This is a genomic window from Actinomycetospora flava (genome assembly GCF_037400335.1).
Taxonomy (GTDB): domain Bacteria; phylum Actinomycetota; class Actinomycetes; order Mycobacteriales; family Pseudonocardiaceae; genus Actinomycetospora; species Actinomycetospora flava.
Window position 1 is genome coordinate 956234 of the sequence record NZ_JBBEGM010000001.1, and the last position, 112465, is coordinate 1068698.

Annotated in this window: 112 protein-coding genes and 1 pseudogene (2 of these 113 cut by a window edge); 30 read left to right on the top strand and 83 right to left on the bottom strand. The window is 74.9% G+C overall.

All coding sequences use genetic code 11. From position 1 onward, the window contains the following. Positions 1-129, top strand: the 3' portion of a protein-coding gene (locus WCD58_RS04690) for a DUF4097 family beta strand repeat-containing protein (protein ID WP_337699980.1). It extends 810 nt beyond the left edge of the window; the window shows 129 of its 939 coding nt (coding positions 811-939); its start codon lies off the left edge, out of view; its stop codon occupies positions 127-129. An 84-nt stretch (positions 130-213) separates the two neighbouring features. Here the strand turns inward: WCD58_RS04690 and WCD58_RS04695 are convergent, their stop codons facing one another. The 3 genes from WCD58_RS04695 to WCD58_RS04705 are packed head-to-tail and all read right to left on the bottom strand — an operon-like array spanning position 214 to position 3641. Further along, positions 214-969 (bottom strand): succinate dehydrogenase/fumarate reductase iron-sulfur subunit, encoded by a 756-nt coding sequence (locus WCD58_RS04695; RefSeq protein ID WP_337699982.1) that lies wholly within the window; start codon positions 967-969, stop codon positions 214-216. Further along, positions 966-2942 (bottom strand): fumarate reductase/succinate dehydrogenase flavoprotein subunit, encoded by a 1977-nt coding sequence (locus tag WCD58_RS04700; RefSeq protein WP_337699984.1) that lies wholly within the window; start codon positions 2940-2942, stop codon positions 966-968. Before WCD58_RS04700 ends, WCD58_RS04695 begins: the two co-directional genes overlap by 4 nt. A gap of 3 nt (positions 2943-2945) precedes the next feature. Next, the gene (locus WCD58_RS04705; protein ID WP_337699986.1) at positions 2946-3641 is read right to left on the bottom strand and encodes a succinate dehydrogenase cytochrome b subunit; all 696 of its coding nucleotides are present in this window, start codon (positions 3639-3641) and stop codon (positions 2946-2948) included. Positions 3642-3717: 76 nt separating this feature from the next. Between WCD58_RS04705 and WCD58_RS04710 the strand changes: the two genes are divergently transcribed. After that, positions 3718-4662: a LysR family transcriptional regulator gene (locus WCD58_RS04710; protein WP_337699988.1), complete on the top strand. Its 945-nt coding sequence runs from the start codon at positions 3718-3720 to the stop codon at positions 4660-4662. Here the strand turns inward: WCD58_RS04710 and WCD58_RS04715 are convergent. Beyond that, positions 4632-5870: a winged helix-turn-helix domain-containing protein gene (locus WCD58_RS04715; RefSeq protein ID WP_373696189.1), complete on the bottom strand. Its 1239-nt coding sequence runs from the start codon at positions 5868-5870 to the stop codon at positions 4632-4634. The two genes, WCD58_RS04710 and WCD58_RS04715, sit on opposite strands and share 31 nt — an antisense overlap. Before the next feature lie 98 nt (positions 5871-5968). Between WCD58_RS04715 and WCD58_RS04720 the strand changes: the two genes are divergently transcribed. From WCD58_RS04720 to WCD58_RS04730, 3 genes are all read left to right on the top strand, one after another. Continuing rightward, positions 5969-6235 (top strand): DUF8836 family protein, encoded by a 267-nt coding sequence (locus tag WCD58_RS04720; protein ID WP_337699993.1) that lies wholly within the window; start codon positions 5969-5971, stop codon positions 6233-6235. Positions 6236-6321: 86 nt separating this feature from the next. Next, entirely contained in the window at positions 6322-7611 is a 1290-nt protein-coding gene (locus WCD58_RS04725) for an acetyl-CoA hydrolase/transferase family protein (protein ID WP_337699995.1), read from the top strand. A gap of 11 nt (positions 7612-7622) precedes the next feature. Next, positions 7623-8879: a wax ester/triacylglycerol synthase domain-containing protein gene (locus WCD58_RS04730; RefSeq protein WP_337699997.1), complete on the top strand. Its 1257-nt coding sequence runs from the start codon at positions 7623-7625 to the stop codon at positions 8877-8879. Here WCD58_RS04730 and WCD58_RS04735 read toward each other — a convergent pair. Together WCD58_RS04735 and WCD58_RS04740 are read right to left on the bottom strand one after the other, a co-directional pair. After that, positions 8840-9598 (bottom strand): hypothetical protein, encoded by a 759-nt coding sequence (locus tag WCD58_RS04735; protein ID WP_337699999.1) that lies wholly within the window; start codon positions 9596-9598, stop codon positions 8840-8842. The two genes, WCD58_RS04730 and WCD58_RS04735, sit on opposite strands and share 40 nt — an antisense overlap. Next, the gene (locus WCD58_RS04740) at positions 9595-10086 is read right to left on the bottom strand and encodes a beta-class carbonic anhydrase (protein WP_337700001.1); all 492 of its coding nucleotides are present in this window, start codon (positions 10084-10086) and stop codon (positions 9595-9597) included. Before WCD58_RS04740 ends, WCD58_RS04735 begins: the two co-directional genes overlap by 4 nt. A 93-nt stretch (positions 10087-10179) precedes the next feature. Here WCD58_RS04740 and WCD58_RS04745 point away from each other — a divergent pair, with 93 nt between their 5' ends. Next, positions 10180-10773, top strand: coding sequence for a GNAT family N-acetyltransferase (locus WCD58_RS04745; protein ID WP_337700002.1), 594 nt, complete (start codon positions 10180-10182; stop codon positions 10771-10773). Between the two features lie 275 nt (positions 10774-11048). Here WCD58_RS04745 and dapB read toward each other — a convergent pair whose 3' ends face one another. The 7 genes from dapB to truB form a co-directional block, all read right to left on the bottom strand. Continuing rightward, positions 11049-11786 (bottom strand): 4-hydroxy-tetrahydrodipicolinate reductase, encoded by a 738-nt coding sequence (gene dapB, locus WCD58_RS04750; RefSeq protein WP_337700806.1) that lies wholly within the window; start codon positions 11784-11786, stop codon positions 11049-11051. Beyond that, positions 11780-13075, bottom strand: coding sequence for a M16 family metallopeptidase (locus tag WCD58_RS04755; protein ID WP_337700004.1), 1296 nt, complete (start codon positions 13073-13075; stop codon positions 11780-11782). The genes dapB and WCD58_RS04755 overlap by 7 nt, the downstream gene beginning before the upstream one ends. 77 nt (positions 13076-13152) lie before the next feature. Beyond that, positions 13153-15474, bottom strand: coding sequence for a polyribonucleotide nucleotidyltransferase (locus WCD58_RS04760; RefSeq protein WP_337700006.1), 2322 nt, complete (start codon positions 15472-15474; stop codon positions 13153-13155). Between the two features lie 258 nt (positions 15475-15732). Beyond that, positions 15733-16002 carry a 30S ribosomal protein S15 gene (gene rpsO / locus WCD58_RS04765; RefSeq protein WP_274198811.1) on the bottom strand — a complete coding sequence of 90 codons (270 nt, stop codon included), beginning with the start codon at positions 16000-16002 and terminating at the stop codon, positions 15733-15735. Between the two features lie 205 nt (positions 16003-16207). Next, on the bottom strand, positions 16208-16720 hold the full coding sequence (locus WCD58_RS04770; RefSeq protein WP_337700010.1) for a helix-turn-helix domain-containing protein: 513 nt from the start codon (positions 16718-16720) through the stop codon (positions 16208-16210). 86 nt (positions 16721-16806) lie between these two features. Next, on the bottom strand, positions 16807-17772 hold the full coding sequence (locus tag WCD58_RS04775; RefSeq protein WP_337700012.1) for a bifunctional riboflavin kinase/FAD synthetase: 966 nt from the start codon (positions 17770-17772) through the stop codon (positions 16807-16809). A 52-nt stretch (positions 17773-17824) separates the two neighbouring features. Beyond that, on the bottom strand, positions 17825-18760 hold the full coding sequence (truB, locus tag WCD58_RS04780) for a tRNA pseudouridine(55) synthase TruB (protein ID WP_337700014.1): 936 nt from the start codon (positions 18758-18760) through the stop codon (positions 17825-17827). 65 nt (positions 18761-18825) lie between these two features. Here truB and WCD58_RS04785 point away from each other — a divergent pair, with 65 nt between their 5' ends. After that, on the top strand, positions 18826-20100 hold the full coding sequence (locus tag WCD58_RS04785; protein ID WP_337700016.1) for a geranylgeranyl reductase family protein: 1275 nt from the start codon (positions 18826-18828) through the stop codon (positions 20098-20100). A 142-nt stretch (positions 20101-20242) separates the two neighbouring features. Here the strand turns inward: WCD58_RS04785 and WCD58_RS04790 are convergent, their stop codons facing one another. The 8 genes from WCD58_RS04790 to rimP form a co-directional block, all read right to left on the bottom strand. Further along, entirely contained in the window at positions 20243-21571 is a 1329-nt protein-coding gene (locus WCD58_RS04790; protein WP_337700018.1) for an MATE family efflux transporter, read from the bottom strand. Then, on the bottom strand, positions 21568-22581 hold the full coding sequence (locus tag WCD58_RS04795; protein WP_337700020.1) for a DHH family phosphoesterase: 1014 nt from the start codon (positions 22579-22581) through the stop codon (positions 21568-21570). The genes WCD58_RS04790 and WCD58_RS04795 overlap by 4 nt, the downstream gene beginning before the upstream one ends. A gap of 72 nt (positions 22582-22653) precedes the next feature. Next, a complete protein-coding gene (gene rbfA, locus WCD58_RS04800) occupies positions 22654-23151 on the bottom strand; it encodes a 30S ribosome-binding factor RbfA (protein ID WP_337700022.1) in 498 nt (165 codons plus the stop codon). A gap of 29 nt (positions 23152-23180) precedes the next feature. After that, positions 23181-23477, bottom strand: a complete 297-nt coding sequence (locus tag WCD58_RS04805; RefSeq protein WP_337700024.1) for a DUF503 domain-containing protein — start codon at positions 23475-23477, stop codon at positions 23181-23183. A gap of 30 nt (positions 23478-23507) precedes the next feature. Next, the gene (gene infB / locus WCD58_RS04810; RefSeq protein ID WP_337700026.1) at positions 23508-26684 is read right to left on the bottom strand and encodes a translation initiation factor IF-2; all 3177 of its coding nucleotides are present in this window, start codon (positions 26682-26684) and stop codon (positions 23508-23510) included. A gap of 60 nt (positions 26685-26744) precedes the next feature. Continuing rightward, positions 26745-27155 carry a YlxR family protein gene (locus WCD58_RS04815; RefSeq protein WP_373696181.1) on the bottom strand — a complete coding sequence of 137 codons (411 nt, stop codon included), beginning with the start codon at positions 27153-27155 and terminating at the stop codon, positions 26745-26747. Positions 27156-27158: 3 nt separating this feature from the next. Then, complete coding sequence (gene nusA, locus WCD58_RS04820) at positions 27159-28214, bottom strand: transcription termination factor NusA (protein WP_337700030.1); 1056 nt, start codon at positions 28212-28214, stop codon at positions 27159-27161. Beyond that, positions 28211-28822 carry a ribosome maturation factor RimP gene (gene rimP / locus WCD58_RS04825; RefSeq protein WP_337700032.1) on the bottom strand — a complete coding sequence of 204 codons (612 nt, stop codon included), beginning with the start codon at positions 28820-28822 and terminating at the stop codon, positions 28211-28213. Before rimP ends, nusA begins: the two co-directional genes overlap by 4 nt. Before the next feature lie 182 nt (positions 28823-29004). Here rimP and WCD58_RS04830 point away from each other — a divergent pair, with 182 nt between their 5' ends. Together WCD58_RS04830 and WCD58_RS04835 are read left to right on the top strand one after the other, a co-directional pair. After that, a complete protein-coding gene (locus WCD58_RS04830; protein WP_337700034.1) occupies positions 29005-29499 on the top strand; it encodes a hypothetical protein in 495 nt (164 codons plus the stop codon). Continuing rightward, positions 29496-29984 carry a ferritin-like domain-containing protein gene (locus tag WCD58_RS04835; RefSeq protein WP_337700036.1) on the top strand — a complete coding sequence of 163 codons (489 nt, stop codon included), beginning with the start codon at positions 29496-29498 and terminating at the stop codon, positions 29982-29984. Before WCD58_RS04830 ends, WCD58_RS04835 begins: the two co-directional genes overlap by 4 nt. 50 nt (positions 29985-30034) lie before the next feature. Here the strand turns inward: WCD58_RS04835 and WCD58_RS04840 are convergent, their stop codons facing one another. Both WCD58_RS04840 and WCD58_RS04845 read right to left on the bottom strand, forming a co-directional pair. Beyond that, positions 30035-31459: a hypothetical protein gene (locus WCD58_RS04840; RefSeq protein WP_337700038.1), complete on the bottom strand. Its 1425-nt coding sequence runs from the start codon at positions 31457-31459 to the stop codon at positions 30035-30037. A gap of 98 nt (positions 31460-31557) precedes the next feature. Next, positions 31558-32367 carry an SDR family NAD(P)-dependent oxidoreductase gene (locus WCD58_RS04845; protein WP_337700040.1) on the bottom strand — a complete coding sequence of 270 codons (810 nt, stop codon included), beginning with the start codon at positions 32365-32367 and terminating at the stop codon, positions 31558-31560. A 53-nt stretch (positions 32368-32420) separates the two neighbouring features. Here WCD58_RS04845 and WCD58_RS04850 point away from each other — a divergent pair, with 53 nt between their 5' ends. Further along, complete coding sequence (locus WCD58_RS04850; RefSeq protein ID WP_337700042.1) at positions 32421-32831, top strand: secondary thiamine-phosphate synthase enzyme YjbQ; 411 nt, start codon at positions 32421-32423, stop codon at positions 32829-32831. Here the strand turns inward: WCD58_RS04850 and WCD58_RS04855 are convergent. Next, on the bottom strand, positions 32820-34010 hold the full coding sequence (locus tag WCD58_RS04855; protein WP_337700044.1) for an ROK family transcriptional regulator: 1191 nt from the start codon (positions 34008-34010) through the stop codon (positions 32820-32822). The two genes, WCD58_RS04850 and WCD58_RS04855, sit on opposite strands and share 12 nt — an antisense overlap. 60 nt (positions 34011-34070) lie before the next feature. Between WCD58_RS04855 and WCD58_RS04860 the strand changes: the two genes are divergently transcribed. The 5 genes from WCD58_RS04860 (at position 34071) to WCD58_RS04880 (ending at position 40570) form a co-directional block, all read left to right on the top strand. Next, positions 34071-34787: an HAD-IA family hydrolase gene (locus WCD58_RS04860; protein WP_337700047.1), complete on the top strand. Its 717-nt coding sequence runs from the start codon at positions 34071-34073 to the stop codon at positions 34785-34787. Continuing rightward, positions 34784-36025 carry an MFS transporter gene (locus WCD58_RS04865; RefSeq protein WP_337700049.1) on the top strand — a complete coding sequence of 414 codons (1242 nt, stop codon included), beginning with the start codon at positions 34784-34786 and terminating at the stop codon, positions 36023-36025. Before WCD58_RS04860 ends, WCD58_RS04865 begins: the two co-directional genes overlap by 4 nt. Positions 36026-36128: 103 nt before the next feature. Then, entirely contained in the window at positions 36129-37403 is a 1275-nt protein-coding gene (locus WCD58_RS04870; RefSeq protein ID WP_337700051.1) for an alpha/beta fold hydrolase, read from the top strand. Further along, positions 37400-37615, top strand: coding sequence for a hypothetical protein (locus tag WCD58_RS04875; RefSeq protein ID WP_337700053.1), 216 nt, complete (start codon positions 37400-37402; stop codon positions 37613-37615). Before WCD58_RS04870 ends, WCD58_RS04875 begins: the two co-directional genes overlap by 4 nt. A 66-nt stretch (positions 37616-37681) precedes the next feature. Continuing rightward, positions 37682-40570 carry an AfsR/SARP family transcriptional regulator gene (locus WCD58_RS04880; protein ID WP_337700055.1) on the top strand — a complete coding sequence of 963 codons (2889 nt, stop codon included), beginning with the start codon at positions 37682-37684 and terminating at the stop codon, positions 40568-40570. Here WCD58_RS04880 and WCD58_RS04885 read toward each other — a convergent pair. Then, the gene (locus tag WCD58_RS04885) at positions 40560-42305 is read right to left on the bottom strand and encodes a proline--tRNA ligase (RefSeq protein WP_337700057.1); all 1746 of its coding nucleotides are present in this window, start codon (positions 42303-42305) and stop codon (positions 40560-40562) included. The two genes, WCD58_RS04880 and WCD58_RS04885, sit on opposite strands and share 11 nt — an antisense overlap. Positions 42306-42356: 51 nt before the next feature. Between WCD58_RS04885 and WCD58_RS04890 the strand changes: the two genes are divergently transcribed. Then, a complete protein-coding gene (locus tag WCD58_RS04890) occupies positions 42357-43049 on the top strand; it encodes a hypothetical protein (protein WP_337700059.1) in 693 nt (230 codons plus the stop codon). Here the strand turns inward: WCD58_RS04890 and WCD58_RS04895 are convergent. Further along, the gene (locus tag WCD58_RS04895) at positions 43010-44041 is read right to left on the bottom strand and encodes a sugar-binding transcriptional regulator (protein WP_337700061.1); all 1032 of its coding nucleotides are present in this window, start codon (positions 44039-44041) and stop codon (positions 43010-43012) included. The two genes, WCD58_RS04890 and WCD58_RS04895, sit on opposite strands and share 40 nt — an antisense overlap. A gap of 197 nt (positions 44042-44238) precedes the next feature. On the opposite strand from WCD58_RS04895, the gene WCD58_RS04900 reads away from it, so the two are divergent. After that, positions 44239-44586 (top strand): cupin domain-containing protein, encoded by a 348-nt coding sequence (locus WCD58_RS04900; RefSeq protein WP_337700063.1) that lies wholly within the window; start codon positions 44239-44241, stop codon positions 44584-44586. On the opposite strand, the gene WCD58_RS04905 is transcribed toward WCD58_RS04900, so the two are convergent. The 4 genes from WCD58_RS04905 to WCD58_RS04920 form a co-directional block, all read right to left on the bottom strand. Beyond that, positions 44577-46115 carry a cell envelope integrity protein TolA gene (locus WCD58_RS04905; protein WP_337700065.1) on the bottom strand — a complete coding sequence of 513 codons (1539 nt, stop codon included), beginning with the start codon at positions 46113-46115 and terminating at the stop codon, positions 44577-44579. The genes WCD58_RS04900 and WCD58_RS04905 overlap by 10 nt on opposite strands. A gap of 213 nt (positions 46116-46328) precedes the next feature. Then, on the bottom strand, positions 46329-47864 hold the full coding sequence (locus WCD58_RS04910; RefSeq protein WP_337700067.1) for a DUF222 domain-containing protein: 1536 nt from the start codon (positions 47862-47864) through the stop codon (positions 46329-46331). 278 nt (positions 47865-48142) lie between these two features. Further along, the gene (locus WCD58_RS04915; RefSeq protein WP_337700070.1) at positions 48143-49222 is read right to left on the bottom strand and encodes a cysteine--tRNA ligase; all 1080 of its coding nucleotides are present in this window, start codon (positions 49220-49222) and stop codon (positions 48143-48145) included. Then, entirely contained in the window at positions 49222-49650 is a 429-nt protein-coding gene (locus WCD58_RS04920) for a LapA family protein (protein WP_337700072.1), read from the bottom strand. The genes WCD58_RS04915 and WCD58_RS04920 overlap by 1 nt, the downstream gene beginning before the upstream one ends. Before the next feature lie 147 nt (positions 49651-49797). Between WCD58_RS04920 and WCD58_RS04925 the strand changes: the two genes are divergently transcribed. Next, positions 49798-50499 carry an alpha/beta fold hydrolase gene (locus WCD58_RS04925; RefSeq protein WP_337700074.1) on the top strand — a complete coding sequence of 234 codons (702 nt, stop codon included), beginning with the start codon at positions 49798-49800 and terminating at the stop codon, positions 50497-50499. On the opposite strand, the gene WCD58_RS04930 is transcribed toward WCD58_RS04925, so the two are convergent. Both WCD58_RS04930 and WCD58_RS04935 read right to left on the bottom strand, forming a co-directional pair. Continuing rightward, the gene (locus WCD58_RS04930) at positions 50457-51137 is read right to left on the bottom strand and encodes a response regulator (RefSeq protein ID WP_337700075.1); all 681 of its coding nucleotides are present in this window, start codon (positions 51135-51137) and stop codon (positions 50457-50459) included. The two genes, WCD58_RS04925 and WCD58_RS04930, sit on opposite strands and share 43 nt — an antisense overlap. Then, the gene (locus tag WCD58_RS04935) at positions 51134-52279 is read right to left on the bottom strand and encodes a sensor histidine kinase (protein ID WP_337700078.1); all 1146 of its coding nucleotides are present in this window, start codon (positions 52277-52279) and stop codon (positions 51134-51136) included. The genes WCD58_RS04930 and WCD58_RS04935 overlap by 4 nt, the downstream gene beginning before the upstream one ends. A 142-nt stretch (positions 52280-52421) precedes the next feature. Between WCD58_RS04935 and WCD58_RS04940 the strand changes: the two genes are divergently transcribed. Continuing rightward, a complete protein-coding gene (locus WCD58_RS04940) occupies positions 52422-53105 on the top strand; it encodes a hypothetical protein (protein WP_337700080.1) in 684 nt (227 codons plus the stop codon). Positions 53106-53108: 3 nt separating this feature from the next. On the opposite strand, the gene WCD58_RS04945 is transcribed toward WCD58_RS04940, so the two are convergent. The 6 genes from WCD58_RS04945 to WCD58_RS04970 all read right to left on the bottom strand — a co-directional run bounded on the left by WCD58_RS04945 (position 53109) and on the right by WCD58_RS04970 (position 59542). Beyond that, the gene (locus tag WCD58_RS04945) at positions 53109-53471 is read right to left on the bottom strand and encodes a cobalamin biosynthesis protein (protein WP_337700082.1); all 363 of its coding nucleotides are present in this window, start codon (positions 53469-53471) and stop codon (positions 53109-53111) included. Beyond that, on the bottom strand, positions 53472-54338 hold the full coding sequence (locus WCD58_RS04950) for an alpha/beta fold hydrolase (RefSeq protein ID WP_337700084.1): 867 nt from the start codon (positions 54336-54338) through the stop codon (positions 53472-53474). Beyond that, positions 54335-55696, bottom strand: coding sequence for a cobyrinic acid a,c-diamide synthase CobB (locus WCD58_RS04955; RefSeq protein WP_337700087.1), 1362 nt, complete (start codon positions 55694-55696; stop codon positions 54335-54337). Before WCD58_RS04955 ends, WCD58_RS04950 begins: the two co-directional genes overlap by 4 nt. A gap of 52 nt (positions 55697-55748) precedes the next feature. Continuing rightward, positions 55749-56363, bottom strand: coding sequence for a cob(I)yrinic acid a,c-diamide adenosyltransferase (gene cobO / locus WCD58_RS04960; protein WP_337700089.1), 615 nt, complete (start codon positions 56361-56363; stop codon positions 55749-55751). 58 nt (positions 56364-56421) lie between these two features. After that, positions 56422-58443, bottom strand: a complete 2022-nt coding sequence (locus tag WCD58_RS04965) for a VWA domain-containing protein (RefSeq protein WP_337700808.1) — start codon at positions 58441-58443, stop codon at positions 56422-56424. A 295-nt stretch (positions 58444-58738) separates the two neighbouring features. After that, on the bottom strand, positions 58739-59542 hold the full coding sequence (locus WCD58_RS04970) for a S1 family peptidase (RefSeq protein ID WP_337700091.1): 804 nt from the start codon (positions 59540-59542) through the stop codon (positions 58739-58741). A gap of 374 nt (positions 59543-59916) precedes the next feature. Between WCD58_RS04970 and WCD58_RS04975 the strand changes: the two genes are divergently transcribed. Next, a complete protein-coding gene (locus tag WCD58_RS04975) occupies positions 59917-61305 on the top strand; it encodes a mycothione reductase (protein WP_337700093.1) in 1389 nt (462 codons plus the stop codon). On the opposite strand, the gene WCD58_RS04980 is transcribed toward WCD58_RS04975, so the two are convergent. Further along, positions 61306-62169 (bottom strand): ABC transporter permease, encoded by an 864-nt coding sequence (locus tag WCD58_RS04980; RefSeq protein WP_337700095.1) that lies wholly within the window; start codon positions 62167-62169, stop codon positions 61306-61308. Continuing rightward, entirely contained in the window at positions 62169-63149 is a 981-nt protein-coding gene (locus WCD58_RS04985; protein ID WP_337700097.1) for an ATP-binding cassette domain-containing protein, read from the bottom strand. The genes WCD58_RS04980 and WCD58_RS04985 overlap by 1 nt, the downstream gene beginning before the upstream one ends. Positions 63150-63217: 68 nt before the next feature. Here WCD58_RS04985 and WCD58_RS04990 point away from each other — a divergent pair, with 68 nt between their 5' ends. Next, positions 63218-63868 carry a TetR/AcrR family transcriptional regulator C-terminal domain-containing protein gene (locus WCD58_RS04990; protein WP_337700099.1) on the top strand — a complete coding sequence of 217 codons (651 nt, stop codon included), beginning with the start codon at positions 63218-63220 and terminating at the stop codon, positions 63866-63868. A gap of 3 nt (positions 63869-63871) precedes the next feature. On the opposite strand, the gene WCD58_RS04995 is transcribed toward WCD58_RS04990, so the two are convergent. Then, positions 63872-64141, bottom strand: coding sequence for a hypothetical protein (locus WCD58_RS04995; RefSeq protein ID WP_337700102.1), 270 nt, complete (start codon positions 64139-64141; stop codon positions 63872-63874). Between the two features lie 73 nt (positions 64142-64214). Further along, entirely contained in the window at positions 64215-64871 is a 657-nt protein-coding gene (locus WCD58_RS05000; protein WP_337700103.1) for a TetR/AcrR family transcriptional regulator, read from the bottom strand. 113 nt (positions 64872-64984) lie between these two features. Between WCD58_RS05000 and WCD58_RS05005 the strand changes: the two genes are divergently transcribed. From WCD58_RS05005 to WCD58_RS05015, 3 genes are all read left to right on the top strand, one after another. Next, a complete protein-coding gene (locus WCD58_RS05005) occupies positions 64985-65434 on the top strand; it encodes a nitroreductase/quinone reductase family protein (protein WP_337700105.1) in 450 nt (149 codons plus the stop codon). Between the two features lie 220 nt (positions 65435-65654). After that, positions 65655-65867, top strand: a complete 213-nt coding sequence (locus tag WCD58_RS05010) for a hypothetical protein (RefSeq protein WP_337700107.1) — start codon at positions 65655-65657, stop codon at positions 65865-65867. A gap of 94 nt (positions 65868-65961) precedes the next feature. Continuing rightward, positions 65962-67185 (top strand): saccharopine dehydrogenase family protein, encoded by a 1224-nt coding sequence (locus WCD58_RS05015; protein WP_337700109.1) that lies wholly within the window; start codon positions 65962-65964, stop codon positions 67183-67185. On the opposite strand, the gene WCD58_RS05020 is transcribed toward WCD58_RS05015, so the two are convergent. The 9 genes from WCD58_RS05020 to WCD58_RS05060 form a co-directional block, all read right to left on the bottom strand. Then, positions 67164-68693, bottom strand: a complete 1530-nt coding sequence (locus WCD58_RS05020; protein WP_337700111.1) for a cobyric acid synthase — start codon at positions 68691-68693, stop codon at positions 67164-67166. The two genes, WCD58_RS05015 and WCD58_RS05020, sit on opposite strands and share 22 nt — an antisense overlap. Further along, positions 68690-69265 carry a pyridoxamine 5'-phosphate oxidase family protein gene (locus WCD58_RS05025; RefSeq protein ID WP_337700113.1) on the bottom strand — a complete coding sequence of 192 codons (576 nt, stop codon included), beginning with the start codon at positions 69263-69265 and terminating at the stop codon, positions 68690-68692. Before WCD58_RS05025 ends, WCD58_RS05020 begins: the two co-directional genes overlap by 4 nt. A gap of 43 nt (positions 69266-69308) precedes the next feature. Further along, on the bottom strand, positions 69309-69782 hold the full coding sequence (locus WCD58_RS05030; RefSeq protein WP_337700115.1) for a hypothetical protein: 474 nt from the start codon (positions 69780-69782) through the stop codon (positions 69309-69311). 23 nt (positions 69783-69805) lie between these two features. Beyond that, the gene (locus tag WCD58_RS05035; RefSeq protein ID WP_337700117.1) at positions 69806-70816 is read right to left on the bottom strand and encodes a dihydrofolate reductase family protein; all 1011 of its coding nucleotides are present in this window, start codon (positions 70814-70816) and stop codon (positions 69806-69808) included. Between the two features lie 4 nt (positions 70817-70820). After that, positions 70821-71678, bottom strand: a complete 858-nt coding sequence (map, locus tag WCD58_RS05040) for a type I methionyl aminopeptidase (protein ID WP_337700119.1) — start codon at positions 71676-71678, stop codon at positions 70821-70823. A 49-nt stretch (positions 71679-71727) separates the two neighbouring features. Beyond that, positions 71728-72105 (bottom strand): DUF3054 domain-containing protein, encoded by a 378-nt coding sequence (locus WCD58_RS05045; protein WP_337700809.1) that lies wholly within the window; start codon positions 72103-72105, stop codon positions 71728-71730. Further along, the gene (locus tag WCD58_RS05050) at positions 72102-72935 is read right to left on the bottom strand and encodes a GNAT family N-acetyltransferase (protein ID WP_337700121.1); all 834 of its coding nucleotides are present in this window, start codon (positions 72933-72935) and stop codon (positions 72102-72104) included. The genes WCD58_RS05045 and WCD58_RS05050 overlap by 4 nt, the downstream gene beginning before the upstream one ends. Before the next feature lie 64 nt (positions 72936-72999). Next, positions 73000-75021 carry a S9 family peptidase gene (locus WCD58_RS05055; protein WP_337700123.1) on the bottom strand — a complete coding sequence of 674 codons (2022 nt, stop codon included), beginning with the start codon at positions 75019-75021 and terminating at the stop codon, positions 73000-73002. A 4-nt stretch (positions 75022-75025) separates the two neighbouring features. Beyond that, the gene (locus WCD58_RS05060) at positions 75026-75622 is read right to left on the bottom strand and encodes a TetR/AcrR family transcriptional regulator (RefSeq protein WP_337700125.1); all 597 of its coding nucleotides are present in this window, start codon (positions 75620-75622) and stop codon (positions 75026-75028) included. A 73-nt stretch (positions 75623-75695) separates the two neighbouring features. Between WCD58_RS05060 and WCD58_RS05065 the strand changes: the two genes are divergently transcribed. Next, positions 75696-76424, top strand: coding sequence for an SDR family oxidoreductase (locus tag WCD58_RS05065; protein ID WP_337700127.1), 729 nt, complete (start codon positions 75696-75698; stop codon positions 76422-76424). A 65-nt stretch (positions 76425-76489) separates the two neighbouring features. Here WCD58_RS05065 and ispG read toward each other — a convergent pair whose 3' ends face one another. From ispG to dxr, 3 genes are all read right to left on the bottom strand, one after another. After that, positions 76490-77653 carry a flavodoxin-dependent (E)-4-hydroxy-3-methylbut-2-enyl-diphosphate synthase gene (gene ispG / locus WCD58_RS05070; protein WP_337700129.1) on the bottom strand — a complete coding sequence of 388 codons (1164 nt, stop codon included), beginning with the start codon at positions 77651-77653 and terminating at the stop codon, positions 76490-76492. A gap of 82 nt (positions 77654-77735) precedes the next feature. Continuing rightward, on the bottom strand, positions 77736-79055 hold the full coding sequence (locus WCD58_RS05075) for a M50 family metallopeptidase (protein WP_337700812.1): 1320 nt from the start codon (positions 79053-79055) through the stop codon (positions 77736-77738). A gap of 80 nt (positions 79056-79135) precedes the next feature. Continuing rightward, the gene (gene dxr, locus WCD58_RS05080) at positions 79136-80308 is read right to left on the bottom strand and encodes a 1-deoxy-D-xylulose-5-phosphate reductoisomerase (protein ID WP_337700131.1); all 1173 of its coding nucleotides are present in this window, start codon (positions 80306-80308) and stop codon (positions 79136-79138) included. Positions 80309-80412: 104 nt separating this feature from the next. Here dxr and WCD58_RS05085 point away from each other — a divergent pair, with 104 nt between their 5' ends. Both WCD58_RS05085 and WCD58_RS05090 read left to right on the top strand, forming a co-directional pair. After that, positions 80413-80730 (top strand): DUF2631 domain-containing protein, encoded by a 318-nt coding sequence (locus WCD58_RS05085; RefSeq protein WP_337700133.1) that lies wholly within the window; start codon positions 80413-80415, stop codon positions 80728-80730. Then, on the top strand, positions 80727-82712 hold the full coding sequence (locus tag WCD58_RS05090; protein ID WP_337700136.1) for an APC family permease: 1986 nt from the start codon (positions 80727-80729) through the stop codon (positions 82710-82712). The genes WCD58_RS05085 and WCD58_RS05090 overlap by 4 nt, the downstream gene beginning before the upstream one ends. Before the next feature lie 84 nt (positions 82713-82796). On the opposite strand, the gene WCD58_RS05095 is transcribed toward WCD58_RS05090, so the two are convergent. Continuing rightward, a complete protein-coding gene (locus WCD58_RS05095) occupies positions 82797-84179 on the bottom strand; it encodes an FAD-dependent oxidoreductase (protein ID WP_337700138.1) in 1383 nt (460 codons plus the stop codon). Positions 84180-84238: 59 nt separating this feature from the next. Between WCD58_RS05095 and ligD the strand changes: the two genes are divergently transcribed. After that, positions 84239-85183, top strand: coding sequence for a non-homologous end-joining DNA ligase (gene ligD, locus WCD58_RS05100; protein ID WP_337700140.1), 945 nt, complete (start codon positions 84239-84241; stop codon positions 85181-85183). Between the two features lie 4 nt (positions 85184-85187). Here the strand turns inward: ligD and WCD58_RS05105 are convergent, their stop codons facing one another. The 14 genes and pseudogenes from WCD58_RS05105 to rpsB form a co-directional block, all read right to left on the bottom strand. Beyond that, entirely contained in the window at positions 85188-86444 is a 1257-nt protein-coding gene (locus WCD58_RS05105) for a GNAT family N-acetyltransferase (protein ID WP_337700143.1), read from the bottom strand. 7 nt (positions 86445-86451) lie between these two features. Beyond that, entirely contained in the window at positions 86452-87612 is a 1161-nt protein-coding gene (rlmN, locus tag WCD58_RS05110; protein WP_337700145.1) for a dual-specificity RNA methyltransferase RlmN, read from the bottom strand. A gap of 8 nt (positions 87613-87620) precedes the next feature. Then, the gene (locus WCD58_RS05115; protein WP_337700147.1) at positions 87621-88358 is read right to left on the bottom strand and encodes a hypothetical protein; all 738 of its coding nucleotides are present in this window, start codon (positions 88356-88358) and stop codon (positions 87621-87623) included. 67 nt (positions 88359-88425) lie between these two features. Continuing rightward, positions 88426-89397: an electron transfer flavoprotein subunit alpha/FixB family protein gene (locus WCD58_RS05120; protein WP_337700149.1), complete on the bottom strand. Its 972-nt coding sequence runs from the start codon at positions 89395-89397 to the stop codon at positions 88426-88428. A gap of 11 nt (positions 89398-89408) precedes the next feature. Next, positions 89409-90164 carry an electron transfer flavoprotein subunit beta/FixA family protein gene (locus WCD58_RS05125; RefSeq protein WP_337700151.1) on the bottom strand — a complete coding sequence of 252 codons (756 nt, stop codon included), beginning with the start codon at positions 90162-90164 and terminating at the stop codon, positions 89409-89411. A 7-nt stretch (positions 90165-90171) separates the two neighbouring features. Beyond that, positions 90172-92667 carry a GcvT family protein gene (locus tag WCD58_RS05130; RefSeq protein ID WP_337700153.1) on the bottom strand — a complete coding sequence of 832 codons (2496 nt, stop codon included), beginning with the start codon at positions 92665-92667 and terminating at the stop codon, positions 90172-90174. A gap of 19 nt (positions 92668-92686) precedes the next feature. Next, the gene (locus WCD58_RS05135) at positions 92687-93520 is read right to left on the bottom strand and encodes a methylenetetrahydrofolate reductase (RefSeq protein ID WP_337700156.1); all 834 of its coding nucleotides are present in this window, start codon (positions 93518-93520) and stop codon (positions 92687-92689) included. A gap of 11 nt (positions 93521-93531) precedes the next feature. Then, positions 93532-94758, bottom strand: coding sequence for a glycine cleavage T C-terminal barrel domain-containing protein (locus tag WCD58_RS05140; protein WP_337700158.1), 1227 nt, complete (start codon positions 94756-94758; stop codon positions 93532-93534). Positions 94759-94917: 159 nt separating this feature from the next. Beyond that, positions 94918-95652 carry a class I SAM-dependent methyltransferase gene (locus tag WCD58_RS05145; RefSeq protein ID WP_337700814.1) on the bottom strand — a complete coding sequence of 245 codons (735 nt, stop codon included), beginning with the start codon at positions 95650-95652 and terminating at the stop codon, positions 94918-94920. Positions 95653-95751: 99 nt separating this feature from the next. Then, positions 95752-96684 (bottom strand): phosphatidate cytidylyltransferase, encoded by a 933-nt coding sequence (locus tag WCD58_RS05150; RefSeq protein WP_337700160.1) that lies wholly within the window; start codon positions 96682-96684, stop codon positions 95752-95754. 6 nt (positions 96685-96690) lie between these two features. Further along, positions 96691-97248, bottom strand: a complete 558-nt coding sequence (frr, locus tag WCD58_RS05155) for a ribosome recycling factor (protein WP_337700162.1) — start codon at positions 97246-97248, stop codon at positions 96691-96693. A 13-nt stretch (positions 97249-97261) separates the two neighbouring features. Then, the gene (gene pyrH, locus WCD58_RS05160; protein WP_337700816.1) at positions 97262-98008 is read right to left on the bottom strand and encodes a UMP kinase; all 747 of its coding nucleotides are present in this window, start codon (positions 98006-98008) and stop codon (positions 97262-97264) included. Positions 98009-98106: 98 nt separating this feature from the next. Then, complete coding sequence (gene tsf, locus WCD58_RS05165) at positions 98107-98931, bottom strand: translation elongation factor Ts (protein WP_337700165.1); 825 nt, start codon at positions 98929-98931, stop codon at positions 98107-98109. A gap of 232 nt (positions 98932-99163) precedes the next feature. Then, positions 99164-100027: pseudogene (gene rpsB / locus WCD58_RS05170) on the bottom strand (30S ribosomal protein S2); the annotation flags it as partial. A 428-nt stretch (positions 100028-100455) separates the two neighbouring features. On the opposite strand from rpsB, the gene WCD58_RS05175 reads away from it, so the two are divergent. Beyond that, entirely contained in the window at positions 100456-101046 is a 591-nt protein-coding gene (locus WCD58_RS05175) for a peptidoglycan DD-metalloendopeptidase family protein (RefSeq protein ID WP_337700167.1), read from the top strand. A gap of 3 nt (positions 101047-101049) precedes the next feature. Here the strand turns inward: WCD58_RS05175 and WCD58_RS05180 are convergent, their stop codons facing one another. The 3 genes from WCD58_RS05180 to dprA all read right to left on the bottom strand — a co-directional run bounded on the left by WCD58_RS05180 (position 101050) and on the right by dprA (position 104803). Further along, positions 101050-102135, bottom strand: a complete 1086-nt coding sequence (locus tag WCD58_RS05180; protein ID WP_337700818.1) for a FliA/WhiG family RNA polymerase sigma factor — start codon at positions 102133-102135, stop codon at positions 101050-101052. A gap of 43 nt (positions 102136-102178) precedes the next feature. Further along, the gene (locus WCD58_RS05185) at positions 102179-103129 is read right to left on the bottom strand and encodes a tyrosine-type recombinase/integrase (protein WP_337700820.1); all 951 of its coding nucleotides are present in this window, start codon (positions 103127-103129) and stop codon (positions 102179-102181) included. A 465-nt stretch (positions 103130-103594) separates the two neighbouring features. Next, positions 103595-104803 (bottom strand): DNA-processing protein DprA, encoded by a 1209-nt coding sequence (gene dprA, locus WCD58_RS05190; protein WP_337700169.1) that lies wholly within the window; start codon positions 104801-104803, stop codon positions 103595-103597. Between the two features lie 167 nt (positions 104804-104970). On the opposite strand from dprA, the gene WCD58_RS05195 reads away from it, so the two are divergent. Next, entirely contained in the window at positions 104971-106239 is a 1269-nt protein-coding gene (locus WCD58_RS05195; protein WP_337700171.1) for a recombinase family protein, read from the top strand. A gap of 276 nt (positions 106240-106515) precedes the next feature. Here the strand turns inward: WCD58_RS05195 and WCD58_RS05200 are convergent, their stop codons facing one another. The 11 genes from WCD58_RS05200 to WCD58_RS05250 form a co-directional block, all read right to left on the bottom strand. Beyond that, positions 106516-106815: a hypothetical protein gene (locus WCD58_RS05200; RefSeq protein WP_337700173.1), complete on the bottom strand. Its 300-nt coding sequence runs from the start codon at positions 106813-106815 to the stop codon at positions 106516-106518. Beyond that, the gene (locus WCD58_RS05205; RefSeq protein ID WP_337700175.1) at positions 106812-107153 is read right to left on the bottom strand and encodes a hypothetical protein; all 342 of its coding nucleotides are present in this window, start codon (positions 107151-107153) and stop codon (positions 106812-106814) included. Before WCD58_RS05205 ends, WCD58_RS05200 begins: the two co-directional genes overlap by 4 nt. A 17-nt stretch (positions 107154-107170) precedes the next feature. Next, a complete protein-coding gene (locus WCD58_RS05210) occupies positions 107171-107875 on the bottom strand; it encodes a recombinase family protein (RefSeq protein ID WP_337700177.1) in 705 nt (234 codons plus the stop codon). A 528-nt stretch (positions 107876-108403) separates the two neighbouring features. Then, positions 108404-108880 (bottom strand): hypothetical protein, encoded by a 477-nt coding sequence (locus WCD58_RS05215; RefSeq protein WP_337700179.1) that lies wholly within the window; start codon positions 108878-108880, stop codon positions 108404-108406. Positions 108881-108892: 12 nt separating this feature from the next. Continuing rightward, positions 108893-109063, bottom strand: coding sequence for a hypothetical protein (locus WCD58_RS05220; protein ID WP_337700181.1), 171 nt, complete (start codon positions 109061-109063; stop codon positions 108893-108895). 17 nt (positions 109064-109080) lie between these two features. Beyond that, complete coding sequence (locus WCD58_RS05225) at positions 109081-109521, bottom strand: hypothetical protein (protein WP_337700183.1); 441 nt, start codon at positions 109519-109521, stop codon at positions 109081-109083. Then, a complete protein-coding gene (locus tag WCD58_RS05230) occupies positions 109499-109927 on the bottom strand; it encodes a DUF7718 family protein (RefSeq protein ID WP_337700185.1) in 429 nt (142 codons plus the stop codon). The genes WCD58_RS05225 and WCD58_RS05230 overlap by 23 nt, the downstream gene beginning before the upstream one ends. A gap of 89 nt (positions 109928-110016) precedes the next feature. Further along, positions 110017-110778, bottom strand: a complete 762-nt coding sequence (locus WCD58_RS05235) for a hypothetical protein (protein ID WP_337700187.1) — start codon at positions 110776-110778, stop codon at positions 110017-110019. A gap of 5 nt (positions 110779-110783) precedes the next feature. After that, positions 110784-111839, bottom strand: coding sequence for a hypothetical protein (locus WCD58_RS05240; protein WP_337700189.1), 1056 nt, complete (start codon positions 111837-111839; stop codon positions 110784-110786). Beyond that, positions 111836-112144 carry a hypothetical protein gene (locus tag WCD58_RS05245; protein ID WP_337700191.1) on the bottom strand — a complete coding sequence of 103 codons (309 nt, stop codon included), beginning with the start codon at positions 112142-112144 and terminating at the stop codon, positions 111836-111838. Before WCD58_RS05245 ends, WCD58_RS05240 begins: the two co-directional genes overlap by 4 nt. Then, a protein-coding gene (locus WCD58_RS05250) for an HGGxSTG domain-containing protein (RefSeq protein ID WP_337700822.1) crosses the window boundary here: on the bottom strand, positions 112141-112465 show its 3' portion. It continues 275 nt past the right edge of the window; the window shows 325 of its 600 coding nt (coding positions 276-600); the start codon falls outside the window, past its right edge; the stop codon is at positions 112141-112143. Before WCD58_RS05250 ends, WCD58_RS05245 begins: the two co-directional genes overlap by 4 nt.

Sequence of the window (112465 nt, forward strand, 5' to 3'; positions counted from 1 at the left end):
CTGCCGGTGCACGCCGACCGTCCCGAGGAGTCGGCGGGCGGGCCGCTCGCGATCCGTGCCCGCACCGGCGCCGGCGACGTCACCGTCGCGACCGCGAAGCCCCGCCCCGCGCTCGCCCCGGCGACCTGAGCGCCCGCCCGGAATCGAGCGAAGGGCCCCTCCGGTCGATCTAGCCGACCGAAGGGGCCCTTCGCTCAGTACGGGCCGGCGTGCCTAGTCCGAGCGCGCCCCGGTGAGGGTGGCGCCGAGGACGTCGTGGTTCAGCTGCGCGATCGAGGCCAGCGGGATGCCCTTCGGGCACACCTCGTGGCAGGCGCCGACGTTGGTGCAGCCGCCGAAGTCCAGCTCGTCCTGCTTCGCGAGCATGTTCATCGCGCGCGTCGCCCGCTCCGGCTGCCCCTGCGGGAGCAGGCCGAGGTGGGTGACCTTCGCCGAGGTGAACAGCATCGAGCTGCCGTTCGGGCACGCCGCCACGCAGGCGCCGCACCCGATGCAGGTGGCGGCGTCGAAGGCGTCGTCGGCCGAGACCTTGTCCACCGGGATCGCGTGCGCCTCGGGCGCCGAGCCGGTGTTGACCGAGATGTAGCCGCCGGCCTTGATGATCTCGTCGAAGGCGCTGCGGTCGGTGACCAGGTCCTTGATCACCGGGAACGCCTTGGCGCGCCACGGCTCGATGTCGATCGTGTCGCCGTCGTTGAAGTGCCGCATGTGCAGCTGGCACGTGGTGGTGTTCTTCTGCGGGCCGTGCGCGGTGCCGTTGATGACCATCGCGCACGAGCCGCAGATGCCCTCGCGGCAGTCGTGGTCGAACGAGACCGGGTCCTTGTCGTCGACGGTCAGCTTCTCGTTGAGCACGTCGAGCATCTCGAGGAACGACATGTCCGGCTCGACGTCGTCGAGCACGTACTTCTGCATCTTGCCCTTGGCCTCGGGCGAGGCCTGACGCCAGATGCGCAGGGTGAGCTTCACTTGTAACTCCGCTGGCTCGGGTGGACGTAGGAGAACTCGAGGTCCTCCTTGTGCAGCACGGGCCGCTGGTGGTCGCCGCCGTACTCCCAGGCCGCCACGTACGAGAAGTTCTCGTCGTCGCGCTCGGCCTCGCCGTCCTCGGTCTGGTGCTCGACGCGGAAGTGCCCGCCGCAGGACTCCTCGCGGTGCAGCGCGTCCATGCACATGAGCTCCGCGAGCTCCATGAAGTCGGCGACGCGGCCGGCCTTCTCCAGGGACTGGTTGAAGCCGTCGCCCGTGCCGACGATCTTGACGTCGCGCCAGAACTCCTCGCGCAGCGAGGGGATCCGGTCGAGGGCCTTCTCCAGGCCCTCCTTGCTGCGGGCCATGCCGCACTGGTCCCACACGAGCTGGCCGAGCTCGCGGTGGAACGAGTCGACGGTGCGGTGACCGTTGGCCGAGAGCAGCTTGTCGATCCGCTCGCGGGTCGACTCGACGGCCTCGACCACGGCGGGGTGGTCCTCCGGGACGGCGTCGAACGGGGCGTCGGCGAGGTAGTCGGCCACCGTCGTCGGCAGCACGAAGTACCCGTCGGACAGGCCCTGCATCAGCGCCGACGCGCCGAGGCGGTTGGCCCCGTGGTCGGAGAAGTTGGCCTCGCCGCCGACGAACAGGCCCGGGATGGTCGAGCGCAGGTCGTAGTCGACCCACAGCCCACCCATCGTGTAGTGGATCGCCGGGTAGATGCGCATCGGGACCTCGTACGGGTCGTCCCCGGTGATGCGCTGGTACATCTCGAACAGGTTCCCGTACTTGGCCTCGACCGCGTTGCGCCCGAGACGCTCGATGGCGTCCTTGAAGTCCAGGTAGACGCCGAGGCCGCCCGGGCCGACGCCGTGCTCGGCGTCGCACATGTTCTTCGCGGCGCGTGAGGCGATGTCGCGGGGCACCAGGTTGCCGAACGCCGGGTACTGGCGCTCGAGGTAGTAGTCCCGCTCGTCCTCGGGGATCTCGTTGGGCGGGCGGTCGTCGCCGCGCTCCTTCGGGACCCAGACGCGGCCGTCGTTGCGCAGCGACTCCGACATCAGCGTCAGCTTCGACTGGTACTCGCCGGAGACCGGGATACAGGTCGGGTGGATCTGCGTGTAGCAGGGGTTGGCGAACAGCGCGCCCCGCTTGTGCGCCCGCCAGGCGGCGGTGACGTTCGAGCCCTTGGCGTTCGTCGACAGGTAGAAGACGTTGCCGTAGCCGCCCGAGCAGAGGATGACGACGTCCGCGAGGTGCGTGTCGATCTCCCCGGTGAACAGGTTGCGCGTGACGATCCCGCGCGCCCGGCCGTCGACCACGATGAGGTCGAGCATCTCGGTGCGCGGGTGCATCTCGACGGTGCCGGCCGCGACCTGGCGCTCGAGGGCCTGGTAGGCGCCGAGCAGCAGCTGCTGGCCCGTCTGCCCACGGGCGTAGAAGGTGCGGGACACCTGCGTGCCGCCGAACGAGCGGGTGTCGAGCAGGCCCGAGTACTCGCGGGCGAACGGCACGCCCTGCGCGACGCACTGGTCGATGATGTTGAGGCTGACCTCGGCCAGGCGGTGGACGTTCGACTCGCGCGAGCGGAAGTCGCCGCCCTTGATCGTGTCGTAGAACAGGCGGTGGACCGAGTCGCCGTCGTAGCGGTAGTTCTTCGCGGCGTTGATCCCGCCCTGGGCGGCGATCGAGTGCGCGCGCCGCGGGCTGTCCTGGAAGCAGAACGACTTCACGTGGTAGCCGGCCTCGCCCAGCGTCGCGGCGGCGGCACCGCCGGCGAGGCCGGTGCCGACGACGATGACGCTCATCTTGCGGCGGTTCGCCGGGTTGACGAGGCGGGCGGAGAACTTGCGGTCGGCCCAGCGGTCGCCGATCGGGCTGTCCGGCGCGCGGGTGTCGCCGATCGGGTCACCGACGACGTAGCGACCCTCGCCCTGCGTCGCCGTGGGTTCCTGCTGCAACTCGGACATCTGTCACCCCACCAAACCGAACATCACGGACAGCGGCACGATCGCGAAGCCGATCGTGATCACCGCGGCCACGACGAAGGAGAAGGTCTTGAGCGCGTTCTGCTTGAGCGCGCTGTTCTGGCCGAACGTCTGGATGGCCGACCAGAGGCCGTGCCGAATGTGGAACCCGAGCGCCACGACGGCGAGCACGTAGAACAGCGCCACGTACCAGCGGTCGAAGCTCGCCACGAGCTTCATGTAGGCGCTGTCGTCCCCGCCGAGGGGATTCACCGTCCCGGTGGTCAGGTCGAGGATGTGCCAGATCACGAACAGCGCGATGATCACCCCGCCCCAGCGCATCGTGCGGGCCGCGTAGCTGCCCTGCCAGCTCTGCCGGTGCTGGTACCCGATCGGACGCGCCTTCTTCGCCCGGTACCAGAGCGAGAACGCCGCCCACATGTGCAGGACGACGCTGACGGTCAGGACCAGGCGGATGATCCAGAGGACGCCCTCGTACCCGAAGATCGCCTCGCCGATCTCGCGCAGGTGCTGCGAGTAGGCGTCGAAGGCCTCGATCCCGAAGAAGATCTTCAGGTTGCCGATCATGTGGGCGATGACGTAGAGCAGGAAGATCCCGCCGGTCACGGCCATGACCGACTTCTTCCCGACCGAGGTGCCCCACGTCCTCGAGACGATGTTGCGCTGCGGGGTGATGACCACGTGAAAACGGTAGGTCCGCGAGTGACGAAGCGCTAATGCATGCAACACCGTCTTGCCATAGCGTGAAGCTATGGCGATGACCATCAAACAGCTCAGCTACTTCCTCGCTGTGGTGGACACCGGCCGATTCACGCAGGCAGCGGACTTGTGCCGCGTCGCGCAGCCCACGCTGAGCAAACAGATCCGCAGCCTCGAGGAGGACCTGGGCGAGACGTTGCTCACGCGCGGTCACGACAACGTCACACCCACGGCGGCGGGCGAAGCGCTCCTGCCCCTCGCCCGGCGGATCGTCGCCGACTCCGAGACCGCCCGCATGGAGATCGCCGAGCTCGCCGGGCTGCGCAAGGGCCGGCTCCGGCTCGGGGCCACCCCGAGCCTGTGCGTCAGCGTGGTCGCCGACGTGCTCGAGGTCTTCCACGGCCGCTACCCCGGCATCGCCATCCAGATCTCCGAGGGCGGCTCGCAGGACCTCGTCGCCGATCTCCAGCGCGGCCAGCTCGACTGCGCCCTCGTCATCGACCGCACCGGGTCGACGCCCGACCTGGCGCTCACGCCGGTGCTGCGCGAGGAGCTCGTCGTCGTCACCGGGCGTGGCCGGCCGGACCTCGGGGACCACATCGGCATCGCGGAGCTGGCGAACCACCCGCTGGTCGTCAACCGCCCCGGCTACGAGCTGCGCGAGGTGACGCTCGCGGCGTGCGCGGCCGCCGGCGTCACGCCGCGGATCGCCGTCGAGGGCGGCGAGATGGACGCCGTGCTGCGCATGGTGGAACGCGGGCTGGGCGTGGCGATCGTGCCGAGCCTCGTGCTCGCCGGGCACCCGACGCTGCGCGCCACCCGGCTCGACGGCGGCGCGTGGAGCCACCGCACGATCTCGCTGGCGCACCGCACCGACGTCGCCCCGACCCGCGCGGCGCAGGCCTTCCGCGAGGACCTGCTCGCCGTCCTCGCCCGCACGTCACGTACCGGGCACCTGCCCCCCGGCGTGCGCTACGTCCACCCCCCGGCCTTGACGGCCTGACCGAGGGCCGCGGCGAGGTCGCCGCCGCCGTCGACGAGCACGCCCTCGAGGCCGAGCCACTCGGCCATCGTCGCCAGCTCCGCGGCGAGCTCCGCGGCGACCTTGCCCTCGTCGGCGCCCTCCTCGAGGAACGCGCCGGGCACCCGCAGGACCCCGAGCGCCCGGTCGGCCTTGAGGTCGACCCGCGCGACCAGCCGCCCGTCGAGCAGGAACGGGAAGACGTAGTAGCCGTGGGTGCGCTTCTCGGCCGGCGTGTAGATGCCGATGCGGTAGTGGAAGTCGAACAGCCGCAGCGTGCGCGCCCGGAACCAGATGAGCGGGTCGAACGGCGCGAGCAGCGCGCGGCCGGTGACGCGCCGCGGGAGCCGGGTCTCGGGCGTGCGGTAGGCCGGCGCGGTCCAGCCCTCGACCTGCACCGGCACCAGCTCGCCCGCGTCGACGAGCTCGGCCACCGCGGCCTGGCTCTCCGCCGGGGGCAGGCGGTAGTGGTCGCGCAGGTCGGGCTCGGTGGCGACGCCCTGCACCCGCGCAGCGCGGCGGATCAGCTCGCGCATCGACGCGTCGCGCGCGGGGTCGCGGGCGTGGATGTCGGGCGGGACCACGCGCTCGGTGAGCTCATAGGCGCGCCGGAAGCCGCGCCGCGTGCCCGTGGTGAGCTCGCCGGTCGCGAAGAGGTGCTCGCACGCCACCTTGACGTCCGAGCGCTGCCACCAGCCGCCGTAGGCCCGCGCCTTCCGGTCGCCCCCGCCGCCGAGCACCGCCTCGACCTCGCCCGCCTCGAGCGGGCCGTGCTCGGCGATCGCCGTGGTGACCGCGTCGAGGATCTCGGGATGGTCATCCAGGGCGGCGCCGAGCCAGCGGCTGCGCCGCGCGGCGTTGTCGCGCATCCGCCAGCGGAACAGCGGCCACTCGTCGATCGGCAGCAGGCTCGCCTCGTGGACCCAGAACTCGACCATCGTGCGGCGCCGCCGCTGCGCGGGCGTCTGCGGCCAGGCGAGCGCGTCGAGGGTGTCGCGGTCGTACGGGCCGAGGCGGGAGAACAGCGGCGCGTAGTGCGCCCGGACCGCGACGTTCACCGAGTCGAGCTGGAGCAGCCCCAGCCGCTCGACCTCCGCCGCGATCGTGCGCCGCGCGGGCGGCCCGCGCCGCGCCGGACCCCCGAACCCCTGGGCGGCCACGGCCGCGCGCCGGGCCTGCGCCCGCGACATCGTCTCCACGCCGCCGATAGTGCACGAGACCCCCGACATCCTCGGAAGAAACCACCCCGCACCGGCGTTGACCTGGGTAAACAGCATGAGGAGGACCCATGGTCGGGGACCGTGTGGAGATCGTCGTCGACGCCGGTGGCGCGACGCGGACGTGGGAGGTGGAGGCCACCCGGGCCGGGCGGCGCGTGGACATCGCGCACGGCCGGGGCGTGGTCGAGGTCAGCGAGGTGACGCGCGGCGGGACGCCGGTGCGCACCGCGCGGTTCATGTCGTCGCGGGTGCTCGCGCTCGTCGAGCACCCGGCCGGGCAGGCGCGGCTCGCCGACGACGAGCCTCCGGCGCTGCCGTTGCCCCGGCCCGCCTGACACCGCCCGTGAACGGCGGGTGATCGAGCGGCCGCGGACCGCGATCGTGCTGGTCAGCGCGTCGGCGCTGGCCCAGGATCGGATCCGTGGCCCCCTCGATCCCGGACATGATCGCCTCCCTGCGCCGGCCCGCCGACGCCGTGCTCGACCACGTCGGGCCGGGCAGCCAGATCGTGGTCAACTCGTTCAACGGTGAGCCCGCGACGGTGCTCGACGCCCTCGAGGCCGCCGGCGACCGGCTGGACGGCGTCCGGGTGCACCAGATGCTGGCGCCGCGCCCGCGGCCGTCGATCGAGGGCAAGATCCCGGGGCTGCGGCACGTGTCGTGGTTCCTCTCCCCCGCGACCCGCGAGGCGTTCCGCGCCGGCCACTGCGACCTGGTGCCGAACAACTTCAGCGACGTGCCGCGCCTGCTGCGCCGGGCCGCGCCGGACCTCGTGATCGCGTCGGTGTCGCCGCCCGACCGTCACGGCTACTTCTCGCTGGGCACCGACGCGACGTACACCGCCGCGTTCATCGGCGAGGTGCCGTTCTTCGTCGAGGTCAACGACCGGATGCCGCGGACCTTCGGCGCCAACCAGCTGCACGTCAGCGACGTCGTCGGCTGGTGCGAGGCCGACCGCCCCCTGGTGGTGCCGCCGGGCCCCGAGGTCACCGACCGCGACCGCGCCATCGCCGGGTTCGTCGCCGAGCGCATCCCGGACGGCGCGACGCTGCAGATCGGCATCGGCGCGGTGCCCGACATGGTGCTCGCCGCGCTCGGCGACCACCGCGAGCTGGGCGTGCACACCGAGGTCTTCGGCACCGGCTTCGTCGACCTCGTCGAGGCGGGCGTCATCACCGGCACCCGCAAGGCCACCCACCGCGGCAAGATCCTCACCACGGCGAGCCTCGGCACGCAGCGGCTCTACGACTTCGTCGCCGACAACCCGGGCGTCGAGTACCACCCCGTCGACTACACCAACGACCCGTGGCGGATCGCCCGCGAGCCCCACTTCCGGGCGGTCAACGCGACCCTGGAGGTCGACTTCCTCGGCCAGTGCGCCTCGGAGTCGCTGGGCAGCCAGTACTTCTCGTCGTCGGGCGGCCAGCCCGACTACGCGCGCGGCGCGATCATGTCCGAGCACGGCGCCGCGTTCATCGTCCTGCACTCGGCGACCCACGACGACACCGTGTCGGGCATCGTGCCGCAGCTGCAGCCGGGCGCCGCCGTCACGACGTTCAAGAACATCGTCGACCACGTGGTCACCGAGTACGGGGTCGCCGAGCTGCGCGGCGCGACGATCGCGGAGCGCACCACGCGGCTGATCGCGATCGCGCACCCGGCCTTCCGCGACGAGCTCACCGCGCAGGCCCGGACGCTGGGGTACCTGTGACGGCGCCGCGTGTGCCCCTGAGCGACGAGGACCGGGCCATCCTCGACCTCGAGTGCCCCACCGTCGTCGGCCACGTGCTGCACGCGGCGATGCTCGTCGGCGCGCCGGTGACGGCCGCCGAGCTGCGCGAGCGGATCGCCGCCCGCCTGCCCGGCGCGCCCGAGCTGCGGTACCGCCTCACCGAGCTCCCCGGGGGTCCGGCCTGGGTGCCCGACGCAGACCTGGACCTCACCCGCCACGTCGTCGACGCCCCCGACGGCCCCTACGACGACGCCGCCCTGCGCGCGCTGATCGCCGCGCGGTTCGCCCGGCACCTCGACCGCTCCCGGCCCTTGTGGGCGATCGACGTGGCCCCGCTGGCCGGCGGCGGCACGGCGCTGCTCTGGCGGGTGCACCACGCGCTGGCCGACGGGGCGACGATGACGCGGCTGTCGCACACGGTGCTCTACGACGAGGCTCCCCCGGCCGCCGCGCCGACCGTGCTCCGGGAGGACCACGAGCGCCGGCGCGCGCACCTCATGGGCGTCATCTCCCGCGAGTTCACGGTCGGGCCGGGCCGCTCCCCGTTCGACGGCGCGATCTCGACGCGCCGCGACGTCGCGTTCGTCGACACCGACCTCCCGGCCCTGCACGCCACCGCGAGGTCGGCCGGGGCGACGGTGAACGACGCGTTCCTCGCGGTGCTCGCGGGCGGGCTGCGCCGGTGGGTCGACCACCACGCGGGCACCGTCACCGACCTGCGGGTGCGCGTCCCGGTGAGCCTGCCCCGCGAGGACCCGTCCGCGGGCAACCGCGACTCGGCCTTCGACCTGCCCCTGCCGATGCACGTCACCGACCCCGTCGAGCGCCTGCGCGCCGTCCACGAGCTGACGACGTGCCGCAAGGACGCCCGCGACGCCGCCCTGCTCGACGACCTGCTGCACCGGCTCGCGGAGGTCTCGCCCCCGCTACGGCGCGTCTGCGACCGGCTGCGCGCCTCCGCCCGCGCGTTCACCGTGAGCGTGTCCAACGTGCCCGGGCCCCGCACGCCCGTCGCGGTGCTCGGCCGCCGCGTCCGCGCGACCTGGCCGCTGGCCGAGATCGGCTTCCACCACGCGCTGCGGGTCACCGCCGCGTCGATGGTCGACGTGCTGTCGTTCGGCGTGTGTGTCGACCCGGGGCTCGTCCCCGACGTCGACGTGATGGCCGACGGCCTGCGCGCCGAGGCCGACCTGCTCGTGGCGGCCTGTCAGGTGAGACCGGCGAGCCGGTCGGCGGCCTCGCGGTAGCGGCTGACGGCGACGAGGTGGATGCCGTCGACACCCGCCTCGCGCAGGGCGAGGGCGTGCTCGCAGGCCGCGTCGACGCCGGCGGTGTCGTCGTGCTCGAGCGCGCCGGTGAGCCCGTCGGGGAGGTCGAGGTCCATGCCCTCGGCGACCCCGCGGGCCATCCGCGGCCCGGTCGGGACGAGGACGCCGGCGCGCACCGGCTGGGTCAGGTCGGCGTGGCGCTCGCGCCAGTCGGTGACGGCCGGCACCGAGAACGTCGGCGCGAGCCACACGACGTCGGCGTCGCGCTTCCAGCGGGGCAGGTCGCGGTCCGGGTCGGCGACGACGCCGAGCGTCAGAGGGGTGTCGTGCTCCTCGGCCAGCGACCGGGCCTCGCGCAGCATCGCGCCGACCGTGAGCGGGCCGTCCTCGGCGTCGTCGTCCGGGCGGTCGCCGCGCAGCAGCAGCACCTCGTGCACGCCGAGGGCGAGCAGGCCGAGCAGGTCGCGGCGCAGCCCGAGGGTGTTGCGGTCGCGCGCGTTGAGCACCGCGACGGTCTCGTGGCCACGGCGCCGGGCCTCGGCGGCGACGACGAGCCCGGCGACCGCGGCGCGTCCCGTCGCGTTGTCGGGCACGAGGAAGCGGGCGGCGACGGGCGCGAGCGCGTCGAGCTGGCGGCCGATCGGCGCGAGGTCCGGGCGGTGCGGGACGTCAAGCTCGGCGGAGATGTCGAGGGTCATGAGACCTCGGTCAGCGCCCCGCTGTCGACGTCGTAGACGAAGCCGCGGACGGCGTCCGTGTGCAGGAGGAACGGGCTGTTGCGTACCGCCGCGGCGGAGTCGCGGACGTCCTGCTCGGTGTCGGGGAACGTTCCGGGCGTCCAGGTGGGCTTCTGGCCGGTGTCGGCCTCGAGCTCGGCGACGAAGTCGTCGTCGGTGAACGTCGCCATGCCGCACCTGGTGTGGTGGAGCAGCACGACCTCGCGGGTCTGCAGCTTGCGCTGGCTCACCGCGAGCGAGCGCAGGACGTCGTCGGTGACGACCCCGCCGGCGTTGCGGATGACGTGCGCCTCGCCGTCGCCGAGGCCCAGGACGCGGTACACGTCCAGGCGGGCGTCCATGCAGGCCACGACGGCCACCCCGCGCGAGGGCGGCCCGGGCAGCCCGGACTTGTCGAACCCGGCCGCGAAGCTCTCGTTCGCCGCCAGCATCTCGTCGGTCGCGGTCATGCGTCCTCCCTGCGGGGTGTCGCCGATGTCCGGTGTTCTCCTACCCGCTGCGGGGTGCGGGCTGCGGTGATCGTGGTCTCTACGCTCTCCAGCATGGCGCTCGCCTCCGTCCGCCTCGCCACCGCCGCCGACGCCGACGCCGTCGCGCACGTCCAGCGCACGGTGTGGACCTCGGCGTACGCCGACCTGCTCCCGCCCGGCGCGGTCGAGGGGTTCGACGCCGCGGCCGTGGCGGCGGGCTGGGCGGCACCGATCGCGGCGGGCGCGGTGTGGGTGGCCACCGAGGGCGACGCGCTGGTCGGGTTCTGCGCGGCGGGGCCGGCTTCTCGTGACGATCTCGCGGACGCCGCGGGAGCGGTCCCGGACGACGCGGCCTCGGTGGCGACCGTCGCGGCGCTGCTCGTCGAGCCGCGGTGGGGCCGGCGCGGGCACGGGGGACGGCTGCTGGTCGAGGCCGCGGCTTCGCTGCGGTCCGCCGGTGCCGTGCGCGCGATCGCCTGGGTGCCCGAACGCGACACCGCCTCGCGCCGCTTCTACGAGCGCGCGGGCTGGGACCCCGACGGCACCGTCCGCACCCTCGACGCCGGCGGGCGGCCGCTGCGCGAGATCCGCGTCGCCGGGGACCTGGACCTGGAGTTCCGGCCGGAACCGTCGCTCGACGACCTGGACCTGCCGCTGCTGTCGTGACGCGGCGGCGACGGCGACGACGGCGGCGGCGGCGGCGTTCGTGCGGCGAGAGGCACGCTGCGCATGATCGACCGGCGCTGGAGCTGCGGAACGTGCCCCTCGTGCTGGCCGCCGGGTCGCGCCGTCGAGCTGGTGGCTTTCCTGACGTTCAACGTCAGCGTGGCCGCCACGCTGGAACACCCCGCCGGCATGTCGCGCGGTCGAGGATGTGGCGATCCTGGCGTGAGACGCCAGCGATGCCGCATCGCTGGCACGGCCCGTGCCGATTCGGCGACCTAGTCGAGGTCGAGGAGGGCGTCGAGGCCGACGGTGAGGCCGGGGTGGTCGGCCACCTTGCGGCAGGCCAGCAGCACGCCCGGCATGAAGGAGCTGCGGTGCAGGGAGTCGTGGCGGATCGTGAACGTCTCGCCCTCGGTGCCCAGCAGGACCTCCTGGTGCGCGACGAGGCCCGCCATGCGCACCGCGTGCACCGGGATCCCGTCGACGCGCGCACCACGCGCGCCGTCGGGGTCGTGGGTCGTCGCGTCCGGCCCGGGGCCCAGTCCCGCCTCGGCGCGGGCCGCGGCGATCATCTGGGCGGTGCGCGTCGCCGTGCCCGAGGGGGCGTCGGCCTTGCGCGGGTGGTGCAGCTCGACGACCTCGACCGAGTCGAAGAAGCGCGCGGCCTGCGCCGCGAAGCGCATCATCAGCACGGCGCCGATGCCGAAGTTCGGCACGACGAGCACGCCCTGCCCGGGCTGCAGGCGTCCGCGGACCTCGTCGAGGAGGTCCTGGCCGACGCCGCTCGTGCCCACCACCACGTGCAGGCCGGCGTCGACGCACCAGCGCAGGTTGTCGGCCACCGCCGACGGATGGGTGAAGTCGACGACCACGTCGGCGGCGCGCAGCACCTCGCGGTCGTCGCCCACATCCACGCGCGCGATCAGCTCCAGGTCCTCGGCGCCCTCGACCGCGCCGCACGCCTCCGAGCCCATGCGACCGTTGGCGCCCAGCACGCCGACCTTGATCACGATTCGACCATCCCCCGCACCTCGTCCGGCAGCTCGTCGACGTCACCGTAGGGACCGACGACGGCGGCCGCGCGGGGCCCGGTGAGCAGCGACGACGCCAGCGACGCCACATCGCCCGCACCGACGGCGTCGATGCGGTCCAGCGTGCTCGCCAGGTCGGTGGCCCGGTCGAGCCCGCCGTGGTCGAGCTCGCGGCGGCCGAGGCGGGTCATGCGCGCCGAGGTCTCCTCGAGGCCCAGCACCAGCTCGCCGCGCAGCTGCCCGCGGGCGCGGGTGAGCTCGGCGTCGGTGATGCCGTGCGCGGCGAGGTCGGCGATCTCGTCGCGGACCACCGCCGCCGCGGCCCCGAGACGCTCGGGCGCGCAGCCGACGTAGACCGCGAGCGCGCCCGCGTCGGCGTAGCCCGTGGTCGACGAGTAGACCGAGTACGCGAGCCCGCGCTGCTCGCGGACCTGCTGGAACAGCCGCGAGCTCATGCCGCCGCCGAGCACGGTGGACAGCACCTGCAGCGCCGGCCAGCGCTCGTCGGCCCGGCGCAGCGAGGGCACGCCGAGCATGAGGTGCGCCTGCTCGGTGTCCTCGTCGCGCACCGAGAGGCGGTCGGCAGGCGTCCCCGGTTCCGCGGACTCGCCGCGGTGCCACGGCTCGACGGCACCGTCCAACCGCGACCCGTACGCCTCCGCCACCGCGGCCAGCACGTCCGCGTGCGCCACGTTGCCGGCGACGGCCAGCACCGAGCGCGCGGGGACGTAGTGGCGGGCGTGGAAGTCGGCGAGCCGGTCGCGGGTCATGCCCGTCACCGACTCCTCGGTGCCGATCACCGGCAGGCCGAGCGGGTGCGCGCCGAACAGGAGCGCGTCGAAGTCGTCAGCCAGCAGGTCCTCGGGGGCCTCGTCGCGGCCGGCGATCTCCGAGAGCACGACGTCGCGCTCGAGCTCCACGTCCGCGGCCGCCATGACGGCGTCGAGCACCACGTCGCCGAGCACGTCGACCGCGAGCGGCATGTCGCGGTCGAGCACGTGCGCGTAGAAGCAGGTGTGCTCCTTGCCGGTGAAGGCGTTGAGGTCGCCGCCGACGGCGTCGATCTCCTCCGCGATCGCCCGCGCCGAACGTCGCCGCGTGCCCTTGAACAGCAGGTGCTCGAGGTAGTGCGCGGCGCCGTGCGTCGCGGCGCCGAGGACCGGCTCGTCGCGCGAGCCGACCTCGACCCACAGGCCCACCGACGCCGACCGCGCGCCGGCCACGTGCTCGGTGACCACCCGCAGGCCCCCGGGCAGCACGGTGCGTGCCACGCCGGGGGCCGGGTGCCGGGTGTCGACAGCGGGTGCGGCGGTCTCGATGGTCGAGCTCCGCTGCGCTGCGTCTCCTGTCACTCCGCGGACGAACCCCCGATGGCCCCGGTGACCGCGCCGGTGGTGGCAGCGGAACCGGTCGGGGCGGCCGGGGTGGACTCGGCCCCGTCGGCCGGCGCGTCGGAGTCGGCGGCCGCACCGTTGCCGGCGGCGGCGTCCTCCTCCTTGACCGGGATGAGGCTGATCTTGCCGCGGTTGTCGATGTCGGTGATCTCGACGCGCAGCTTGTCGCCGACGTTGACCACGTCCTCGACCTTGCCGATGCGCTTGCCGCCGCCCAGCTTCGAGATGTGGACGAGGCCGTCGCGGCCCGGCAGCAGCGAGACGAAGGCGCCGAAGGCGGCGGTCTTGACGACCGTGCCGAGGAAGCGCTCGCCGATCTTCGGCAGCTGCGGGTTGGCGATGGCGTTGATCTTGTCGATCGCGGCCTGGGCGCTCGGCCCGTCGGCGGCACCGACGTAGATCGTGCCGTCGTCCTCGATGGAGATGTCGGCGCCGGTCTCCTCGGTGATCGAGTTGATCATCTTGCCCTTCGGGCCGATGACCTCGCCGATCTTGTCGACCGGCACCTTCACCGTGGTGATGCGCGGCGCGAACTCGCTCATCTCGTCGGGGGCGTCGATGGCCTCGGCCATGACGTCGAGGATCGCGAGGCGGGCCCCGCGGGCCTGGGTCAGCGCCCGGCCGAGCACCTCGGACGGGATGCCCTCGAGCTTGGTGTCGAGCTGCAGGGCCGTCACGAAGTCCTTGGTGCCGGCGACCTTGAAGTCCATGTCACCGAACGCGTCCTCGGCGCCGAGGATGTCGGTGAGCGCGACGAAGGTCTCCTTGCCGTCGACCTCGCCGGACACGAGTCCCATGGCGATGCCGGCGACCGGCGCCTTCAGCGGCACACCGGCGTTGAGCAGCGACATCGTCGACGCGCAGACCGAGCCCATCGACGTCGAGCCGTTGGAGCCCAGCGCCTCGGAGACCTGGCGGATCGCGTAGGGGAACTCCTCGCGCGACGGCAGCACCGGCACGAGCGCCCGCTCGGCGAGCGCGCCGTGGCCGATCTCGCGGCGCTTGGGCGAGCCCACACGGCCGGTCTCGCCGGTGGAGAACGGCGGGAAGTTGTAGTGGTGCATGTACCGCTTGGTCGTCTCCGGGCCGAGCGAGTCGATCGTCTGCTCGAGCCGGAGCATGTTCAGCGTGGTGACGCCCAGGATCTGGGTCTCGCCGCGCTCGAACAGCGCCGAGCCGTGGGCCCGCGGGATCACCTCGACCTCGGCGGCCAGCGGACGGATGTCCGTGGTGCCACGGCCGTCGATGCGGAAGCCGTCGCGCAGGATGCGCCGGCGGACGGTCTTCTTGGTCAGCGAGCGGAACGCCTCGCCGATCTCCTTCTCGCGGCCCTCGAACTTGTCCGCGAGCTCGGAGACCAGGCGGTCCTTGATCGCGTCCTGGGCGTTGTCGCGGTCCTGCTTGCCGGTGATCGTGAAGGTGTCGTCGAGGTCGGTGCCGACCGCCGACTCGACCGCGGCGTAGACGTCGTCCTGGTAGGCCGGGAAGGTCGGGTAGTCCTTCGTCGACACCCCGGTCGCCGTGTAGAGCTCCTTCTGCGCCTCGCAGAGGGTGCGGATGAACGGCTTGGCCGCCTCCATGCCCGCGGCGACGATCTCCTCGGTCGGCGCCTGCGCGCCGTCGCCGATGAGCTTCCAGGCGTGGTCGGTGGCCTCGGCCTCGACCATGGCGATCGCGACGTCGGAGCCGTCGGAGGTCACCGAACCGGCGATGACCATGTCGAACACGGCGCCCTCGAGCTGCTCCCAGGTCGGGAACGCGACCCACTGACCGTTGATCAGGGCGACGCGGGTCGCGCCGATCGGGCCGTCGAAGGGCAGCCCGGAGATCTGCGTGGACGCCGAGGCCGCGTTGATCGCGAGGACGTCGTAGGGGTCCTTCGGGTCCAGGCTCTGGACCGTGATGACGACCTGGACCTCGTTGCGCAGCCCGCCGGCGAAGGTCGGGCGCAGGGGCCGGTCGATGAGCCGGCAGGTGAGGATCGCGTCCGTCGACGGGCGGCCCTCGCGCCGGAAGAACGAGCCGGGGATCCGGCCCGCGGCGTACATGCGCTCCTCGACGTCGACCGTCAGCGGGAAGAAGTCGAAGTTGTCCTTCGGCCGCTTCGACGCGGTCGTCGCGGAGAGCAGCATCGTGTCGTCGTCCAGGTAGGCGACGACGGCGCCGGCCGCCTGGCGGGCCAGCCGGCCCGTCTCGAAGCGGACGGTGCGGGTGCCGTAGGCACCGTTGTCCAGGACCGCGGTGGTCTCGTGGACGCCCGAGTCGGTCTCGGTCATGTGGGGTTCTCCTCTGCAGGGCCCCTGCCGCGAGCCGTCCAGGGCTCCCCCCGCGACGCGGCCGGCGACGAGCGGTCTTCGATCGAAGCCCACGGACGGTCTGTCCGGGGGCCACTACCGAGGACCGGCCGACGCACCGGTGTCACGGGTTGGTGGACGGTGGCGGCGGAGCCGGTTCTTGGTGATGCGCACGCCGACGCGCCGGCCGGCGTCGTGGCCGGCCGGCGCGGGGCGTGCGCGGTGTTCAGGTGTGCCTGCTCAGCGACGCAGCCCCAGCCGCTCGATCAGCGAGCGGTAGCGGGCCACGTCCACGGAGGCGACGTACTTCAGCAGGCGACGACGACGCCCCACCAGCAGCAGCAGTCCGCGGCGGGAGTGGTGGTCGTGCTTGTGCATCTTGAGGTGCTCGGTGAGCCGCACGATGCGCTGCGTGAGCAGCGCGACCTGCGCCTCGGGCGACCCGGTGTCCGTCTCGTGGACCCCGTACTCGGAGAGGGTCGCCTTCTTCTGCTCGGTGGTCAGTGCCACGGGGGTGGTGCTCCTTCTGCTGTCGTCGGTGCCGTGAGCATGGACGGCGTCCGCCGCGGGCTCCCGCCGTGACGAGGAGTCGCTGATCGCGGACGTCGCACTCGCGGGGATCGGGCCACGTGGCCCGGACCACCCGCCGCCCGGCCACCACGGACCGCAGCCAGGCGAAACAACTCCCAGTGTACCGACGGGCCCGCCCGCCCGGTCAGCGGCCCGTGTCGGGCACCTCGCCGCCCGCAGCACGCCGGAGCAGGCCCGCCAGCGAGGGGAAGCCGCGGTCGAGGGTGTCGGCGGCGCGGGCCAGCTCGTCGGGCCCGGCGACCGTCCGGAGCAGGTCGTACGAGCCGGGCGCGCTCGTCGGCGCGCGGGGCTCGGCGGCGCGGACGTCGGCGAGCAGGCGCTCCACCCGGACCGGGTCGGTGGAGGCGTCCCGGGCCACCGCCTGCTCGAGCAGGACCAGCCGGCCCAGCACCGCCGGCGTCCCGATCTTGACCCGCCGCCCGCTCATGAGCTGCGAGAGCATCGGCGAGCTGGTGCCGAGCGCGGTGGCCAGCGCGGCCTGCGAGACGTCGAGGGCGCGCAGCAGGCGGCGCAGCCGGTCGCCCAGCGGCTCGCCGTAGAAGCGGCGCTGCAGCTCGCGGTTGCGCCGCACCGCCGCCCGGGGATCCGACCCGAGATCCCCTCGGGGATCCGACCCCGCCGCGTCCGACCGGCCCACCCGCACCACCTCGCTCCACCGCCGCCGGGCCGAGCGTGACAGCCGGCGCGCGCCGCTGGTGGCCGTTTCGGTCAGATGCCCGGGACTCAGATGCCGAGGACGTCTCGGGTGCGCGCCACGTCGGCGTCCATCGCGGCGATGAGGTCCTCGAGGGAGTCGAAGCGGTCCATGCCGCGCAGGCGCTCGACGAAGTCGACGCCGACGCGGGCGCCGTAGAGGTCCTCGGAGTGGTCGAGGACGAACGCCTCGACGGTGCGCCGGCGCCCCTCGAACGTCGGGTTGGTGCCCACCGACGTCGCCGCCGGGAGGACCTCGCCCCGGTGGTGGAACCAGCACGCGTACACCCCGTCGGCCGGGATCGCCGCGTGCTCGCCGCAGTCGACGTTGGCCGTCGGGTAGCCCAGCTCGCGGCCGCGCTGGTCGCCGCGGACGACGACGCCCTCGAGGCGGTGCGGCCGACCCAGGGCCTCCGCGGCCGCCCGGACGTCGCCGGCGGCGATGCTCGCGCGGATGTAGGTCGACGAGAACGTCACCGTCGACCCCACGGTGCTGGATCCGACGGGCGCGGCACCGAGGGGCTCGGTGACGAGGTCCACGCCCTCGGCGGCGAAGCCGAAGCGCTGGCCGAGGCGCTCGAGCTCGGCGACGTCGCCGGCCGCCTTGTAGCCGAACGTGAAGTTCCGCCCGACGACGACCATCGCCGCGTGCAGCCGGTCCACGAGCAGCTCGTGCACGAACTCGTCGGGCGCGACCCGCGCGAGGTCGGTCGTGAACGGCAGCACCCAGAACGCGTCGACGCCCAGCTCGGCGACCAGCTCCGCGCGGCGGGTCAGCGACGTCAGCCGCGCGGGGTGCGTGCCGGGGCGCAGCACGGACGCCGGGTGCGGGTCGAAGGTGATGAGCACGGTGGGCAGGCCGAGCTCGCGCCCGTGGGCGACGGCCCGGGCGATGAGCTGCTGGTGGCCGCGGTGCACGCCGTCGAACACGCCGATCGTGACGACGCACCGACCCCAGCCCGACGGCACGCCGTCGAGTCCCCGCCAGGTTTGCACGGCCGGGAGCGTACGGCCGGTGCCGCGGGTCACGCCGTGTCGGTGGGGGTGATCAAGCGGGTGCGAGCACCAGGACGGGCCGCGCGGCGCCGCGGTCGTCGGCGACGAGCCCGACGACGTGGCCGTCGGGACCGAACACCCCGACCGTGCCGGCCCCGCCCCCGGCGGGCAGCGGGCGGCCGTGCGCGAGCCCGGCGGCCTCGTCGGCGTCGGCGTCGCGGCGGGGGAAGGCCGTGGCGACGGCGGCGTCGAGGTCCAGGGACAGCGACGCGCGGCCCTGCTCCTCCTCCTCGGCCGCCAGGACCTCGAGCGTGCGGGCCTGCGCGAGCGTGAACGGCCCGACGCGCGTGCGGCGCAGCGCGGTGAGGTGGCCGCCGACGCCGAGCCCGGCCCCGAGGTCGCGGGCCAGCGCGCGCACGTAGGTGCCCGAGGAGCAGTCGACGAGCACGTCGAGGTCGCGGAACGGGCCCTCGGCGCGCGTGGCCAGGACGTCGAAGCGCCCGACCGTGACCGGCCGCGCCTCGAGCTGCACGTCCTCCCCGGCCCGGGCGCGCTCGTAGGCGCGGCGCCCGTCGACCTTGATCGCCGACACGCTGCTGGGGACCTGCGCGATCTCGCCGGTGAGCGCGGCGACCCCGTCGGCGAGCGCCTGCTCGGTGATGCCCGCGGTGTCGGCCGGCTCGCCGAGGGGCTCGCCCTCGGCGTCGTCGGTGCCGGTCGCGAGGCCGAGGCGGATCGTGGCGAGGTAGCTCTTGGTGTCGAGCGCGAGGTGGCCGAGCAGCTTGGTCGCCCGCTCGATGCCCAGCACGAGCACGCCGGTCGCCATCGGGTCGAGGGTGCCCGCGTGCCCGACCTTGCGGGTGCCCATCAGCCGCCGCGCGCGCCCCACGACGTCGTGCGAGGTCCACCCCGCGGGCTTGTCGACCACGAGCAGCCCCGGCGGCGGGGGCTCGCGCCGTTGCTTCGGGGCACCACCACGTCCGGACACGGCGGACCATGATGCCCGCCCCACTCACCGGGCCCATCGGGGTCCCGGCAGGCATGCTGGGGAGCGTGAGCATCCCGACGCGCACCGACGTCCTCGTCGTGGGCGCCGGCCCCGCCGGTTCCGCCGCCGCGGCGTGGGCCGCCGAGGCCGGCCACGACGTCGTCCTCGCCGACGCCGCCGTCTTCCCCCGCGACAAGGCCTGCGGCGACGGGCTGACCCCGCGGGCGATCGCGGAGCTCGAGCACCTCGGGCTCGGCGAGTGGGTGCGCGGGCGCGGCACCAACCGGGGTCTGCGGGCCGCCGGCTTCGGCCAGCTGCTGGAGCTCCCCTGGCCCGGCGGGTCGCTGCCGGCCCACGGCGGGGCGGTCGCGCGCACCGAGCTGGACGCCCGCATCCGCACGGTCGCCCTGGAGAAGGGCGCCCGGCCCGTGGAGGGCGCCCGCGCCGTGGACGTCGAGCGGGACGGCGCCGACGGGGTCTCCGGCGTCGTGTTCACCACCGCCGACGGGGAGACCACGAGCATCGGGTGCCGGCGTCTCGTCGTCGCCGACGGCGCCCGGTCGACGCTGGGCCGGGTCCTCGGGCGCGAATGGCACCGCGAGACGGCGTACGGCGTCGCGGCCCGCGGCTACGTGCGCTCCGGGCGCCACGACGACGAGTGGATCTCGTCGCACCTGGAGCTGCGGGGCACCGAGAACGAGGTGCTCTCGGGCTACGGCTGGGTGTTCCCGCTGCACGACGGGCACGTCAACATCGGCGTCGGCACGCTGGCCACCGAGTCACGGCCCGCGAACGTGCGGCTCCGGTCGCTGATCGCCCACTACGCCGACCAGCGCCGCGAGGACTGGCGGCTCGACGGCGAGGTGCGCGACGTCGCCTCGGCGCTGCTGCCCATGGGCGGCGCGGTCTCGGGCGTCGCGGGGCGCAACTGGGCGCTCGTCGGCGACGCCGCCGGGCTCGTGAACCCGCTCAACGGCGAGGGCATCGACTACGGCCTCGAGAGCGGACGCACCGTCGCGGGCCTGCTGGACACCGACGACGACCTCTCGCTGGCCTGGCCCGCGACCCTGCGACGGCACTACGGCTCCGCGTTCTCCATCGCGCGGCGCCTGGCGACGCTGCTGACCATGCCGCGTCTGCTGCCCATCGCCGGGCCGGTCGGGATGCGCTCGCGGGCGCTCATGACCGTCGCCCTGCGGGTGATGGGCAACCTGGTCAGCGAGGAGGACGCCGACCTCGTGGCGAGGGCCTGGCGGGTGGCGGGGCGCGCCTCGCTGCGCGCCGACGAGCTGCCGCCGTTCCCCGCGGCGGACCTGCGGCGCCCGGTCGCCGCGGGCTGAGGTCCGCGGGCGCGGGTGTCCGGTCGCCGACCCGTGTCCCCGGGGACACGGGTCGGCTGGGTGAGGTCGCCCCCGGCGCCCCGCGAGCGGCACGTCCTGCACGTGCGCGCCCGAGCTCGGCGACTCCGGCCGTTCGGATTCCTCAGGTCGTCCCGGTGACCGCCCACGCGTCGCCGCGCACGCGCAGGCCGACGGCGACGGCGCGCGCGGCGATGAACAGCGCCAGCCCGGCCCAGATCCCGACCAGACCCCACCCGAACACGAGCGAGAGCCAGATCGTCGGCAGGAACGCGGCGAGCGCCGAGCCGACGGTGATCCGGCGCAGGTAGGCGGCGTCCCCGGCGCCGAGCAGCACCCCGTCGAGCGCGAACACGTAGGCCGCGACCGGCTGCAGCGCCACGAAGAACCACCACGCCTGCGGGACGACGTCGCGCACCGCGGGGTCGGGCGTGAAGACCCCGGGCAGTACCCCGGCGGTCGCCGCGAACACGATCCCGGCGAGGCAGCCCAGGACGAGGCCGTAGCGGGTGACCCGGCCGCTGACCCGTCGCGCCGTGCCGACGGACGCGGCCCCGAGCGCGGCGCCGACCAGTGACTGCGCGGCGATCGCGAGTGCGTCCAGCACGGTGACCATGAACGTCCAGAGCTGCAGGACGATCTGGTGCGCGGCGACCGACTCGGCGCCGAAGCGGGCCGCCACCGCCGTCGCCGAGAGGAAGCAGGCCTGGAACGCGGCGCTGCGCAGCAGCAGGTCGCGCCCGAGCCCGAACTGGGCGCGCATGTCGGCGGGCACCGGCCGCAACGACACGCGTTCACGCACCAGCGCGCCGACGAACAGCAGGCCCACCACGGCCTGGGCGCCGACGTTCGCCCACGCCGAGCCCTCGAGGCCCAGCTCCGGGAACGGGCCGACGCCGTAGACCAGCAGCGGGCACACGATCGCCGAGAGCCCGTTGCCGGCGAGCACCACGACGATCGGGCGGCGGGTGTCCTGCACGCCGCGCATCCACCCGTGGCCGGCGAGCGCGACGAGGATGCCCGGCGCGCCCCAGACGGCGATCCGCAGCCAGCCGGTGGCGGCGTCGGCGACCTCTCCCCCGCCGCCGAGCGCGTTCCCGAGCCAGGGCGCGAGGGTCCACAGCACCGCGATGACGACCGCGCCCACCCCCAGCGCGATCCACGTCGCCGCGACGCCCTCGCGCACGGCGGCGACCCGGTCGCCGGCGCCGTGGTGGCGGGCGGCCCGCGCGGTGGTGCCGTAGGCGAGGAACGTGCCCAGGCTCGCGATCTGCGCGAGCACCACCCCGCCGACCGCGAGCCCCGCCAGCGGCACCGCGCCGAGGTGCCCGACGACGGCGGTGTCGACGAGCAGGTACAGCGGCTCGGCGACGAGGACGACCAGCGCCGACGACGCCAGCGCGAGGACGCGGCGCGCGCCGGGGTCGGTGTCCGGGTCGGTGCCGGCCGTCATCCCAGGAGCGGCGCGTCGGCCAGGGCGCGGCGGACGCGGTCGAGGATGTCCGGGGCGTCGCCGTCGACCGTGAAGCCCGAGGCGTGGCGGTGTCCCCCACCGCCGAGGGCCGAGGCCGCCGCGGCGACGTCGAGCCGGCCCTTCGAGCGCATGTTCGCGGTCCACCGCCGGTCGCCGACCTGCTTGAGCACGACGGCCACCTCGGCCTCCGCGGTGGTGCGCAGGACGTCGATGACGCTCTCGATCTCCTCCTGGCGCCCGACGTCGATGTGGTCGCGGGTCACCAGGGCGTGCACGAGCCCCAGGCCGCGGGCCTCGTCGACCTCCAGGCGCGCGGTGGCGAGCACCGCCGAGAGCATCGCCAGCCACGAGAACGGATGGGTGTCGAGCAGCGGGCGCGTGACCGCCTCGGCGTCGACGCCGGCGACGAGCAGGCGCGCGGCCATCGCGTGGGTGTCCGGGGAGGCGGCGCGGAAGTTGCGGGTGTCGGTGACGAGCCCGGCGTAGAGGCAGCGCGCCGTGGGGAGGTCGACGGGCGCGCCGATGGCGTCGAGCAGGTGCAGCACCATGACCGCCGTGGCCTCGGCGCGCGGGTCGACGTAGTAGAAGGTCCCGAACCCGGAGTTCGAGACGTGGTGGTCGATCACCAGCGTCGTGCCCGCGGTCTCGGCGCGGTCGGCGAGCGGGCCGAGACGGTCGACGCTGCCGGTGTCGAGGACGACGAGCAGCTCGGGGCGGTGCACCACGCGGTGGTGGGGCACGACGAGACCCGCGACGTCGAGGTCGCGCAGCGACTCCGCCGGGCGCTCGGGCGCCCCGAACGACACCTGGACGTGGGCGCCGCGCCGGTGCAGCGCGAGCCCGAGGGCGAGCGCGCTGCCGAGCGCGTCGGCGTCCGGGTTGACGTGCGCGAGCAGCACGACCTGACGCGCGCCGGTGAGCACGCCGACCGCTTCCTCGAGGGTGGTCGGACGGCTCGTCAGGCCGTGACTCTCCTCGGCCGCCACCATCGCGGGTGAACTCCCCTCGAGCCGTCCACCGACGGGGCGTCGGCGTGACGGCGTCACGGTACGGAGTCGCCGTCAGCCCGTCGACCGCGCGCTGTGACCGGTGTCGTCACCCTCGTCCCCGACGGGGACGTCGTCGGGATCCTCGTCGTCCTCCCGCGGCTTGCGGTACGGGTCGGCCTCGCCGGCGTAGGCGGCCCCGACGGCGAGCGTCGCGACCTCGGCGTCGGCCGCGCGGGCGCCCTCGAGCACCTCGTCGAGCCGCTTGGCGCCCTCGGGCACCGCGTCCGGGACGAACTGGAGCGACGGCGTGAACCGCACCCCCGTCTGGCGCCCCACGGCCGTGCGCAGCACGCCCCGCGCGCTGGCCAGGGCGGCCGCCGAGCCGGACTGGTCGGCCTCGTCCCCGTAGACGGTGTAGTAGACCGTCGCCTCGCGGAGGTCGGGGGTGACGCGGGTGTCGGTGATCGTCACCATCGCCAGGCGCGGGTCCTTGACCTCGTGCTCCAGCGTCGAGGCGACGATCTGGGAGATCCGCTTGGCGAGCCTGCGGGCCCGTGGCGCGTCGGCCATGGCGCGGTTCCTCCTGCTTTCGAAGGGGACTAGTCGTCGTGCGGACCCAGCCAGCGGGTCCGCGCGGAGAGCACCTGGAACTCGGGGTGGGCGGCCACCAGGCGCTCGCAGTGGTCGAGCACGTCGGTGACGTGCTCCGCATCGGCCGCCACCGCCGCCACCCCGATCAGGGCGCGGCGGTGCAGGTCCAGGTGGCCTGCCTCGGCGACCGACACCGCGTACTTCCGCCTGAGCTCGGCGACGACGGGCCGCACCACGGAACGCTTCTCCTTGATGGACCCGACGTCACCGAGCAGCAGGTCGAGCTCGAGGGCGCCGACGTACATGCCGTCAGCGCCCCCGAGAGGACGAGATCATCACTCGCGCGGCTTCTCCCGCATCTCGTAGGTCATGATCTTGTCGTCGACCTTGATGTCGTTGAACGACCCGAGCGTCAGACCGCACTCGTAGCCGTCGCGGACCTCGGTGGCGTCGTCCTTGAACCTCTTCAGCGAGTTGACCGTGAGGTTCTCGGCGACGACCGCACCGTCGCGGACCAGGCGCGCCTTGCCGTTGCGCCGGATGATCCCGTCGGTGACCAGGCAGCCGGCGATGGTGCCGACTCGCGAGGAGCGGAAGACCTCGCGCACCTCCGCGGTGCCGAGCTCGACCTCCTCGTAGATCGGCTTGAGCATGCCCTTGAGGGCCTGCTCGATCTCGTCGATCGCCTGGTAGATCACCGAGTAGTAGCGGATGTCGATGCCCTCGCGGGTGGCCAGCTCGGTGGCCTTGCCCTCGGCACGGACGTTGAAGCCCATGACGATGACGTTCGACGCGATCGCGAGGTTGATGTCGCCCTCGGTGATCGCACCGACCCCGCGGTGGAGGATCCGCAGCTGGACCTCCTCGCCCACGTCGATCTTCGTGAGCGCGTCCTCGAGTGCCTCGACGGTACCCGAGTTGTCGCCCTTGATGATCAGGTTGAGCTCGTTGGTCTCCTTGAGCGCCGCGTCCAGGTCCTCGAGGGACACGCGCTTGCGACGCGACGCCAGCTCGGCGTTGCGCTCGCGGGCACGGCGCCGGTCGGCGATCTGGCGGGCCACCCGGTCCTCGTCGACGACGAGGAAGGTGTCGCCCGCGCCGGGCACCGACGTGAAGCCGATGACCTGCACCGGGCGCGACGGCAGGGCCTCCTGCACGTCCTCGCCGAACTCGTCGAGCATCCGTCGCACACGGCCCGACGCGTCGCCCGCGACGACGGAGTCGCCGACGCGCAGCGTGCCGCGCTGGACCAGCACGGTGGCCACCGGGCCGCGACCGCGGTCGAGGTGCGCCTCGATCGCGACGCCCTGGGCCTCCATGTCGGGGTTCGCCCGCAGGTCCAGGGAGGCGTCCGCGGTCAGCAGGATCGCCTCGAGCAGCGACTCGATATTGATGTTCTGCCGCGCGGAGATGTCGACGAACATCGTCTCGCCGCCGTACTCCTCGGCGACCAGCCCGTACTCGGTGAGCTGCTGGCGGATCTTCTGAGGGTTCGCACCCTCCTTGTCGATCTTGTTCACCGCGACCACGATCGGCACGTCGGCCGCCTGGGCGTGGTTGATCGCCTCGACCGTCTGCGGCATGACGCCGTCGTCGGCCGCGACCACGATCACCGCGATGTCCGTGGACTTCGCACCACGGGCACGCATGGCGGTGAACGCCTCGTGACCCGGGGTGTCGATGAACGTGATCTGCCGCTCGTCGCCCTCCAGCTCGGTGTCGACCTGGTAGGCGCCGATGTGCTGGGTGATGCCGCCGGCCTCGCCCTCGGCCACCTTCGTCTTGCGGATGGTGTCCAGCAGGCGCGTCTTGCCGTGGTCGACGTGACCCATGATCGTGACGACCGGCGGGCGGGCCGCGAGGTCGTCCTCGTCGCCCTCGTCGGAGCCGTAGCTGATCGAGAACGACTCGAGCAGCTCGCGGTCCTCCTCCTCGGGGGACACGACCTGCACGTTGTAGTTCATCTCGCCGCCGAGCAGCTCGAGGACGTCGTCGGACACCGACTGGGTGGCCGTGACCATCTCACCGAGGTGGAACAGCACCTGCACGAGCGAGGCCGGGTTCGCGTCGATCTTCTCCGCGAAGTCGGTCAGCGAGGCGCCGCGGGGCAGCCGGACGGTCTCGCCCTTGCCCTTCGGCAGGCGGACGCCGCCGACCGACGGCGCCTGCATGTTGTCGAACTCCTGGCGCTTCTGCCGCTTCGACTTGCGACCACGGCGCGCGGGACCGCCGGGACGCCCGAAGGCACCCGCGGCTCCGCCGCCACGACCGCGGCCACCCGGACCACCGGGACGGCCGCCGCCACCGCGGAAGCCACCACCGCCGGCGGGAGCACCGCCGCCACCGGGGGGACCCCCGGGACGACCGCCGCCACCGGGACCGCCACGACCGCCGCCGGGGCCACCACGGCCGCCGCCGGGACCGCCACGGCCACCACCGGGACCGCCGGGCCCACCACGTCCGGGCGGACCGGCCGGGCGGGACGGCATCATGCCGGGGTTGGGGCGCGGGGGCATGTTGCCCGGGGTCGCGCCACCGGTGCCGCCGGGACGCGGCGGACGATCGCCGCCACCGGCCGCGGCGGCCGGACGCTCGCCGTCGCGCGGCGGGCGCGGCGCCGGGGCGTCGCCGTCACGCGGCGGCCGCGGGCCGCCCTGGCCGCCGCCGCCCTGACCGGGCTGCTGCGGCCGCTGCGGGCGCGGCGGGGCGCCGGAACCGACGCCGAACGGGTTGTTGCCGACGCGCGGCGACTTCGGGCCGGGCTTCGGCGCCGCGGGGCGCGGCGGGACGGTCGACGTGTCGCCGCCCTGGGTGTCGGACGCGGCCGCCGGACGCTGCTGCGGACCGGGGCGCGGGGCACCGCCGCCCTGGCCGCCGCCCTGGCGCTGGTCGCCGCCCGAGGGGCGGTCGCCGCCGGGACGCGGGATGCCGCCCGGACGGGGGCGGTCGCCGCCGCCGGGACGCGGACGGTCGCCGCCGCCGGCACCACTGCCGCCACTGCCACCGCCGCCGGGGCGCTGGCCCTGCGGGGCCGGGCGCTCGGTCGGTGCCGACGGCGCCGCCGAGGCGGAGGCCGCGGCGGGCGCGGACTGCTCCTGGCCGGGACGCGCGCCGGGGCGCGGACCGGGACGCGGGGCGCCACTGGAAGGGCTAGACGAGCCGGACGAGCCGGACGAGCCGGACGAGCCCGCCGAGCCGTTGCCGCCGCCCGAGGGCGCGGCACCGGGACGCGGGCCGGGGGCCGCGCCGGGGCGCGGGGCGCCGCCGGACGGACCGGGCTTGGGTCCACCACCGGGGCGCGGGCCGGGCGTGGCGCCCGGACGCGGGCTGCGGCCGGAGCCGCCGCCGTTGCCGCCGGCCATGGAGTCGCGCAGCTTGCGCGCGACGGGAGCCTCCACCGTCGAGGACGCCGACTTGACGAACTCGCCGAGGGACTCCAACTGCGTGAGTACCTGCTTGCTGGTGACGCCGAGCTCCTTCGCGAGCTCGTGCACCCGGGCCTTACCTGGCACTGATCTCCTCATTCTCGAGGTCAGCGGGTGGCCCGCGACCTCGTGTCTACGCCTGCGCCTTCATCGGGAGGGCTTCACGGCTGGCTCATGGGGGTCGACCTGCTTCCTCGTACTCACGCGACGGTCGTCGCGTGTCTGTGGCCCGGTGCCGGAGTCCGGATCGAGCAGTGCGCGCAGGGCTCCGGTGTCGAGCGGCCCCGGGACGCGTAGCGCCCGGGGGAACGCCGATCGGCGCTCCGCGCGAGTCAGGCAGTCCCGATCGGGGTGCAGCCACGCACCGCGACCGGGCAACCGATGTCGTGGATCGGGATCGACGACCCCGTCCGCGGCCACCACTCGCAGGAGTTCCGACGCCGAGGCCCGCGAACGGCAGCCGATGCAGGTGCGCACCGGGCCGTGGACGTCGTCGACACCGTCGGGACGATCACGATCCGGAGCCACCCCACGACCGGGCTCGCGGGTTCGGGCCACCGGTCACTCTACCGCGCCGCTCGAGGGCCGTTCGACCCCGCCACCGGAGACCCCGATCTCGGGCTCCTCGTCGTCGGCCGGGGGCGGCTCGGCATCCGAGCGGATGTCGATCCGCCATCCGGTGAGTCGTGCGGCGAGCCGGGCGTTCTGGCCCTCCTTGCCAATGGCGAGGGAGAGCTGGAAGTCCGGCACGACCACGCGGGCGGTGCGGGCCTTCGCGTCGACGACCGTCACGGAGACGACCTTCGACGGCGAGAGCGCGTTGCCGACGTACTCGGCGGGGTCGTCGGCCCAGTCGATGATGTCGATCTTCTCACCGTTGAGCTCGCTCATCACGCCGCGCACGCGGGCGCCCATCGGGCCGATGCAGGCGCCCTTCGCGCCGAGGCCCTGGACCTTCGACCGCACCGCGATCTTGGTGCGGTGCCCGGCCTCCCGGGCCACCGAGACGATCTCGACGTGGCCGGCGGCGATCTCGGGGACCTCGAAGGCGAACAGCCGCCGTACGAGGTTCGGGTGGGTCCGCGACAGCGTCACCTGCACGCCGCGCGGACCGCGGTTGACCCCGACCACGTAGCAGCGGATGCGGGCGCCGTGCTCGTAGCGCTCGCCCGGCACCTGCTCGGCGGCCGGCAGCACGCCCTCGATCGAGCCGATCTCCACGACCACCACGCCCCGGGCGTTGGCCCGCGCGTCGCGCTGGACGACGCCGGCGACGACCTCGCCCTCCTTGGCGGCGAACTCGCCGTAGGTGCGCTCGTGCTCCGCGTCGCGCAGACGCTGCACCACGATCTGGCGTGCCGTCGCCGCGGCGATACGTCCGAAACCCTCGGGGGTGTCGTCGTATTCCCCGAGGACCTCGCCGTCCTCGCCGGTCTCCGGCACCAGCACGGCCACGGCGCCGCTCTTGCGGTCGACCTCGACCCGGGCGCGCGGGTTCTCGCCGCCGTTCTGCTTGTAGGCGGTGAGCAGCGCGGTCTCGATCGCGGAGAGCACGGTCTCGAACGGGACCTCCTTGTCCCGCTCGATGGCGCGCAGCGCGGCGATGTCGACCTTCACGACCGATCCTCCTGTCCGTCCGCACCCACGGCGGCGGCCACGAGGGCCTCGACCTCCGAGGGCGGCGCCGGCTTGAACTCGACCTCCACGACGGCCTGCGTCACCTCGGCCAGCGGGACGTGGTGCAGCACCGGTCCGCGCGGGGTGCCCTCCGCCAGGGTGACGGTCGCGTCCTCGCCGTCGCCGTCTCCCACCGGGCCGACGCGCGCGCTGAGCGTGCTGCCGTCGGTGCGGGTGACCGCCGCGCGGCGCAGCCACGCCCGCCGCCAGTGGTGCGGGCGGGTCAGCGGCCGGTCGGTGCCCGGCGTGGTGACCTCGAGGGTGTACTCGCCCTCGGGGGTGTCGGTGCTGCTCTTCTCGTCCATCGCGTCCAGGACCTTCGAGAGCTCCCGGCTCACGCCGGCGACGGCGTCGAGGTCCGGGCCCGGGGCCGGCGGGTCGTGCGGGCCGGGCACCTCGGCGGTGTCCACCACGACACGCACGACCTGGCGGCGCCCGGCCGGGCGCACCTCGAGGTCGTCGAGCACGAAGCCGGCGGCCTCGACCACCTCGACGACGGTCGGGCGCAGGCGCTCGGCGGCGGGCGCGGCGGACGTCCCTGGGGACAACGGGGCTCCTCACGGGCGGGCCCGCCGCGGGCGCTCGGGTGGGGGTCCCCGGGGCGCGGAACGGGCGGGACGGAGTGGCGCCGGGGTGCCGGCGCGCAGTGGTCCAGCCTAGCGCTCGCCCCGCGACGGTCCCGCCGCGTGGCGCGGCCCGGCGGGCGGGGCGGCTGGCACACTGGCCCGCCGTGGTGGAGACGCCGGGAGTGGGCACGCCGCGGCGCGCGGTCCTGCGCGGCGCCGGCGCGGCGGTCGCGGGGGTCGCGGTCGTGGGGCTCACGGGGCTCGCCGCCGGCTGCGCCCGCGACGAGGGCCCCGACGAGCTCGAGGGCCCGCTCGCCGCGGCCCGCGCGGACGCCGCGACGGCGACGGCGGCGGTCGCCGCGTTCCCCGGGCTCGCCGACCGCCTGACCCCGCTCGCCGAGGCCCGCCGCGCCCACGCGGAGGCGCTCGCCGCCGAGATCCGCCGCGCGCGCCCGGACCGCGCGGCGGCGGTCGACGCCGCCCCCGCGCCCGCGCCGGCCCCCGCGAGCGCCGCGGAGGCCGTGACGGCGCTGAGCGGCTCGCTGGGCTCCGCGCGGGACGCCGCGGGCGCCCTGGCGCTCACGACCGCCTCGTACCGCTGCGGGCTGCTCACCTCGGTCGCGGCGAGCTGTGCCGGTCAGGCGACGGTGCTGGCATGACGTCACCGCCGGGCCCGCCCGCTCCCCCGCCGCTGTCCGACGACCTGCGCGACGCCGTGCTCGCCGCGCTCGGCACCGAGCACGCCGCGGTGTGGAGCTACGGGCTCGTCTCCGCCTTCGTGCCGCCGGCGACCACCGCCACGGTCACCGCCGCGTCGCTCGCCCACCGGGAGCGCCGCGACGCCGTGGTGGCGCTGCTCGCCCGCGAGGGCGTCACCCCGCCGGCGGGCGCCGCGGCCTACCGCCCGCCGGAGCCGGTGACGGACGCGACGTCGGCCGCCGTGCTCGCGGTCGTCGCCGAGGACGACGTCGCCGCCGCCTGGCGCGCCGTCGCCGAGCGGACCGAGGCCGACACCGGCGGCGAGCTGCGGCGCCTCGCGCTCGACGCCGTCACCGCGGCCGCGACGACCTCGGTGACCTGGCGCCGCCTCGCCGGCCGCACCCCGCTGGTGCCCGCCTTCCCGGGGGACGGCTCCGCCACGTGAGCGATCCGGGTCGCCCGGGCGACCCGGAACACTCACGAGGCCGGAGGCCCTCAGCGCAGGGCGAGCCCCGCGCGGGAGATGCGGTCGAGGGCGTCGCCGTCGGTGAAGTCCGGGTCGATGCCGTCGGCCTCGGCCACGACGACGCGGTCGCCGAGCTGGGCCGACGCGTAGCCCTGGCCGCTGAGCGCCGGCGGGGCGCCCGGGTAGCCGCGGCCCTCGCGCAGGAGGTCCGAGACGTTGCCGGTGCCGTTGCTGTCGACCAGCGAGCGGAACGCCGACGCGGTCGACGTGTCGGCCAGCTGGACGGTGGCCACCGCCACGACCACCTCCTGGCCCTCGGCGTTGCCCGACCACAGCGAGCGGTCGAGGTGCAGGCACCCGCGCTCGCGCAGGAAGTCCGCGGCGCGGTTGTAGGCGTGGCCCTCGCAGGAGACGTCGGTGGTGGCCACCTGGCGCGTGTAGGTCACGCCGTCGACGACGCGGGTCGCCGACGGGTCGGCCGGCGGGTCGCCCCCGGTGGCCGCACGCCCGACGAGGAACGCGAGGCCGAGCGCGACGAGGAACGCCGCCACGGCCGCGAGGGTCAGCCCGCGCCAGCCCCAGACCCACTCGGGCGCCCGGCGGCCGTAGCGCCCGGACCGCGCCGACCGGCCGGCGCGGGCGAGGGCGCCGATGCCGCCCCCGCTGCTGCCGGTCCGCGGCCGCGGCTCGGGGGGCGGGCCCGACGACTCGGGCGCCGACGCCGGCAGGCGGCCGGTCGGCGGGAGGCCCGCGGGCCGGGAGTCCGACGGGGAGTCGGGCCGGGAGTCCGACGGGGAGTCGGGCCGGGAGTCGGGCTGGGAGCTGCTCGCGTCCTGCACCGGCACCGGGGTCGTCTCGGGCGCCGCGCCGGCCTGCAGCGCCGGGGTGTCCGGGGTGAGGAACCCGGCCTCGGCGAGGCGGGCGTCGTCGGGGACGTGGTCGCCGAGGCGGAAGGCGACGAGGAGCCGGCGCAGGTCGGCGACGTCGAGCACGCGGAAGGAGCCCACGGGCGCGGTGAGCGCGGAGCGTGCGTCGTCCTCGGCGCCGGAACCGCCGACCCCGACGCTCGGCAGCACGCGGCGGGGCGCGGCGCAGGGCGGGTCGGTGAGGGTCAGCAGGCGGTCGAGCTCGTCGAGGACGGCCTGGGCGGTCGGTCCGCCTCCCGGCGAGCTGCTGCCCGCCGCGGGGAGCTCGGGGCGCTCGGGGCCCGGTCCGCCGCCGGCCACGACCGACTCCCGCGCGGCCTCGCGCTCGCCGGCGGGCAGGGCCGCGAGGCCGAGCACGCCGTCGGGGCGCACCAGGAGGGCGTCGAGGGGGCCGTCGGGCCCGCCCGGCAGCGCCACGGCGACGCCGGGCACCGGCGCACCCCGTTCCGCGTCCTCGAGCAGGGCGCGCACCCGCGCCACCCGCTCCGGAGCGATGCCGAGACGGGGATCGGGGGCCAGCACCAGCATCCGATCCTCCACGTTCGGGGGACATGGACCGCGCTCAACGTAGCCGAACGGGTCACGAACCGATCACAGACCCCGTCCGGCATGTCGTCACCCGGGACCTAGCGGGACAAGCGGCGACGCTCCCCCATCCGGGCCACCAGGGGAACGGCGACCCTCGCGACCCCCGGCAACGCCGCCGAGGTCCGCTGGAGCGCCGCGCGCCAGCCCGGCACGGTACGCATCGCCCGCCGGGACCCGAGCATCCCCATCCCCGCGTCGACGACCTCGTCCACGGAGAGCAGCCGGCTCCCGGTGAACAGCAGGGCCGAACTGGGCCGGTGGGCGACGTTGCTGACCAGCGAGGTGTCGACGACGTCCGGGCACAGCGCGCGCACCCGGATCGGCCGGCGCACCGAGGCCAGCTCGATGTCCAGGGCCTGCGAGTAGCTCAGCGCCGCGGCCTTGCTCGCGCCGTAGGTCGCGAAGCCCGGCGTCGGGCCGAGGCCGGAGAGCGAGACGACGTTGAGCACGTCGCCGCGGCGCATGACCTCCACCGCCGCGCGGCATCCGTGCACGACACCGAGCGTGTTGATCTCGAAGGTCGCGGCGACGTCCTCGTCGGTGGACTCCCACACCGTCGCCGTCGACAGCACCCCGGCGTTGTTGACCCAGACGGTGACGTCGCCGAGGTCGGCGGCCGCGAGCGCGACGGCGCGGTGCGCCGAGGGGTCGCGGACGTCGAGCGGCATGGGCGTCGCCGGGCCGTCGAGGGCCTGGGCGGTCGCCCGCGCGGCGTCGGCGTCGACGTCGGTGACGACGAGGTGGTGGCCGCGGGCCGACAGCGCGGCGGCGAGACCGGCGCCGATGCCCCGGCCTGCGCCGGTGACGACCGCGACGGCCACGCGTCCCTGTCCGGAATCGGGGTGCACGGCGGGCATTCTGGCCCGTCCGGCCGAGCGCCCTGCGCCTACCCTGGGCGCCCGTGTACAGCGAGGAGATCGAGGTCCGCACCGGCGACCGGGAGACCGTCCGGGACATCACCCGGGAGTGCGCCCGGTTCGTGGCGGGCGCCGACACCGCCGACGGGCTGCTGCACGTGTTCGTGCCGCACGCGACGGCCGGGGTGGCGATCATCGAGACGGGTGCCGGCAGCGACGGCGACCTGCTCACGCAGCTGCGCGAGCTGCTGCCCGCCGACGACCGGTGGTCGCACCGCCACGGCTCGCCCGGCCACGGCCGCGACCACGTGCTGCCCGCGATCGTCGCGCCGTCGATGTCGGTGCCGGTGCTCGGCGGGCAGCTGGCGCTGGGCACCTGGCAGTCGGTCTGCCTCGTGGACACCAACGGCGACAACCCCACCCGGATGGTGCGCCTGAGCCTGCTAGGCGGGTGAGGGCTCGCAGGAGTCGGCGAGGCCCTCCGGGCTCGTGGCGTGGTCGAGCGCCAGGGCCGCGGCGCCGTACAGCGCGCCGTCGTCGCCGTGCAGGGCGTCCAGCACGGGCACCGGGTCGTCGCGGCGGAAGGCCATGAGGCCGCGGACGTAGGCCTCCTCGAAGCCCGGCGCGGCCCGCAGCCCGCGGGCGAGCCCGCCGAGCACGACGACGTCGGGGTCGTGGACGTGCACCAGGCCCGCGATGCCCCGGCCGAGCGCCGCGGCGGCCCCGCACACGGCGTCGACGGCGGCCGGGTCCCCGCCGGCGGCGCGCTCGAGCACCGCGACGGCGTACGAGCGCGGGTCGCCCGGCTCCGGGTCCCCGAGGCGGCGGGCGAGCGCCCGGCCGTCGACCTCCGGGCCCCAGCAGCCCCGCGCCCCGCACGAGCACGGGCGCGCCGGGTCGCCGAAGGGCAGGTGCCCGTACTCCCCCGCCTGCCCGTGCGCGCCGAGGTGCGGCAGGCCGTCGAGCAGCAGCGCGCCGCCGAGGCCGACCTCCACGGTGAGGAAGACCGCGGTCGCCGCCCCCGCGGCCGCGCCGGTGCGTGCCTCGGCGACGCCGGCGAGCGTCGCGTCGTTGCCGAGACGCAGCGGGACCCCCTCGAGCGCGTCCACGACCGGCCCCAGGTCCACGGCGTCCCACGCCAGCTCGGTGGCGCGCACCAGGCCGTCGGCGGAGACCGGTGCGGGCGCCGCGAGGCCGACGGCGACCGTGCGATGCCCGGCGGCGAGGTCGGCGACGGCGGTGCGCAGGGCGGCGGCGACGTGCCCGGGGTCGCGGTCGTGGCGCGCGGACGAGACCTCGGTGACGCGGCCGTCGAGCCCCGCGAGGCCGACCCGCCAGTCCTCGTGGCGGACGTCGACGGCCACCACGCGCGGGCCGTCCGGCGCCGGCTCCAGCGTGGTGGTCGGGCGCCCGCGGCCCTGGACGGGCGCGCGGTGCTCGCAGATCCAGCCTGCGTCGCGCAGGCGCGTGACCGTCTCGGTGACCGACGCGCTGGACAGGCCGAGGCGCCGGGCGAGCTCGACGCGGGTCAGGCCCGGGCGGCGCCGGACCTCGCCGAGGACCTCCGCCTTCGTGCGCCAGCGGTCCACGCGGGCGCGACCGGGCTCACGTCCCGTCTCCGTTGACGCGCTCATGGACCCGATTATGCTCGGACAACGAGAATATTAGCTACTCCCGTCTCGGAAGGACCCGCCGTGACCCTGCACGCCGAGGCGCCCGCTCGCCGGGTGACCTGCGGTTTCACCGCCGTGCTCCTGGACATGGACGGCACCCTGGTCGACTCCGACGCCGCCGTCGAGCGGTCCTGGCGCAAGTGGGCGCGCCGCTGGGGCGCCGATCCCGCCGCCGTGCTGGCCGTGATGACCGGGCACCCCGCCGAGAGCACCGTGCGCCGCGTCCGCCCCGACCTGGACGAGGCGCTGGTCGTCGCCGCGACCCGCGACCACCTCGAGCACGAGTACGTCGACCTCGCCGACGTCGTCGCCGCCCCCGGCGCCCACGACCTCGTCGCGCACCTCGACGCCACCCACACGCCGTGGGCGGTCGTGACCAGCGCGGACGCCCGCCTCGCCCGGGCGCGCCTCGGCGCCGCCGGCATCGAGGCGCCCGTGATCGTGCCCCGCGACATGGTCGCCGAGGGCAAGCCGGCCCCGGACGGCTACCTCATGGCCGCCGACTTCCTCGCCGTCGACCCGACCGACTGCCTCGTCGTCGAGGACTCCGCGGTCGGCGTCGCCGCCGGGCGCGCCGCCGGGGCGACCGTCGCCGGCCTGCGCGGCCAGCCCGCCGACATCCCGGTCGACTCCCTGTCCGACGTCGTCCCGACGCTGCTCGCGGCCGAGATCCAGCCAGCCGAGATCCAGCCAGCCGAGATCCAGCCAGCCGAGATCCAGCAGGAGGTGACCGCATGACCCCGCCGACCTCGACCGAGGCCGCCCCGCAGACCTCGGCTCCCCCGCAGCGGACGGCACCGGCCCGGGGCTCGCGCGTCCCCGCCGGCGTCAGCCTCGCCGCGCTCTCGCTCGGCGGCCTCGCGATCGGCACCACCGAGTTCGCGAGCATGGGCGTGCTGCCCGGCTTCGCCGCCGACCTCGGGGTCTCGGTGCCCACCGCGGGCGCCGCGATCAGCGCCTACGCCCTCGGCGTGGTGTTCGGCGCCCCGCTGATCGCCCTGCTCGGCGCGCGGTGGCCCCGCAAGCGCCTCGTCGTCGCGCTGGCCGTGTTCCTCGTCGTCGCCAACGCCCTGTCGGCGCTCGCGCCGTCGTTCGTGCCGTTCGTCGCCCTGCGCTTCCTCTCCGGGCTGCCCCACGGCGCCTACTTCGGCACCGCCGCGGTGCTCGGGGCGGCGCTCGTGCCCCCGGAGCGGCGCGCCCGCGCGCTCGCGACCGTGATGCTCGGGCTGACCGTCGCGAACATCATCGGCGTGCCCGCCGCGACGTGGCTGGGCGACTCCTTCGGCTGGCGCAGCGCTTATGTCGCCGTCACGGTCATCGCGCTGATCACCGTGCTCGCCGTCGTCACGCTGGTGCCCAGCCCCGCGGACGACCGCGGCGGCAGCCTGAGCAACGAGCTCACGGCGCTGCGGCGCCCGCAGGTGTGGCTCACCCTCGGGGTGATCTCCGCGGGGTTCGGCGGCATGTTCGCCGTCTACAGCTACATCAGCCCGATCCTGACCAACCAGGCCGGCGTCGCGACGTCGCTGGTGCCGCTGCTGCTCGGCGCGCTGGGCGTCGGCATGACCGTCGGCAACATCGCCGGCGGCCGCTTCGCCGAGAAGGCCCCGCGGGCGACGATCGCGATCGCGCTGGTCGCCTACGCCGCGGTGCTGCTCGCGTTCACGGTCGCGGCGAGCAACGCGGTCACCGCGACGATCGGGCTCTTCGCGCTCGGCTTCGTGGGCATGTCGGCCGGGCCCGCGCTCATGGGCCGCCTGATCGACTTCGCCGCCGAGGGCCCGTCGCTCGCGGCGGCGAGCTTCCACTCGGCGTTCAACGTCGCCAACGCGGTCGGCGCGGCGCTCGGCGGGGTCGTCCTCGCCGCGGGCCTGGGCTGGTCGGCCCCGGCCGCCGTCGGCGCGGTCCTGCCGCTGCTGGGCCTCGCCGTGCTGGGGGTCTCGGTCCGGATGGAGCGACGCACGGTCACGGACTAGCCCGGGCCGGCCGACGGGAGTCGGCGGGAGCGTGACGAGAGCGGCGTGAGAGCGGCCGCGGTGACTCTGGGTGTCCAGCGCACGGACACACCCGGAGGAACCCATGACGACGTCCGCCCCCGCCACCCCCGCCGCCACCCCCGCAGTCTCCTTCGTCGGCGCCACCGGCCCCGCCCTGCGCACCGGTGACGAGGCCTTCGACGCCCAGCTCGAACGCTCGATGTCGGCCGCGATGCGCGGGAGCGCCGACCTCGGGGAGGTGGCCGCGACCGTCGCGCGCATCGCCCCGGGCGACCTCGGTTCGTGGCGGCGGGAGTGGCGCGCGACGGGCGACGCGGTCCGGGCCGACGGCGACGCGAGCCTGGCCGCCGGCCACACCGTCAGCGCGCGGCGCTGCTTCCTGCGCGCCGCCGAGTACTACCGCCAGGCGTTCTTCTTCAACCGCACCGACATCACCCGCCAGGACCTCCTGGACGACCACGCCGCGCACGTGAGCGCCTTCCGCGCCGCCGTGCCGCTGATGACCCACCACGTCGAGCGCATGGAGGTCGAGCGCGACGGCGTCGTCGCGGCCGGCTACCTCCTGCGCCCCGCGGGTCCCGACGTCCCGCGCCCGACCGTGCTCGGCCCGGCCGGCTACGACGGCACCGCCGAGAGCAGCTACCTCGACCAGGCGTTCGGCGCCCTCGAGTACGGCATGAACTGTCTGGTCTTCGAGGGCCCGGGGCAGGGCGGCGTCCTCTACGAGCGGGGCCTGCCGCTGCGGCCGGACTTCGAGGCCACGCTGACCCCGGTGGTCGACTGGCTGGTCGCGCAGCCGGGCGTCGACCCCGCCGCGATCGTCCTGCTCGGGCGCAGCTTCGGCGGCTACCTCGCGCCCCGCGGCGCCGCGCGCGAACCCCGCATCGCCGCGCTGGTCTGCGACCCCGCCCAGTACGACTTCGCCGCGACGATCCGCGGCCGCCTCGGCGACCAGGCCTGGCAGCGCCTGCAGGACGACGACCCGACCCTCGAGGCCGACCTCGCCGGCCTGCTCGCCGACCCGCAGCGCGCCAACGACTTCCGCTGCCGCATGGCCACCCACGGCGTCGCGACGCTGACCGACTACTTCCGCGCGCTCGCCACGTTCACCCTCGACGGTCTCGCCGGCGGGATCACCTGCCCCACGCTGGTGATCGAGGCCGAGGGCGACTTCGCGAGCCAGGGGCAGACCGAGCCGCTCGCCGCCGCCCTCGGCGGTCCCGTGACCCGGCGCCGGTTTACCGCCGCCGAGGGCGCGGGCGGGCACTGCGAGGGGCTCGGTCAGTTCCGGCTCGAGCGCGTCGTGTTCGACTGGTTCGCCGACGCGCTCGCCCAGCGGACGGGGCCGGCGTCGTGACGGCGACGGCGGCTCCCTCGTCGACCCATCCGCTGCCGCCTCCGTGGCGGTCGACCAAGCGGGACCTCGACGAGCCCGGCCTGCAGTTCCCGGGGCGGCGCACCGGCGCCGACTACCGGTACTTCGCCCTCGCGGTCGCGACGACCTTCGGGGCGACCGACGTCAGCATCACGACGCCTGCTGATCGAGATCCTGCACTGAGCGATCGCTGACTCACCGTGAGCAGTTGGGCCAACAGGGTGGTGCGCGATGCGGTGTCCTGGATCTAGTGTCGGCCGGTGCGGGTGCGCGACCTGGGCCCTCTCCTGGTGGAGACCGACGGCGTCGAGCGACCCTGTCCGGGCACGAAGCAGGCCGCGATCCTGGCGACGCTCACGATCCACGCCAACCGGCGCGTGCCCGTCGAGGACCTCGTGGTCGCGGGCTGGGGATACGACGCCGACGCCAGCACCTCCAGCGTGGAGAACCACCTCTGGCGCCTGCGCCGCATCCTCGAACCGACCCGCCCCCGCGCCCTCGCATCGTGCCTCGCGAGCGACACCGGTGGCTACCGGCTCTCCATCCCCCCGGACGACGTCGACTCCCGGCGCTTCGAACGGCTCGCCGCCATGACCGGCGAGGACGCCGACCCCACCGCGACGCTGCAGCGCTGCGAGGAGGCGCTGGACCTGTGGCGCGGCGCGCCGTACGAGGTCGTCGCGCACGCCACCGCCACGGCCGCCGTCGTCGCCCGGCTCGAGGAGCTGCGCGGTCAGGTCGCCGAGCGGCGGCTGGCCGCGCTGCTGGCGCTCGGGCGTCCCGACCGGGTGCTGGTCGACCTCGAACCGCTCCAGCTCGAGCACCCGTTCCGCGAACGCCTCTGGGCGCTGCGGATGTCGGCGCTCGCCGACCTCGGCCGCACCGAGGAGGCCCTCGCGACCTTCCGCCGGGTGCGCACGCTGCTGCGCGACGAGCTCGGGCTCGACCCCGGCCGCGAGCTCCAGGACGTGCACCGGGCGGTGATGGCGCAGGAGCAGGCACCGCACGGACCGCCCGCACCGTCCGGACCGCCCGCACCGTCCGGACCGCCCGCACCGCCCGCACCGGCCCCCGTCGACGCGCCGGCGCCCCGCCATCTGCCCGTCCGCCCGGGAGTGCTCGTCGGGCGCGCCCGCGAGCTGGGCGAGCTGGCCGACGCCCTCGCGACCACCGGTCTGACGACGATCACCGGACCCGGCGGCTGCGGGAAGACGCGCCTGGCGATCCAGGCGGCCCGCGACGGGGCCGGGCGGTTCGCCGACGGCGTCTGGTTCGTCGACCTGACCGAGGTCGTCGCCGGCCGCCCCGTCGCGGACATGATCGTCTCGCGGCTCGGCCTGCTCCCCGACGACACCGGGCCCGAGGGCGTCCTGCGGGCGTTCGTCCGCGACCGCCGCGCCCTGGTGGTGCTGGACAACTGCGAGCACGTGATCGACGCCGTGGCGACGCTGGTCGAGGAGCTGCTGGCTCCCCATGATGCGCACGACGTGCGGGCCACCCTGCTCGCCACCAGCCGCGAGCCCCTCGACGTCGACGGCGAGGACGTCCGGGTGCTCGGCCCGCTGGCGCTGGACGGCGGGCCCGCGGGGCCGTCCCCCGCCGCCGAGCTGTTCCTCGCACGGGCCGGCGACGGCTCGGCGACGGACGACGTCGCCCTGGTCGAACGCATCTGCCGCGCCGTCGACGGCCTCCCGCTCGCCGTCGAGCTGGCCGCGGCGCGGTCCCGCTCGTTCAGCCTCGCCGAGATCGCCGAGCAGGCCACCACCGATCCGGGCGGGCTGGGCCGCGTCGGCCGGGGGCCGGCCGACCACCGCCGCACCGTGCGCGAGGCGATCGAGTGGAGCCACCGCCTGCTGGACGCCGACGAGCAGGTCGTGCACCGCGCCCTGTCGGTGCTGCCGGGGCCGTTCACGCTGCCCGCCGCCGCGGCGGTCATCGGTCCCGCCCTCGACGTCGCCGACGTCCCGACCCTGCTCGCGCGCCTCGAGCACCGGTCGCTGCTGGTCGCGACGCCGCCGTCGCGTCCGGGCCGGTCGACGGTGTTCCGCCAGCTCGACACCGTGCGCGCCCACGGTCGTCACCACCTCGCCGCGTCCGGGGACGAGCCGCGCACCCTCGCACGGCGCGACGCGTGGGTGCTCGGCGTGCTCGCCGCGCGTCCCCGGCTGGGCCGCGCCGCGGAGGCCGACTGGTACGACCTCGTCGAGGAGAACTGGCCGGTGGTGCGGGCGACGCTGGACGACCTCCTGACCGACGCCCCGGACCCGCGGGCGCTGCGTCTGGGCGCCGAGCTGCTCTGGTTCGGCTACTACCGCACGCGGGTGCACGAGCTCGGGCGCTGGCTCGACCGCGCCGCCCCCGCGACCGGGACCGACGCCGACGGGCTGACCGTGCGGTTCGCGCACGCCGGCGCCCGCATCCTGCTCGGCGACCTCGAGGGCGGCGGCCCGATGCTCCGCGACGTCGTCGGGCACCTCGACACCCTCGACGTCGCTTCCGCCGACCCCGTGTCGCTGCGCGCGATGGTCGAGATCGCCTTCGCGGGCGCCGGGTCCGCGTGGACCCACAACGACTGGGAGCTCCTCGGGCACGGCTGCGACCACCTCGCGCCGGCGGCGGCCGCGCTCGCCGACCCCGACGTCACCCTGGTGCTCGAGGCGTTCGCGACCGCCGCCGGGCTGGGCTCGACCAACCCCGGCGTCCTCACCGGCCTGACGGCACGGGCCACCGCGATCCACGACCGCGCGGTCGCGCGCGACAACGTCTGCGCGATCTGGGTGTCCTGCGCGGTCGACAACATCGTCGCCCAGCTCGTCGGCGACGCGGACGCGGGCATCACCTGGACCGAGCGGCTGCTCGTCGCGACGACCCGGATGGGCAGCGGCGGCACCGGGGTCTACGTGGAGGCCATGGCGAACCTGCTGGTCATGCGCGGCGAGCCCGCGGAGGCCGCCGTCTGGTACTCCTCGGCGTACACGCAGACCCGCCGGGCGGGCATGGTGTGGCCGGCGCGCGAGCACACCCCGGGCCTGATGGACCGCGCCCGGGCGGAGCTCGGCGACGACGCCCACGCGCGGGCGTGGCGCGAGGGCGCCGCACTGACGACCGACGAGCTGATGGCGCGCCGCGCGGAGCTCGTCAGGAGCTGAGCTCGGCGACCACGTCGTCGACGGGCACCTCGCGGCGCTCGCCGGAGGCGCGGTCGGTCACCTCGACGACGCCGCTCGCGAGCCCGCGCCCGACGGTCACCGTGGTCGGCATCCCGAGCAGCTCGGCGTCGGCGAACTTGACCCCGGGCGAGGCCTTGCGGTCGTCGAGCAGGACGTCGAGCCCCGCGCCGGCGAGGCCGTCGGCGATGCCCGTGGCCGCCTCGGCCTGGGCGGGGTCCTTGCCGGCGATCACGATGTGCACCGCGTACGGCGCGACCTCCGCGGGCCACACGAGGCCCTTGGCGTCGGCGTGCTGCTCGGTGATCGCGGCGACGGCGCGGGTGACGCCGACGCCGTAGGAGCCCATGGTCACCGTCGCGGGCTTGCCGTCGGCCCCGAGGGCGGTGAGCCCGAGCGCCTCGGCGTACTTGCGGCCGAGCTGGAAGATGTGGCCCATCTCGATGCCGCGCGCGGCGACCAGGGGCCCGCCGCCGTCGGGCGACGGGTCGCCCTCGCGGACCTCGGCGGCCTCGATGGTCCCGTCGGGGGTGAAGTCGCGGCCCGCGACCAGGTCGACGACGTGCCGGCCGTCCTCGTCGGCGCCGGTGACCCAGGCCGTGCCGGTGACGACGCGGGGGTCGACGAGGTAGCGCACGCCGTTCTTCGCGAGCCCGACCGGGCCGATGTAGCCCTTGGTGAGGAAGCGGTTCGCGGCGAAGTCGGCGTCCTCGAGCAGCGCCACCTCGGCCGGCGACACCGACGCCTCGAGGCGCTTCATGTCGACCTCGCGGTCGCCGGGGACCCCGACGCCGAGAAGGGTCCACTCGCTCGCCCCGGGCAGGCGCGTCTTGACCATGACGTTCTTGAGGGTGTCGGCGGCCGTGAATGTCCGGCCCAGCCCGAGGGTGTTCACGTGGTCGACGAGCGTCTCGATCGTCGGCGTGTCCGGGGTGTCGTACACGACGGCCTCGGGCTTGTCCTCGACCGGCTCGTCGGGCGGCGCGGGCGTCGTCACGGCCTCGACGTTGGCGGCGAAGCCCGTCGCGGGGCAGCGCACGTAGGTGTCCTCGCCGGCGTCGCAGGGCGCGAGGAACTCCTCGGACGCCGAGCCGCCCATCGCGCCCGACATCGCCGAGACGATCTGCACCTCGAGCCCGAGCCGGGCGAAGATCCGCTGGTAGGCCTCGCGGTGCTTCGCGTAGGACTCGCGCAGGCCCTCGTCGGTGAGGTCGAACGAGTACGAGTCCTTCATGACGAACTCGCGGCCGCGCAGGATGCCCGCGCGCGGACGCTCCTCGTCGCGGTACTTGTTCTGGACCTGGTAGAGCGTCACCGGGAAGTCGCGGTAGGAGCTGGTCTCCCCCTTGACCATGAGGGTGAACAGCTCCTCGTGCGTGGGCCCGAGCAGGTAGTCGGCCTTCTTGCGGTCCTTGAGGCGGAAGAGCGTGTCGCCGTACTCGGTCCAGCGGCCGGTGGCCTCGTAGGGCTCGCGGGGCAGCAGGGCCGGGAAGTGGACCTCCTGGCCGCCGATCGCATCCATCTCGTCGCGGATGATCTTCTCGACGCGGCGCAGGACCTTCATGCCCAGCGGCAGCCACGAGTAGATGCCCGGCGCGACCCGGCGGACGTACCCCGCGCGCACGAGCAGCTTGTGGCTGATCACCTCGGCGTCGGCCGGGTCCTCGCGCAGCGTGCGCAGGAACAGACCGGACATCCGCGTGACCCCTCGTGCCATGTTCCGAGCCTAACGACGGACGCGAAACGGGTTGCGCCTACCGTGCCGGCCGTGGACCCGGAGCAGGCCCGCAGGCTGATCGCCGACGAACCGACCTACGAGTGGGGCTTCGGCGAGGGGCGGTCCTGCTCGCTGTGCGGGGCGAACGTCCCGTACGAGGGCGACCGCGACCAGCACACGCGCTGGCACCGGGCCCTCGCGGAGCTGCTCGGTGTCGGGTGGGAGGACCTGGGGCGGCGGACGCCCTCCGACGGCGCGCTCGCGGCGGCCGTCGACGGAGTCGTGAACCCCCGCGGACTGCGGCGGCTCTCCCGGATCGCCACGGCCGGCACGCCCTGGCGCGCGATCCCCGACGTCCCGCTCGGCGAGCACGGCGCGGCGACGCTGCTGTTCGGGTCGCCGGGGGTGGTGGTGGCGCGCTCCGCGGGCGACGGCCGGGTCGAGGTCCGCGGCGGCGTCGTCCACGTGGACGGGCACCGGACGACCCTGGCCGAGCAGGTGCGCGGCGCCGTCGGGCACGTGCGCGCGACGCTGGAACAGGGACGCCGCACGACGCCGCGCGTGTACGGGGTCGTCGTCGCCCCCGGCGGCCTGGTCGGCGGCGATCCCGACCCCGCGGAGGTCCTCGCCGCCGACGGCGACGGGCTCGCCGACCGGCTGGCGAAGCTCCCCGAGGCCCTCGTCTTCGGCGAGGCGGACACGCTCTACGACCGGGCGCGGCGCTCGACGACCTGGCCGACCTGAGCCTTCTCCTGCAGGACTGCAGCGGTGGCGGCATCGGTGACGAGGGTGCTCGCCAGCCCCGAGCGCAGCACCGCGTCGGCGGCCCGGGCCCGCTCGGGGTGGGCGACGAGCACGATCACCTCGTCGACCGCCCGCAGCGCCGCCTCGTCGATGGCGAGCACGCGGCGCGCGAGGTCGACGTCGAGCACCCGGCCCTCCTCGTCGAACGGGAGCGCGACCACCTCCCCCACGACACCCCGCTCCCCGAGAGCGGCGCGCTCGTCCTCGGCGAGGACGTCGTACACCGTCGAGTGCTCCGGGCTCCACGCGCCGACCGAGACCACGGCGACGGTCAGGTCGGCGAACCGCCCGACGGCGTCGACGACGCCCGGCTGCGCGCGCAGCGTCCGGGCGGTCTGGTCGTCGGGCAGCACCAGCGGGGCGTAGATCGGGAACGCCGGCCCCCCGCACAGCGCGCCGACCCGCGCGACCGTCTCCGCCGACGTGTCGGAACGCCACGGCAGCGAGTACGCGCCGCAGAGCTGGACGACCGTGCAGGGCGGGAGCATCGTCAGCGCGTCGACGGCCTCGTTGATCGTGCGCGACCAGGCGAGCCCGAGGACGTCGTCGGCGCTCACGACCTCGGTGAGCAGCTTCGCGGTGAGGGCGGCGACCTGCTGGCGGGCGGTCGGGGCTGTCTCTGCTCTCGGGGCGGTCGGGGGTGCCGGGGCTGCCGGGGCTGCCGGAATCGCCGGGGCGACGAGCGCGCGGCGCAGGCCGTAGGTCGCGGCGAGCTGTTCCGACGCGCGGTGGTCGAGGTCGTCGCCCGCGGTGACCTCGATGCGCACGAGTCCCTGCTCCACCGCGGCGTCGAGCAGCCGGGCGACCGCGAAGCGGCTCATCCCGAGCTCCTTCGCGATCTCGACCTTCGTGCGCCCGAGGACGTGGAAGCGGTGGGCCGCACCGGCCGCGAGCAGACGCCGACCCGGGCCCCAGCCGTCCACCTCGCTCATATGAGCATGATAGAGCCGGTTCGACGCTCTTGACGAGGCCCTCGTCTTGCGCCTGTACTGCGGTACGAGACGTTCCGTTGTCGCCTTGCCTCGCTCAGAGGAGCGCTCGGTCCGGAGAGCTCTCACCCTCCGGACGCCGGCCGCCCATCTGCGCGGTGAAGGCGCTCGGGTCACCGGGCCCGCCGAGGAGGAGACGCATGAGCACGACCGCGCCGGAACCCACGTCGATCGCCGGAGTCGGGCTCGCCCTCGATGCGATCGACTCGCACCTGGTGGTGGGTCCCGACGACGGCTACGGCGGGGTCTCCCTGGTGCGGATGTCGCTGCCGCCCCACGCGCACACGGGGCCGCGGCGGTACGACGACACCGACCGGCTGGTGATCGTGCTGGGCGGTCACGCCCGCATCGAGGTCGACGGCCGCCCGGCGGTGACGCTCGGCCCGAACGAGGTCCTCCACATCCCGCGCGCCACGTGGCACGGGCTCGAGACGCTGGGCGGGACGGAGCTGCTCGTCCTCGCGGCCGACGGGGCGGCTCAGCGGTAGAGCACGACGTCCGGGGCCGGCTGCGCGGCGAGGATCGCGCGGGCGTCGGCCTCGCCGGGTGGCGCGACGATCGCGCGCAGGGTGGGCGGGGTCGTGTCGCCGGTGGTCGCCAGGGCGATCTCCGGGGGCGCGCCGGCCGCTGGGCCCGGCACCACCAGGAGCTTCTGCGGCAGGCCCGCCGACCGGACCACGTCGGCGAGCCAGCCCGTCATCGCGCCCAGCTCCTCGGGCGCGGGCGGCGACGCGGCGTCGAGGGCGAGGCCCACGTCGGGCTCGCGCAGCAGGCGTTCCCACGGCTCGATCGCGTCGAGAGCGCCGGTCGGGCCCGTCGGGACGGCGAGCACGAGCAGCTGCCGGTGCGCGCGGGTCAGGGCGAGCTGCTGCCACGCGGCCCCGCTCGCCGAGGCGTCGCCGACGGGCAGCTCGAGCGCCGGCAGCGCCTCCCGGTCGACGGTGCCGAACGTCGTCGCGGTCGCCTCGACCCGGTCAGCCGTCTCCTCCGTCGACGCTCCGGCGGCCGCGCGCACAACGACGACCCGGTGAGCGGGCGCGATCGTCGTGCCGCCACGGGGCAGCTCCTGGCGGGGTCCGGGCGCCGATGCAGCGACCGGCGCCGTGTCGGCCGCGGACGCGGCCGCCACCGGAGTCGCCGGTGCGCTCGCGGGGACCCCGAACGCGCTGCTCAGGGCCGTGACCACCGCGAGCGCCAGCGCGATCAGCCGCGGCACGATCCACACCGCGGCCACCGCGAGGAGGGCGATCAGGAACAACAGGAGGACCCGCCGGCGACGGCGCTTGCGGTCCGCCTTCGCGGCCCGGCGCGCCGCCTCGTCCCGCGCCGCGGCCTCGCGCGCGACGGACGGTGACACCGCCTCGCCGGGGAGCGTGGCGACACGCTCCTGCTCGACCTTCTCCCGGGCCTCGCGTTCGGCCTGTTCGCGGGCTTCCCGCTCGGCCTGTTCGCGGGCTTCGCGCTCGGCCTGTTCGCGGGCTTCGCGCTCGGCCTGTTCGCGGGCTTCGCGCTCGGCCTGTTCGCGGGCTTCGCGCTCGGCCTGTTCGCGGGCTTCCCGCTCGGCCTGCTCACGGGCTTCCCGTTCGGCCTGCTCACGAGCCTGCCGCTCGGCCTGCTCACGGGCCTCGCGCTCGGCCTGCTCGCGGGCTTCGCGTTCGGCCTGCTCGCGGGCTTCGCGTTCGGCCTGCTCGCGGGCTTCGCGTTCGGCCTGCTCGCGGGCTTCGCGTTCGGCCTGCTCGCGGGCTTCCCGCTCGGCCTGCTCGCGGGCTTCCCGCTCGGCCTGCTCGCGAGCTTCGCGTTCGGCCTGCTCGCGGGCTTCGCGTTCAGCTTGTTCGCGAGCTTCCTGCTCCGCCTGCTCGCGCGCCTCGCGCTCGGCTTGTTCGCGTGCCGCATGCTCGGCATCGTCGGGCGAGTCGCGGGGTGACGGCGCGAGCGTCACCTCGTCCGGCCCACCCCACACGTCCTCAGCGCCGAGCTCGGCGTCGGTCCGACGCCACCATCGGGTGCCCACCACCACGAGGCCACCTCCCCTCCGCCGCCGTGGCACGGTCATCCGACCCACGGCGCCCCAGGCCACGGTAGGGGGACGATCAGCCGGAGACGGCGCGCCGCGCCATGACACGCGGAGAGGTGTTCGCCGCGCCACGCCCACGACCGTGCAGAGATCACGACAGGTCGGCGACACGGGACACACCGCCCGCGACGCTCCGGACACCGAGGCCCAATCGCCTCACACAGGGACGCGAGGGCGTCCTCCGAGCCGGGGTTGTCGTTCGGTGTCGATGTACCAGGGTGGGGTGAACCACGCCCGGCCGTTGATCATCTCGATGGTCCAGTGGCCGTGGTGGACGAGCTGGTGGTGGTAGCGGCAGAGCAGGCACATGTTGTCCAGGGCCGTGTCGCCGTCGGGGTACCAGTGGCGGACGTGGTGGGCCTGGCAGCGGCGGGGTCGGCGGTCGCAGCCGGGGAAGGCGCAGCCGCCGTCGCGGTGGTTGAGGGCGCGGCGGATGGCGTCGGGGGCGGTGCGTTGGCGGCGGCCGACGTCGAGGGGTTCGGACTTGGAGCCGAGGATCATGGGGATGATTTCGGCGTCGCAGGCCCAGCGGCGGATGGTGGCGGCGTCGACGTGGTGCCCGGAGTCCAGCGTCCCGTAGCCGGTCTTGCCGGCCTTGCCGGCCTTGTCTTGGAGGGCTTCGCAGAGCCAGCGGTGGTCGATGGTGACGGTCAGCAGGACCCGCCCGGGTCGTTCGGTCCAGCCCCGGCCTGCCGGTGAGGGCGCGTCGGGCTCGGGGCGGCGTGGTTCGGGGATCAATGCCAACGGCGCCTGGCCCTCGGCGTCGTCCGAAGCGTCACCCGAGGCGTCGGCCGGCTCGTCGTCCGCGGCGAGGCCCGGCTCGCCGCCGCCGACGTGCTCGTCGTCCGGGCAGGGCTCGGCATCAGCGGCCGGCTCCTCGGCGGGCTCGGCGCCCGGTTCGTCGGTGTCGGTGTCGGTGCGTGCGGGGTCGGTGGTGTCGTTCTGCCCGCGGCGGGTGTCGGTGGCGATGCCGTGGGGGCCGCGGGCGTCGTCGATGAGGTCTTTGAGGGCGTCGGCCTGGCGTCGGGCCAGGGATCGTTGGTCCTCGCTGCCCGCGCGGGCCGAGAGCACCCCGACGACCTCGACCATCTTCTCGGCCTCGAGCGGATCCCCGAACCGGCCTTTGAACACCAGCGACCCGTCGCGGCGGCGCAGCATGTGCATCTCGTCGCCGGCGTCCTCCCCGTCGGGTGGGGCCGCCCCGTCGGGGTCGTAGAAGTCCACGAACGCTTTCGCGAGCCGGCGCAGCATCTTCGGCGGCAGCAGCTGCGCCTTGTCCGCCAAGGTCTGCTCGACCCCGGCGAGCTCGTCGGGCGGTGGCGGGGTCATCAGCCCGGCCAGATGCCGCACCGTGTCCCGCACGATCCGCACGTGCGCCGGGTCCACCAACCCGGCGGCCAGCGCGTCCGCGGTGGCCGGCAGCCGGGCGGGCAGCACCTCGCCCGACAGCGAGGTCCGCGCGCACAGGTCGCCGGCCTCGTCCACCAGCCGCTTCGCCTCGGGATGATCCACATTGTCGAGATCGGCGACCAGATTCGGCAAGCTGCGATACCCCGTGGCCGCGACCGCCCCGAGCTCGTCGAGCGCGGCGATGTCCTGCAACCGCCGGTAGTAGCCGCGCCGCTGAGCGACCACATGAGCGCGGGCACGATCGAACACCTCCCGCTCGACCGCGCCCATCGATTCGCTCATGTGTTCGATCCTACCGCACAACGGCGACACTGGCGACACCCGCGTCAGTGGGACCTCTTGAGGATATCTCGGGGGCCGAACCGCGACGGCATCCTCGAGAGATCGAGATGGAGAGCTGCCGGACGACAACCTCACCGGGCGCGACCAGCACTTTCCGCAGCTCACCGACCCGTTGACCATGCAGAACGCGCCACTCGCCACGAACCGCATTCCGGCGGTGGGCACCCCTCGCCCGTCTATCCGACCGAAGGTGCCCTTCGGTCAGAACACCCGCGCGATCAGGCCAGCCCGAGCACGGCGAGGGTCGTGCGGGCGGCCTCGCCGCCCTCGGTCTCCGCGAGGTCGAGGGCTCCGGGGACGTCGAGGTCGTCGAGGAGTCGCGCGAGCACGGCCTCGGCCGCGGGGCCGTTGCCGCCCGGCTGGCGCGCGGCCGCCGCGTAGAGCCGCTCCAGGCGGGCCGCGGCGTCGTCGAGCGCGCCGGCGGTGACGTCCCACGGCTGCGCCCAGGGCCGGTCGAGCAGGAGCAGGCGCACGGCGGCGGCCGGGTGGGTCTCGAGCAGTTCGCCGACGAGCAGCAGGTTCCCCGCCGACTTCGCCATCTTCTCGCCGTCCACCCGCACCGTGCCGACGTGCAGGCGCGCGCGGGCGAACGGCGCGACCCCGGTGACGGCCTCGACCATGGCGGCCTGGGTGGTGTGATGGGGGTGGCGCAGGTCGGCGCCGCCGATGTGCAGGTCGATCGCCGAGCCCAGGACGGTCAGCGCCATCGCCGCGCACTCGGCGTGCCAGCCGGGACGCCCGTCGCCCCACGGGCTCGGCCAGGCGGCCTCGCCGGCCGCCGCGGGGCGCCAGACGAGGGCGTCGGCCGGGTCGTCGGCCTCCGGCCAGGGCGCCTCGCTGGACGTCTCGTCGCCCACGAGCTCGACCGACGGGGCGACGGCCCGGAACAGCACCGCCCCGTTCCGCTCGTACGCCGCACCCCGCTCGAGCAGCGCCGACGCCAGGGCGACGACGCCGTCGACGTGGTTGTGGGCGCGCGGCTCGTGGGTCGGCGGGCGCACGCCGAGGGCGGCCATGTCGTGGTCGAAGCGGAACTGCCCGACCGCGGCGAAGCTGTCGAACCGCGCCCCGGCCCGCTCGGCGGCGGCGTCGAGGACGTCGTCGACGTCGGTGACGTTGCGGCAGCTGATCACCTCGATGCCGACGCGGCGCAGCACGCGCGCGGCGACGTCGGCCCACACGAACGTCGAGGCGTGGCCGAGGTGGGTCGTGTCGTAGGGCGTGATGCCGCAGACGTAGGCGCGGGCGCGCCCCACCAGCGGCAGCGGCGCGCCGGCCAGGCGCAGCGACGGGCTCATCAACGGGTCCTTCCCGTGCGCTTGGCCGCCCGGCGCCACTGCACCATCCGCCCGAGACCGGGGATGGCGAGCAGCAGCATCCCGGCGATCGCGGCGAACAGCAGCCAGATGCCGAGCGGCAGGGTGGCCTCCAGACCGAGGAACGCGACCCGCGCGGGGTCGAGGTTCTGGAGGATGAAGACCAGCAGGAACACGAGCACCACGGCGCCGAGGATCAGCCCGATCCAGGCGCCGCCGATCCGCGTGCGACCCGGCGACGTCCGGACCCGCGGACGTGCCGCGGCCGCGCCGTCGGGGATCGTGACGGGCTCCGACGGCGGACCCGTCGGTCGGTCACCGGTCAGCTCGGCCCGCGTCACCGCCGCGGAGCCGGGCGTGGTCGGCCCGTCGGCGGGCGACGGCGCGCCGTACCGGGGCTCTTCGCTCATGACCGCCATCCTCGCGCGTCCCGGGCGCCTGGCGTGAGTCCCCGGGCGAGCGCCACGCCGATCACGAGCCGACCAGAAGCAGCACTGATGGCAACGAGACGGAGCATGTCTTCGACGTATGGACCACGCCCGCCCACGATGGACGCCATGACGACCTTCGTCCTCGTCCCCGGGATGTGCCACGGCGGCTGGTGCTTCGACGACCTCGCCGCCGGGCTCCGCGCCGCCGGCCACGAGGTCCGCGCCCTGACCCTGACCTCCGTCGGCGACCCCGACACCCCGCCCGACCCGGCCGTCGACCTCGAGACCCACGTCGCCGACGTCATCAGCGCCCTGGACCGCGCCGACGGTCCCGTCGTCCTCGCCGGGCACAGCTACGGCGGGCTCCCGATGACCGTGGCCGCGGACCGCCGTCCCGGGACGGTCGACGCGCTCGTCTACCTCGACGCCTTCGTACCGCGCCACGGCGAGACCGCCCGCACGATGACCAACGACGAGGAGCGCGCCTGGTACGACGAGGGCCGCGCGACCGGCCTCGTCCCGACGCTGCCCTTCTTCGACGCCCGCGCGACCGACCACCCGCTCGCGACCCTCGACCAGCCCGCCCGTCTCGAGCACGGCCTCGACGGCGTCCGGGAGCGCGTCTACCTCTACGCGAAGAACTGGTTCGGCCTGCCCTCGCCGTTCGGGCCGACCCGCGACCGGCTTCGCGACGACCCGACCTGGACCGTCCACGAGCTCGACGCCGCCCACAACCTCATGCGCGACGTCCCCGAGCAGCTGCGCGACATCCTGCTCGACGCCGCTCAGCCGCGATCCGCCCCCGCCCGCACCAGGCCGCTCTCGTAGGCGAACGCCACGGCCTGCACGCGGTCGCGCAGGCCCAGCTTCATGAGCACCCGCCCGAGGTGCGTCTTCACGGTCGCCTCGCCGAGGTGCAGCCGGGCCGCGATCTCGGCGTTCGACAGCGCCCGCGCCACGAGCCCGAGGACGTCGGTCTCGCGCGCCGTCAGTGCCGCCAGCGCGTCGGCCTTCGTGGCGTCGGGCGTCGGGACCTCCGCGAAGGAGCGGATCACCCGCAGGGTCACCGCGGGGTCGAGCAGGCCCTCGCCCGCGGCGACGGTGCGGATCGCGTCGAGCAGCTGGTGCGGCGGGGCGACCTTGAGCAGGAACCCGCTGACCCCGAGCCGCAGCGCCTCGGCGACGTGCGCGTCCTCGTCGAAGGTGGTGAGCACGACGATCCTCGGTGGCGACGCCGCCGCCAGCAGCTCCCGCGCCGCCGACAGCCCGTCGCGGCGGGGCATCCGGATGTCGAGCAGGACCACGTCGGGGTGGGTGCGCGCGACGGTGGCGACCGCGGCGTCGCCGTCCGCGGCCTCGCCGACGACCTCCATGTCGTCCTGGGCGTCGACGAGCATCCGCAGCCCGGCGCGGATCATGGCCTCGTCGTCGGCGAGGACCACCCGGATCGTCACGCGGGCACTCACACCGACACCGCCGTCCGCACCGGGAAGCGGGCGCGGACGGCGTACCCGGTGTCGCGCGGCCCGGCCTCGAGCGACCCGCCGAACACCGCCACCCGCTCGCGCATCCCGACCAGCCCGTGCCCGTCGCCCCCGACCGGTGCGGGCGGGTCGCCCACGGGTCCGTCGTCGACGACCTCGACGACCACCGCGTCCCGGGCGTGCTCGAGCAGCACCCGCGTCGGCGACGGGCCGGCGTGGCGCAGCACGTTGGTCAGCGCCTCCTGCAGCACCCGGTAGGCCGAGACGTCGAGGATGCGCGGCAGGTGCGACGGCTCGCCGCGCACCGTGAGCTCCACGGGCAGGCCGGCCGCCCGGACGTCGGCGAGCAGCTCGTCGAGGCGGTCCAGCGACGGCTCGGGCGCCGCCGGGACCTCGGTGTCCCGCAGGATGCCGACCAGCCCGCGCATCTCGACGACGGTCTCGCGGCCGAGGCGCTCGAGCCCCGCCAGCACGCCGTCGACGCCCTCGTCGAGACGTGCCGTCGACCGGACGACGCCGAGCTGCAGCACCATGACGCTCACCGAGTGCGCCACGGCGTCGTGGACCTCGCGCGCGATCCGGGCGCGTTCCTCGGCGAGGACGGCGCGCTCGCGCGTCTCCCGCTCGGCGTCGAGGGCGGCGGCGAGGCGGCCGAGCTGGTCGGCGCGCCGGCGCTGCTGGCGCGCGGCCAGTCCCACGACCCAGGCGAGCCAGAAGAACGACGAGAAGAAGATGTTGTCGGCCAGCGAGGCGCCCGGGATCGCGAGCAGCGCACCGATCGCCGACGACGCCACCGCCCCGACCTGGCCGACCACCGGCGTGATCCACGACCGCGCGGGCGCGACGGTGAACGCCGCCCAGCCGCACGCCGCGAACATCGCCAGCAGCACGCCACCGGACGGCCCGACCTGGCCGAGCAGCGACTGCGCGAGGAACGCCAGCATCAGCAGCGCGGTCCCGGCCAGCGGCCGCGCGGCGGCGAGCAGGGCGCCGGCCACCGCGACGGCCGTCCCGGCCCACACCGCGGCGGGCCGCAGGTCGGGCGAGGTCAGCGGCTCGAGCACGCCGAAGGCGACGAGGAACCCCGCCGCCACCAGCGGGACCCACCGCTCCACCCGGCTCATGCCACGGACGGTAGTCGACAGCGGGCGCAGACGGGTCCACCTGGAGGATGACCCCGGGCCTCGAACGCTCAGCGTCACGGTGGACGGCGATCGATCCGGCGAACGGACGTCGCCGCACCCGCCGATTCCTAGCGTTTCCGCCATGACCACGACGCACCGGCCCACCACCCCGACCATCGACCCGACCGGCACCGACGACCCCGTCCGGCGCCTCCTGCCCACGCTCGGCGGCGTCGCGACGCTCGCCGGCACGGCCCTGTTCCTGATCGGCGCCGCGATCGCCCCGACCATGGGCGACGGACCGGCGGCGATCGCCGAGTCGATGGCGCGCCATCCCACCGCCGGCGTCTCCGCGCTGGTGCTGCACTACGGCAACCTCGTGCTCGCCGCCGGGATGCTGGCCCTGCCGCTGCTCGTGCGGGGCCGGCGCGGGGCCGTCACTGCCGTCGTCGGTGCACTGCTCGCGGCGCTGTCCTTCGGCAACACGTCCGGGATGCTCTCGACCGACTTCTGGCAGATCGGTCTCGGCGGCCGCTTCTCGCCCGAGGAGGTCACCGGCCTCACCGACACCGTGCTCGGCCAGGCCTGGATGGTGCCCTGGACCGCGACGGCGATGCTGCTCCCGCTCGCGCTGGTGCTGCTGTTCGTCGGCCTCGCGCGGGCCGGGGTCGTCGGGTGGTGGACCGTGCCCGCCGCGGTGATCGGCAGCGTGCTGCCCATGGCGGTGCCGCCGTCGATCCCGGGCGCCTTCGCGATCGGGGCGCTGCCGGCGTTCGCGGCGATCGCCCTGGCCGGGTGGCGGCTGGTGGGGCGGGCGCGGGTGTAGTCCTCAGCGCGCCACGGCCACCGTCACCCCGCGGCCGCGCTGCTTGGGCGTCACGAGCTCACCACCACCGAGCTCGCGGGCGGCCAGCAGCGCGGCCGCTTCGGCGACGCTGCCGGTGCCGGTGAGGCGGCGCACGACGGCCGAGGGGGTGGGGACGTCGACGGTGTCGAGCGCGGCGGCGGGGTAGGTCCGCAGGGTGCGCCCGGCGGCCAGCGCGAGGACGGCGGGTTCGGCGGCGCGGGTCTCGATCGTCGCGACCACGTCCACCCCGGTCAGACCCAGCGCGTCGACCGCCTCCTCGAGATGCGCCAGGGGCGTTCCCGGCTCGATCCCGACCCCCAGCACCAGGCACGACGGCACCGCCATCTACGGCGTCACCAGCGCGTCGAGGACGTCGGCGATGTGGTCCTGGATCGACAGGTGGCCGGTGTCGGGCAGGCGGTGGAGACGCCCGACGCCGGCGGGCAGCCGCGAGGCGATGTCCTCGGCGTGGTGCATCGGCACCATGGCGTCGGCCTCGCCCTGGAAGATCTCGACGGGCGTGGTGACCGCGGACCAGTCGAGCTGCCACGGGCCCGCCCACAGCCGGTACTCCTCCATGACGCCGGCCGGGCCCTGGCGCAGCGACTCCACGAAGAAGGACATCTCCTCCTTGGCCGGGCGGCGGGCGATGAAGTCCTTGTCGGGCTGCGCCAGCTCGGCGGCGATCTGCGAGACGGCCGCCGAGGGCATCAGCTGCGTGGCCCACTTCTGGACCCGCAGCGACATCGCCTCGCGGTGCGGGTGGTCCTCGAGGAGGTCGAGCATGTCGAGGTCCGACTTCGCGAGGCCCTCGCGGGCGCCCGGGCGGTCGTCGATCGGGCCGGCGCCGGCCATGAGCGCGGTGCCGGTGATCCGCGGGTCGCACCCTGCGGCGCACGCGAGCGCGAACGGCCCGCCGGCGGAGTAGCCGACGGTCGCGAAGCGGTCGATCCCGAGGGCGTCGGCCAGCGCGAGGATCTCGCCCGCGTAGCCCGCGATCGTGCGGCCCGGCACCGGGTCGGAGCCGCCGATGCCGCCGCGGTCCGGGCACAGGACGCGCAGCCCGCGCTCCCGCGCCGGCCCGTCGGTGAAGTCCTTGCCGAGACGGCTGTCGGGGGTGCCGTGGAAGAAGAACACCGGCGCGCCCGCGGGATCGCCGTGCTCGGCGATCGCGACGGCGCGGCCGTGGACGGTCACGCGGTGATCGGTCATCGGTCCATCGTGACGTGACGCAGCCAGCGGGCAACACCTCTCGGGCGTCCGGCCGGGTGCGTGTGCAGGTAGGAGGCGTGCACGCCGCCCGCGACGAAGCCCTCCGGCTCGGCGCCGTCCCAGCGCCAGGCCGGCGAGCCGCCGGCGCGCGGGGTGGTCACCGTGCGGTGGAACTCGTGCCCGGTGACCGTCTCGCCGGCCGCGGCGAGCGGGGAGTCGGCGCACGCCGTGGCGGTCCGGTAGCCCAGGGCCAGGCGCGGGCCCATGGCGGCGTCGGCGTCGAGCACCCCGCACATCGGCGCGCCGTCCAGCGAGCGCGCGAGGTAGAGCAGCCCGCCGCACTCGGCGTGCACCGGCCCGCCCGCGGCCGCGAACGCGCGGACGTCCGCGCGCAGGGCGGCGTTGGCGGACAGGGCCTCGGCGTGCTCCTCGGGGAACCCGCCCGGGAGCACGAGCCCGGCGGTGCCCGCCGGCAGGGCGGTGTCGTGGGCGGGGTCGACGGTGACCACCCGTGCCCCGCCGGCGGCCAGCAGCTCGGCGTGCTCGGGGTAGCCGAAGGTGAACGCCGCTCCCCCGGCGACGGCGACCACCGGGGCGCCCGCCACGGGCTCGCCCATCTCCGCTGCCGGGTCCCAGGACGTGGCGGGCGCCGCGGGCGCCGAGCGGGCGAGCGCGGCGACGGCATCGAGGTCGACGTGCCCGGCGACGAGCTCGGCCATCGCGCCGACGGCCGAGCGGGCGGCGGCGCCGTGCTCGGCGGCGGTGACGAGCCCGAGGTGACGCGACGGGACGGCGAGCTCGGCGTGGCGCGGCAGGACGCCGAGCACGGGCAGTCCGGTCTCGGCGCAGGCGGCGCGCAGGATCTCCTCGTGGCGGTGCGAGCCGACGCGGTTGAGGACCACGCCGCCGAGGCGCAGGCGCGGGTCGAAGTCCCGGAACCCGGTGAGCAGCGCGGCGATCGAGCGGGACTGCCCACGCGCGTCGACCACGAGCACGACCGGGGCGTCGAGCAGGCGCGCGACGTGGGCGGTGGAGCCGTCGGCCTCCCGGTCGGCGTCGATGCGCCCGTCGAACAGCCCCATGACGCCCTCGACCACGGCCAGCTCGGCGCCCCGGGCGCCGTGCACGACCAGCCCGGGCAGGGTCGCGGCGTCGACGAGGACGGGGTCGAGGTTGCGGCCGGGGCGGCCGGCGGCCAGGGCGTGGTAGCCGGGGTCGACGTAGTCGGGGCCGACCTTGAACGGCGCGACGGCGGTGCCGCGGGCGGCGAGGGCGCCGAGGAGGCCGGTGGTGACGGTGGTCTTGCCGCTCCCCGACGACGGGGCCGCGATCACCACGCGCGGGGGCAACGGTGTCATCGGGTCGAGCTCCGCTCCCCTATCGGCGTGCTGACCTCATCTCCGTCTCCCATCACCACTCGATGCCCTTCTGCCCCTTCTGCCCCGCGTCCATCGGGTGCTTGATCTTGGTCATCTCGGTGACGAGGTCCGCCGCGTCGATCAGCGCGGGCGGCGCGTCGCGGCCGGTGACGACGACGTGCTGGTGGCCGGGGCGGTCGCTGAGCACCTCGACCACCTCGTCGACCTCGATCCACCCCCACTTCAGCGGGTAGGTGAACTCGTCGAGCACGTAGAAGTCGTGCGCCCCGGCCTCGAGGCGGCGCCGGATCTCCGCCCAGCCCTCGCGTGCGGCCGCGGCGTGGTCGGACTCGGAGCCCTGCTTGCGCGACCAGGACCAGCCCTCGCCCATCTTGTGCCACTCGACCGGCCCGCCCTGGCCGGTGTCGCGGTGCAGCTCGCCGAGGGCACGCAGCGCCGTCTCCTCGCCCACGCGCCACTTCGCCGACTTGACGAACTGGAACACCGCGATCGACGACCCGGCCGTCCACTGCCGCAGCGCGAGCCCGAACGCGGCGGTGGACTTGCCCTTGTTCACGCCGGTGTGGACGACGAGCAGCGGGCGGCGCCGGCGCTGGCGCGTGGTCAGCCCGTCGTCCGGGACGCTGCTCGGGACCCCCTGCGGCACTGTCAGCCTCCTTCGTCGGTACGTGAGCCCTTTCCGGGCCCATAGCCCCGGAAAGTGCTCACGAGGCGCGGAACTGCTCGACCACGCCGGCGACCGACTCGCCGGTCAGCTCGTCGAGCGTGACCACGGTGCCACCGGCGACGCGCGCCACCCGGCCCGCGAGCCCGAGGCGCACCGGACCGGACTCGCAGTCGACGACGACGGTGCTCATGCTCGCGCCCCGCCCGGCGGCCCCGGCGTCGCGCGCGAGCCCCCGCGCGGCGTCCAGCGCGGCGTCCAGACCCCCGGACGACGTAGCGCGCCCGTCGGTGAGCACCACGAGCAGCCCGCGGCGGCGCGGGTCGCGGGTGCGCTCGGTCCGCATCACCGCCCGCGCGGTGCGCAGCCCGTCGGCGAGCGGGGTCCGCCCGCCGGTGCGCAGGTCGTGCAGGCGGGCGTGGGCGGCGTGCACCGAGGTCGTCGGCGGGAGGGCCACGCTCGCCGCGCTGCCCCGGAACGTCACGACGCCGACGCGGTCGCGGCGCTGGTAGGCGTCGCGGAGCAGGGCGGCGACGGCCCCGGTCACCGCCGACATCCGCCGCCGCGCCGCCATCGAGCCCGACGCGTCGACGCAGAAGAGGACGAGGTTGCCCTCGCGGCCCTCGCGCACGGCGTGGCGCAGGTCCTCGCGCGCCACCTGCGCGCCCCGCCCGGCCGCCGCCAGCACCGTCGCGGGCACGTGCAGGGTGGTGTCGTCGCGGGCGTCGGGGACCGCGCGCACGACACGGCCCTGGCGCCCCCGGGCCCGCGAGCGGCGTCCCGGCGCGCCCTCCCCCGTGCCGCGGACCTCGAACCGGCGCGCCTTCAGCCGCGTCCGGGCGGGTGCGCCGACCGGGACGCCGGCGGGTTCCGGGGGTTCCGGGGGTTCCGGAGACTGCGGGGACTGCGGAGACTGCGACGACCCGTCCGAGCCCGCCCCGTTCGACGTCTCCGGAGGCGGCGACGAGCTCGGGGGCGGCGCGCCGCCCCCGCCGCCCGGCCCGCCACCGTCGGGGCCGCCCCCGTCGTCGGGACCCCCGCCACCGTCGTCCGGCCCACCCTCCGGCGGGTCCGGCGGCTCGGGCTCCTCGGACGCCGCCTCGTCCGCCTCCTGCTCGGCCTTCTCCAGGGCCTCGTCGAGCTCGTCGTCGCCGAGGTGCGGCTCGTCGAACGGGTCGCGGCGGCGCCGGTGCGGCAGGGCGAGGCGGGCGGCGGCGCGCACGTCGGAGGCGTCGACGGCGTCCGCCCCGCGCCACGCGGCGTGCGCGACCGCGGTGCGGGCGAGCACCACGTCGGCGCGCATCCCGTCGACCTCGACCTCCGCGCACAGCGCCGAGATGCGCACGAGCTCGGCGTCGGGCAGCACCACGGACGCGAGCCGCGCGCGGGCGTCGACGAGCCGGGCCCGCAGCGCGTCCTCGTCGCCGGCGAAGCGGGCGGCGAAGGCGTCGGGGTCGGCGTCGTGGGCCAGCCGCCGCCGGACGACCTCGGTGCGCTCGGCGACATCGCGCGAGGCGGTGACGTGCACCGTGAGCCCGAAGCGGTCGAGCAGCTGCGGGCGCAGCTCGCCCTCCTCCGGGTTCATGGTCCCGACCAGCAGGAACGCCGCCGGATGGGTCAGCGAGACACCGTCACGCTCGACGGTGGCGCGCCCGGTGGCGGCGGCGTCGAGGAGCAGGTCGACGAGGTGATCGTGCAGGAGGTTGACCTCGTCGACGTAGAGCACGCCCCGGTGCGCGGCGGCGAGCAGGCCGGGGCGCACGGTGGCGCGGCCGTGGGCGAGGACCTCCTCGAGGTCGAGCGAGCCGATCACGCGGTCCTCGGAGGCGCCGACGGGCAGCTCCACGAGGCGGACCGCGCGACGCCCCCGCGGGGCGTCGGCGGCGAAGGGGCCGTCGGGGCTCTCCTCGCCGGCGCCGGTGTCGACGGAGAACCGGTCGCCGGCGACGACCTCGACCGGCGGCAGCAGCGTGGCGAGCGCGCGCACGATCGTCGTCTTGGCGGTGCCCTTCTCCCCGCGCACCAGCACGCCGCCGATGCCCGGGTCGACCGCGGTGAGCATGAGGGCGGTTCGCAGGTCCTCGTGGCCGACGACGGCCGAGAACGGGAAGCCCAAGGTGGGTCCTCACGAGTAGGGGGCGGAGACGGAGCGAAGCGGAGCTCGACCGTCAAGACGAGAGACGGCCGACCCTAACCCACAACATCTGAGCGTCCGCTGAGATGAACACGACCCCCGCACGAGCTCCGCGGAGCGGGACCCGGACCCGGGGGCAGGTGGGCCCGGGTCCCGTCTCCGTTTCGTCGGACCGGGCTGCCCTCCGGTCCGGACGTGTGTGGTGGCGACGCCGGCTGCGCACCTACGTCAGTTGGGCGGCCAGGCCGGGGCTCGCGGTCGCGATCCGCACGTAGTAACCGGGCTTGCCGGCGCGGGCGCAGCCGTCGCCGAAGGACGTGACGCCGATGAGCTTGCCCGCGGCCACGAGCGGCCCGCCGGAGTCGCCCTGGCAGGAGTCGACGCCGCCCTGGTCGAACCCGGCGCAGGTCAGGCGGCGGGAGTCGAACGACCGGTCGCCGGAGCGGCAGTAGTCGTCGGCGCGCATCGGCACGGTGGCCGTCAGCAGGTACCGCGACGGCGTGCCGCTCTCGGCGGTCGTGCCCCAGCCGTAGATCTGGGCGGCGCGGCCGTCCTCGTAGAGCTTCTCGTCGCCCGGGCCGGCCAGCGGCAGCGGCGTGCGCGTGCTGGGGGTCGCCAGCGTCAGCACGGCGAGGTCGGTGCCCTGACCCACGCCCTCGAACTCCGGGCTGACCCACACCGAGCGCACCGTCGAGCTCTCGCCGAGCGTCGACTGCTTGTCGTCGCGGCCGGTGACGACGCGGGTCTGCGCGGGCGTCGTGGCCGCCATGCAGTGGGCCGCGGTGAGCACCTTGGTCGGCGTGACGAGCGTGCCGCCGCAGAACTGGAAGCCGCCCGGGTCGGTCAGGTAGACGGCCCACGGGTTCTCGTCGGTGGTCGTGCGCGCGCCCCCGACGACGCGGACGCCGGCGTCGACGACGAGGGCTCCCCCCGAGCCGCTGCCGTCCTCGGGCGGCGGGGTCCCGTCCGCCGCCCAGGCGCCGGCGGCACCGGCGAGCGCGAGCAGGAGGGTCACCCCGGCGAGCACGAGGGCTCGTCCCGCACCTCGAGTGATCCACCCACCACGCACGCCGTTCGTCATCCGGTCCGCCCCTCCCGCTGAGTACGTTCGGCCGCGCTTCCCTGGACCGTTCGGCCCAGGGGAGAGCTGCCTTCGGCGGCAGACGACAGCAGTCGAGCGGTCACCGAACAAGGCGCAGGCGGGAAGGTTCGCTCCGCCGAGCGACGACGAACGGTCGATTTTCATCGGTAAACGACACTGTCGAGTGGCAGGAGACCGGTGAGCGGTCAGTCGTCGGCGACGAGCGGATCGACCGGTGACCGTTCGTCGTACGACGACCGACGTGGGTGACGTCGACCGGCCGGACCGCGCGGACATCGGTGGCGCACTACCGTGGGGGCGTGCCCCACCACGACCTGGTCATCATCGGCACCGGCTCGGGCAACACGATCCCGGACGAGCGGTTCGCCGGCATGGACGTGGCGATCATCGAGCACGGCGTCTACGGCGGGACCTGCCTCAACGTGGGCTGCATCCCGACCAAGATGTACGTGTACGCCGCCGACGTCGCCGAGACGATCCGGCACTCCGCACGGCTCGGTGTCGACGCGTCGGTCGACAAGATCCGCTGGGCGGACATCCGCGACCGCGTGTTCGGGCGCATCGACCCGATCTCGGCCGGCGGGCAGCGCTACCGCCAGGGCCAGGAGGGCACGACCGTCTACCTGGGCCACGCCCGCTTCGCCGGCGAGCGCGAGCTGGCGGTGACCCCGACCGAGGGCGGCGCCCCCGTCACGGTCACCGGCGACCGCATCGTCGTCGCCGCGGGCGCCCGGCCGGCGATCCCCGAGGTGATCGCCTCGAGCGGCGTCCCGTTCCACACCTCCGACGACGTCATGCGCCTCGACGAGGTGCCGCGGCGCCTGACGATCATCGGCGGCGGCTACATCGCCGCCGAGTTCGCGCACGTGTTCTCGGCGCTCGGCGCCGAGGTCACCCTCGCCACCCGAGGGCCGGCGATCCTCCGCGACCAGGACGAGGAGATCTCGTCGCGGTTCACCGAGCTCGCCGCCCAGCGGTGGAACGTGCTGCTCGAGGCCGCGCCCACCGCGCCGCCCGAGCGCCGCGCCGACGGCACGATCGTCGTGCACACCCACCAGGGCGCCATCGAGGGCGACGCGCTGCTGGTGGCCACCGGGCGCATCCCGAACAGCGACCGCCTCGACGCCGCGGCCGGCGGGCTGGCGCTGCACCCCGACGGCCGGATCGTCGTCGACGAGCAGCAGCGCACCACCGTCCCGGGCGTCTGGGCCCTCGGCGACGTGAGCTCGGAGTTCCAGCTCAAGCACGTCGCCAACCACGAGGCCGCGGTCGTGCGCCACAACCTGCTGCACCCCGACGACCCGCGCGTCACCAACAACGCGCACGTGCCCTCGGCGGTGTTCACCGAGCCGCAGATCGCCTCGATCGGCCTGCGCGAGCAGGACTGCCGCGACCGCGGCATCCCCTACGTCTGCAAGGTCCAGCGCTACGGCGACGTCGCCTTCGGCTGGGCGATGGAGGACACCACCGGCGTCGTCAAGCTCGTCGCGTCGCCCGACGGGACGCTGCTCGGCGCCCACCTCATGGGCCCCGAGGCGTCCTCGCTGGTGCAGCCGCTCATCCAGGCCATCACGTTCGGCCTCGACGCCCGGACCATGGCCGAGAAGCAGTACTGGATCCACCCGGCGCTGCCCGAGGTGATCGAGAACGCCCTGCTCGGGCTCCCGCTCGACCCCGAGAACTGGTGATCACTCGGTACGCCGGAACCGCCACACCGCGAGCGCCAGCAGGAGCCCGCAGCACACGACCGTGATGAGGATCTGCACGGCCACCGGCACCTGCCAGGTCCCCCAGACGATCCCCGGGTCGAACCGGGCGCGGGTGGCGGCGTCGACGTCGAGGTGGTCGAACACCACCGAGCGCAGCGGCTCGACGGCGTAGGTCATCGGGTTGATGTGCGTGAGCACCGCGAGCCACGTCGGCAGGCCCGAGAGCGGGAACAGCGCCCCGGACAGGAACATCAGCGGCGTGATCACGAGCTGGACCAGCGGCATCGCGGTCTGGATCTGCCGCACCCGCGCGGCCAGCACGAGCCCCAGCGCGGTGATCATGAAGCCCATCAGGAAGATCAGGCCGACCATCGCGAGCAGCATCAGCGGGTCGTAGGGCACGCCGACGAGCCCGGCGAGGGCGAGCAGCACGAGGCACTGCAGGGTGGCGACGGTCGCGCCGCCGGTCGCCTTGCCGACGAGGATCGCCGCGGTCGACACCGGCGCGACGAGCATCTCGCGCAGGAACCCGAACTCGCGGTCCCAGACGATCGAGATGCCCGCGAACGCCGCGGTGAACAGCACCGAGATCGCCATGACCCCGGGGAACAGGAACGTCGTGAACTGCACGGACCCGCCCGTGCTGCCGCCCAGCAGGCTGCCGAGCCCGCTGCCGAGCACGAAGAGGAACAGCAGCGGCTGCGCCAGCGAGGACAGGATGCGCGAGCGGTCCTTGACGAACCGGATCATCTCGCGCTGCCAGACCACGGTCGCGGCGCGCGCCTCGGTCGCCAGGCTGCTGTCCGGGACGCGCACCGACGCCGTCGTGAGGGTGGTGGTCATCAGCGCCCCATCCGCATCGCCATGGGATGCATGTTCGGGCCGGCCTCCGCGTCGCGGATGGTGGTGCCGGTGTGGGCCAGGAACACGTCGTCGAGGCTGGGGCGGGTGACGGTCACCGAGCGGATCGCGACGCCGTGGCCGCCCAGCCGGTCGAACAGCCGCGGCACGAAGCCCGCGCCGTCGGGCACCGCGATCGTCACCGCGCCCTCGCGCACGGCCCCCTCGAGCCCGAGCTCGGTGCGCAGCGCGCGCAGGGCCGCCTCGTCGTCGTCGGTGGTGATCGCGATGCGGTCCGCGCCGACCTGCGCCTTCAGCGCGTCCGGGGTGTCGAGGGCGACGATCCGGCCCTCGTTCATGATCGCGATCCGGTCGCAGTGCTCGGCCTCGTCCATGTAGTGGGTGGTGACGAAGACCGTGATCTCCTCGGTCCGGTGCAGCTCGGCGACGTAGTCCCAGATCGTGCCGCGGGTCTGCGGGTCGAGCCCGATCGTCGGCTCGTCGAGGAAGAGCACCTGCGGCGAGTGGAGCAGGCCGCGGGCGATCTCGAGGCGGCGCCGCATGCCGCCGGAGTAGGTGCGCACCTCGTCGGCCCGGCGGTCCCAGAGCCCGACCATCCGCAGGACCTCCTCGCGGCGCGCGGGCGCGCGCCGGCGGTCGACCCCGTAGAGCTCCTGGTGGAAGCGCAGGTTCTGCTCGCCCGACATCGGGGCGTCGAGCGTCGGGTCCTGGAAGACCAGCCCGATCCGACGGCGCACCGCGGCGCGGTCGCGCACGACGTCGAGCCCGACGACCTCGGCGTGCCCGTCGGTCGGCTCGACGAGCGTGCACAGGATGTTGATCGTGGTCGACTTGCCCGCCCCGTTCGGCCCGAGGAACCCGAACGTCTCCCCGCGCGCGACCTCGAGGTCGATCCCGCGGACCGCCTCGACCGCGCCGTACCGCTTCACCAGCCCGCGGACCGCGACCGCCGGTGTGTCCATCCGCACCCCTCCTCTAACGGTGTTAGAGACGCTACTGTGACGCTGCTGGAGAGAGCAAGGGAGTCCGCATGGCCCTCACCCGCGACGACGTCGTGGACGCCGCCGTGGACCTCCTCGCCGAGGTCGGCCTCGAGGGCCTCTCCCTGCGCCGCCTCGCCCGCGAGCTGGGCGTGAGCGCGCCGACGCTCTACTGGCACGTCGCCGACAAGCGCACGCTGCTCGACCACGTCGCGGAGCGCCTGCTGGTCGACCAGTGGCAGGTCACGCCGCTCGCCCCCGGCGAGGACTGGGCGGAGTGGCTGCGCGAGCGCGCCACGCGGCAGTACCGCGCGCTCGTCACCCACCGCGACGCCGCGCGGGTGCTGGCCGGCAACCGGCCGACCGAGGCGGCGATGCCGGCCGTCGAGCAGGTGCTCGGCACGCTCGTCGGCGCGGGCTTCGCGCCGACCGAGGCGTTCGCGGCGATCCAGGCCGTCGGCAACCTCGTCATCGGCTCGGCACTGGAGTACCAGGCGGAGCGGGAACGGGACGCCGGCCACCACGGCGACCCCGCCGCCCACGACCCGGTGCGCTTCCCGCAGCACGCCGCGCTCGCGGCGGTGCTCGCCGACCGCCCCGGGCACGGCGCCGACCACGACGCGCTCTTCCGCCACGGCCTCGACCTCATGATCGCCGGACTGCGGGTGCAGCAGGCCGGCGCGGTGGCACGGACCGGCTGACCCTCAGTCGCGCCGGCGGTGCTCCTCGCCCGGGATCGGGCGTGGGTCCTCCTGCGCCTCCTCGGCGTCCGCACGCTCGGCGTCGGCCCGCTCGCGGCGCTCGGTGCCGGGCAGCGAGGTGTCGGTCTCGTCGACGGCCTGCCGGGCCCTGCGCTCCGCCTCGGGCAGCGAGTCGGCCTCGACGTCGGCGACGTCCTCGGCCGCGCGCTCGCGCTCGACGGCCTCGGGGAGCGACGGCTCACCCTCCGTGTCCGACCGCCTGTGCTCCGCCATCGGGCCCCCTTCGACGTCGTTGACCTCGCTACCGTCCGGCGTCGCGAGCAGCGCGTCAAGCGTCCGGACGGCGTCAGATCTTCTGCGGCAACCCCACGGACGTCGCAGCGGCGTCGGCGACGGCGTCGAAGTAGGCGTCGCGATCGACGACGACGTTCTCGTACTGCCCGAACAGCTCGAACCCGACGGTGCCGTAGAGCTGGGTCCACGCGACGACGGCGGGCACGGCCAGGGACGGAGCGAGGCCGGGCAGCACGTCCTCGACCAGCACCTCTGGCCAGCCGCCGGCCGCCGCCGGGTCGCCGTGCTCGACGACGATCGCGGCGAGCACGACGCCCACGCGCCCCGCGGCCGGGATCGTCTCGGCGGGCGCGGCGTACCCGGGCACCGGCGAGCCGTAGATCAGCGCGTACTCCGCGGGGTGCTCGTGCGCCCACCCCCGCACGGCCCGCCACACCACGCGCCACTGCTCGCGCGGCGGCGCCTCCGGGTCGCGCGCGGCCTCCGCCCGCTCGCCCACGGCGTCGTAGGCCTCGACGATCAGGCGGGTCAGCAGCTCGTCGCGGCTGGCGACGTAGCGGTAGACCGCCGAGGACACCATGCCGACCTCGCGCGCGACCGACCGCAGCGAGAGCGCGGCCGCGCCCTGCTCGGCGAGCTGGCGGCGCGCCTCGTCGAGGATCGCGCGGGTGGTCTCGGCACGTGCCTGCGCGCGGACTCCGGGGGGCATGGCGGGCATCCTGCCACAAAGTGAGAGCACTGCTCTTGACGTGGACTCCGCACCGGAGCATGCTCGACAACAAGCGAGAGCACCGCTCTCACATTGTTGCCGAGGAGGACGCCATGACCGCCACCCGCTACCAGGCCCCCGGAACGTTCACCCGCCGCGTGATGAACCCGCTCGTCGCGGGCCTGACGCGCCTGGGCGTGCCCCTGGCGGGCTCCGCGGTGCTCGGGGTCCGCGGCCGCACCAGCGGCGAGGTGCGCACGACACCGGTCAACCCGCTCACGGTCGAGGGGCGGCGCTACCTCGTCGCCGCGCGCGGGCAGACGCAGTGGGTTCGCAACCTGCGCGTGGCGGGCGAGGCCGAGCTGACGGTGGGCCGGCGCACCGAGACGGTGCGGGCGACCGAGCTGGCCGACGCCGAGAAGGTCCCGGTCCTGCGCGCCTACCTGCGCGCCTGGGCCTGGGAGGTCGGCGCGTTCTTCGACGGCGTCGGGGCCGACTCGAGCGACGACGAGCTCGCCGCGATCGCCGACCGCCACCCGATCTTCGTGATCGCGACGGCCTGACCGGCGGACGATCCGGACACCGGGGTAACCTCGGTCACGACCCGGCCCGGGGCGGCGCCCCGGTCGTCGCGCGTGGGACGAGGGAAGGGCAGTGCGCTCCTCGGCGCGATCCGTGCCGGTGCGCCCTCCCGCCCGACGATCCTCCCGGGTCGCGGCGGGGGCCTGGAGAGGGAGTCGTCATGCCCCGCACCCCGTCCGCCGCACTCACCGCGAGCACGCCGTGAGGGCCGGCCCGAAGCCCGAGCCCACCACCAACCGCGTCACCGACGCCCACGAGTCGGCGCTCGTCGCCTTCGAGGCCGACCAGCGCGTCGCCGCCCGGGTCGTCGCCTCGCACGCGACCGGTGTCGAGGACTGCGCCGAACTGCTCGGCATGCTCGGCCTCGCGCGCGCCGTCGGCCTGCCGGTGATCGAGACGCCACCCCGGCACTGAGCCTGCGGTTACTGGCTGGTATCGCTCGCCAGGCGAGTGATACCAGCCAGTAACCACCGAGTGGCGCGCCGGGCCGGGCCGCTATCGTGCCGCCATGTCCGGTGATCGTGAGCACGAACTGGTCCTGTTCGGCGCGACGAGCTTCGTCGGGGAGCTGACCGCCGCCTACCTGGCGCGCCACGCCCCGGCCGGCACGCGGATCGCGCTGGCCGGACGCTCGCGGCAGCGCCTCGAGGCCGTCCGCGACCGGCTCCCCTCCCCCGGCGGCGACTGGCCGCTGGTGGTCGCGGACTCGAGCGACTCCGCGGCGCTCGCGCGCATGGCCGCGTCCACCGACGTCGTCGTCACCACCGTCGGCCCCTACGCGAAGTACGGGCTCCCGGTGGTCGAGGCCTGCGCGACCGCCGGCACCCACTACGCCGACCTCACCGGCGAGGTCCAGTTCGCCCGCGAGGCCATCGACCGCTTCGACGAGACCGCGCGGGCCAGCGGCGCCCGGATCGTGCACTCCTGCGGCTACGACTCGATCCCCTCCGACCTCGCCGTCCTCCTCCTCCACAGCCGCGTGCAGGCCGACGGCGAGGGCGAGCTGACCGACGTCACCGCCGTCGCCCGCATCCGGGGCGGCGTCTCGGGCGGCACGATCGACTCGATGCGCGGACTCGCCGACGCCGCGAAGGCCGACCGCTCCGTGTTCAAGCTCCTGCGCGACCCGTTCGGGCTGAGCCCCGAGCGCGACGCCGAGCCCGACACCCGCCAGCCCAGCGACAGCCCCGCGCCCCACCGCGTCGACGGCCGCTGGGTCGCGCCGTTCGTCATGGCGTCCTACAACACCCGGATCGTGCGGCGCTCCAACGCGATCGCCGGCTACGCCTACGGCAAGGGGCTGCGCTACGGCGAGGTCATGGGCGTCGGCAGCGGGCCGGTCGGCGCGGTCGCCGCCGGCGCCGTCACCGCGGGCCTCGGCGGGATGCTCGCCGGGTTCGCGACGCCGGGCGTGCGCCAGGTGCTCGACCGCGTCCTGCCCAAGCCCGGCACCGGCCCGAGCACGAAGACGCAGGAGTCGGGGTGGTTCCGCCACGACATCGACGCGACGACCACCACGGGCGCCCGCTACACCGGCCGCGTCTCCGGCTCCGGCGACCCCGGCTACGCGGCCACCGCGGTGATGCTCGGCGAGAGCGCCCTGTGCCTCGCCCTCGACGGCGACCGGCTGCCCGACCGCCACGGCTCGCTCACCCCGGCCACGGCCATGGGCCCGGCGCTCGTGGAGCGCCTGCGCACGGCGGGGCACGTCTACGACGTCGCGCGCGCCTGAACCGTCGGCAGGCCCGTCGGCGCGCCCTCGGTGATCAGGCGCTCCAGCGCGTCGGTGTCGAGGTTCTTCTCGACGAGGTCGCCGAGCAGGTCGAGCTGCGCGGCGCGGACGGCGGCGTAGGACGTGTCCGGCGCGACGACGAACTCGCGGCCCGCGACGGCCGCGGCGCGGACGAGCAGGCGCCGGCGCAGGGCGTCGTTCTCGAGCAGCCCGTGCGCGTGGGTGCCGAGGACGTGCCCGCCGTCGACACCCTCCGGCGCCCCGTCGGCCAGGGTCACCAATGGTGCCGTAGCCGACGACCGCAGCTCCCGGCCGTGGTGGATCTCGTAGAACGCGACCGGCTCGCCGAGCGCCGTGCCGGTCGGGGTGCCGAGGTGCTTGGCGACCTCGAAGGTCACCTCGACGTCGAGCAGGCCCAGCCCGTCGACCGTGCCGGGGGCGGCCTCGACGCCGTGCGGGTCGTGGATGCGCCGGCCCAGCATCTGGTAGCCGCCGCAGACGCCGAGCACGGGCTTGCCGGCGCGGGCGTGCGACGCCACCGCGTCGGCGAGCCCCGAGGACCGCAGCCACGCGAGGTCCGCGACGGTCGTCTTCGAGCCGGGCAGGACGACGAGGTCGGCGTCGGCGAGGCGGGAGGGCTCGGTCACCCAGCGGACCGCGACGCCCGGTTCCGAGCTCAACGCATCGACGTCGGTGCCGTTCGAGACCCGCGGCAGGCGCACCACCGCGACCCGCAGCCAGTCCCGCCCGCGCGGCGGCGCCGGCCGCCCGACGACGCCGTCGGCGACGTGGCCCAGGGAGTCCTCGGCGTCGAGCCACAGCTCGGGGCTCCACGGCAGCACGCCCAGCGTCGGGCGCCCGGTGAGCGCGCGCAGCTGGTCGAGACCGGGCGCGAGCAGGGCCGGGTCGCCGCGGAACTTGTTGACGATCCAGCCCGCGACCAGCGCCTGGTCGGCAGGCTCGAGCACGGCGAGCGTGCCGAACAGGTGCGCCAGCACCCCGCCGCGGTCGATGTCGCCGACGACCACCACGGGCAGGTCGGCGGCGCGCGCGAGGCCCATGTTGGCGATGTCGGTGGCCCGCAGGTTGATCTCCGCGGGCGATCCCGCGCCCTCGCAGACGACGACGTCGTGGTCGCGGCGCAGCTCGGCCAGGGTCTCGACGACGACCTCGAGCAGCGCGGCCTTGCGCTCGCGGTAGCTCGCCGCCGACACCGTCCCGTCGACGACGCCGCGCACCACCACCTGCGAGCTGCGGTCGCTGCCCGGCTTGAGCAGCACCGGGTTGAACCGCACGCTCGGCTCGAGCCCGCACGCCGCGGCCTGCAGCGCCTGCGCGCGGCCGATCTCGCCGCCGTCGGCGCACACGACGCTGTTGTTGCTCATGTTCTGCGCCTTGAACGGCGCCACGTCGACGCCCCGGCGGTGCAGCCAGCGGCAGATCCCCGCGACCAGCACGCTCTTGCCGGCGTCCGACGTGGTGCCGGCGACGAGCAGCGCGCCCCTCACCAGTCGGGGAGCCCGGCGAGCCCGGGCAGACCGTCGAGCGAGTGCTGGTTCTTCTCGGTGCGGTAGTTCCGCAGCCACTCCGGGCTGCGCCGCTCGGCCCAGGAGTCGAGCAGCTCGCGGTCGCTCTCCAGCGTCATCCGCGGCACGGCGTACCCGCACGCGTCGGCGACCCGGGTGACGTCGACGGTGACGACCCCGCGGGCCTCGGTGCGCCGGGAGGCCAGGCCCATCGCGAACGGCTCGAGCGCGGCGTCGAACCCCGGCTCACCGTGCGTCACCACCCGGCCGCGCCCGTGCAGGCGCACCACGTTGAGCGTGCCGTCGAACGAGCAGAACATCACGCACACGCGCCCGTTCTCGCGCAGGTGGGCGATGGTCTCGACGCCGCTGGCGGTCATGTCGACGTAGGCGAAGGTGTGGTCGTCGAGCACCCCGAACGTGCCGCGCAGACCCTTCGGCGAGACGTTGACCAGCCCGTCGCCCGACAGCGGCGCGGTGCCCACGAAGAACACCGGCTGCTGCCCGATCCACCGGGCCAGGCGGGGCTCGATGCGCTCGTAGACCTTGGCCACGTCCCGCAGGTTCGCACGGCGCGCGGGGAGCCGCACGGGTGATTCAGGCGACCCCGATCTCCAGGTCCACCAGGACGCCGCGGTCGCTGTCGTCGTCGACCGCCTTCGGGATCGCCGAGAGGTCCCGCGCGGTCAGCGCCACCACCCGCTCCCCCGCGGCGTCCTCGCGGACGGTCTCGGTGAGCAAGCGGAGGCGGTGGATGCGGCCCGTCGTCTCGAGGCCGTCGAGCGGGTCGACGACCAGTTCGCCGCGCAGGCGGACGGGGCCCTCCACCTCGTACGGGGCGTCCCACACGGCCCGGAAGCCGTCACCGGTCAGCGCGACGGTGCGCTCCCCGCACGGGACGGCGTGGGCGTCGACGACGTCGGACCAGCCGGCGGGGCGCGGGAGGCGCTCGGCGCCGGCGGCGTGCTCGACGAACCGCAGCCGCCAGGTGCGCACCTGCCGGATCGACGCGAGCGGGCAGGCGCGGGCCCGGATCACCCCGGCGGGCAGCAGGATCGGCAGCGAGCGCACGGGACCACGATGACCGAGAGCGGTCAGCGGTGCCGGTTGGGCCGGCGGGCCAGGTCCTCGAACCCGGGGCACTCGACGACCTCGACCCCGGCCGCCTCGAGGCGCGCCGCGCCCGAGGGCGTCCCGACGAACAGCGGCGGCTCCCGCCAGGCCATGACGACCCGGCCGATGCCGGCGTCGAGGATGTGCTGGGCGCACGTCACCGGTCGCGACGCCCGCTGCCCGCACGGCTCGAGCGAGGTGTAGATCGTGGCGCCGGCCAGCCGCGGGTCGTCGCGGTCGACGTCGCGCAGGGCGACCTCCTCGGCGTGGTCGAGCACGTCGTCGCGGCGGCTGTGCCCGGTCGCGAGCACCGTGCCGTCGGCGGCCACCACCACGCAGCCCACGGAGAACGCCGACGGCGAGGGCGGGCAGCGTTCGGCGAGCGAGCAGGCCTCCGCGAGCCAGCGGGCGTCGGCGTCGCCGAAGCGGTAGCGCAGCAGGACGTCGGGGCCGACCGTGCGGGTCTCGACCAGGTGCGCCTCGTCCGGCGCGCCGGTGAACCGCGGGCCCTCGCCGACCAGCCGCGGGGCCACCGCCAGCTGCAGCTCGTCGACCACCCCGGCGCCGAGGAACTCCCGGTGCACGCCCGCCCCGCCCTCGACCATGAGGCGCACGACGCCGTGGCCGGCGAGCTGGTCGAGCACCTCGTGCGGCGTGCCGGCGAGCACGACGGTGTCGGCGACGTCGCGGCCCTCGGTGAGCACGCGCGCGGTCGGGTCGACGGCGTGCGAGGAGAGCACCACACGCAGCGGGGAGGGCCCGAGGCCGCGCTCGACGCGGTCGGCCCGGCGCTCGGGCGAGCGCACGAGCAGGCGGGGGTCGTCGGCGCGCACGGTGCCCGCGCCGACGAGGATCGCGTCCACGCCGGCCCGCTCGGCGTCGACCCGGTCGAGGTCCGCGGGCCCGGAGAGCACGAGCCGGTGCGGCGAGGCGTCGTCGAGGAACCCGTCGATCGACACCGCCGCCGAGGCGAGCACGTGCGGGCGCTTCATCCGCTCACGGCAGCGTGAGGATCTCGCTGCCGGTGTCGGTGACGAGGATCGTGTGCTCGAACTGGGCGGTGTGCGACTTGTCCTTCGTCGTCACCGTCCACCCGTCGTCCCAGACGTCGTAGTCGATCGAACCGCGGGTGATCATCGGCTCGATCGTGAAGGTCATCCCCGGCTCGAGCATCTCGTGCCGCGTCGGGTCGTCGTAGTGCACGACGACGAGCCCGGAGTGGAACGCCCGGCCGATGCCGTGGCCGGTGAAGTCGCGGACGACGCCGTAGCCGAAGCGGTTGGCGTACGACTCGATGACGCGCCCGACCACGTTGAGCTCGCGGCCCGGCTTCACCGCCCTGATCGCCCGCATCGTCGCCTCGTGAGTGCGCTCGACGAGCAGGCGGTCCGCCTCGTCGACCTCGCCGGCGAGGAACGTCGCGTTGGTGTCGCCGTGGACGCCGCCGATGAAGGCGGTGACGTCGATGTTGACGATGTCCCCGTCCTCGATGACCGTCGAGTCGGGGATGCCGTGGCAGATGACCTCGTTGAGCGACACGCAGCACGACTTCGGGAAGCCGCGGTACTCCAGCGTCGACGGGTACGCGTCGTGGTCGAGCAGGAACTCGTGCACCACACGGTCGACGTCGTCGGTGGTGGCGCCGGGCTTCACGGCCTCGCCACCCGCCTGCAGGGCCTGGGCGCCGATCCGCGACGCCACCCGCATGGCCTCGATGATCTCGGGACTCTGCACCCAGGGGTCGGTGCTGCGCGCGGGCGCGGGCTTGCCCACGTACTCGGGGCGGGGGATGTGCGGTGGCACCGGGCGCAGCGGCGTCTGCTCCCCGGGCCGCAGCGGAGCGCGAACCGGCATGCCCCCAGCGTAGGCGTCCCGAGGGCCGGGGCGCCGCGCGCGTGACCCGTCAGGCGCGGCGGGCGCGGACGCGACCCGCCACGCGCACCAGGACGCGCCAGCCGAGCACCAGCACCCCCAGGGACACCGTCGCCACGATCGCGAACGACAGCGGCAGCCGGCCGGTGATCACGGCACGCAGGACCAGCCCGACGATCGCCGCGCCCGCCCAGACCGCGAGCCCCGAGCGCCAGGCCGGCGGGTCGCGCCACGTGCGCCCGGCGAGCGTGCCGACCGCCGCGCCCACCACGAACGGCGCCGCGGTGAGCAACGTGCCGGTGAGGTCCTCGGCGTGGCCCGCCCGTCCGAGGGCCGCGAACGCCACGACGGCGACGGCGTCGAGGGCCAGCCAGCCCGCTCGCCGGCGGGTCGGGGTGACCGCGGTCAGAACAGCACCGTCGCGAACGACCCGACCTGCTCGAACCCGATGCGCTCGTAGGCGCGCCGGGCCGGGGTGTTGAACGCGTTGACGTACAGGCTCGCGACCCGGCGGGCCCGCACGAGGTGCGCGACGACGGCCGCGGTGCCGGTCTGGCCGAGACCGCGCCCGCGCCAGTCGGGGTGCACCCACACGCCCTGGATCTGGCCCACGCGCGACGACAGCGCGCCGATCTCCGCCTTGAACACGACCTCGCCGTGCTCGAAGCGCACGAACGCCCGCCCGGCGCCGATCAGCTCGGCCACGCGGGCGCGGTAGCCGGCGCCGCCGTCGCCGAGGCGCGGGTCGACGCCGACCTCCTCGAGGAACATCGCGATCGCGGCGGACAGGTAGCGCTCGAGCTCGTCGGGACGGGCCTGGCGCACGGCGGGGTCCGGCTCGACCGACGGCGTCACCGCGGTGGCCATCAGCGGCTGGTCGGGCCGGACCTCGCGGGCGGAGTCCCAGTAGTCGCTGAGCTCCTCCCAGAGCGGGAGCACCAGCTCGCGGCGGCCGACGAGCGAGGAGCAGTTGCGGCGCTGGCGACGGGCGCGCTCGGCGAAGTGCCGCACCTCGGTGCGGTCGCCGCGCAGGGGGACGAGGTTGGCCCCGGAGAAGCAGAGCCCGTCGAGGCGGCCCCCGACTCCCCAGAGCTCACCGCCCAGACGCCAGGGCTCGACCCCGACGGTCTCGACCCGCGACGCCACCATGCACGTGGCGACGGGGTCGGCGTCGAGGGCGCTTCGCACCTTCGACCGGTCCCGGTCGTCGAGCAGCCGCGCACCGGCGGTACGGAGCACCCGTTCAGCCTGCCACGTCCGGGGACGGAACTCCCAGTGGAGTCCCCCGGAACACGTCGTGTCTCTACACGAGTGCGGGACGCTCCCAGGGCCGGCCGAGGACGTGGTGGTCGAGGAACGCCCACACCGTCCGGTACCAGAGCTTCGCGTCACCCGGCTGGAGCACCCAGTGGTTCTCGTCGGGGAAGTAGAGGAACTGGGAGTCGACGCCCGTGCGCTGCAGGTCGTACCAGAGCCGCAGGCCCTCGGAGATCGGGACGCGGTAGTCCTTGTCGCCGTGGATCACCAGCGTCGGCGTGGTGATCGACTTGATGTGCCGGTGCGGCGAGTGGGCGTCGTAGCGGTCGCGCTCGTCGAGCGGGTCGCCCCACTCGCGGCGCCAGTGGAAGGACGCGTCGGTGGTGCCGACGAAGCCGTCGAGGTGCCAGATGCTGGCGTGCGTGACGATCGCGGCGAAGCGGTCGGTGTGCCCGGCGATCCAGTTGGCCATGTAGCCGCCGAACGAGCCGCCCATGGCCGCCACGTGCTCCGCGTCGACGTCGTCGCGGGCCACGGCGACATCCGTGATCGTCATGAGGTCGGTGTAGGGCAGGTCGCCCCACGCGCCGGTGGCCGGGTCGAGGAACTGCTGGCCGTACCCGGTGGACAGGCGCGGGTCGGGCAGGAGCACCGCCCAGCCCCGCGCGGCCATCAGCCACGGGTTCCAGCGCCACGACCACGCGTTCCAGCTCGACAGCGGCCCGCCGTGGATCCACAGCACGAGCGGCGCGGGGGTGGCCGCCGACGACCCGCCGGGCAGCACGAGCCACGAGCGCAGCGGCGTGCCGTCGGCGGCGGTCGCGTGGACCTCGGTGAGCGTGCCGGGCAGCGGATCGATCGCGGTGACCCCGCACAGCGCGCCACCGACTCCTGATCCGGCAGGGTCCTGGTCCGCGGCGTCCGGGTCGAGCCGGACGGGCGTCGGCGGCGCGTCGACCGCGGAGCGCAGCGCGTAGAGCGCCGACCCGTCCGCGGCGGCGACGACGTCGGTGTACGCGCCGTTCGCGGTCAGGCGCGTGACGGACCCGTCGGTGATCGACACCCGCAGGACCGGCCCGTGCCCGCGCTCGTCGACGACGACGTACACGACGTCGCCGGCGGGCGCCCCCGTGACGCCGCGGACCTGCCACGCCTCCTCGGGCAGCACGTCGCGCTCGGTCCCGTCCTCGAGAGACCGCGCCTTCAGCGTGTGCGCCATGCCGCGGCCCGGACGGGGGTGGCGCTCGCGCACCCAGAGCAGCCAACGGCCGTCGGGGGTGAACACCGGGGCCTCGTGGTCGGCGCCCGGCTCGTCGCCGACGACCGTGCGCCCGTCGGGGCCGTGCAGCTCGAGGCGGCGCCGCCACGACGCGGGGTCGGCGGGATCGGGGACCTCGACGACCACCGCGAGCGTCCGCCCGTCCGGGCTGATCGCGCTGCCGCCGAGGCGCTCGTCCGCCCCCGGCGCCACGTGCTCGGGCTCGCCGTAGCCGGCGTCGGGGTCGGCCGGGTCGGGCGGCGCGCAGCGCTGCAGGTGCGCGCGGCCGGGCCCGAGGTCGTGGTCCCAGAAACGCACCGGGAAGTGGGTGTGCAGGCGCGCCGACACCGCCGCGGCCTCGCGGGCCTCGCGCTGCTCCTCGGCGTCACCCTCGACGGGCTTCGGGGTGACCAGCGCGAGCGTGCCGGCGTCGCGGGCGACGGCCACGCCGCTGACCCCGCCCGGGCGCTCGGCCACCGGGCGCGCCTCTCCCCCTGCCGCGGGCAGCAGCCACAGCGCGGCGCGGTCCTCGGTCGGCTTCTCGGCGGCCGGGTCGGCGCGGCGCGAGGTGAACAGCAGGTCGCCGTCGGGGGTGAACGCGGCCGACGACTCGCCGGTGGACGACCGGGTCAGCCGGCGCGGGGCGCGCTCGCCGCCCGGGTCGAGCTCCCACAGCGACGAGGCGTACTTCTTCCCGTCGGCCGAGAGCTCCGAGACCGCCGTGACGAGCCGCGACCCGTCCGGGGACAGCGCGAGGCCCGCGCAGCGGCGGGTGGCGGCGAAGGCGTCGAGATCGTCGAACGTGCTCACGGGCTCATCCGACCACGAGGGGCGCCTCCGGCGCTGCGCCGATCAGCGCGCGGGCGGCCCGCGTCGCACGCGTCGGCGCGTCCTCGTCGGTGATCCGCTCGGCGGTGAGACCGGTGGCCCCGAGCGAGGCGTACCCGTGCGCGAGGGCGACGAGCTGCTCGACCAGCAGGAGCGCCGCGTCCGCCGACGGCCGCACCTCGCGGGCGAGCCCGATGAGCACGTCCATCGCGGCGCGGCCGGCGTGCGCGAGGTCCTCGTCGCCGAGCCGTCGCAGCGCGGGCGCGTAGACGATCTCGATGCCGACCCCGCAGCGGGTGACGAACGCGACGTAGGTGCCGGTGGCGGCGGCCAGGCGTGCGGCGGGGTCCTCCCCGGGGGTGTCCTCGAGGCACGCGGCCAGCTCCCGGGCCACCCGGGTGGCGACGGCGGCGAGCAGCCGGTCGCGGTCGCCGAAGTGCCGGTACGGGGCCGCCGTGCTCACGCCCGCGCGCCGGGCCAGCTCCGCGACCGAGAAGCCGGCCACGCCGACCTCGGCGACCAGCGCGACGCCCTCGTCGACGAGCGTCGCCGCGAGGTCGCCGTGGTGGTAGCGCCGGGACATCGCACCTCCGCCCTCGATGTGATAGGTCTCTTACCTTAGCGTGTAAGAGGGCTATCACTTCGGAGGTGTCGCCATGGACGACGGTGTCGCGGGCAAGGTCGTCGCGATCACGGGGGCGAGCAGCGGGATCGGGGAGGTCGCCGCGCGGCTGCTCACGGCGCGTGGGGCCCGGGTCGTGCTCGGCGCCCGGCGTGCCGACCGGCTGGAGCGGGTGGCGGCGGAGATCCGCGGCGCGGGTGGTGCGGTGGCCGTGCTGCCCACCGACGTGCGGCGCCGCGAGGACGTCGCCGCGCTGGTCGCGCTCGCCCGCGAGCGGTTCGGGCGCCTCGACGTCCTCGTCGCCAACGCCGGCGTCGGGCACGTCGCCCCGCTCGACGACCAGTCCGTCGACGCGTGGGACGAGATGATCGACGTCAACCTGCGCGGCCTGCTGCACGGCGTCGCGGCGGTCCTGCCCGGCTTCCGGGCGCAGGGCAGCGGGCACGTCGTGGCCGTGGTGTCGACCGCCGGCCTGCGGATCGTGCCCGGGCAGGTCGTCTACGCGGCCACGAAGAACGCGGTCCGCACGGTGTGCGAGGGCCTGCGCCAGGAGGCGGGCCCGGCGCTGCGCGTCACCGCGGTCTCGCCGGGCGTCACCGGAACCGACTTCATCGACGGCGCCGGCGACCCCGAGGTCCGCGCGCGCTACGCGGCCATGGCGATGCCGCCCGACGCCGTGGCGCGGGCGATCGCCTACGCGATCGAGCAGCCGGCGGACGTCGACGTCGGCGAGATCGTCGTGCGCCCGACGGCCCAGGCGTGATCAGCGCGCCATGATCGACGGAAGAATACGGACGCTGAGTGTCAGCGACGCCACGTCGCTGACATCTAGCCGACGGTGACCTGGGGGGTGCCGCCGGCCTGGCCGCCCGAGAGCTCGCCCTCGCCGGCCTCCTCGGCGAGGCGCATGGCCTCCTCGATGAGGGTCTCGACGATCTGGGCCTCGGGCACGGTCTTGATGACCTCGCCCTTGACGAAGATCTGGCCCTTGCCGTTGCCCGACGCCACGCCGAGGTCGGCGTCGCGGGCCTCGCCGGGGCCGTTGACGACGCAACCCATGACGGCGACGCGCAGCGGCACCTCCATGCCCTCGAGGCCGGCGGTGACCTCGTCGGCGAGCTTGTAGACGTCCACCTGCGCGCGGCCGCAGGACGGGCAGGAGACGATCTCGAGCTTGCGGGGCCGCAGGTTCATCGACTCGAGGATCGCGAGGCCCACGCGGACCTCCTCGATCGGCGGCGCCGAGAGCGAGACGCGGATGGTGTCGCCGATGCCCTTCGCGAGCAGCGCGCCGAACGCCGTGGCCGACTTGATCGTGCCCTGGAACGTCGGCCCGGCCTCGGTGACGCCGAGGTGCAGCGGGTAGTCGCACTGCTCGGCGAGCAGCTCGTAGGCGCGCACCATCGTCACCGGGTCGTGGTGCTTCACCGAGATCTTGATGTCGTGGAAGTCGTGCTCGGCGAAGAGCGAGGCCTCCCACAGCGCCGACTCGACCAGCGCCTCGGGCGTCGCCTTGCCGTACTTGGCGAAGATGCCGGGCTCGAGCGAGCCGGCGTTGACCCCGATGCGGATCGGCGTGCCGGCGTCCTTCGCGGCCTTCGCGATCTCGCCGACCTTGTCGTCGAACTTCTTGATGTTGCCGGGGTTGACGCGCACCGCGGCGCACCCGGCGTCGATCGCGGCGAACACGTACTTCGGCTGGAAGTGGATGTCGGCGATCACCGGGATGCCGGACTTCTTCGCGATCGCCGGCAGCGCCTCGGCGTCGTCGGCCGACGGGCACGCCACGCGCACGATGTCGCAGCCCGCCGCGGTGAGCTCGGCGATCTGCTGCAGGGTGGCGTTGACGTCGGCGGTCAGGGTGGTGGTCATCGACTGCACCGAGACCCGGTGGTCGCTGCCCACACCGACCCCGCCGACGTCCAGCTGGCGGGTCTTGCGGCGCGGGGCGAGCACGGGCAGGGCTTCGGGCAGGCCGAGGTCGACGGTCATCTCTCTCCTCGACGAAGTGGACCAGTCGTCACCCAGTCTCCCCCACATCCACCGACCTCGCCGGTGGCGCCGACCACGCCGGTCAGAGGGGCAGCTCGATCGGGTTGACGATGTCCGCGGCGATCACGAGCGCGCCGTAGGCCATGATCAGGACCGCGAACCCCACGCCGATGGGCATGAGCCGCGCGAGGTCGACCGGCCCGGGGTCGGGCCGCCCCCGCAGGCGCGCGATCCGCTTCTTGATCGCCTCCCACAGGGCCGGCAGCACGTGCCCGCCGTCGAGCGGGAGGATCGGCAGCAGGTTGAGCAGGAACAACGAGAGGTTCACGGCGGCGAGCAGGTTGAGGAACATCGCGACCTCTTCGAGGATCGCCTGGTCCCGCTCGAGCACCTGCCCCCCGAGCACCGACACGCCCACCACGCTGACCGGCCCGTTGACGTCGCGCTCCTCGCCGAGGAACACCGCGCCGAACAGGCTGGGCACCTTCTGGGGCAGCGCGGCGACGGCCTCGACGGTGCGCCCGAGCAGCGCGCCGCCTGCGGTGACGACGGCGCCGGCGTCCTGGCGCACGAGCGGGCTGGTCGGCTCGATGCCCAGGAACGAGGCGGTGACGTAGCGCTTCTCGTCGGGCGGCGCGCCCTCCGGGGGCGGGCTGAGGTCGGCGACCTGGTTGTCGATGAGGGTCGGGAAGAGCGTGAGCTGCTGCGTCCCCTCGGGCGTCGGGCGCTCGACGACCACCGGCACGGTGCCCCGGGCCTCACGGATGGCGACGACGAGCGGGGCCCACTCGGTGAACGGCTGCCCGTCGAACTCGACGATCCGGTCGCCGGGCTGGAACCCCGCCGCCGCGGCGGGGGTCGGCGGCGCGCCGGGCGGGCACTGCACCGTCTGGGACTGCGAGGCCGGCAGGACGCAGGCGCTGACCGCCTTGACCACGGGCTGGGCCGTGGGGACACCGATCGCCATCAGCGTGATCGCGAAGAGGGCGATCGCCAGGATCAGGTTCATGAACGGACCCGCCAGCATGACGATGATCCGCTTCCACGGCTTGCGGGTCCAGAACTGGCGGTCCTCGTCGCCGGGCTCGAAGTCGCGCACCGAGTCGGCGCGGACGTCGTCGACCATGCCCTGGAACGGGCCCGAGCGGCGGCTGCGCCCGACGAGCTCGCCCGGCGCGGGCGGCACCATCCCGATCATGCGGATGTAGCCGCCGAGCGGGATCGCCTTGATGCCGAAGCGCGTCTCGTCCTTCTTGACCGACAGCACGGTCGGGCCGAAGCCGACCATGAACTCGGGCACGCGGATGCCGAACTTCCGCGCCGCGGTGTAGTGGCCGAGCTCGTGCCAGGCGATGGAGAGCAGGAGCCCCAGCGCGAAGAGCACGATCCCCAGGACGAGCATCACGGCGTCACACGGTAGCCCCGCGACCGGTGTGCCCTGCGTGGGGTGGGGCCGACAGGACGGGCCGGGGTCGCTGCAGGTCAGCCCACCGGCGCGGCCAGCAGCTCCCCCGCCCGGCGGCGCGCCCACCGCTCGGCGGCGTGGACGTCGTCGACGTCGCGCGGGTCGCGCGACCACTCCCCCGCGTCGTCCAGGACGGCGGCGAGGGTCTCGTCGATCCCGGTCCACGCACAGCGCCCCGCGAGGAAGGCGGCGACGGCCTCCTCGTTGGCGGCGTTGTAGACCGCCGGCAGGCAGCCCCCCGCCGACCCCGCCGCGCGCGCCAGCTCCAGCGCCGGGAAGGCCTCGGTGTCGACGGGCTCGAAGGTCCAGCTCGTCGGGTCGGCGAACGTCTCGGGCCGGCTCGCCCCGGCCAGGCGCTCGGGCCAGGCCAGCGCCAGGGCGATCGGCATGTGCATGTCCGGCGGGCTGACCTGGGCGATCGTTGCGCCGTCGACGAAGGTCACCATCGAGTGGATCATCGACTGGGGGTGCACGACGACGTCGATGCGCTCGTAGGGGACGCCGAAGAGCAGGTGCGCCTCGATCAGCTCGAGACCCTTGTTGACCAGCGTCGACGAGTTCAGCGTCACCACGGGACCCATCGCCCAGGTCGGGTGGGTCAACGCCTGCTCGACGGTGACGCCGGCGAGCTCGGCGCGGGGGCGTCCCCGGAACGGGCCGCCGGACGCGGTGAGCACGAGGCGGGCGACCTCCTCGGGCCGCCCGCCGCGCAGGCTCTGCGCGAGCGCCGAGTGCTCCGAGTCGACCGGGACGATCTGGCCGGGCCCGCCGGCGCGGGTCACCAGCGGCCCGCCGGCGACCAGCGACTCCTTGTTGGCCAGCGCGAGCGTGGAGCCCGCGGCGAGCGCGGCCAGGGTCGGCGCGAGGCCCCGCGAGCCGTCCATGGCGTTGAGCACCACGTCCGCGCCCGACCCGGCGAGCTGGGCCGCGGCGTCCGGGCCCGCGAGGACCTCGGCGCCGGTCCGCTCCTCGAGGTCCGGCGCGGCCGCCGGGTCGGCGACCGCCAGCGCCGTCACCCCGAACTCGGCGGCCTGCGCGGCGAGCAGGTCCGGGCGCCCGCCCCCGGCCGCGAGGCCCGTCACGACGAAGCGGTCGGGGTGCGCGCGGACGATGTCGAGGGCCTGCGTACCGATCGAGCCGGTCGACCCGAGCAGGACGAGCCGGCGGGGTGCTGGCGGGGTTGTGCTCATCGCAGCTCATCATCACCGGCGTCTACGACGCGCGGTAGGTGGGCGCGCGGTAGGTTGGGCGCGCCCGCTCAGCTCTCAGCCCTCAGCACGAACCAGGAGTCCTCGTGGCCACCAACAGCCCCGCTCGGCAGGAGCACGGCACGGGTGGGGACGTCGCCCACCGCGACGCCCACCACCCTGCCCCCGTGGTGGTCAACGGCGTCTCGTCGGACGACGAGCCCTCGGTGGCGTGGGGGTGGCACGGCCACTACCCGAAGGTCGCGCGCCTGTCCGGCTTCCTCGTCGCCGCGATCATGCTGATCATGCTCTGGGGCAACCACGAGGGCCGCCAGGAGGAGATCTGGCTGGTGGCGCTGGCCATCGGGTTCTTCGCGCTGTCGCTGGGTGCGATCATCCGTTCGCGGACGTCCTGGCGGCGGTGAGCGCTCCGCCGGCCCCGCCCACCGGCTCGACCGAGCAGCGGGGACGGTCGTCGGCCCTGCGGCGCTGGCTCCTCGAGGGCCTCGTCGACCGCGGCTCGCAGTACTCCGGCCCCCACGCCCGGCCCGCGCCGGAGCACCAGGGCAAGCCGTGGTGGCGCGTCATGTGCCTCACCGGCGTCGACTACTTCTCGACGCTGGGCTACCAACCCGCCGTGGCGGTCGTCGCCGCCGGGCTGATCTCGCCGATCGCCACGCTCGTCCTCGTGGTGCTGACCCTCGCCGGCGCGCTGCCGATCTACCGGCGGGTCGCGCGCGAGAGCCCGCACGGCGAGGGCTCCGTCGCGATGCTCGAGAAGCTCCTGTCGTACTGGTGGTCGAAGCTGCTGGTGCTCGTGCTCCTCGGCTTCGCGGTCACCGACTTCCTCATCACGATCACGCTCTCCACCGCCGACGCGACCGCGCACGTCGTCGAGAACCCGCTGGTCGGCGGCGCGCTGCACGGGTGGGAGGTGCCGATCACCTGCGCGCTGGTGATCCTGCTCGGCGTCGTGTTCCTCATGGGGTTCGCCGAGGCCATCGGCATCGCGGTGGTCGTCGTCGCGACGTTCCTGCTGCTCAACCTCGTGGTGGTCGCGGGGGCGCTCTACCGCGTGTTCACCGAGCCGGTCCGCATCGTCGACTGGGGCGACGCGCTGCTCACCCAGCACGGCAACCCCCTGGTCGTCGTGGCGATCGCGCTGGTCGTGTTCCCCAAGCTGGCGCTGGGGCTCTCGGGCTTCGAGACCGGCGTCGCGGTCATGCCCCTGGTGCGCGGCGCACCGGGCGACACGGAGAAGAACCCGGTCGGCCGCATCGCCGGGGCGCGCAAGCTGCTGACGACCGCCGCGCTGATCATGAGCGGGTTCCTCGTCACGTCGAGCTTCGTGACGACGCTGCTCATCCCGCTCGAGCAGTTCGGCCCGGACGGGCAGGCCAACGGCCGGGCGCTGGCCTACCTCGCGCACGAGCAGTTCGGGGCGGTGCTGGGCACCGTCTACGACCTGTCGACGATCGTCATCCTGTGGTTCGCCGGGGCGTCGGCGATGGCGGGCCTGCTCAACCTCGTCCCGCGCTACCTGCCCCGCTACGGGATGGCCCCGAACTGGGCGCGGGCCGTCCGGCCGATGGTGCTGGTGTTCACCGCGCTCGGCATCCTCATCACGATCATCTTCGACGCGAGCGTCGACGCCCAGAGCGGCGCGTACGCGACCGGCGTGCTCGTGCTCATCACGTCGGCGTCGATCTCGGTGACCCTCTCGGCGCGGCACAAGGGGCAGAAGGGCGCGACGATCGGCTTCGGGCTCATCGCCGTCGTGTTCGTCTACACGACGGTCGCCAACATGATCGAGCGCCCGGAGGGCCTCAAGATCGGCCTGATGTTCGTGGCGGCGATCTTCGTCGTCTCGTTCCTCTCACGGGTCCTGCGCAGCACCGAGCTGCGGATCACCGCCGTGCACCTCGACAAGACCGCGCGGCGCATCGTCCGCGAGGCCCACCGGAAGGACACGCAGTCCCGGATCCGGCTGGTCGCCAACGAGCCCGACCGCCGCGACAAGCGCGAGTACCAGGAGAAGGAGCTCGAGGAGCGCTACGACCACCACATCCCGTCCGGCGACGCGGTGGTGTTCGTGGAGATCACCGTCGACGACCCCTCGAACTTCGAGTCCGAGCTGCACGTCCTGGGCGAGGAGCGCCACGGCTACCGCATCCTGCGCGCCCGCAGCTCCACCGTGCCGAACGCGATCGCCGCGCTGCTGCTGCACCTGCGCGACGTCACGGGCACCGTGCCCCACGTCTACTTCGAGTGGGACGAGGGCAGCCCGGCCACCAACCTCGCCCGCTACCTGCTCTTCGGCGTCGGCGAGGTCGCCCCGGTGACCCGCGAGGTGCTCCGCGAGGCCGAACCCGACCGCACCCGCCGCCCCGCCGTGCACGTGGGCTAGCTGCTCGCGCCAAGGAGATGCGGCAGTCAGCGCTCCTTCGTCGCGCTACCTACCGATCTCCGGCGCGTCCTGTGGTCCGGTAGGTCAGACGGGGGACGCCGGGACGGCGGCCTGGACCTCCTTGGCGGCCTTGCGGGCGGCGACGAGGACGGCGTCCCAGACCGGGGAGAACGGCGGGGCGTAGGACAGGTCCATGAACGTCATCTCCTCGACGGTCATGCCGTTCCAGATCGCCGTGGCGAAGACGTCGATCCGCTTGGCCGAGCCGGCGCGGCCCACGATCTGCGCGCCCAGCAGCCGTCCGGTGCGCTGCTCGGCGAGCACCTTGACCGTCATCAGCTCCGCCTCGGGCCAGTAGCCCGCGGTGGTCGTCGACTCCACCGTGGCGGTGACGTAGCCGAAGCCCGCCGCGGACGCCTCGGCCTCCCCCAGCCCCGTGCGCGCGATCTCCAGCGAGCAGACCTTGCTGATCGCCGTGCCGATCACGCCGGGGAACGCGCCGTAGCCGCCGGCGATGTTGGTGCCGATGATCCGCCCGTGCTTGTTGGCGTGCGTGCCCAGCGCGATGTGCACGCCCCTGCCCGAGAGCCGGTGGTGCACCTCGACGCAGTCGCCGCCGGCCCACACCCTGGGCGCGGCCTGCATCCGCACGTCGGTGACGATCCCGCCGGACGCGCCGATCGTCAGCCCGGCGTCGGCCGCGAGCTCCACGTTCGGCTTCACCCCGAGCCCGATGACGACGATGTCGGCGGGCAGCACGGTGTCGCCCGCGCGGACCGCCGTGACCCGCCCGTCCTCGCCCACGTCGAAGCCGTCGACCCCGGCGCCCGTGAGCACCGTGATGCCCATGCCCTCCATGGCCTCGCGGATCAGCGCGCCCATGTCCGGGTCGACCTGCGTGAACGGCTCGGGCGCCTGGTCGACGATCGTCGTCTCGAGCCCGCGCGCCACCATCGCCTCGGCCATCTCGACGCCGATGTAGCCGGCACCGACGACGACGGCGCGCCGGCGGTCACCGTGGCCGAGATCCTTGACGATCTCCTCGCCCTGCTCCAGCGACTGCACGCCGAAGATGCCCTCGGCGTCGGCGCCCGGCAGCGGCGGCACGGTCGGCACCGCCCCGGTGGCGATGACGAGCTCGTCGAACCCCAGCTCGTAGGTGTCGCCGTCGTCCACGCCGCGCACGCTCACCGAGCGCTTCTCCAGGTCGATCGCCGTCGCCTCGGTGCGCATCCGCACGTCGATGCCGGCCTCGCGGTGCTCCTCCGGCGAGCGCGCGATCAGCTCGTCGCGGTCGCCGACGTGCCCGGAGATCCAGTACGGGATGCCGCACGCGGAGTAGGACGTGTGGTGCCCGCGCTCGAGGACGACCACCTCGAGCTCGCCGGAGTCCGCGTGCCGCAGGGCGGTCGACGCGGCGGACATGCCGGTGGCGTCGCCACCGACGACGACGATGCGCTTGCTCATGGGACTCCGTCAGTGTCGAGGATCCGGCCGGCAGGTCCCGCCGGGAGTACTGTGCCGCCGTGACCGAGGCCGCGGAGATCGAGGTCGACGGCCGGACCGTGCGCCTCACCAACCCGGGAAGGGTGTACTTCTCGGCCCGGGGAGAAACCAAACTCGATCTCGCGCACTACTACCTCGCGGTCGCCGACGGCATCGTGCGCGCCCTGCGCGACCGGCCCTGCATGATGCACCGGTTCCCGACCGGGACCGACGGCGAGAAGGTCCACCAGAAGCGGCTGCCCAAGGGCGCGCCCGACTGGGTGCCGACCGTGCGCGTGCACTTCCCGCGCTACAACCGCACCGCCGACGAGCTGTGTGTCGCGAGCCCCGCCGACGTCATCTGGGCGGTCCAGATGTCGACCGTGGAGTTCCACCCCTGGAACACCCGCGCCACCGACGTCGAGACGCCAGACGAGTGGCGCATCGACTTCGACCCGATGCCCGGCGTCGAGTTCCCGACGATCCGGCGCGTGGCGGCGGTGGCGCACGAGGTGCTCGACGAGCTCGGCGCCGTCGGCTTCCCCAAGACCTCGGGCGGCAAGGGCCTGCACGTCTACGTCCGCATCCGCCCCGAGCACTCCTTCACCGAGGTGCGCCGCGCCGCGCTGGCGTTCGCCCGCGAGGTCGAGCGGCGCGCCCCCGACCTCGTCACCACCGCCTGGTGGCGCAAGGACCGCGAGCCCGGCACGGTCTTCCTCGACTGGAACCAGAACACCCGCGACCACACGATCGCCTCGGCCTACTCGGTGCGCGGCACCCCGGAGGCGCGGGTGTCGGCGCCCCTGCGCTGGGACGAGATCGACGACGCCGAGCCCGGCGACTTCACCATCGCGACGATGCCCGCGCGCTACGCCGAGGTCGGCGAGCTGCACGCGACCATCGACGACGAGGTCTTCGATCTGCGCGCCCTGCTCGACCGGGCCGACCGCGACGACGGCGTGCCCGACGAGCCGCCCGAGGTGTGAGCCGCTAGAAGCGGATGCCGTTCCAGGGCACGGTCGGCGCGGCGACCAGCCGCGCGAGCCGCCCGGCGGCGCCCGGCGTGCGCTCCTCGAGACGCCCGGCGCGGGCGAGCACCCGGGGGTCCACGCCGCCGAGGTAGAGCGAGCCCAGGGCCGGCGCGTCCAGGGCGACGTCCGGCTCGGCGGTCGTGGTGACGATCCGCGGCTCGACGGGGTCGGTGGTGTCGAGCAGCCAGGTGCCGGCGGCGTACCCGGCCGGGTCGTCGACCGCGAGCACGATCTGCTCGGTGACGGGGTAGCGGCGCGCCCCGAGCGCGCCCGGCACGTCGAGGATCCGCAACCAGAGCATCTCGCGGCTCGCGCCCGGAGCGGCGGCCCGGGGATCGGTCAGCAGCCAGGGCAGCGGCTCGTCGGTCGACGCGTCGCCCCAGGTCACAGCGCCGACGAGGTCGAGGGACGCCAGGTGGCGCCACAGCTCGCGGTACGACTCGGGCGTGGTGGCCTGCAGGTCGAGCACGGCGATCTCGCCGCTCCCGCCCGCCCAGTCCTGGGCCACCCGGTAGACGACGTAGCCGCCCGGGCGGCCCGTCGCGTCCGACCACAGCACCGCGTGCCGGACGGGGTCGGGGCGCAGCCCGCCGAAGAGGTTCACCCCGGTCATCAGCGCGGCCCACGAGGCCTCGCCGCGGTCCATCGAGCCCGGGTGCCGGCGCCGCGCGCGGTCCTGCACCGGGGCGGCCGCCGAGGCCAGCGTCGCCGGCTCGAGGGTGCGCAGCCGCCCCGTGGCCTCCGGCACGCGGAACGCCGCCGCGCGCGTGTCGAGGCGCAGCGCCCGGTTCCAGCTCGCCAGCCCGAAGCCGAAGCGCTCGTAGAGCGCGCCCTGGGTGGACGTGAGCGCGGCGATCGGGGTGCCGGTCCGGGCGGCCTCGGCGAGGTCGTCGACGAGCACCGCGCGCAGCAGCCCGCGCCGCCGGTGGGTGGCGCGGACGCCGATCGCGGTGACGGCGTCCACGGTGACCTCGCCGCCGGGCACGGACATCCGCGAGTCCCACGACCGCAGGGTCGCCACCGGCGCGGGGTCGGCGGTCTCGTAGACCCCGCGCAGCCGCGAGCCGACGAGGTCGGCGGCCGCCCGCGCCAGGTCGCCCGGCTCCACCCGGGGGCGCAGGAACGCCGCCAGCATCGCGCGGGTCCAGGTGACGGTGTCCGCGTCGGCCACGCCGTCGGTGGCGTGCGGGACGATCCGCCGGACCTCGTGGGTCACGTCCGCCTCACGGACGGGCGGTGGCCGCGAGCTGACCGCACGCCGCGGCGATCTCGCGGCCGCGGGTGTCGCGGACGGTGCACGCCACGCCGCCGTCGCGGACCCGCCGCACGAACTCCGCCTGCACCGGGGCGGGGCTCGCGTCCCACTGGCTGCCCGGCGTCGGGTTGAGCGGGATGAGGTTGACGTGCACGAGGCGCCCGAGGTGCTTCGACGCCAGCTTGGCCAGCAGGTCGGCGCGCCACGGCTGGTCGTTGACGTCCCGGATCAGCGCGTACTCGATCGAGATCCGCCGGCCGGTGACCTCGGCGTACCGCCGCGCGGCCCCGAACACCTCGGCGACGGGCCAGCGGGTGTTCACCGGCACCAGGGTGTCGCGCAGCTCGTCGTCGGGCGTGTGCAGCGAGACGGCGAGCGTCACCTGCAGGCCCTCGTCGGCGAGCCGGTGGATCGCGGGCACGAGCCCGACCGTCGACACGGTGACCGAGCGCTGCGAGAGCCCGAGTCCCGCCGGCGGGGCGTCGCAGAGCCGGTGCACGGCGTCCACGACGCGCTTGTAGTTGGCCAGGGGCTCGCCCATGCCCATGAACACGACGTTGGACAGGCGCCGCAGCTCGCTGCCCAGCTCGCCGGCCTTCACCGCCGCGGCCGCGGCGCGCACCTGCTCGACGATCTCGGCCGTCGACAGGTTGCGCTCGAGGCCGTTCTGGCCGGTGGCGCAGAACGGGCACGCCATGCCGCACCCGGCCTGGCTGGAGATGCAGACGGTGGCGCGGTCCGGGTAGCCCATGAGCACGCTCTCGACGAGCGCGCCGTCGTTCGCGCGCCAGAGCGTCTTGCGGGTGGCGCCGCCGTCGCAGTCGACCACCGAGGTGGGCGAGAGCAGCTCGGGCAGCAGCGCCGGGCCGAGCGTCTCGCGCGCGGCGGCGGGCAGGTCGGTCATCGTGCCCGGGTCGGACTCGAGCCGGGTGAAGTAGTGCCGCGAGAGCTGGTCCGCGCGGAAGGCGGGGAGCCCGAGCTCGGCGACCGCCTCGCGGCGCCCGGCCGGGTCGAGGTCGGCGAGGTGGCGCGCGGGGCGGCTGCGCCGGGTGCCGCGCGGGGAGAGCGAGAGGACCGGTCCGGCGGCGTCCTCGGCATTCGGGACGGGGTCGATCCCTGCTCCGGTCACTGATTCTGTCATCGCGAGCGCAGCATCTCCACGAGGCCGACGCGGTCGGCGGCGGACAGCAGGAGCAGGACGCCCGCGAGCAGGCCGAGCAGACCCTGGGAGACGAAGCCGCCCGCGGTGCCCAGCGTGATCAGCATGGACAGCAGGCCGGCGGCGCCGAGCGCGATCCCGAGCCAGGCCGTCGGACGCTGCCCGGTGCTGCGACTGAGCAGCCAGAAGGCCCCGCCGGAGAGCAGCAGGGCGAGGCCCGGCAGGAACGCCGAGCCGCTGAGCAGCCCGAGCACGATCGACGCGATGATCACCGCGGCGATCACGCCGCCGCCGAGGCGCAGCACCTCCGTGGACCGGGAGGTGTCGAACGGGCGCGGTCCGCGGCGACGGTTCTCGACCCCGACGCCGATGGCGATCGCGATGCCGACCGCGAGGATCAGCGTGCCCACCCCGTCGGCCCCGAGACCGAGCGTGCCCACGGCCAGCCAAACGAGCCCGGCCGCGATCTCGACGAGCACGGGGTCGATGCGCACGGCGCGGCCGCCGCGTCCGGTGCTGCGACCGCCCCCGCCGGAGCTCCGGCGCGGCGGCGAGCCCTGAGCGCCGCCCTGGCTGCCCTGGCTGCCGTACCCACCGAAACCACCGGGGCGGCCGGGACCGCCGGGGCCGCCGGGACCACCGGGGTTGTAGGGGCCGCCGGGGCCACCGCGGCCGGGATACCCGGACGGCGGACGGGGAGGGGGGTACGCGGACACGACATCCACGGTAACGCGACCGCGCCGCTGGTCCGGCGGCCAGCCCCGGAGCCGGCTCCCCGGACCGTCAGGGTCCGGACCGCCGCCGGATCTCCTCGACCACGGCGGGCAGCACCTCGTGCACGTCGCCGATCACCGCCCACGTCGCCCGGGACACCATCGGCGCCTCGGGGTCGGTGTTGACCGCGAGGATCGAGCGCGCGTTCATGCACCCCACCCAGTGCTGCGTCGCGCCGCTGATGCCGCAGGCGATGTAGAGGTCGGGGCTGACGCGCGTGCCGGTGAGCCCGACCTGGTCGGCGTGCGGGCGCCACCCGTTGTTCGTGGCGACCCGCGAGCAGCCCACGGCGCCGCCGACGAGGCCGGCGAGCTCCTCGAGCACCGCGTAGCCCTCCGCGCTGCCGACCCCGCGCCCACCCGAGACGACGACCGGCGCCGTGGCGAGCGTCATCCCGCTCGCCCGGGCCCGGCGCTCCACGAGCCGGGCGCGCGGCACGGTGGCGTCCAGTTCCGGGACGAACACGCGGACCGTCACCTCGGCGGCCGCCGCGGTCTCGGTGGGCGTGCGGGTGCCGGTGCCCAGCGTGGCGAAGCGGATCGGGGCGTCGAGCTCGGCGTCCTCGAGGAGGATGCCGCCGGACCGCTCGCGGGTGACCTCCCACGGGGCTGCGTCGCCCCCGCCCGGCCGGATCTCCGTGCACGCCGTCGCCAGCGGCACGCCGACCCGGGCCGCCGCCCACGCCATCGCCTCGGTGCTCGCGTCGCCGGCCGCGGCGAGCACGGCGACCGGCGCCTCGACGGCCACGAGCTGGGCCAGCGCCTCACCGACGCCCGCGGGCCCGGCGTCGTCCAGCAGCTCGTGGCGCAGCAGGGTCAGCGTCGACACGCCCCGCTTGACGAGGTCGTCGGGCAGGTCGCCCGGCTCCCCCACCGCGACGGCCGCGACGCCGGTGCCGACGGCGTCGGCCAGGTCCCGCGCCGCCGCGAGCACCTCCGCGGACGCCGCGGTGAGGACGCCCTCGCCGTCCCGTTCGATCATCGCGAGCACCATCAGCGCACCATCCCCAGCCCGGCCAGGACGTCGACGACGGCGCCCGCCGCCGCGGCGCCGCGTCCCAACACGACGGTCTCCGCGCGGGCCTCCGGGCGGTGACGCAGCCGCAGGGTCCGCAGGCCGCCGGTCACCGAGGGGCCGGCGAGCACCCGGATCGGCGCCTTCTTCGCCCGCAGCCGGCCCTTGATCGTCGGGTAGCGGGGCAGGTTGAGCCCCTCCAGCACCGCGGCGACCGCGGGCAGCGGCGCCGCGAACACCTCGACCCCGTCACCGGCGTCCCGGCGCAGGCCCACGGTGCCGGTTCCGGGATCGATCCCCTTCACGCCGCCGACCACCGGGCGCCCGAGCGCCGCCGCCACCCGGAACCCCACCTGCGCGTGCCCGGCGTCGGCCGAGGCCTCGCCGAACAGCACGAGGTCGTAGGGCCGCAGGTCGGGCAGCGCGCCGACGATCGCCGCGGCGCTGACCTCCGGGTCGGGGTCGGCGACCGGCGCCTCGACCCGGACCGCGTGGTCGGCGCCCATCGACATCGCGTAGCGCAGCTGCTCGTCGGCCTCGGGCGGGCCGACCGTGAGCACGCCCGCGGACCCGCCGGTGCGCTCGGCGATCCGCACCGCCTCCTCGACCGCGCACTCCTCGTGCGGGCCGATCGTGAAGCCCAGGTGGCGGGTGTCGACCGCGGTGGCGTCGGGGGTCAGCAGGATCTCGGAGCCGACCGCCGGGACGCGCTTGAGGCAGACCAGGACGTCCATGGCCGCGTCACCGCATCCGCGCGTCGTCGGGGTCGAACAGCGGCGTCCGGCCGGCCCGCGCGACCGTCACCGGGTACCGCTCCCCCAGGTACTCGACGAGCAGCCCGGTGCCCCCCACCGCGTGCCACGGCGGCAGGTAGGCCATGAGCAGGTGCGTCCCGAGCGACGGGGCGGCGCCCGCGCTGGTGACGTACGACGGGCGCCCGCGCCGGTCGGTGATCCGCTGCCCGTCGGCGGTGAGGATCGGCTCGCCGCCCTGCGGGTACCGGCGGTGCCCGCTCGCGTCCAGCGTCAGCGTGCACAGCGTCGCCTCGGGCTCGCCCTCGCGCGCCTTGGTGTAGGCGGCCTTCCCGACGAAGTCGGCCGCCTTGAGCCCCGGCAGCGCGAGCCCCGCCTCGACCGGCCCGTGCTCGCCGTCGAGCTCGTGGCCCATGAGCCGGTAGCCCTTCTCGATGCGCGCGGTGGTGCCGTACACGCCGATGCCGGCGGGCACGATCCCGTGCGGCGCCCCGGCCTCGGCGACGGCGTCCCACAGGCGCAGCCCGCACTCGGTGGGCGCGTGCAGCTCCCACCCGAGCTCGCCGACGTAGGACAGGCGTAGCGCGAGCACCGGGATCGACCCGATCACGATCGTCCGGGCGGTCCCGAACGGGAACGCGGCGTCGGAGACGTCGTCCTCGGTGACGGCCGCCAGCACGTCGCGCGCCCGCGGCCCCCAGAGCCCGAGGGTGCACACCGCCGAGGTGAGGTCGGCGAGGGCGACGGAACCGTCGCCGGGCAGGTGGCGCGTGAACCAGTGCAGGTCCCGCGCCCCGTCGGAGCCGCCCGTGACGACCCGGAAGTGCGACTCCCCGAGCCGCACGACGGTCAGGTCGCTGCGGAAGCCGCCGTCCGGGCCGAGCACCGGCGTGTAGATCACGCGCCCCACGGGGCGGTCCATCCTGGCCACGCACAGGTGCTCGAGATGGGCGAGCGCTCCCGGGCCGCGGACGTCGAACTGGGCGAACGCGCTCAGGTCGATCATCGCGACGCCGCGGCGCATCGCCAGGTGCTCCGCGTTGATGATCGGCGACCACCAGCGCGCGTCCCACTCGTGCGGGCGGTCCTCGACGCCGAGCTCGGCCACGAGCGGCTCGTTGGACCGGTACCACTGGGGACGCTCCCAGCCCGCGACCTCGAAGAACTCGGCGCCCAGGGCCTCCTCGCGACCGAAGAACGGCGAGCGGCGGGCGCCGCGGTCGGATCCCCACTGCTCGCGCGGGTGGATGATCCCGTAGGTCTTGTTGTAGCCCTCGGCGGCGCGGGCACGCACGTGGGTGCGGGTGCGCTCGTGGGGCGCGAAGCGGGCGACGTCCGCGGCGTGCGGGTCGATCTCGGGGACGCCCGCGGTCATCCACTCGGCGATCAGCCGGCCCACCCCGGGGCCCTCCTTGATCCACACGGCGGCCGCGGACCAGAGCCCGGCGACCTCCGGGGTCTCGCCCAGCAGCGGGTGCCCGTCCGGGGTGAGCGAGAGCAGCCCGTTGATGGCGTGCCGGATACCGGCGTCGGGACGGTCGAGGATGCCCGCGAACAGCTCGAGCGCCGCCTCCATCTGCGGGTCGAAGTCGTCGGCGGTGAACGGCAGCTGCGTCGGCGAGAGCGCCGCGGCCGCGATCGACGGGATCTCGTCGGGGTCGCACAGGATCGGCCGGTGGGCGTAGGAGCCGATCTCGAGGTCGGCGCCGCTCTGCCGCTCGTACATGAACGGATCCATGTCGCGGATGATCGGGAACGCGATCTCCCGCCCCGTCGCCGCGAGCTCCGCGATCGGGCCCACGTCGATCATCTGGTGCACGGCGGGCGTCAGCGGGATGGTCGCGCCGGCGAGCTGCGCGATCCGCGGGCTCCACACGCCGCAGGCGACCACGACGTACTCGGTCTCGACGTCGCCGCGGTCGGTGCGCACGCGGCGCACCCGCCCGTCCTCGACGTCGACGGCGAGCACCTCGGTGAGCGCGGAGACGGTGAGCGCGCCCGCCGCGCTCGCCCGCTCCCGCATCAGCTCGCCCGCGCGCAGCGGGTCGACCACGGCCACCGACGGCGTCCAGAACCCGCGCAGCACCGGCGCGGGGTCGAGGAACGGGACCTTCTCGGCGACCTCGGCCGGGGTGATCAGCTCCGCGTCGATCCCCCACGCGCGCGCCGAGGACATCCGCCGGTCGAGCTCCTGGACCCGCTCGGGGGTGCGCGCGAGCTCGATGCCGCCGCACGTCGTCAGCGTGCCGAGCTCGGTGTACTGGCGCATCGAGTCGCCGGTCAGCAGCGTGATCTCGCGGGAGTGGTCGACCGGGAAGACGAAGTTCGACGCGTGCCCGGTCGACCCGCCCGGGTCGGGCAGCGGCCCCTTGTCGAGGAGCAGGATGTCGCGCCACCCCAGCCGCGCGAGGTGGTGCACGACGGAGTTGCCGACGATGCCGGCTCCGATGACGACGACCTGGGCCCGGTCCGGGAACGGGGTCACGGCTCTCTCCTCGGAATCCTCACGCCGCCGTGCGCCGGGCCTCGGACAGCCAGCGCACGGTCGGCTCGATCTGGTTGAACGTGAAGAGGTGCAGCCCGGCGAGGTCACACCCCGTCGCCGCGAGCCCCTGGACTAGTTCGTCGGGGGTGTGGCGGCCTCCGCGCAGGAGCCCGCCGGCGGTGCTGCGGTGCGAGCGCGCGAAGCGCACGGCGTCGGCGACCCCGATCCGCACGGACAGGCGCAGCAGCCGCGCCGCGTCGACGACCCCGGGGACGCCGGCGATCACCGGCAGGTCGATCCCCCGCCGCCGCGCCTCGCCGGCGAACCGGCCGACGAGGTCGGCGTCGAAGCACAGCTGCGTGACGGTGTAGTCGGCGTGGAACTGCTTGACGCGCAGGTCGGCCCACAGCACGTCGTCGGCGATGCGGTGGTGGCCGTCGGGGTAGCTCGGGACGCCGGCGCGCGGCGGGCGGCGGTCGAGGTCCTCCATCGCGCGCAGCAGCGCGAGCCCGTCGGGCAGGTCCCCGGCGGGCTCGCGCGCGTCGCCACCCACGACGAACACCTCGCGGACCCCGGCCGCGGCGAGCCGGTCGAGGTGCTCGGCCAGCTCGCCGCGGTCGCGCACGCTGCGCGCCGCGAGGTGGGGCACGGCCGCGAAGCCGCGCGCGGCGAGCTCCTCGGCCACGGCCACCGTGACCCCGAGGCCCCGGCTGGGGGCCGCGGTGACGGTGACCGTCGCCCCCGCCGGGAGGTCGCGCAGGAACTCGTCGGGCGCGTCGAGCACCCCCGCCGTCGGCGCCACCTCGTAGCGGGGGTCGGCGAGCAGCGCCCCGAGAGCGGACACAGGGTCCATGACCGGCCCCGCTAACCCTTGGGGGTCTGCTTGCTCGGGTCGACGAACGGCTTCTCGACCACGACGCCGTCGCGCACGTCGTCCGTGGTGATGACCTGCAGCGTCGTCCCGATCGGCGTGGACGGCGTCGCGACCATCGCGAGGCCGATGTTGCGCTCGAGCCGCGGCGACCAGCAGGCGCTGGTGACCGTGCCGACGAACTCGCCCGCCTCGTTGCGCACGGTGAACGGTTCGATCATCGAGCCGTCGTTGAACGTGCCCAGGCGCGCGCCGCCGATCTCCACGCCGACCATCGACCGCGTGAGCCCGCGCGCCTTGGCCCGGATCAGCGCGTCCTTGCCGACGAAGTCGGCCTCCTGGTCGAGGTCGACCATCCACGTGTAGTCGTAGCCGACCTCGAGCGGGTTGGTGTCGAGCGTGATGTCGCAGCCGTAGGCGAGCATGCCGCCCTCGATGCGCCGCATGTGGCACGGGCCGATCGGCCGCATCCCGTGCGGGCGCCCCGCCTCCCAGACCCGGTCCCACAGCCGGCCCGCGTTCCGGACGGCGTCGCGCAGGTAGATCTCGTAGCCGATCTCGGCGCTGTAGCCGGTGCGGCTGACGACGACCTCCATGCCGTCGATCACCGCGTGCCGCAGGTGGTAGTACGGGATCTCGGCGACGTCGGAGCCGAACAGGTCGGTGACGACGGCCTTGGCCTTCGGCCCCTGGACCTGCACCGGGGCGACGTCGATCTCGCGGACCCGGACGTCCCAGCCGCCGGCGTGCGCGAGGCCGGTGGCCCACAGGCCGACGTCGGAATCGGCGAGCGAGAGCCAGAAGCGGTCCTCCTCGACGCGCAGCAGCACGGGGTCGTTGACGATCCCGCCGTCGGGCGCGGTGACGAACACGTACTTGCACTGGCCGACCGCGCACCGGTTGAGGTCGCGGGGCACCAGCATGTTGGTGAACGCGAACGCGTCCGGCCCGACGATCTCGATCTGGCGCTCGACGCCGACGTCCCAGAGGGTCACGTCCTCGAGCAGCGCCCAGTACTCGGCGATCGGGTCGCCGTAGTGGCGCGGGTGGTACGTGTGGTTGTAGACGCTGTACATCGCCACGCCGTGCGCCCGCGACTTCCAGAAGTACGGCGACTTCCGCAGCCGCGGGTAGAGCAGGATTCCCGGGTTCGTCACCACCGTCGACGACGGTTCCGGCACGAGCTCCACCGCCGCCCGCGTGGGCAGGACGTCCGTCATCAGCACCTCACCTCATCGTGCGTCCGGCGGCCCCCGAGCCGGTGTCGGACGTTGGTTGCGAGGAGTGCAACCGGTTTCCCTTGACGCAACCACGATGCGACCGTGACCGAGATCACGTCAAGGGATCCGGGGCGACGAACTGATATATGGGTGCGCGGACTAGGGCCGCAGGAGACCGATCGGTTCACGACGCGTGTGCACGCGATAGCCGACCGGGAGCGTCAGGCCGGGGGTGCCGTCGATCGCCTTCTGGGCGACGGCGGGGGTGAACTCGATCCGCAGGACGTCGGCGAGCGTCGTGCGGTCGGAGAACCGCCAGAGGGTGTCGACGCGGCGCACCGCGAAGCCGTGGGTGGCGAAGAAGCGCTCGGCGGCGCCCGGGTCGTAGCGCGGGGCCGACGCGCGCATCCAGGAGCCGTAGGAGTGGCGGGTGGCGTCGAGGTCGACGACCACGAGCACGCCGCCCGGACGCAGCACCCGCGAGGCCTCCGCCAGCCCGGGCTCGCAGCCGGGGCCGAAGAAGTAGGCGGTGCGGGCGTGCACGACGTCGGCGGAGTCGTCGGGCAGCGGCAGGGCGGCGGCGCTCCCCTGCTCGGCGCGGGCGCCCGGCAGGCCCTCGATGCGCTCGCGGGCCCGGGCGACCAGCGGCGCGTGGGGCTCGACGCCGACGACCGTGCGGGCACGCTCGGCGAACCGCGGCAGGTGGTAGCCGTCGCCGCACCCGATGTCGACGACGTCCGCGCCGTCGTGCGGGGCCAGCTCGGCGACGGTGTCCCACAGCGCGCCGGTCGCGTCCTGCGCCTCGTTCTCGCGCTCGTAGACCTCGGGCCAGCGCCAGATGTTGGGGGACTCGATGACGTCCCGGGAGACGGAGCGCAGCGGAGGTCGACCCATCGACTCGTCGCGGAACCTCGTCACGCGAGCTCTTCCCGCGCCGGAGGTCGCAGGACAGCGCGACGGAGGAGCGCTGGCGTGCGCATCTCCTTGGCGCGACTAGACATGCACGGGGACGAGCACGAGCAGCAGGAGCCAGGCCATCGGTGCCGAGGTGACCAGCGAGTCGAGGCGCTCCATCAGCCCGCCGTGTCCGGGGATGGTGTTGCCCATGTCCTTGATGCCGAGGTCGCGCTTGATGAGGGACTCGACGAGGTCGCCGGTGACGGCCGTGGCCACCAGCAGCGGACCGACGATGAGGCCGTACCACCAGTGGTCGTCGAGCAGCAGCGCGACGCACAGGCACGCGCCCGTGGAGCCGGCGATGATCGACCCGGCGAGGCCCTCCCAGGACTTCTTCGGGCTGACCTTCGGGGCCATCGGGTGCTTGCCGAACAGCGCGCCCAGCGCGTAGCCGCCGGTGTCGGAGCAGATGACGACGATGAGGAACGTCAGCACGCGCGCGGTGCCGTCGGCGGGGACGACGAGCATCGTCCCGAACGCCATGCACAGCGGCACCCAGCACAGCACGAGCATCGAGGCGCCGACGTCGCGCACGAAGCCGGCCGCGCCCAGCCGCATGCGCCACAGGAAGCAGCCCAGCACGGTGACGAGCAGGGCGCCGAGGATGCCCTCGGTGCCGAACGGCCAGGCCAGCCAGATCATCGCCTGCCCGCCGACCAGTACCGGGACGCGGGACAGGCGGATGCCGGCGCCGCGGTGCAGGGCGCCGAAGAGTTCCCAGGTGCCGATCACCGCCGAGACCGCGACGATCCCGATCCACGCCTGCCGGACCGTCAGCAGCGCGACCAGGATGACCGCGCCCATGGCGAGGCCGACGCCGATCGCCAGCGGCAGGTTGCGCCCGGCCCGGGATGTCCTGGGCTTCTCCGCCGCCGGCTCCTCCGTCGCGGGGGTCGCGGTCGTCTCCGGGGTCGCCGGGGAGCCGGCTGCGGGAGCCGGACGCCGGGGCCGCGAGGCGGAGGAGGGCATGGGGCGTCAGACCTCGAGGAGCTCGGCTTCCTTGTTCTTGACGAGCTCGTCGACCTGGGCGACGTACTTCGCCGTGACGGTCTCGAGCTCCTTCTCCGCGCGACCGGTCTCGTCCTCGCCCGCCTCGCCGTCCTTGACGATGCGCTGGAGCTCGGTCATGGCGCCGCGACGCACGCTGCGGATGGACACCTTGGCGTCCTCGCCCTTGCCGCGTGCCACCTTGACCATGTCCTTGCGGCGCTCCTCGGAGAGCTGCGGGAACACGACGCGGATGATCTGGCCGTCGTTGCTCGGGTTGACGCCGAGGTCGGAGTCGCGGATCGCGCGCTCCATGCTCTGCAGCTGGCTGGCGTCGTAGGGCTTGATGACGGCCATGCGGGCCTCGGGCACCTGCACCGACGCGAGCTGGTTGAGCGGCGTCCAGGCGCCGTAGTACTCGACGGTGATGCGGTTGAACATCGCCGGGCTGGCGCGGCCGGTGCGGACGCCGCCGAGGTCCTCCTTGGCGACGCTGACGGCCTTCTCCATCTTCTCCTCGGCGTCGAGGAGCGTCTCGTCGATCATGTGTCGCCTCTCCTCAGGAGCCGGAGGGTGTGTGGACCAGCGTGCCGATCCTCTCACCCCGCACCGCGCGTGCGATGTTCCCGTCGACCAGCAGGTTGAACACCATGATCGGCATGTTGTTGTCCATGCAGAGGCTGAACGCGGTGGCGTCCGCGACCTTGAGCCCCTTCTCCAGCACCTCGCGGTGGGAGATCTCGTGGTACATCGTCGCCGTGGGGTCGAGCTTGGGGTCGGCGGTGTAGACCCCGTCGACGCCCTTGGCGAGCAGCACGATCTCGCACTCGATCTCCAGCGCGCGCTGCGCGGCGGTGGTGTCGGTGGAGAAGTAGGGCATGCCGACCCCGGCGCCGAAGATGACCACGCGGCCCTTCTCGAGGTGGCGCATGGCGCGGCGCGGGATGTACGACTCGGCGACCTGGCCCATGGTGATCGCGGTCTGCACCCGGGTGTCGATGTGGTGCTCGCGCTCGAGGAAGTCCTGGAGGGCCAGGCAGTTCATGACCGTGCCGAGCATGCCCATGTAGTCCGCGCGCTGGCGCTGCATGCCGTAGCGGTGCAGCTCCTCGCCGCGGAAGAAGTTGCCGCCGCCGATGACGACGGCGATCTCGATCCCGGAGGCCACGACGTCGGCGATCTGGCGGGCGACGGTCTGCACAACCACCGGGTCGACACCGACCCCGCCGCCGCCGAACATCTCGCCGCCGAGCTTGAGCAGGACCCGGCGATGGCCGGAACGGGCCTCGGGGCCGGCGTCCGACACGGTCTGGGGACTGGCCACGCGCTCTCCTCCCACCGACGTGCGCGACGTGTGCGTCGGGGGCGGGGCCGGGCGGTGTGCCCGGCCCGCCCCCGCACACCTCAGGGCTGGCCGACCTCGAAGCGCGCGAAGGTGCGGACGGAGACGCCCGCCTCCTCCAGCACCTTGGCGACCGTCTTCTTGTCCACCGACACCGAGTCCTGCTCGAGCAGGACGGTGTCCTTGTAGTAGCCGTTGAGACGACCCTCGACGATCTTCTCGAGGATCTTCTCGGGCTTGCCCTCCTCGCGGGCGGTCGCCTCGGCGATCCGCTTCTCGTTCTCCACCACGTCCGCCGGGACCTCGTCGCGGGTGGTGTAGAGCGGACGCGCGGCCGCGACCTGCATGGCCGCCCCGCGGGCGCCCTCGGCCGCCTCGTCACCGTCGCCGGTGTAGGCGACGACGACGCCGATGGCCGGCGGCAGGTCCGAGGACCGGCGGTGCAGGTAGGTCGCGGTCGGGCCGTCGAGCAGCGCGATGCGGCGCAGCTCGAGCTTCTCGCCGATGCGCGCCGAGAGCTCCTGGACCTTGTCCTCGACCGTGCCCTCGCCGAGCGAGGCGGCCTTGAGGGACTCGAGGTCCTTGGTGCCGCTCGACAGGGCCACGCCGAGGATGTCCTCCGCGAGCTGGACGAAGTCGGCGTTCTTGGCGACGAAGTCGGTCTCGGAGTTGAGCTCGATCATCGCGCCGTCACGGGCCGCCACGATGCCGTTGGCGGTGGTGCGACCGGCCCGCTTGCCGACGTCCTTCGCACCCTTGATGCGCAGGGCCTCGACGGCCTTGTCCATGTCGCCCTCGTTCTCCTCGAGGGCCTTCTTGCAGTCCATCATCCCGGACCCGGTGAGGTCCCGGAGTGCCTTCACGTCCGCAGCGGTGTAGTTCGCCATGGTGCGGCTCTCGTCCGTCCTCGTTGTCGAGTGAGTCGTTTCGGTGCTCGCGGCAGGCGGGGGCCTGCCGTCAGCCGGCCCCGCCCTGCGGGGTCGGGGCGCCGTTCTGCTGGCCGGCCTCGGGAGCGGCGGCGATCGCGTTGTCGTCGGTCTCCGCGTTGGCGTCGACGGTGCCGCCGGTGCGCTCGGGGCGGCTGACCGGCGTGGTGTCGTCGCCGATCGCGTTGGTCGTGGCCTCGGCCTCCGGCGTGGCGACCGGCGCGTCGCCGGGCGCGTCCACCGCGGAGCTGGTGCTGCCCTGGTCCAGGCCGGTCGGCGCGCTGGCGCCGTCACCACCCTGGGCCATGAGCTCCTGCTCCCACTCGGCCAGCGGCTCGTCCTCGCCGCGCTCGCCGCCGCCGTCGCGCTGGCCGCGGGCCTGCAGGCCGTCGGCGCACGCCTGGGCGACCACGCGGGTCAGCAGCGCCGCCGAGCGGATGGCGTCGTCGTTGCCCGGGATCGGGTAGTCGACCTCGTCCGGGTCGCAGTTGGTGTCGAGGATGGCGACGACCGGGATGTTGAGCTTCCGGGCCTCGCCGACCGCGATGTGCTCCTTCTTGGTGTCGACCACCCACACCGCGCTGGGCACGCGGCCCATGTCGCGGATACCGCCGAGCGTCTTCTCGAGCTTGTCGTGCTCGCGGGTGAGCATGAGGATCTCCTTCTTGGTACGACCCTCGAAGCCCCCGCTCTGCTCCATGGCCTCCAGCTCCTTGAGGCGCTGGAGGCGCTTGTGCACGGTGGTGAAGTTGGTGAGCATGCCGCCCAGCCAGCGCTGGTTCACGAAGGGCATGCCGACGCGGCGCGCCTGCTCGTCGATGGCCTCCTGGGCCTGCTTCTTCGTGCCGACGAAGAGCACCGTGCCGCCGTGGGCGACGGTCTGCTTGACGAACTCGTAGGCGCGATCGACGTAGGACAGCGTCTGCTGCAGGTCGATGATGTAGATGCCGTTGCGCTCGGTGAAGATGAAGCGGCGCATCTTGGGGTTCCAGCGGCGGGTCTGGTGACCGAAGTGGACACCGGAGTCCAGCAGCTGGCGCATCGTGACGACGGCCATGCGGTGGAACTACCTCTCTCGGCGGCCCGGTGCTCGTGACCAGGCCTGGCGGTTGTCGCGACGGTCCCGGTCGGGCCGCCGCCCTGGTGCCCTCGGGACCGATCCGGAACCCGCTGACGCGGGACCGCCCGGATGCGGCTCTGGCAGCGCCACGCGGGGGCGGCGCTTGAGAGGGCACGCGAAGTCGGCCCGCCGGGCCCCCACGCGGACGTGGAGACGACGGACCGCTGGTCACGAGTGTACCCGCGCACCCGTCCCCGCCTCCCCGCGGGCGTCGTTCCCCCGACTCGCGGACGCACGGGAAGTGCGAGCGATGCGGCATCGCCGGCGTGTGACGCCAGGATCGCCGCATGCTCGCCCGCGCGACACGCCGGGGCGGTCGCGAGGTCCGAGGGAGCCGTGGGCGCCCCCGGTGCGTCCAAGTCCGTGTGAAGTGTCGTCTCCTCGCCGCCGTCGCCCTCGCCGTGGTGCTCGCGGTGATACCGGCCGTGGTGCCGGCCGCCCCGGCCCGCGCCGCACCCGCTCCCCCGCCCGTGGTGCCGGTCGGGGCCTTCGGGTGGCCGCTGGCCGGGGTGGACGGCCGCGGCGCCCCGGCGTCCGCCGGCTCACCGGGCGCGGTGACGCGGCTGTTCGACCCGCCGCCGCACTACTACGGCCGCGGGCACCGGGGGGCCGACGTGGGCGGCCGGCCCGGGGTGGCGGTGATCGCCGCCGGGGACGGCGTGGTGGTGTTCGCCGGGCCGGTGGCCGGGCGCGGGGTCGTCTCCGTGGAGCACGCCGGCGGGCTGCGCACGACCTACGAGCCCGTCGCCGTCACCGTCGCCCCGGGCGCGGCGGTCCGGCGCGGCGACGCCCTGGGCGCGCTGGAGCCCGGACACCGCGGCTGCCCGGTCGCCGCCTGCCTGCACTGGGGCCTGCGGCGTCCGTCGGCGGACCCGTCCGCGGGCGCGCTCGACTACCTCGACCCGCTCCTGCTGCTCGGTCTCGGCCGGGTGCGGCTGCTGCCGACCGACCCGTGAGCGTCAGGCGTGCTGCAGTTCGGCGAGCCGGGCGCGCAGCCGCATCACCGCGCGGGTGTGCAGCTGGCAGACCCGGGACTCGGTGACCCCGAGGACCCGGCCGATCTCGGCGAGGGTCAGGTTCTCGAAGTAGTAGAGACCGACCACGGTGCGGTCGCGCTCGGCGAGCTGCCCGACCGCCTCGGCGAGCAGCCGGCGGGTCTCGCGGTCCTCCATCGCCGAGAGCGGGTCCTCGGCGCCCGTGTCGGGCAGCGACTCCGCGAGCGACGGCGCCGTCGCCCCGTCCACCGAGGCGCCGCCCCGGCCGGCCGAGACGAGCTCGTCGAGCGCGGCGACGCTGGTCATCGCGATCTGCCCGAACGTCGAGCGGAGATCGTCGGTCGAGGTCTCCAGCTCGGCGGCGAGCTCGGAGTCGCTCACCGAGCGCTGCTCGCGGCCCTCGAGGCGCTCGATGGCCCGCTCGATCTCGCGGGCGCGGGACCGCACCGAGCGCGGCACCCAGTCCTGGGAGCGCAGCTCGTCGAGGATCGCGCCGCGGATGCGCTGCATCGCGTAGACCTCGAACTTGCGGCCGCGGTCCGGCTCGAAGCGCTCGATGGCGTCGACGAGCCCGAAGATTCCGCACTGGATGAGGTCGGCGACGTCCACGTGGGCGGGCAGGCCGGTGCCGACGCGGCCGGCGACGTACTTGACCAGCGGCGCGTAGTGCAGCACCAGCCGGTCCTTGGTCGACTTGCGCGGGTCGTCGGCGTACGCGGCCCAGAGCTCGGCGATGCCGGCCTCGACCATCGCCTCCTCGTCCGCGCCGCCCGGGGTCGCGCCGCCGAGCGTCGCGGGGAGCACGTGCTCGGCCGGCGCCGGGTGCTGGTCGCGCGCCCCGTCGGCCGGGGCCGGCACCGGCGCGAGCGCGGTCGCCCCGTCGGTGGCCGGGCCCGGGGGCTGCCGGCGCTCGGGCGCGCGCCGCCGCGGGGTGCGGGCGGCGACGCCGGCGGCGCGCACGGCGGCGTCGGAGTCGGACCCCGGCAGGGCGGGCAGCGGGCCGGTCTGCGGCCCGGTCTCGTGCCCGGTCTGCGGCGCGTCGGCGGACATGGTGCTCACGGAGGATCGCGCGGCCCCGGCGGCACCCCAGGCCTCAGGCACGGGGGTGGGCGGTGTCATGGACGGCCCGGAGCCGCTCCGCGGACACGTGCGTGTACAGCTGCGTCGTCGCCGGGGACGCATGCCCCAGCAACTCCTGGACGCTCCTCAAATCCGCTCCCCCCTCGAGCAGGTGTGTCGCCGCCGAGTGCCGGAGCCCGTGCGGCGCGATGTCAGGTGCCCCCGGGACGGCACCGGCGGCGTCGTGCACGACCCGGCGCGCGATGCGCTGGTCGAGCCGGCCGCCACGGGCGCCCAGCAGGAGCGCCGGTGGTGACGTCGGGACGGCGAGAGCCGGGCGCCCCTCCCGGCGCCAGGCGTCGAGTGCGGTGGCGGCCGGACCGCCGTAGACCACGGTGCGCTCCTTGCCACCCTTGCCGAGTACCCGCAGCGTGCGCCGGCCGTCGTCGACGTCGTCGACGTCCAGCCCGCACAGCTCGGCGACCCGCACGCCGGTGGCGTAGAGCAGCTCCAGCAGCAGGTGGTCGCGCAGCGCCACGGGATCGCCCTCCGCGGCCCCGGAGGCCGCCGCCTGGAGGGCCGCCGCGGCCTGGTCGGCGCGCAGCACCTCCGGCAGGCGCCGGTGGGCCCGCGGCGAGGCGAGCCGGGCGCCCGCGTCGGTGGCCGCGCGCCCGGTGCGGGCGGCCCACGCGGTGAAGGTGCGGGCCGCGGCCGCCCGGCGCGCGAGCGTCGTGCGGCTCGCGCCCCGCGCCCGCACGGCGGCGAGCCAGGCGCGCAGGCCCGCGAGGTCGAGCGCGTCGAGGTCGAGCGCCGCGTCCTCGCCCGCGTCGGCCCCGCGCAGGTGGCCGAGCAGCGAGGTCACGTCACCGAGATAGGCCCGGACGGTGTGCGGGGAGAGCGCCCGCTCGTAGCGGAGGTGGGCGTCGAACGCGGCGAGGTGCGCGGCGCTCGTGGCGGACCCGCCGCCCCGCCGCGGAGCCGGCACGGCACCGCCCACAGAGGCGTCCACGGTGGCGTCCGCGGGGTCGTCCGCGGGGTCGTCCGCGGGGTCGTCCGCGGGGTCGTCCGCGGGGTCGTCCGCGGGGTCGTCCGGGGCGCCCGCCGCGGATCGGTCGTCCGCAACGTGACGCGCAGCGTGCGGACCGGTCGGTTTCCCGGGTCCCGAGCCGCCCGACGCCCCCGGTCCGCCCGCCGCTGCGAACGCGGAGCGTGACGACGTGACCGGGTCGAAGGGGAACTCACGAGAGGCCCCTCGACCGGGTGACCGCGACGGCGCGGGCAGCCCTCGGGCTGCGTCGTCGGTGGAGAACGTGCCGGTCATCGCCGTGAAGACTCCCGATCGGAACGCTCACGGTCAAGCACCGCCGCACCGCGTTCGGTGACCGTCGGCCACGGTCGGGGAGCGGTTCCACTCGTCGCGCTCTGCAACCGTTCGTCGCGCTGTGCCTGTTCACCCGGGTCGGCGACGCCACCGCCCGGCGTCCTCCACGACGAGACCGCGGGCCTCGAGATCCCTCAGGTGGGTGTCCGCCTCCGCGAAGTCGACCCCGGCGTCGTGGGCCAGACGTACCGCTGTGCGCGCCGCGTGGAGGGGCAGCGCTTCACGCACACGCATCGCCCCCGGGTCAAGACCGTCCGTCGGACGCGTCGGGGTACCCGGTGGAGGGGCGAGGCCGTCCCCCACTCGACTCACCTCCTCGACGACGTGCTCGACCCGCCCGACGACCGACACCTCCGGTCGGCGCGCGAGCTCGTGGCACCCCAGCGACATCACCGACGTGACCGGGCCGGGCACCACCATGACCGCGCGGCCCAGCGCGCCCGCCACCAGCGCGGTCCGCATGGCGCCCGACCGCGCGGCGGCCTCGACCACCAGCGTCCCCGCCGTGAGCGCGGCGATGATCCGGTTCCGCACGAGGAAGCGGTGGCGCGCCGGCGTCGCGCCCGGCGGGTACTCGGTGACGACCAGCCCCCGCTTGCCGATGTGCTCGAGCAGCGTCGCGTGCTTCGGCGGGTAGGCGCGGTCGATGCCGCAGGCGAGCACCGCCACCGTGTCGCCCCCGACCGCGATGGCCCCGCGGTGGGCCGCGCCGTCGATGCCCAGCGCGGCGCCCGACACCACCGTGCCGCCCCGGTCGGCGAGCTCCGCGGACCAGTCGCGCGCGACCCACAGGCCGTACTCGCTCGCCGCGCGCGCCCCGACGACGGCGACCCAGCCGGACGGGTCGGCGTCGAGGCGCAGCGGGCCCTGGGCCCACAGCGCCAGCGGCACGGCCGGCCCGTCGCGGGTCGCCGGCCCCTCGAGCCCCGGCGCGCCGTCCGGCCCCGCCACCACCCCGAGCCCGGCGAGCGCGGCGGCGGGCCACTCCGGGTCCTCGGGCACGATCAGGCGCCCGCCCCGGGCGGCGAGGAGCGCGAGGTCGGCCTCGGCACGGTCGGTCCCGCGGCGCGCCGAGGTCTCCCGGGCCACCGCGGGCGGCAGCGCGCCTGGCCCGTCACCGGCGCCCTCCCGGACCCGCCGCGCGGCGACGACCGGGCCGACCTCGTCGACGAAGGCGGCCAGCGCCGGCGCGGGCGGCTCGGCCACCCGCGAGAGGTAGGCCCGCGCGAGGAGCACCTCCGGGTCGACCGCCACGGCGACCCCCTGCGCGGCGCTCACGCCACCTCCTCGCCGTGCGCCGCACCGGACCCGCCCGCGCCGGACCCGCCCGCACCGACGAACCCCTTGAACCCGACGGCCTCCTCGATGTCGGGCAGCTCCGGGCCCGGGGCGCCGCGGAGGTCCGCGACCGTCCACGCGACGACGAGGGTTGTAAGTTAGCTGACGTGACCGGACCGGGCGCCCTGCGAGCAGCGGCCTACCTCCGCATCTCCTCGGACCGCAGCGGCGACGAGCTCGGCGTGACCCGGCAGCGCGAGGACGTGCGTGGCCTCGTCGAGCGGCGAGGCTGGTCGCACGCCGGGGAGTATGTCGACAACGACACCAGCGCGGCAGGCAAGAGACGCCGCCCGGCGTTCGACGCCCTGCTCGCCGCGATCCGCTCGCGTGAGGTCGACGTCGTCGCCGCGTGGGCCCTCGACCGGCTCGCCCGCACCGCTCGCGACCGGCTCGCGCTGATCGACGCGTGCCGGGACGCGGGGGTGATGATCGCCCTCGCCCGCGGGTCCGACATCGACCCGACGACACCCGCGGGCCGGCTGACGGCCGGAGTGCTCGGCGAGGTCGCGCAGCACGAGATCGACCAGAAGTCCGACCGGCAGCGCCGGGCCGCGGTCCAGGCTGCACAGCAGGGCCGCCGCATCGGGGGCCGCCGCCCGTTCGGCTACGACGACAACGGGATGACCGTCCGCGACGACGAGGCGGCCGCGATCCGCCGCGGCTATAGCGACCTCCTCGAGGGCGTCCCGCTGGCCCGGATCGCGCGCGATTGGAACGAGCAGGGCCTCCGCACCGGTCAGCGCTCCTACCGGGCACGCACCCGCGGCGAGCCGGTCGCGTGGCGCGCGGACGCGGTGCGTCGGGTGCTGTCGAACCCTCGGAACGCCGGCATCCGCGCTCACCGCGGCGAGGAGGTCGGGCCGGCGCTGTGGCCCGCGCTGGTCGACGTCGAGACGTTCCGGGCCGCCGCGTCGGTGCTCGCCGACCCGGCGCGGAACACTGCCGGGATGGGACGCGCCGGCCGTCAGCTCCTCACCGGGATCGCCCGGTGCGCGGTGTGCGACGAGCTCGTCCACGGCGGCGGAGCCCGGCACGGCAAGCCGGTCTACCGGTGCCGGTCGATGCGGCACATGCAACGGCTCCGCGACCCGGTCGACGCGTACGTGGTCCTCATCGTGTGCGGCATCCTCGACCGCGAGGGCGCCGCGCTGCTCGTCGACCACAACCGGCCCGACGCCGCCGCCCTGCGCGACGAGGCGGCCACGCTGCGGGCCCGCCTGGACAGCCTTGCCGTCGAGTTCGCCGACGGGGACCTGACCGCGTCGCAACTGCGCACGGCGACCGAGCGGCTCCGCGCCCGCCTCGCCGAGGTCGAGGCACGCCAGGCGGAGGCCGGCCGGGCGTCGGTGCTCGCCCCGTTGGTCGGGGGCCGCTGACGTCGCCGCAGCGTGGGAGGCCCTCGACGTCGACCGGCAGCGCGGCGTGATTGAGGCGCTCGGCATGACGATCCGCCTGCATCCGATCGGCCGGGGCACCCGCACCTTCCGCCCGGAGACCGTGGAGATCATCGCTCCGACCGACTGATGCGCCCCGCTCCCGGCGCGCTCGCCGCTGCATGCCACGCGGTCTCCGACCCCTCGGTGAGGTGGGCGGAGGCGGCGACCTCGTCGAGGGGACGGGGACAGCGCGCCGGGAACGGGGGCGCGGTGATCCTATCGGCGCGGTGACCGTTCTGGGGCGAGCAGGAGATCGGCCACGGCGGCGAGCGTTGTGTCGACGTCAGGAGCGGTCGCGTCGTGACCGGTGAGCGCGTCGTCGTCGGCCGGGTCGATCGAGTAGCCCCACTCGGTGCGGTCGGCTGTGGCCTGCACGGTGGCGAGGTGGCCGGCGTGGCGCACGACGAGGGCGATCGCGCCGGAGGCGAAGGTCTCGCACTCGACCTGCGCGCCCTCGGGTAGCGGCGACGCCTGGACTGCGTCGAGGAGCCACGTCGGGAGCGCACCGCTGGTCACGGTTGTCTCCGCAGGGTGTCGTGGATGTCCTTGAGGGACCGGGCGACGTCGGCGAGTACGAGGGTGACCTGCTGCAGCTCGCGCCGCGTGCTGAGCTCGGCCATGGCCCGGGCGTGGCCCATGTCGAAGCTGGCCGCGCGGGGGTCGGTCGGTTGCAGCGCGAGCGCCCTGTTCGATGCGTGCATCGCGAGGGTCTCGTAGAACTCCGCGGGGTCGTCCTGTAGCGCCGCCGCGGCGTCCTCCGCGCTGGCGAACGGGGAGCCGGCGAGGGTCTCTACGTCGTCGACCGGAGCGTCGGCCGCGGTGGTGTCGTCGTCGGTCTGCTGGTCGCGGGCCATGACGGTGGGGCGTCTCCTCAGGTGGTGGGGGCGAGGTCGGCGGCCTGCTGCGAGTGCAGCACGGCCCGGACGGTGGACGGGTACCAACGGACGCCGCCCTGCGCGGTGGGGACGTCCTCCGCGGTGAGGGTGGTCGCGAGACCGCGCAGCGAGGCGCCGGCGGCGTGCTCACGCACGATGCGCGCGACGACGTCGGAGGGCAGCGACGAGGGCCGCCCGAGGCGGACGCCCTGGGCGCGCTTGGCAGCGAGGCCCTCGCGGGTGCGCTGCCCGATGAGGCGGCGCTCGTACTGGGCGGAGTTCGCGATCGTGTTCGCGACGAACTCGCCCGCCGGGGTGGAGGTGTCGACGCCGAGGTCGAGCAGCACGAGGCGCCATCCCCGGGTGCTCGCCCGCTCGAGCAGGCGAGCGAAGTCGGCGACCGAGCGCGACACACGGTCGAGCTTCGCGGCGACCAGGACGTCCGCGTCGCCGGCGTCAAGACGGGCCAGCGCGGCGACGAGCTCCGGGCGGTCGTCCACCGTCTTGGCCGACAGGCCCTCGTCGGCGACGACCTCGAGGTCCCAGCCCTCCCGGTCGGCCCGCTCGACGAGCGCGGCCCGCTGAGCGTCGAGGCCCGCGCCCGACTCGACCTGCCCGCCCGTCGACACCCGGACGTACCCGATCGCGCGGACGGGGGCGTCGGCGGAGCGGCTGCGGCGTCGGCGGCGCGGTGCGGTCACACCCTCTACGTCGGTCTCTCGCCGCCAGGTGTTACAGCAAACGGTCAAATGCTGTACGGAGGGACCCCCACGCGTGTGACCTGGATCGCACCACCCGAGCCCGGCCGCGAGTCGCTAGCGTGCTTGTGCATGCGCGGTCTCGCCCTAGCCGGCCTCCTGTTCATGACCGTCGGCGTCACGGCCCCCAGGTACGCGACGTACGGGCTCGTCATCGGCGTCATCTGCCTCGCGTGCGCTGCCCTCCTCGCCGTGGCGAGAGCTGCAGAGGACCGCACGTCGCGTCCCCGGCAGGACGGCCCGCCGTACCCCGCCCCGCTGTTCGGGCCCGACTGCCGCTGCGGCGACATGAACCCCCGACCCATCACCCCAACGGGGTCCGACGGCGGGAACGCCCGCGCGATGATGGCCGAGAGAGACAGGGCGGCCCGCGCGCGGAGCATCGGCTGCCCGGTGCACCCCGGATGGTGATGAGCTGCCCCCGGGAGGAGTCGAACCCTCGAACCTCCGGCACCGGCCGCAGGGCCTCGATCAGGCGTCGAGCGACCAACCCTCGGGCGCGAACGACGTCAGGTCCCACCGCTTCGGACCCCGCCGGCGGGCAGCGTTGGGCGGCTGCCCCCACGTGATCGACACGCGGGCGCCGTCGACAGGTCCGTTCATCCCGATCACGAAGGTCAACGTGTCCCCGTCGCCGAGCATCGGCACCGGGTTGGGCAGCCTGCCGGGGTAGGTGCCATCGACGTACGCGGTCCCGCCGTCGATCTCGATGCGGAGCGCGTGCGCCGGCGCGTTCCCCACGTTGGTGAGCGTCCCGTACAGCGAGTTGTTGACGGTGCCGTAGCCGTCCGGCTCGCCGTCGTGACCGCGGAAGACATGCCAGCCCTCGACCGCCAGCCGGAGGTCCGGGGCGGCCTGGTGGCGGCCGCGCCACCACGTCAGGGCCGCGAACACGGCCGCGACCGACGAGGCGATCGCAGCGACGAACTGGACGGTGGTCGCCTGCACGAGACGAGGACGCTACTGATCGTCTCCGTCGTCGGGTGCCGGCGGGTCGATCGCGTCAGCGACCCCGGCCAGGTAGCCGCGGGTGAACGCGTCGCCCTCGATCTCGCCGCTCTCGACGGCCTCCACCGTGCGCCGCAGTGCTTCGGCCGCCGCGACCCGCTCGCCGGGATGAAGAGCAATCAACCCGCCTCCCCACACCCCTACGTTGGCGCAAGCTCGCGGCGCTCGATGAGCTTCGCCGCAACGACAGGACGGACGACGACGGACCCGCCGTTCTGGTGCAAGCAGTCCAGGAACATCGAGACGTGCGACCGAGGGGCGACATCGATGACCGCGTTGTCTTCGCAGGCCACCTGCATACGCGCCTCGGACGCGGTCCACATGATCGCGAGGCGCCAGTGGTCGCCTTCCTTGACGCCGAGGACGGTAGGCGTGCCGCCCTTGTAGCCCTCACGAATGCGGTCCCAGACGAACTCAATGGGGTCGTCTGGCAACGCGGCCACCACGTTGCTGCGCCGACCCTCGCCGCTGACTCGCGCGAGCTCGGCCAGCAAGTCCCGTGACCGGGTGACACGCGCCAGTTCTGCGGCCAGCCCGACGCGCGTCTCGGCCCGGTTGCTACCGGCCTCGCTTGCTGACACGTCGCGCCTCCCGTTCGTTCTCTTGCCAGTGCAGCTCTACCCGTTCGATCGCGTGGTCGACGCCTGCCTCAAGGTCGGCGTACGAGTGCACGGCGAACAGGGTGTTCTCATCACATCGTTCCTCGTCGCCGTTGTACAGGTGCCGGTGGACCCCCTTGCCGTGGCACGTGTCGTACACGGCGATCTTCACCCAATCGCCGTCGCGGCGCGCCATCTGGATCACGGCCCACTCGCACAGCCGTTGGTACTGGTCGTACGCGAGGCGCTGCACGAAGCCGGCGTCGTCGTCGATCTGGGTCCACGGCTCGAACTCTTCCTCGGCGGGGAGATCGGGCCACCAGGTGTCGTCCGGCGTCGGGCTCATGTCCACCAGCCGCCGGTCTTTCGGGTTCGGGTTGCGGCCCACTCCAGCGTCCACCCCTCGCGTATCCGGGTGGCGCGGACGAGCTTCCCCTCCCGTCGCGCCTCGCCACGATGGCGACCGCGTTCATGGTCTCATTCGGGTCCGACGGGTCTCGCCGCTCGGAGACGCCTCGACGGCGCGGCGTGAATCGAGGCGAGCAGCGCCGCAGCCCGTCGGACCCGCGCATCCGCGGCGACGAGAGCGAACACGTCGGCGTAGTCGATCGACGCCAGCACCGCGGCCGCCCGCCGGGCCCGGTCACCTGCGTCCAGCTCGCGCGGGACGACACCGGCCGCGACCACCGCCGCGACGTCGCCGGCCGCGGTCACCGCCTGCCGAGGCGTCGGGAAACCGGGCACGTTCACCGCGAGGACCCCGACGAGCTCGAGGCCGCCCCGCCCGACCGGGCGCCAGTCCCCGGACAGGCTCGACGCCCGCAGCGTCCGCACCTGCGACGGGGTGACGTCCGGCCGCAGGGCGCCCGCGAACCAGATGCCGTGCGCGTCCTCCCCGCACACCACGTCGGCCACCGCCGACCCCGTGTTGTCGTAGTGCTCCGACGCGGCGGTCAGGTTCCCGGCCAGGTCGGCGTGTCCGGTGCCAAGAGTGATCCGGCCGGTCGAGACCAGCCGGCCGGTCTCGGTCTCCACCTGGCCGCTGAGGTAGTAGCGGTAGCCCGACGCCGACGAAGGAGGGGTGACGTGACCGGGGAGCCCGACGTGACGGGTGTTCCACGCCGCGACGTGCCCGAGCACGTGACCCTCGCGCGTCACAGTCAGCGGTGTCGGCCCCGGCAGGCACGGGTCGTCGAACCACGCGTCGGGCGGGGTGACCGGGATCGCGGGAGCCTCCACGGCGGTCATCCTGCCCCGCCAGCGGCCACGCCCGGCGTGATGCTCGGGCCGGCGAACGACGCGCGCTCGTCCACCACCGCGGCGAGCTCGTCGTAGGCCGCGACGAGGACGGCCAGGTCGTCGGGTGATGCGGGCAGGAGGCCGTCGTCGTGGGCGTCCAGCATCATGCCGAGCCCGTGCAGGATCAGGTCGTCCCGCCGGGCCGGGTCGCTCACCACCGACGGGTCGCCCACCGCCGACGCCCGCGCGTCGTACAGCGGGATCGCCGCGACCGGGTCGTCGTCGGCGGCCGCCACCGGTGTCTCGGCGGCGGGTCCCAGGACGTCGGCCATGCCCGTAGCCGCGGCGACCCTGCCCGCCACCGTCGCCGGGCTGTCACCGGCCGCGACGTCGACGATATGGACTCGAACCCCGGGCGCGGCCTCGGCCTGCGCGTAGAGGGCGAGGGTCTCCGCGCGGTCGCGGCCGACGGAGTCGACGGCCCGCCCGATCAGCATCCCCCGCAGTCCAGCCATGTCGTACATCTGCGCGCCGACGGCACGACCCCACCCGCTCGTGAGGCACCGGAACGACCTGCGCAGAGGCGTGTCGAGCGCCAGACGCAAGGCGTACCGCCGGAGCCGCCGCTGCTGCGCGAGCTCCGGGTTGGACAACATCACCGCGTGCACCTCCCACCCGCAGGCCGCCGCCACCGACAGCCAGCGCGGGAGGAGCTTGTTCCACGCCCGGTGGGCGACGAGGCACGACGTCTCGGCCTCGGCGTGCCGAGAGGCCACGTAGGTCTGGGCGTCCCGGTCGGCGGTCATGACCTGCGTCGGCGACGCCTCCGCGAACCGCAATCGGTACACCTCGACCACCGGGAGACGCCCTCGCTCGTCCCGCGCCCCGTAGCCGTGACAGGGCGGCGCCGCAGTCCTCGTGCCGTTCGCGTTGACCAGTCGGTCGGGATCGAGCACGACCGGCTCCCCGTGCCGTGCGTTGACAGCGGCGGTCATCGTCGTGGTCTTGCCCAGACCGTGCTCGCCAAGCACGAACAGCACCCGGCGGAGGGGACCGCTCACAGGGTCGCGACCTCTCCGGGCTCGCACGGGCGGCGGTGCCCCGGGGCGGACAGCGCGCCCGCGAGGTCCACCGCCGCCTCCGCGAACTCGACCACGTCCCGCAGGGTCGAGTCGTAGGCCACCAGCACGTCGAACCAGTCGAGGACCTCCGCCGGCCGCACGTGCAGCGCCCTCCGGCACGCCTCGCACCCGCGCTCGTGCTCCGCCTCAACCGCGAACACGCGCATCGCCTCGAGCACGTCCGGCGGCCACGACGCACGCTCCAACCGGTCCGCAGCGACCCGCAGCATCCGCGGCCGGCTCACCCAGTCACCCCGACGTCAGGCACCGCCCGCAGGTGACGAGCCGCCACGGCCCGCGCCTCGCTCGCCCGGTCCCCCGTCACCCCGGCCGTGTCGAGCGCCGCCTGGACCGCGGCGACGACGAGGTCGGCCTGCTGCTCGCTGACCCGCGACAGCCGCGCGTCGAGGTCGAGCCGCGCGATCAGCCCGAGCACCTTCGCGCACCGGTCCATCGCCCGCTCGAACAGCAGCACCTCGCCGCGGACCTGCTCGCCGTACCCCTCGCTGTCGTACCGGACCGACCGGAGATCAGCGACGAGGCGGCCCAGCTGGTCCTTCCACGCC

Coding starts and splice junctions, on each gene's coding strand:
- WCD58_RS04700 (WP_337699984.1), bottom strand. CDS start 2,942: ATGTCCGAGTTGCAGCAGGAACCCACGGCGACGCAGGGCGAGGGTCGC.
- WCD58_RS04710 (WP_337699988.1), top strand. CDS start 3,718: ATGACCATCAAACAGCTCAGCTACTTCCTCGCTGTGGTGGACACCGGC.
- WCD58_RS04715 (WP_373696189.1), bottom strand. CDS start 5,870: ATGTCGCGGGCGCAGGCCCGGCGCGCGGCCGTGGCCGCCCAGGGGTTC.
- WCD58_RS04720 (WP_337699993.1), top strand. CDS start 5,969: ATGGTCGGGGACCGTGTGGAGATCGTCGTCGACGCCGGTGGCGCGACG.
- WCD58_RS04735 (WP_337699999.1), bottom strand. CDS start 9,598: ATGACCCTCGACATCTCCGCCGAGCTTGACGTCCCGCACCGCCCGGAC.
- WCD58_RS04740 (WP_337700001.1), bottom strand. CDS start 10,086: ATGACCGCGACCGACGAGATGCTGGCGGCGAACGAGAGCTTCGCGGCC.
- WCD58_RS04745 (WP_337700002.1), top strand. CDS start 10,180: ATGGCGCTCGCCTCCGTCCGCCTCGCCACCGCCGCCGACGCCGACGCC.
- WCD58_RS04760 (WP_337700006.1), bottom strand. CDS start 15,474: ATGACCGAGACCGACTCGGGCGTCCACGAGACCACCGCGGTCCTGGAC.
- WCD58_RS04790 (WP_337700018.1), bottom strand. CDS start 21,571: ATGACGGCCGGCACCGACCCGGACACCGACCCCGGCGCGCGCCGCGTC.
- WCD58_RS04795 (WP_337700020.1), bottom strand. CDS start 22,581: ATGGTGGCGGCCGAGGAGAGTCACGGCCTGACGAGCCGTCCGACCACC.
- rbfA (WP_337700022.1), bottom strand. CDS start 23,151: ATGGCCGACGCGCCACGGGCCCGCAGGCTCGCCAAGCGGATCTCCCAG.
- WCD58_RS04805 (WP_337700024.1), bottom strand. CDS start 23,477: ATGTACGTCGGCGCCCTCGAGCTCGACCTGCTGCTCGGTGACGTCGGG.
- WCD58_RS04835 (WP_337700036.1), top strand. CDS start 29,496: ATGACGTCACCGCCGGGCCCGCCCGCTCCCCCGCCGCTGTCCGACGAC.
- WCD58_RS04840 (WP_337700038.1), bottom strand. CDS start 31,459: ATGCTGGTGCTGGCCCCCGATCCCCGTCTCGGCATCGCTCCGGAGCGG.
- WCD58_RS04855 (WP_337700044.1), bottom strand. CDS start 34,010: ATGAGCGCGTCAACGGAGACGGGACGTGAGCCCGGTCGCGCCCGCGTG.
- WCD58_RS04865 (WP_337700049.1), top strand. CDS start 34,784: ATGACCCCGCCGACCTCGACCGAGGCCGCCCCGCAGACCTCGGCTCCC.
- WCD58_RS04870 (WP_337700051.1), top strand. CDS start 36,129: ATGACGACGTCCGCCCCCGCCACCCCCGCCGCCACCCCCGCAGTCTCC.
- WCD58_RS04885 (WP_337700057.1), bottom strand. CDS start 42,305: ATGGCACGAGGGGTCACGCGGATGTCCGGTCTGTTCCTGCGCACGCTG.
- WCD58_RS04895 (WP_337700061.1), bottom strand. CDS start 44,041: ATGAGCGAGGTGGACGGCTGGGGCCCGGGTCGGCGTCTGCTCGCGGCC.
- WCD58_RS04900 (WP_337700063.1), top strand. CDS start 44,239: ATGAGCACGACCGCGCCGGAACCCACGTCGATCGCCGGAGTCGGGCTC.
- WCD58_RS04910 (WP_337700067.1), bottom strand. CDS start 47,864: ATGAGCGAATCGATGGGCGCGGTCGAGCGGGAGGTGTTCGATCGTGCC.
- WCD58_RS04915 (WP_337700070.1), bottom strand. CDS start 49,222: ATGAGCCCGTCGCTGCGCCTGGCCGGCGCGCCGCTGCCGCTGGTGGGG.
- WCD58_RS04920 (WP_337700072.1), bottom strand. CDS start 49,650: ATGAGCGAAGAGCCCCGGTACGGCGCGCCGTCGCCCGCCGACGGGCCG.
- WCD58_RS04925 (WP_337700074.1), top strand. CDS start 49,798: ATGACGACCTTCGTCCTCGTCCCCGGGATGTGCCACGGCGGCTGGTGC.
- WCD58_RS04935 (WP_337700078.1), bottom strand. CDS start 52,279: ATGAGCCGGGTGGAGCGGTGGGTCCCGCTGGTGGCGGCGGGGTTCCTC.
- WCD58_RS04940 (WP_337700080.1), top strand. CDS start 52,422: ATGACCACGACGCACCGGCCCACCACCCCGACCATCGACCCGACCGGC.
- WCD58_RS04945 (WP_337700082.1), bottom strand. CDS start 53,471: ATGGCGGTGCCGTCGTGCCTGGTGCTGGGGGTCGGGATCGAGCCGGGA.
- WCD58_RS04950 (WP_337700084.1), bottom strand. CDS start 54,338: ATGACCGATCACCGCGTGACCGTCCACGGCCGCGCCGTCGCGATCGCC.
- WCD58_RS04955 (WP_337700087.1), bottom strand. CDS start 55,696: ATGACACCGTTGCCCCCGCGCGTGGTGATCGCGGCCCCGTCGTCGGGG.
- WCD58_RS04965 (WP_337700808.1), bottom strand. CDS start 58,443: ATGCTCACCGCGGTCGACCCGGGCATCGGCGGCGTGCTGGTGCGCGGG.
- WCD58_RS04980 (WP_337700095.1), bottom strand. CDS start 62,169: ATGACCACCACCCTCACGACGGCGTCGGTGCGCGTCCCGGACAGCAGC.
- WCD58_RS04985 (WP_337700097.1), bottom strand. CDS start 63,149: ATGGACACACCGGCGGTCGCGGTCCGCGGGCTGGTGAAGCGGTACGGC.
- WCD58_RS04990 (WP_337700099.1), top strand. CDS start 63,218: ATGGCCCTCACCCGCGACGACGTCGTGGACGCCGCCGTGGACCTCCTC.
- WCD58_RS04995 (WP_337700102.1), bottom strand. CDS start 64,141: ATGGCGGAGCACAGGCGGTCGGACACGGAGGGTGAGCCGTCGCTCCCC.
- WCD58_RS05000 (WP_337700103.1), bottom strand. CDS start 64,871: ATGCCCCCCGGAGTCCGCGCGCAGGCACGTGCCGAGACCACCCGCGCG.
- WCD58_RS05005 (WP_337700105.1), top strand. CDS start 64,985: ATGACCGCCACCCGCTACCAGGCCCCCGGAACGTTCACCCGCCGCGTG.
- WCD58_RS05015 (WP_337700109.1), top strand. CDS start 65,962: ATGTCCGGTGATCGTGAGCACGAACTGGTCCTGTTCGGCGCGACGAGC.
- WCD58_RS05035 (WP_337700117.1), bottom strand. CDS start 70,816: ATGAAGCGCCCGCACGTGCTCGCCTCGGCGGCGGTGTCGATCGACGGG.
- map (WP_337700119.1), bottom strand. CDS start 71,678: ATGCCGGTTCGCGCTCCGCTGCGGCCCGGGGAGCAGACGCCGCTGCGC.
- WCD58_RS05060 (WP_337700125.1), bottom strand. CDS start 75,622: ATGTCCCGGCGCTACCACCACGGCGACCTCGCGGCGACGCTCGTCGAC.
- WCD58_RS05065 (WP_337700127.1), top strand. CDS start 75,696: ATGGACGACGGTGTCGCGGGCAAGGTCGTCGCGATCACGGGGGCGAGC.
- ispG (WP_337700129.1), bottom strand. CDS start 77,653: ATGACCGTCGACCTCGGCCTGCCCGAAGCCCTGCCCGTGCTCGCCCCG.
- WCD58_RS05075 (WP_337700812.1), bottom strand. CDS start 79,055: ATGCTCGTCCTGGGGATCGTGCTCTTCGCGCTGGGGCTCCTGCTCTCC.
- dxr (WP_337700131.1), bottom strand. CDS start 80,308: ATGAGCACAACCCCGCCAGCACCCCGCCGGCTCGTCCTGCTCGGGTCG.
- WCD58_RS05095 (WP_337700138.1), bottom strand. CDS start 84,179: ATGAGCAAGCGCATCGTCGTCGTCGGTGGCGACGCCACCGGCATGTCC.
- WCD58_RS05120 (WP_337700149.1), bottom strand. CDS start 89,397: ATGATCGAACGGGACGGCGAGGGCGTCCTCACCGCGGCGTCCGCGGAG.
- WCD58_RS05125 (WP_337700151.1), bottom strand. CDS start 90,164: ATGGACGTCCTGGTCTGCCTCAAGCGCGTCCCGGCGGTCGGCTCCGAG.
- WCD58_RS05135 (WP_337700156.1), bottom strand. CDS start 93,520: ATGGACCCTGTGTCCGCTCTCGGGGCGCTGCTCGCCGACCCCCGCTAC.
- WCD58_RS05140 (WP_337700158.1), bottom strand. CDS start 94,758: ATGACGGACGTCCTGCCCACGCGGGCGGCGGTGGAGCTCGTGCCGGAA.
- WCD58_RS05145 (WP_337700814.1), bottom strand. CDS start 95,652: ATGGGTCGACCTCCGCTGCGCTCCGTCTCCCGGGACGTCATCGAGTCC.
- WCD58_RS05150 (WP_337700160.1), bottom strand. CDS start 96,684: ATGCCCTCCTCCGCCTCGCGGCCCCGGCGTCCGGCTCCCGCAGCCGGC.
- frr (WP_337700162.1), bottom strand. CDS start 97,248: ATGATCGACGAGACGCTCCTCGACGCCGAGGAGAAGATGGAGAAGGCC.
- tsf (WP_337700165.1), bottom strand. CDS start 98,931: ATGGCGAACTACACCGCTGCGGACGTGAAGGCACTCCGGGACCTCACC.
- WCD58_RS05180 (WP_337700818.1), bottom strand. CDS start 102,135: ATGTCCGCCGACGCGCCGCAGACCGGGCACGAGACCGGGCCGCAGACC.
- WCD58_RS05205 (WP_337700175.1), bottom strand. CDS start 107,153: ATGGCCCGCGACCAGCAGACCGACGACGACACCACCGCGGCCGACGCT.